General features: G+C 72.1%; 77 protein-coding genes (2 of these 77 cut by a window edge). 43 read left to right on the top strand and 34 right to left on the bottom strand.

Going from position 1 to position 115,343, the window contains the following annotated elements; translation table 11 throughout:
* From ACIBG8_RS15550 to ACIBG8_RS15530, 5 genes are all read right to left on the bottom strand, one after another.
* Positions 1–617, bottom strand: the 5' portion of a protein-coding gene (locus ACIBG8_RS15550; RefSeq protein WP_397343382.1) for an ABC transporter ATP-binding protein. The gene continues 157 nt to the left of window position 1, outside the view; only the first 617 of its 774 coding nucleotides appear in the window; it begins with the start codon at positions 615–617; the stop codon falls past the left edge of the window.
* Positions 614–1,651, bottom strand: coding sequence for a FecCD family ABC transporter permease (locus tag ACIBG8_RS15545; protein ID WP_397343381.1), 1,038 nt, complete (start codon positions 1,649–1,651; stop codon positions 614–616). The genes ACIBG8_RS15550 and ACIBG8_RS15545 overlap by 4 nt, the downstream gene beginning before the upstream one ends.
* The gene (locus tag ACIBG8_RS15540; RefSeq protein ID WP_397343380.1) at positions 1,648–2,673 is read right to left on the bottom strand and encodes a FecCD family ABC transporter permease; all 1,026 of its coding nucleotides are present in this window, start codon (positions 2,671–2,673) and stop codon (positions 1,648–1,650) included. Before ACIBG8_RS15540 ends, ACIBG8_RS15545 begins: the two co-directional genes overlap by 4 nt.
* A 10-nt stretch (positions 2,674–2,683) precedes the next feature.
* Entirely contained in the window at positions 2,684–3,697 is a 1,014-nt protein-coding gene (locus tag ACIBG8_RS15535) for an ABC transporter substrate-binding protein (protein ID WP_397343379.1), read from the bottom strand.
* 473 nt (positions 3,698–4,170) lie between these two features.
* A complete protein-coding gene (locus ACIBG8_RS15530) occupies positions 4,171–4,374 on the bottom strand; it encodes a cold-shock protein (RefSeq protein ID WP_397343378.1) in 204 nt (67 codons plus the stop codon).
* A 392-nt stretch (positions 4,375–4,766) separates the two neighbouring features.
* Here ACIBG8_RS15530 and abc-f point away from each other — a divergent pair, with 392 nt between their 5' ends.
* Positions 4,767–6,347 (top strand): ribosomal protection-like ABC-F family protein, encoded by a 1,581-nt coding sequence (gene abc-f, locus ACIBG8_RS15525; protein ID WP_397343377.1) that lies wholly within the window; start codon positions 4,767–4,769, stop codon positions 6,345–6,347.
* Here abc-f and ACIBG8_RS15520 read toward each other — a convergent pair.
* The 5 genes from ACIBG8_RS15520 to ACIBG8_RS15500 all read right to left on the bottom strand — a co-directional run bounded on the left by ACIBG8_RS15520 (position 6,326) and on the right by ACIBG8_RS15500 (position 13,908).
* Positions 6,326–8,122: a chitinase gene (locus tag ACIBG8_RS15520; protein WP_397343376.1), complete on the bottom strand. Its 1,797-nt coding sequence runs from the start codon at positions 8,120–8,122 to the stop codon at positions 6,326–6,328. The two genes, abc-f and ACIBG8_RS15520, sit on opposite strands and share 22 nt — an antisense overlap.
* The gene (locus ACIBG8_RS15515; protein ID WP_397343375.1) at positions 8,119–9,513 is read right to left on the bottom strand and encodes a carbohydrate-binding protein; all 1,395 of its coding nucleotides are present in this window, start codon (positions 9,511–9,513) and stop codon (positions 8,119–8,121) included. The genes ACIBG8_RS15520 and ACIBG8_RS15515 overlap by 4 nt, the downstream gene beginning before the upstream one ends.
* Entirely contained in the window at positions 9,510–11,180 is a 1,671-nt protein-coding gene (locus ACIBG8_RS15510; protein ID WP_397343374.1) for a glycosyl hydrolase family 18 protein, read from the bottom strand. The genes ACIBG8_RS15515 and ACIBG8_RS15510 overlap by 4 nt, the downstream gene beginning before the upstream one ends.
* Before the next feature lie 149 nt (positions 11,181–11,329).
* Positions 11,330–12,838 carry a flavin monoamine oxidase family protein gene (locus ACIBG8_RS15505; protein WP_397343373.1) on the bottom strand — a complete coding sequence of 503 codons (1,509 nt, stop codon included), beginning with the start codon at positions 12,836–12,838 and terminating at the stop codon, positions 11,330–11,332.
* Positions 12,839–12,966: 128 nt separating this feature from the next.
* Positions 12,967–13,908 carry a LacI family DNA-binding transcriptional regulator gene (locus tag ACIBG8_RS15500; protein WP_397343372.1) on the bottom strand — a complete coding sequence of 314 codons (942 nt, stop codon included), beginning with the start codon at positions 13,906–13,908 and terminating at the stop codon, positions 12,967–12,969.
* A 70-nt stretch (positions 13,909–13,978) separates the two neighbouring features.
* On the opposite strand from ACIBG8_RS15500, the gene lanL reads away from it, so the two are divergent.
* From lanL to ACIBG8_RS15475, 5 genes are all read left to right on the top strand, one after another.
* Entirely contained in the window at positions 13,979–16,642 is a 2,664-nt protein-coding gene (gene lanL / locus ACIBG8_RS15495) for a class IV lanthionine synthetase LanL (protein ID WP_397343371.1), read from the top strand.
* 7 nt (positions 16,643–16,649) lie between these two features.
* Complete coding sequence (locus ACIBG8_RS15490) at positions 16,650–16,805, top strand: hypothetical protein (RefSeq protein WP_397343370.1); 156 nt, start codon at positions 16,650–16,652, stop codon at positions 16,803–16,805.
* 66 nt (positions 16,806–16,871) lie between these two features.
* Positions 16,872–17,843: a radical SAM protein gene (locus tag ACIBG8_RS15485; RefSeq protein ID WP_397343369.1), complete on the top strand. Its 972-nt coding sequence runs from the start codon at positions 16,872–16,874 to the stop codon at positions 17,841–17,843.
* Complete coding sequence (locus tag ACIBG8_RS15480) at positions 17,840–19,504, top strand: ABC transporter ATP-binding protein (RefSeq protein WP_397343368.1); 1,665 nt, start codon at positions 17,840–17,842, stop codon at positions 19,502–19,504. Before ACIBG8_RS15485 ends, ACIBG8_RS15480 begins: the two co-directional genes overlap by 4 nt.
* A 209-nt stretch (positions 19,505–19,713) precedes the next feature.
* Positions 19,714–21,402 carry an ABC transporter ATP-binding protein gene (locus ACIBG8_RS15475; protein WP_397343367.1) on the top strand — a complete coding sequence of 563 codons (1,689 nt, stop codon included), beginning with the start codon at positions 19,714–19,716 and terminating at the stop codon, positions 21,400–21,402.
* On the opposite strand, the gene ACIBG8_RS15470 is transcribed toward ACIBG8_RS15475, so the two are convergent.
* From ACIBG8_RS15470 to ACIBG8_RS15435, 8 genes are all read right to left on the bottom strand, one after another.
* On the bottom strand, positions 21,399–24,569 hold the full coding sequence (locus ACIBG8_RS15470; RefSeq protein WP_397343366.1) for a discoidin domain-containing protein: 3,171 nt from the start codon (positions 24,567–24,569) through the stop codon (positions 21,399–21,401). The two genes, ACIBG8_RS15475 and ACIBG8_RS15470, sit on opposite strands and share 4 nt — an antisense overlap.
* Entirely contained in the window at positions 24,566–25,396 is an 831-nt protein-coding gene (locus ACIBG8_RS15465) for a carbohydrate ABC transporter permease (protein WP_397343365.1), read from the bottom strand. The genes ACIBG8_RS15470 and ACIBG8_RS15465 overlap by 4 nt, the downstream gene beginning before the upstream one ends.
* Positions 25,396–26,349 carry a carbohydrate ABC transporter permease gene (locus ACIBG8_RS15460; RefSeq protein WP_397343364.1) on the bottom strand — a complete coding sequence of 318 codons (954 nt, stop codon included), beginning with the start codon at positions 26,347–26,349 and terminating at the stop codon, positions 25,396–25,398. The genes ACIBG8_RS15465 and ACIBG8_RS15460 overlap by 1 nt, the downstream gene beginning before the upstream one ends.
* A complete protein-coding gene (locus ACIBG8_RS15455) occupies positions 26,349–27,752 on the bottom strand; it encodes an ABC transporter substrate-binding protein (RefSeq protein WP_397343363.1) in 1,404 nt (467 codons plus the stop codon). Before ACIBG8_RS15455 ends, ACIBG8_RS15460 begins: the two co-directional genes overlap by 1 nt.
* 110 nt (positions 27,753–27,862) lie before the next feature.
* A complete protein-coding gene (locus ACIBG8_RS15450; RefSeq protein ID WP_397343362.1) occupies positions 27,863–29,131 on the bottom strand; it encodes an MFS transporter in 1,269 nt (422 codons plus the stop codon).
* Positions 29,132–29,154: 23 nt separating this feature from the next.
* Positions 29,155–31,491 (bottom strand): ATP-binding cassette domain-containing protein, encoded by a 2,337-nt coding sequence (locus tag ACIBG8_RS15445; RefSeq protein ID WP_397343361.1) that lies wholly within the window; start codon positions 31,489–31,491, stop codon positions 29,155–29,157.
* A gap of 14 nt (positions 31,492–31,505) precedes the next feature.
* Positions 31,506–31,958: a carboxymuconolactone decarboxylase family protein gene (locus ACIBG8_RS15440; RefSeq protein ID WP_397343360.1), complete on the bottom strand. Its 453-nt coding sequence runs from the start codon at positions 31,956–31,958 to the stop codon at positions 31,506–31,508.
* A gap of 74 nt (positions 31,959–32,032) precedes the next feature.
* A complete protein-coding gene (locus tag ACIBG8_RS15435; protein ID WP_397343359.1) occupies positions 32,033–32,980 on the bottom strand; it encodes a methionyl-tRNA formyltransferase in 948 nt (315 codons plus the stop codon).
* Between the two features lie 76 nt (positions 32,981–33,056).
* Between ACIBG8_RS15435 and ACIBG8_RS15430 the strand changes: the two genes are divergently transcribed.
* Positions 33,057–34,331, top strand: a complete 1,275-nt coding sequence (locus tag ACIBG8_RS15430) for a lysine N(6)-hydroxylase/L-ornithine N(5)-oxygenase family protein (RefSeq protein ID WP_397343358.1) — start codon at positions 33,057–33,059, stop codon at positions 34,329–34,331.
* A gap of 51 nt (positions 34,332–34,382) precedes the next feature.
* On the opposite strand, the gene panD is transcribed toward ACIBG8_RS15430, so the two are convergent.
* From panD to ACIBG8_RS15405, 5 genes are read right to left on the bottom strand one after another with little or no spacing between them, the layout of a single operon-like run.
* Complete coding sequence (gene panD / locus ACIBG8_RS15425) at positions 34,383–34,799, bottom strand: aspartate 1-decarboxylase (protein ID WP_397343357.1); 417 nt, start codon at positions 34,797–34,799, stop codon at positions 34,383–34,385.
* Between the two features lie 12 nt (positions 34,800–34,811).
* On the bottom strand, positions 34,812–57,278 hold the full coding sequence (locus ACIBG8_RS15420; protein ID WP_397343356.1) for an amino acid adenylation domain-containing protein: 22,467 nt from the start codon (positions 57,276–57,278) through the stop codon (positions 34,812–34,814).
* A 20-nt stretch (positions 57,279–57,298) separates the two neighbouring features.
* Positions 57,299–59,041, bottom strand: coding sequence for an ABC transporter ATP-binding protein (locus ACIBG8_RS15415; protein ID WP_397343355.1), 1,743 nt, complete (start codon positions 59,039–59,041; stop codon positions 57,299–57,301).
* A complete protein-coding gene (locus ACIBG8_RS15410; RefSeq protein ID WP_397343354.1) occupies positions 59,038–60,726 on the bottom strand; it encodes an ABC transporter ATP-binding protein in 1,689 nt (562 codons plus the stop codon). Before ACIBG8_RS15410 ends, ACIBG8_RS15415 begins: the two co-directional genes overlap by 4 nt.
* The gene (locus ACIBG8_RS15405) at positions 60,723–60,959 is read right to left on the bottom strand and encodes an MbtH family protein (RefSeq protein WP_397343353.1); all 237 of its coding nucleotides are present in this window, start codon (positions 60,957–60,959) and stop codon (positions 60,723–60,725) included. Before ACIBG8_RS15405 ends, ACIBG8_RS15410 begins: the two co-directional genes overlap by 4 nt.
* 75 nt (positions 60,960–61,034) lie before the next feature.
* On the opposite strand from ACIBG8_RS15405, the gene ACIBG8_RS15400 reads away from it, so the two are divergent.
* The 3 genes from ACIBG8_RS15400 (at position 61,035) to ACIBG8_RS15390 (ending at position 63,932) form a co-directional block, all read left to right on the top strand.
* Entirely contained in the window at positions 61,035–61,649 is a 615-nt protein-coding gene (locus ACIBG8_RS15400) for a TetR/AcrR family transcriptional regulator (RefSeq protein WP_397343352.1), read from the top strand.
* A gap of 43 nt (positions 61,650–61,692) precedes the next feature.
* Positions 61,693–63,456, top strand: coding sequence for an amidohydrolase (locus ACIBG8_RS15395; RefSeq protein WP_397343351.1), 1,764 nt, complete (start codon positions 61,693–61,695; stop codon positions 63,454–63,456).
* A gap of 77 nt (positions 63,457–63,533) precedes the next feature.
* Positions 63,534–63,932, top strand: a complete 399-nt coding sequence (locus ACIBG8_RS15390; RefSeq protein WP_397343350.1) for a hypothetical protein — start codon at positions 63,534–63,536, stop codon at positions 63,930–63,932.
* Here ACIBG8_RS15390 and ACIBG8_RS15385 read toward each other — a convergent pair.
* A complete protein-coding gene (locus tag ACIBG8_RS15385; protein ID WP_397343349.1) occupies positions 63,929–67,681 on the bottom strand; it encodes a hypothetical protein in 3,753 nt (1,250 codons plus the stop codon). The two genes, ACIBG8_RS15390 and ACIBG8_RS15385, sit on opposite strands and share 4 nt — an antisense overlap.
* A 158-nt stretch (positions 67,682–67,839) precedes the next feature.
* Between ACIBG8_RS15385 and ACIBG8_RS15380 the strand changes: the two genes are divergently transcribed.
* From ACIBG8_RS15380 to ACIBG8_RS15370, 3 genes are all read left to right on the top strand, one after another.
* Positions 67,840–68,838: a hypothetical protein gene (locus tag ACIBG8_RS15380; protein ID WP_397343348.1), complete on the top strand. Its 999-nt coding sequence runs from the start codon at positions 67,840–67,842 to the stop codon at positions 68,836–68,838.
* Between the two features lie 10 nt (positions 68,839–68,848).
* Positions 68,849–69,238: a hypothetical protein gene (locus tag ACIBG8_RS15375; protein ID WP_397343347.1), complete on the top strand. Its 390-nt coding sequence runs from the start codon at positions 68,849–68,851 to the stop codon at positions 69,236–69,238.
* 97 nt (positions 69,239–69,335) lie between these two features.
* On the top strand, positions 69,336–70,235 hold the full coding sequence (locus tag ACIBG8_RS15370; RefSeq protein WP_397343346.1) for an AAA family ATPase: 900 nt from the start codon (positions 69,336–69,338) through the stop codon (positions 70,233–70,235).
* A gap of 71 nt (positions 70,236–70,306) precedes the next feature.
* Here the strand turns inward: ACIBG8_RS15370 and ACIBG8_RS15365 are convergent, their stop codons facing one another.
* Positions 70,307–73,255: a tetratricopeptide repeat protein gene (locus ACIBG8_RS15365; RefSeq protein WP_397343345.1), complete on the bottom strand. Its 2,949-nt coding sequence runs from the start codon at positions 73,253–73,255 to the stop codon at positions 70,307–70,309.
* A gap of 101 nt (positions 73,256–73,356) precedes the next feature.
* Between ACIBG8_RS15365 and ACIBG8_RS15360 the strand changes: the two genes are divergently transcribed.
* The 14 genes from ACIBG8_RS15360 to ACIBG8_RS15295 all read left to right on the top strand — a co-directional run bounded on the left by ACIBG8_RS15360 (position 73,357) and on the right by ACIBG8_RS15295 (position 89,624).
* Positions 73,357–74,157 (top strand): S8 family serine peptidase, encoded by an 801-nt coding sequence (locus ACIBG8_RS15360; protein ID WP_397343344.1) that lies wholly within the window; start codon positions 73,357–73,359, stop codon positions 74,155–74,157.
* 10 nt (positions 74,158–74,167) lie between these two features.
* Entirely contained in the window at positions 74,168–74,770 is a 603-nt protein-coding gene (locus tag ACIBG8_RS15355; protein ID WP_397343343.1) for a GAF domain-containing protein, read from the top strand.
* Positions 74,770–75,807 (top strand): hypothetical protein, encoded by a 1,038-nt coding sequence (locus ACIBG8_RS15350; protein ID WP_397343342.1) that lies wholly within the window; start codon positions 74,770–74,772, stop codon positions 75,805–75,807. The genes ACIBG8_RS15355 and ACIBG8_RS15350 overlap by 1 nt, the downstream gene beginning before the upstream one ends.
* On the top strand, positions 75,795–76,694 hold the full coding sequence (locus ACIBG8_RS15345) for a radical SAM protein (RefSeq protein ID WP_397343341.1): 900 nt from the start codon (positions 75,795–75,797) through the stop codon (positions 76,692–76,694). The genes ACIBG8_RS15350 and ACIBG8_RS15345 overlap by 13 nt, the downstream gene beginning before the upstream one ends.
* Positions 76,691–77,392, top strand: a complete 702-nt coding sequence (locus ACIBG8_RS15340; protein WP_397343340.1) for an iron-containing redox enzyme family protein — start codon at positions 76,691–76,693, stop codon at positions 77,390–77,392. The genes ACIBG8_RS15345 and ACIBG8_RS15340 overlap by 4 nt, the downstream gene beginning before the upstream one ends.
* On the top strand, positions 77,350–77,535 hold the full coding sequence (locus tag ACIBG8_RS15335) for an aroma-sacti cluster domain-containing protein (RefSeq protein ID WP_397343339.1): 186 nt from the start codon (positions 77,350–77,352) through the stop codon (positions 77,533–77,535). Before ACIBG8_RS15340 ends, ACIBG8_RS15335 begins: the two co-directional genes overlap by 43 nt.
* Complete coding sequence (locus ACIBG8_RS15330) at positions 77,526–80,408, top strand: AAA family ATPase (RefSeq protein ID WP_397343338.1); 2,883 nt, start codon at positions 77,526–77,528, stop codon at positions 80,406–80,408. Before ACIBG8_RS15335 ends, ACIBG8_RS15330 begins: the two co-directional genes overlap by 10 nt.
* Positions 80,409–80,454: 46 nt before the next feature.
* Positions 80,455–81,201: a thiopeptide-type bacteriocin biosynthesis protein gene (locus ACIBG8_RS15325; RefSeq protein WP_397343337.1), complete on the top strand. Its 747-nt coding sequence runs from the start codon at positions 80,455–80,457 to the stop codon at positions 81,199–81,201.
* On the top strand, positions 81,198–83,480 hold the full coding sequence (locus tag ACIBG8_RS15320; RefSeq protein WP_397343336.1) for a lantibiotic dehydratase: 2,283 nt from the start codon (positions 81,198–81,200) through the stop codon (positions 83,478–83,480). Before ACIBG8_RS15325 ends, ACIBG8_RS15320 begins: the two co-directional genes overlap by 4 nt.
* Before the next feature lie 36 nt (positions 83,481–83,516).
* Positions 83,517–83,669, top strand: coding sequence for a hypothetical protein (locus tag ACIBG8_RS15315; RefSeq protein WP_397343335.1), 153 nt, complete (start codon positions 83,517–83,519; stop codon positions 83,667–83,669).
* A gap of 62 nt (positions 83,670–83,731) precedes the next feature.
* Positions 83,732–84,880: a lanthionine synthetase LanC family protein gene (locus ACIBG8_RS15310; protein ID WP_397343334.1), complete on the top strand. Its 1,149-nt coding sequence runs from the start codon at positions 83,732–83,734 to the stop codon at positions 84,878–84,880.
* Positions 84,853–86,610, top strand: coding sequence for an ABC transporter ATP-binding protein (locus ACIBG8_RS15305; RefSeq protein WP_397343333.1), 1,758 nt, complete (start codon positions 84,853–84,855; stop codon positions 86,608–86,610). Before ACIBG8_RS15310 ends, ACIBG8_RS15305 begins: the two co-directional genes overlap by 28 nt.
* Complete coding sequence (locus ACIBG8_RS15300; RefSeq protein WP_397343332.1) at positions 86,603–88,405, top strand: ABC transporter ATP-binding protein; 1,803 nt, start codon at positions 86,603–86,605, stop codon at positions 88,403–88,405. The genes ACIBG8_RS15305 and ACIBG8_RS15300 overlap by 8 nt, the downstream gene beginning before the upstream one ends.
* Before the next feature lie 127 nt (positions 88,406–88,532).
* Positions 88,533–89,624, top strand: a complete 1,092-nt coding sequence (locus ACIBG8_RS15295) for a hypothetical protein (RefSeq protein ID WP_397343331.1) — start codon at positions 88,533–88,535, stop codon at positions 89,622–89,624.
* An 86-nt stretch (positions 89,625–89,710) separates the two neighbouring features.
* On the opposite strand, the gene ACIBG8_RS15290 is transcribed toward ACIBG8_RS15295, so the two are convergent.
* Positions 89,711–90,922 (bottom strand): serine hydrolase domain-containing protein, encoded by a 1,212-nt coding sequence (locus ACIBG8_RS15290; RefSeq protein WP_397343330.1) that lies wholly within the window; start codon positions 90,920–90,922, stop codon positions 89,711–89,713.
* Between the two features lie 90 nt (positions 90,923–91,012).
* Here ACIBG8_RS15290 and ACIBG8_RS15285 point away from each other — a divergent pair, with 90 nt between their 5' ends.
* The gene (locus tag ACIBG8_RS15285) at positions 91,013–91,786 is read left to right on the top strand and encodes a MerR family transcriptional regulator (protein ID WP_397343329.1); all 774 of its coding nucleotides are present in this window, start codon (positions 91,013–91,015) and stop codon (positions 91,784–91,786) included.
* Here the strand turns inward: ACIBG8_RS15285 and ACIBG8_RS15280 are convergent.
* Positions 91,686–92,939 carry an MFS transporter gene (locus tag ACIBG8_RS15280; protein WP_397343328.1) on the bottom strand — a complete coding sequence of 418 codons (1,254 nt, stop codon included), beginning with the start codon at positions 92,937–92,939 and terminating at the stop codon, positions 91,686–91,688. The genes ACIBG8_RS15285 and ACIBG8_RS15280 overlap by 101 nt on opposite strands.
* Positions 92,940–93,011: 72 nt before the next feature.
* On the opposite strand from ACIBG8_RS15280, the gene ACIBG8_RS15275 reads away from it, so the two are divergent.
* Positions 93,012–93,977, top strand: coding sequence for a GlxA family transcriptional regulator (locus tag ACIBG8_RS15275; protein WP_397343327.1), 966 nt, complete (start codon positions 93,012–93,014; stop codon positions 93,975–93,977).
* 338 nt (positions 93,978–94,315) lie between these two features.
* Here ACIBG8_RS15275 and ACIBG8_RS15270 read toward each other — a convergent pair whose 3' ends face one another.
* Positions 94,316–94,654 carry an STAS domain-containing protein gene (locus ACIBG8_RS15270; protein ID WP_397343326.1) on the bottom strand — a complete coding sequence of 113 codons (339 nt, stop codon included), beginning with the start codon at positions 94,652–94,654 and terminating at the stop codon, positions 94,316–94,318.
* 164 nt (positions 94,655–94,818) lie between these two features.
* Here ACIBG8_RS15270 and ACIBG8_RS15265 point away from each other — a divergent pair, with 164 nt between their 5' ends.
* Positions 94,819–95,610, top strand: coding sequence for a GNAT family N-acetyltransferase (locus ACIBG8_RS15265; RefSeq protein WP_397343325.1), 792 nt, complete (start codon positions 94,819–94,821; stop codon positions 95,608–95,610).
* On the opposite strand, the gene ACIBG8_RS15260 is transcribed toward ACIBG8_RS15265, so the two are convergent.
* Entirely contained in the window at positions 95,570–96,385 is an 816-nt protein-coding gene (locus tag ACIBG8_RS15260) for a DeoR/GlpR family DNA-binding transcription regulator (protein ID WP_397343324.1), read from the bottom strand. The genes ACIBG8_RS15265 and ACIBG8_RS15260 overlap by 41 nt on opposite strands.
* Before the next feature lie 48 nt (positions 96,386–96,433).
* Between ACIBG8_RS15260 and ACIBG8_RS15255 the strand changes: the two genes are divergently transcribed.
* Entirely contained in the window at positions 96,434–97,027 is a 594-nt protein-coding gene (locus tag ACIBG8_RS15255) for an NUDIX domain-containing protein (RefSeq protein ID WP_397343323.1), read from the top strand.
* Here the strand turns inward: ACIBG8_RS15255 and ACIBG8_RS15250 are convergent.
* Positions 97,017–97,799: an alpha/beta fold hydrolase gene (locus ACIBG8_RS15250; protein WP_397343322.1), complete on the bottom strand. Its 783-nt coding sequence runs from the start codon at positions 97,797–97,799 to the stop codon at positions 97,017–97,019. The two genes, ACIBG8_RS15255 and ACIBG8_RS15250, sit on opposite strands and share 11 nt — an antisense overlap.
* A 68-nt stretch (positions 97,800–97,867) precedes the next feature.
* On the opposite strand from ACIBG8_RS15250, the gene ACIBG8_RS15245 reads away from it, so the two are divergent.
* The 6 genes from ACIBG8_RS15245 to ACIBG8_RS15220 all read left to right on the top strand — a co-directional run bounded on the left by ACIBG8_RS15245 (position 97,868) and on the right by ACIBG8_RS15220 (position 104,991).
* Positions 97,868–100,555 (top strand): AAA family ATPase, encoded by a 2,688-nt coding sequence (locus tag ACIBG8_RS15245; RefSeq protein ID WP_397343321.1) that lies wholly within the window; start codon positions 97,868–97,870, stop codon positions 100,553–100,555.
* A gap of 45 nt (positions 100,556–100,600) precedes the next feature.
* Positions 100,601–101,821 carry a serine hydrolase domain-containing protein gene (locus ACIBG8_RS15240; protein ID WP_397343320.1) on the top strand — a complete coding sequence of 407 codons (1,221 nt, stop codon included), beginning with the start codon at positions 100,601–100,603 and terminating at the stop codon, positions 101,819–101,821.
* 181 nt (positions 101,822–102,002) lie between these two features.
* Positions 102,003–102,407, top strand: coding sequence for a hypothetical protein (locus ACIBG8_RS15235; RefSeq protein WP_397343319.1), 405 nt, complete (start codon positions 102,003–102,005; stop codon positions 102,405–102,407).
* A gap of 25 nt (positions 102,408–102,432) precedes the next feature.
* Complete coding sequence (locus ACIBG8_RS15230) at positions 102,433–103,566, top strand: serine hydrolase domain-containing protein (protein WP_397343318.1); 1,134 nt, start codon at positions 102,433–102,435, stop codon at positions 103,564–103,566.
* A 242-nt stretch (positions 103,567–103,808) separates the two neighbouring features.
* The gene (locus ACIBG8_RS15225; RefSeq protein WP_397343317.1) at positions 103,809–104,522 is read left to right on the top strand and encodes a tetratricopeptide repeat protein; all 714 of its coding nucleotides are present in this window, start codon (positions 103,809–103,811) and stop codon (positions 104,520–104,522) included.
* A 37-nt stretch (positions 104,523–104,559) separates the two neighbouring features.
* Complete coding sequence (locus tag ACIBG8_RS15220; RefSeq protein WP_397343316.1) at positions 104,560–104,991, top strand: hypothetical protein; 432 nt, start codon at positions 104,560–104,562, stop codon at positions 104,989–104,991.
* Here ACIBG8_RS15220 and ACIBG8_RS15215 read toward each other — a convergent pair whose 3' ends face one another.
* The gene (locus ACIBG8_RS15215) at positions 104,992–105,990 is read right to left on the bottom strand and encodes a Gfo/Idh/MocA family protein (protein ID WP_397343315.1); all 999 of its coding nucleotides are present in this window, start codon (positions 105,988–105,990) and stop codon (positions 104,992–104,994) included.
* Between the two features lie 81 nt (positions 105,991–106,071).
* Between ACIBG8_RS15215 and ACIBG8_RS15210 the strand changes: the two genes are divergently transcribed.
* Positions 106,072–106,665 carry a TetR/AcrR family transcriptional regulator gene (locus ACIBG8_RS15210; RefSeq protein WP_397343314.1) on the top strand — a complete coding sequence of 198 codons (594 nt, stop codon included), beginning with the start codon at positions 106,072–106,074 and terminating at the stop codon, positions 106,663–106,665.
* On the opposite strand, the gene ACIBG8_RS15205 is transcribed toward ACIBG8_RS15210, so the two are convergent.
* Positions 106,642–107,121, bottom strand: coding sequence for a DUF2510 domain-containing protein (locus ACIBG8_RS15205; protein WP_397343313.1), 480 nt, complete (start codon positions 107,119–107,121; stop codon positions 106,642–106,644). The genes ACIBG8_RS15210 and ACIBG8_RS15205 overlap by 24 nt on opposite strands.
* Before the next feature lie 88 nt (positions 107,122–107,209).
* Between ACIBG8_RS15205 and ACIBG8_RS15200 the strand changes: the two genes are divergently transcribed.
* The 3 genes from ACIBG8_RS15200 (at position 107,210) to ACIBG8_RS15190 (ending at position 110,926) form a co-directional block, all read left to right on the top strand.
* Positions 107,210–107,566 carry a VOC family protein gene (locus tag ACIBG8_RS15200; protein WP_397343939.1) on the top strand — a complete coding sequence of 119 codons (357 nt, stop codon included), beginning with the start codon at positions 107,210–107,212 and terminating at the stop codon, positions 107,564–107,566.
* A 149-nt stretch (positions 107,567–107,715) separates the two neighbouring features.
* Positions 107,716–108,252: a GNAT family N-acetyltransferase gene (locus tag ACIBG8_RS15195; protein WP_397343312.1), complete on the top strand. Its 537-nt coding sequence runs from the start codon at positions 107,716–107,718 to the stop codon at positions 108,250–108,252.
* Complete coding sequence (locus tag ACIBG8_RS15190; protein ID WP_397343311.1) at positions 108,206–110,926, top strand: AfsR/SARP family transcriptional regulator; 2,721 nt, start codon at positions 108,206–108,208, stop codon at positions 110,924–110,926. The genes ACIBG8_RS15195 and ACIBG8_RS15190 overlap by 47 nt, the downstream gene beginning before the upstream one ends.
* Here the strand turns inward: ACIBG8_RS15190 and ACIBG8_RS15185 are convergent.
* Positions 110,815–111,891: an FAD-dependent monooxygenase gene (locus ACIBG8_RS15185; RefSeq protein WP_397343310.1), complete on the bottom strand. Its 1,077-nt coding sequence runs from the start codon at positions 111,889–111,891 to the stop codon at positions 110,815–110,817. The genes ACIBG8_RS15190 and ACIBG8_RS15185 overlap by 112 nt on opposite strands.
* Before the next feature lie 296 nt (positions 111,892–112,187).
* Between ACIBG8_RS15185 and ACIBG8_RS15180 the strand changes: the two genes are divergently transcribed.
* A complete protein-coding gene (locus tag ACIBG8_RS15180) occupies positions 112,188–112,613 on the top strand; it encodes a hypothetical protein (RefSeq protein ID WP_397343309.1) in 426 nt (141 codons plus the stop codon).
* A 17-nt stretch (positions 112,614–112,630) separates the two neighbouring features.
* On the top strand, positions 112,631–113,101 hold the full coding sequence (locus ACIBG8_RS15175) for a GNAT family N-acetyltransferase (protein ID WP_397343308.1): 471 nt from the start codon (positions 112,631–112,633) through the stop codon (positions 113,099–113,101).
* Between the two features lie 80 nt (positions 113,102–113,181).
* Here the strand turns inward: ACIBG8_RS15175 and ACIBG8_RS15170 are convergent, their stop codons facing one another.
* A protein-coding gene (locus tag ACIBG8_RS15170; RefSeq protein ID WP_397343307.1) for a BTAD domain-containing putative transcriptional regulator crosses the window boundary here: on the bottom strand, positions 113,182–115,343 show its 3' portion. Its footprint extends 526 nt past the window's final position; only the last 2,162 of its 2,688 coding nucleotides appear in the window; the start codon falls outside the window, past its right edge — the gene reads right to left on this strand; its stop codon occupies positions 113,182–113,184.

The following is a 115,343-nucleotide window of genomic DNA, read 5'->3' as shown; positions in this document are numbered from 1 at the left end:
TAACGGCTGGCCAGGTTGAGGTCGTGCAGCACGGCCACGATGGTCTTGCCGGACTCCGCGTTGAGCTTGCGCAGCAGCCGCAGCAACTCCACCTGGTGGTTGATGTCGAGATAGGTGGTCGGTTCGTCGAGCAGCAGCAGGTCGGTGTCCTGGGCCAGCGCCATGGCGACCCACACCCGCTGACGCTGCCCGCCGGACAGGCCGCGGAGCTGGCGGTCGATCAGGTCGGTGGTGTCCGTCGCGTCCAGCGCCAGCGTCACCGCCTCGTGGTCGCGCTCCGTCCAGCGGCGGAACCAGCCCTGGTGCGGGTACCTGCCCCGCCCGACCAGGTCGGCGACCGTGATGCCGTCGGGCGCGACCGGCGTCTGCGGCAGCAGGCCGAGCACCTTGGCCACGTCCAGGGTGCTCAGGTCGGCCAGCGGCCTGCCGTCCATGAAGACCGCGCCCTCGCGCGGCTTGAGCAGCCGCGCCAGCCCGCGCAGCAACGTCGACTTGCCGCAGGCGTTGGCGCCGACGATCGCGGTGACCTTCCGGTCGAGCACGTCGACGTCGAGGTTGGAGATGATGGTCCTGTCGTCGTATCCGAGGGACAGCCCCTGGGCGCGGAGTCTGGTCAACCGCCTGTTCCTTGTCGGTTCGTGGTGGCCAGCAGCCACAGCAGGTACGGCGCGCCGACGGCTCCGGTGACCACGCCCGTGGGCAGCGGCGTGGGCAGCAGGTGCACGGCGACGAGGTCGGAGGTCAGCAGTACGGCGGCGCCCACCAGGGCGGCCGGGACGATGCCGCCGGTGGCCGGGCCCAGCAGCCGGTTGGCGATCGGTCCTGCCACGAGCGCGACGAAGACGATCGGTCCTGCGGCGGCGACGGCCAGGGCGAGCAGGATCACGGCGGTGGCCAGCAGGCAGGCGCGGGCGAGCTCGGTGGGCACGCCCAGGCCGCGCGCCGCGTCGTCGCCGAGTTCGAGCATGCGGAGCTGGCGCTGCAGCAGCATGGCCAGGGGGAGCAGCACGACCAGGGCCCCGAGCAGCAGCCGCAGCTCCGTGGGACCTGCCTGGCCGACCGAGCCGGTCAGCCAGTGCATGGCCTGGCGCGCCTCGAAGAGCTGGGCGCGGCTCAGGACGAAGGCAATGAGGCCCTCGAAGAAGGCGGCGACGCCGATGCCGATGAGGATGAAGCGGTAGCCGCTCACCCCGTCACGCCAGGCGAGCACGTACATGAGCAGCGCGGCCGCGATCGCCCCGCCCAGCGCGAGCCCGGCGATGGCGATCCCGCCGACCTGGAGGAACACGATGCCGCCGACGGCGGCCAGGCCCGCGCCCGAGGAGATGCCGACGAAGTCGGGCGAGGCGAGCGGGTTGCGCAGCAGGTGCTGGAAGACCGTCCCCGACGCGCCCAGGGCCAGGCCGACGGCCAGGCCGGTGGCGGCGGTCGGCAGGCGCAGGCCCAGGACGACGAAGTCGAGGCTCGGGTCGTCGAGCACGCCCAGCAGCGTGCCGACGACCTCGGCTGCGGTGAGCCGGAAGCTGCCCACCATCATGGTGACGACGAACAGCGCGAAGACGAGCGCGGTCAGCGCCGCCGTCACGACCGTGATCCTGGCGGTACGGCGACGCCGGGTCGTCCGCACGGCCGTCGCAACGAGAACGCTCATACCTCGGCCATCCGTCCATAACGCACGATCAGCACGAAGATCGGTGCGCCGATGACGCCGAGCACCACCCCGACCTGCACCTCGCCAGGAGCACCTGCCACGCGGCCGAGCACGTCGGCCAGGAGCAGCACGATCGGGGCCAGCACCATCGAGTAGGGCAGCGTCCACCGGTAGTCGGGCCCGCAGATCGCCCGCGCGAGGTGCGGCACGACCAGGCCGACGAACACGATCGGCCCGCACGCCGCCGTCGCCGCCCCGGCCAGCACCGCGACCACGCAGAACGCGACCGTCCTGGTGAGCCCGACGCGCTGGCCGAGGCCGCGCGCCGTGTCCTCGCCGAGCGCCAGCCCGTTCAGCGCCCGCCCCAAACCCAGCGCCACGACCAGCCCGGCGACCAGGAAGGGCGCGACCCCGGTCAGGATCGGCAGGTAGCGCCCGGCGAGCGCGCCCACCTGCCAGAACCGCAGCTCGTTGAGCGCGTCGACGTTGGTCATGACGATGCCCGTCGTCACCGAGCCGAGCCCGGCGGTGACCGCGGCCCCTGCCAGGGCGAGCTTGACCGGGGTGGCGCCCTCGCGCCCCAGCGAGGCGATCGCGTAGACCAGGAACGTCGCGGCGATGGCCCCGGCGAAGGCGAACCACACGTAGACGCCCACTCCGCGGATGCCGAGCACGGTGATCGCGAAGACCACGAGGACCGCGGCCCCCGCGTTGATGCCCATGATCCCGGCGTCGGCCAGCGGGTTGCGGGTGACGCCCTGGAGGATCGCGCCCGCCGCGCCGAGCGCCGCGCCGACCAGGACGCCGAGCAGCGTGCGCGGCACCCGGAGTTCGAGGGTGACCGTACTGGTGATGGCCTCGTCCGAGGACAGGCCGCCGAGGGCGCGCAGGACCTCGGGCAGGCCGATGTCGCGCGCGCCCTGGGTCACGCTCAGGAAGGCGGCCGCGGCCAGGAGGACGAGCAGGACGGCGAGCCCCGGCGCCAGGACCGAGGCTCGCCGTACGGAAAGAGTGCTGGTCATCGGGGCTGGGTCACTCGCCGACGTTCTCGTCGGCGGCCTTGACCACCTCGGTCAGCTTGTCCAGCTCGGTGGCGAAGTGGCCGAACGTGTGCAGCCAGTACGCGGGCCAGGCCGTCGCGGCGCCGGCCTTCGCCGCCTTGATCTTGAACCAGGTGGGCTGCTTGGCGCCCCACTCGGCGTTGGCCGTGGGCTTGTAGGACCTGCCGTCCCACAGGATCAGGTCGGGCTGGTAGCGGTCGGCGTTCTCCCAGCTCAGCGTCTCCCAGTAGGGGAAGTCGGCGTCCGGCTTGGCGGGGTTGAGCACCTTCATGCCCCAGCGCTGGAAGTCGAGCAGTTCGGGGGCGTAGGCCGGGTTCGCGACGTACACCTTGTCGTCGGCGGGCGACATGCCGAGGGCGGTCAGGCCGGGCTTGGCGGCGACCGCGGCCTTGAACCGCTCGACGGCCTCCTGGAAACGCTTCTTGTTCGCGGCGATCTCCGGGGCGTCGACCTTGGCGCCCAGGCTCTTGGCCAGGTCCTCGTACCCCTGGGCCAGGTCCTCGATGGACTTGCCCTGCGCGACGCCCGCGATGGGAGCCAGCTCCTTGAGCTTCTTGCTCTTCTCGTCGACGCCCTCCTCCAGGCCGCTGTAGGCCTTCTCGGCCGGCCACCAGTCGGCGACGATCAGGTCGGGGCGCAGGGCGGCCGCCTTCTCCACGTCGATCTTGCCCCACGCGGTGCCGAGGATCTCGATGCCGGTGAGGTCGAGGTCCTTCAGGTTGGAGTCGGTCTTGACCGGTTCGTCGGCGTAGATGCCGACCGGCTTGATGCCGAACGACATGAGCGCGGCGGCCTCGCCCGCGTGGGCGATGATCCGTGTCGGGACCTTGGCCGCCTTGACGGTCTGGCCGGAGCCGTCGGTGAACGACCAGGGGCCGGAGGAGGGGGATCCTGCTGCCTTGGACTGCTGGGCGTTCTGCCCGCCGCAGCCGATGAGCCCGAGGCCCAACGCCGCCACGGCGAGAAGTGGACGTAGCGCGCGCATGCGGCGTTCCTATCTCTCAAACGGAAACTCCGCCTTAAGTTAGGTTAGGCTAACCAAATCTGCAACCCCGAATCCCGGTTTACCCGACTTGATCCTCGCGCTATGGCGCTGACGATCACCTGTCAGCTGATCCGGGAGTCCCATACCCGCACGTCGAGCCCCTCCGGGAGGGCGACCCGGTGGCGGTGGGGGCCCTACCGGCTGCTCGGCCGTCTCGGCGTGGGCGGGCAGGGCATGTCGGGCAAGTCAACCGAGTACGGCTACCGCTGGATCGTCGACGGCCGGGACGAGGGGTGGGAGACGAGCTGGGTGGCTGGCACGGACAAGAACCGGCGCAACCCCTTCGGGCCGGGCAGGCACGCCGGGGTGAAGGCCGGGAGAAGTGTCTCGTTCGCTGTGTGCGGCCGTACTCGTGAAACAGCGAAGCCCGCACCCATGCGGGTGCGGGCTCCGGCTACGTGGAGTGCGCTGGATCAGACGGGAACGATGTTCTCGGCCTGCGGGCCCTTCTGGCCCTGCGTGACGTCGAAGGACACCTTCTGGCCTTCCTGCAGCTCGCGGAAGCCCTGGGCGGCGATGTTCGAGTAGTGGGCGAAGACGTCAGCGCCGCCGCCGTCCTGCTCGATGAAGCCGAAGCCCTTTTCCGCGTTGAACCACTTCACGGTTCCGGTTGCCATGTCGATCTCCTTCGGTAAGGCGCAGAGCAGAAATCTGCACTGTGCAGACCTCTCGTCGCCGCAATGAAGCCCATCCGGAAATGACCGGTCGAAACAAAAATGCACCTGAGGGTCACATCCCGCCAGGTGCACACAGAGTTCATGGGTACCACAACTGCAACAAGGCCACTCTACCAAAGGGGCCGACCATGAGCGCCCTTGGTCGCCCAAAAATCGGTCGCGCCGTTTTGACCCTTTTAGGTATGTTCGTCGTCATGGGTGCATGTTCAGGAACGCAGAACAGGCTGGAGTACCTGTAGGACTCCCGCGCTGACGACTCTCGGCCACAGCCGATCGAGTCGCGGCTTTCGCGTTCCCTGAAACCTTCTCCGTGAAATCTGGAGGGCTCACCCATGAGCCAGCTCACCCTTCGTGACGTATCCAAGACGTACGGCGAGCGCATCGTGCTCGACCGCGTCTCGTTCACCGTACGCACCGGCGAGAAGGCCGGCGTCATCGGCGAGAACGGGTCGGGCAAGTCGACCCTGCTCCGCCTGGTCGCCGGCGCCGAGCTGCCGGACAACGGCGAGCTGACCGTCGTCGCCGACGGCGTCGGCCACCTCGGCCAGACGCTCGACCTGCCCGCCGGCAACACCGTGCAGGACGCCGTCGACGCCGCACTCAGCGAGCTGCGCGACCTCGAAACACGCATGATCGAGGCAGCGGAGGCCGAGGACATGGCCGCGTACGGCGAGCTGTACACCGCCTTCGAGGCCCGCGGCGGCTACGAGGCGGACACCCGCGTGGAGGCCGCCATGCACGGCCTCGGCCTGTCCGGCATCACCAGGGACCGGCAACTCGGCACCCTCTCCGGCGGCGAGCAGTCCCGGCTCGCCCTGGCCTGCGTGCTGGCGGCGGCCCCCGAGCTGCTGCTCCTCGACGAGCCGACCAACCACCTCGACCGGCAGGCGGTGACCTGGCTGGAGAACCACCTGCGCGCCCACCGCGGCACCGTCGTCGCCGTCACCCACGACCGGGCCTTCCTCAGCGGGTTCGCCACCACGATCCTGGAGGTGGACGAGCGGGCCGTCACCCGTTACGGCGACGGCTGGGACGGTTACCTCACCGCCAAGGCAGCCACCAGGCGGCGCAGGCAGCAGGAGTACGACGAGTGGCTGGCCGAGCTGGAGCGCCAGTCCCGGCTGGCCGAGGGCGGCATCGAACGGCTCAGCGCCGGCGAGCGCTCCGGCGACCGCGTCCGTACGGCAGGCCACCGCCGCTCGCACGAGGCGGGCCTGTCCGGCGTGGTGCGCAACGCCCGCGAACGGCTGCGCCGCCTGGAGGAGAACCCGGTGCCCAAGCCGCCGGAGCCGCTGCGTTTCGCCGCGCGCATCGAGGGCGGCAAGGGCGACGGCCTGACCGCCACCCTGGAGGAGGTCACCGTCGCCGACCGGCTGCGGGTGGACAGCTTCAGCCTCGCCCCCGGCGAGCGCGCGCTGATCACCGGGCCGAACGGCGCGGGCAAGACCACCCTGCTCAGGGTGCTCGCGGGCGAGCTGAAGCAGGACTCGGGCCGGGTCAGGCGACCGCGCAGGATCGGCTACCTGCGCCAGGAGGTGCCGACCGTGCCGTCGCGCCGCTCGGTGCTCGGCGCGTTCGCCGAGGGCCTGCCTGGGCCGATCGACGAGCACGCGGACACGCTGCTGTCGCTCGGCCTGTTCACCAGCGCCGACCTGCCCAGGCCCGCCGCCGCGCTGTCGGTGGGGCAGCAGCGGAGGCTGGAGCTGGCCCGCCTGGTGACGCGGCCGGCCGACCTCCTGATCCTCGACGAGCCGACCAACCACCTGTCGCTGGCGCTGATCGAGGATCTGGAGGAGGCGCTGGGCGCCTACCGCGGCTCGCTCCTGGTGGTGTCGCACGACCGCACGTTCCGCGACGGCTTCACCGGCACCAGGATCGAGCTGCGGGAGGGTCAGCTCAGCCCGTTGAGATAGGTGCGATGGGAGCGGGAGAACTCGAAGGAGTTGAACCTGTCCCAGTTGACGGACCACGCCATCAGGCCGCGCAGGCCCGGATACACCCCCCTCGGCCGGTAGGTGCCGCAGTTGGTGCCCTTGGCCAGGCAGTCGAACGCCTTCTGCACCTCGCCCACCGTGGTGAAACCGTTCCCCGCGTTGGGCGAGGCGGGCAGGCCGATGGCGACCTGGTCGGGGCGCAGCGCGGGGAAGACGTTGTTCGCGTTGCCCATGATCGGGAACCCGGCCAGGAGCATGTCGGTCATGGCGACGTGGAAGTCGTGCCCGCCCATGGTGTGGTACTGGTTGTCCAGGCCGGTGATCGGCCCGGAGTTGTAGTCCTGCACGTGGAGCAGGGTGAGGTCGTTGCGCATGGCGTGGATGACCGGCAGGTAGGAGCCGCTCCTGCTGTCGGCCGTGCCGTTCGGGCCCGGACCGTAGAACTGGTAGCCGAGCTGGACGAAGAACGTCTCCGGCGCCATCGTCAGCACGAAGCCCGCGCCGTAGCGGGCCTTGAGTGTCTTCAGCGCCGCGATCAGGTTGACCACGACCGGGGTGGTGGGGTTCGCCAGGTTGGTGTCGCCCTGGTTGAGGTAGAGGGAGTGGCCCTCGAAGTCGATGTCCAGCCCGTTGAGCCCGTACCTGTCGATGATCGCCGAGACGGACGACACGAAGGCGTCGCGCGCGGCGGTCGTGGTGAGCTGGACCTGGCCGTTCTGGCCGCCGATCGAGATCAGCACCTTCTTGCCCGCCGCCTGCTTGGCCCTGATGGCGGCGATGAAGTCGGCCTCGGACTCGACGTTCGGGCACTCGGCCGCCGGGCAGCGGTTGAACCTGATGTCGCCCGAGGTGACCGAGGTGGGTTCGCCGAAGGCGAGGTTGATGAAGTCCCAGTCGTTGGACACATCAGCCATCCGGATATATCCGGACCCGTTGGCGAACGAGGCGTGCAGGTAGCCGACCAGCAGCCGGTTGGACGGCGTGCCGCCGCCACCGGTCGTGGTGCCGCTCACCTCCGGGGTGTAGGCCGAGCAGTTCCCCGCCGCGTCGCAGGCGCGCACCTTGAACCGGTAGGTGGTGTTCGCCGTCAGGCCGGTGGCCGTGTGGCTGGTGGCCGTCACGGCGGTCGGCGTGCCCGCGTTCCTGGACACCTCGTAGCGCGCGACGCCGACGTTGTCGCTGGAGGCCGACCACGAAGCGGTCAGCGTGCTCGACGTCGCGCCGCCCACCTGGAGGTTGCCGGGCACGGTCGGCGCCTGGGTGTCAGGTCCGCCCCCGCCGCCCGGCGGGCCGTCGAGCACGATGTCGTCGGCCTGGTAGGCGGCCTGGCCGTACCAGCTGTTGACGTAGATCGTGACCGACGTGGTCGAGGCGCCGGTGGTGAAGCTCGTCGACAGCTCCGCCCAGGAGGCGCCGGGCGAACCCCAGGTGCTGACGTCGGTGGTGCCGGTGCCGAGCGCGCCGAGGAAGACGTAGCCGCCGCGCACCCACGCCTTGAGCGAGTAGCTGGAGGACGGTTTGACGCTGACGACCTGCTGGCAGCGGGCGAAGTCGCTGCCCACGGGGGTCGCCTGGAGGGCGGCAGAGCCGCTGTGGACGGGGGAGGAGACGGCCTGCGCCCCGGCCGGGCAGGTCCAGCCGGACAGGCCGCTCTCGAAGCCCGGGTTGGTCGCGATGTTCGCCGCGAAGGCCGGTGTGGCGGGGAGGACGGCCAGCGCGAGGATCGCCGCCGCCGCGAGGGTGAGGAGTCTCATCCGGCGTACCCCGCGAAGATCTTGGAGAAGTCGTACGGCGACTGCGGGATGTTCGTGCACTTGTACAGCGGCCCGCTGCAGGCGTTGCGGTCGCGGGTCACCTCCCAGAAGGCCAGCAGCCCCAGGTGGTTGGACCTGGCGAACGTGACGAGCTGGCGGGCGTCGTCCTGGTTGTAGACGTGGCTGTCGTCGTTCTGGCCGATCATCGGCGTGACCCCGACCATCTTCCAGACCTGCGCGTCCGTCCTGCCCGGGTAGAGCGCCTTGAGCTGGTTGAACGTGCTGGTGGCCGCCTGGACGGCCGCGTTGCCGTAGTCGACGTCGCGGTAGTAGTCCATCGCCATGACGTTGACGACCTCGATCACCACCCCGGCGTCGCGGGCGGACCTGACGACGTTCAGTCCGTCGGCGGTCAGCCCCTCCGGCAGCACCGGCAGTGTCAGCGCGATCTTCAGGTTGGGGTAGGTCTGCTGCAGCCTGGCCAGCGCCTGGGAGCGGCGCGCGATCGACGGCGCGTCAGCGCTGGCCGAGCCCTCGATGTCCAGGTCGATGTGGGTCAGCCCGTAGGCGTCGACCACCGCCTTGTACTCGGTGTAGAGCGCGTTGACGTCGGTGCAGCCGACGGCGAGCTCGATGCCTGACGCGCCGCCGAAGGAGACCTTGACCTGGCCGCCCGCCGCCCTGATGGCGTCGATCTGGTCCTTGGCCCAGCCCTGGCGCGGGTCGTAGGCGCCGAACCAGCTCGCCTTGCAGGCGGCGCCGGTGATGAAGGCCAGGGTGTAGTTCTTCACCCCGGACGCGGTGGACATCTCGGTCAGGACCGGCGTCGGCCAGGCGCCCATGTCGACGTACGGCGCGACCGGCAGCGAGCTGCCGCCGCCGCCCGTGCACCCGGTGGTGGTCGCGGTGACCGCGCTGCTGGCGGCTCCTTCGCCGTTGGTGTTGTACGCCTTGACGGTGTAGGTGTGCGTGGAGCAGGTGGCGAGCCCTGAGAGGGTCGCCGTCAACCCGGTGACCTGCGCCTTCTGGGCCGATCCCTCGTAGACGCGGTAGCCGGTCACCGTTCCCGACGACGCGCCCCAGGACAGGGAGATCGAGGCGTTCGTGCTGCCGGTGACGCTCGGGGCACCGGGCTGGCCGGGGGTGTTGGCCGGAGGGGTGCCGGTGCCCGCCTTCCACAGCGCGGGCACGTTCGGCGGTTCCCAGCCCGGCTGGGAGGTGTGCGACTGGAGCGCGGTGTAGTCGGTGCCGTTGTAGGTGACGGTCGCGCCCACGGCGTACGCGGTCCAGGGCGCCCACGCGGCGGCGGCGAAGGCGGCGCTGACCGGTGTCACGGCGAAGCCGCCGTAGCCGCCGACGATCAACGCCAGGGCGAGCAGTATGCGTCTCATGGCATTCCCTGAAGGTGCGGCTTGACGGTCTTGGCGAAGTTCCAGTTGTTGCTGGCGTCCCAGTTGATGGACCAGGTCATCGCGCCCCTGATGTCCGGGTACGCCCGCGGTGGCACGAACGAGCCGCAGCTCGTGCGCTTGGCCAGGCAGTCGAGGGCCTGGTTGACCAGGCTCGGCGAGACGACTCCGCCACCGGCCGCGCCCGGCCCGGCGGGCAGGCCCAGGGCGACCTGGTCGGGGCGCAGGCCGTTCTCCAGCTGGATGCAGGCCAGGGCGGTCATGAAGTTGACCGTCCCCTGCGAGTAGGCCTGGGCCTGGTCGCAGCCGAGCATGGAGCCGGAGTTGTAGTACTGCATGTGCACGACGGTGAGGATGTCCTTGATGTTCAGGGCGAGCTTGAAGTACTCCATCCCGGTCGACTGCATGTCGATCGTCTGCGGGGCCATCGTGATGATCAGCCCGGAACCGGCGCGTGACCGCAGGTCGCGCAGCGCCTGGCCCATGTAGGTGGCGTTGAGCCCGTTCTCCAGGTCGATGTCGACGCCGTCGAAGCCGTAGCTCTGCATCAGGCCGCTGACGCTGGCGGCGAACGTCGTCGCCGCCGAGCTGGAGGCCACCTGGACGCGGCCGGTCTCGCCGCCGACGCTGAGGATGACCTTCTTGCCGCGCTGGTGCAGCGCCGCGATGTCGGCCTTGAACTGGGCCTCGGTGTAGCCGCCCAGCGCGGTGGACAGGCCGCTGTCGAGCGCGAAGACCACCTGGCCCGGCGTGGAGGTGGCCTCGCCGAAGGCGATCGCGACCACGTCGTACTCGTCGGGCACCTGCGACAGCTTGAGCTCGGTGGCCGCGTTGACGAAGTTGTGCCAGTAGCCGGTGAGGAAGTGCTTGGGCAGCGTGCCGCCGGTGCAGCCCGGCGTGGTCAGGCTGGCGGGGTCGCTGGGCGGGCCGTCGCCAGAGGCGTTGGAGGCGGTCACCGTGAAGGTGTAGGAGGTGCACGCGGTCGCGGTGAAGGTGTAGGTCGTTCCCGTGACGGTCGCGACCAGCGTGCCGCCGTTGCGCACCTTGTAGCTGGTCGCGCCGCTGACCGCGGGCCAGCTCAGCGTGACGCTCGTGTTGGTTGCGGTCGCGCTGATCGGGCCGACCTTGCCCGGGACGCCGGTGCACCCGGCGGTGGTGCCGCTCACGGCGGCGGTGGCGGGGCCCTCACCGGCCGCGTTGTACGCCTTGACGGTGTAGGTGTGCGTGGAGCAGGTGGCGAGCCCTGAGAGGGTCGCCGTCAACCCGGTGACCTGGGCTTTCTGCGTGGTTCCCTCGTAGACGCGGTAGCCGGTCACCGTTCCCGAGGCGGCGCCCCAGGACAGGGAGATCGAGGTGTTCGTGGTTCCGGTGACGCTGGCCGTACCGGGCTGGCCTGGGGTGGCGGGGCCGCCGGTGGCCGCCTTCCAGAGGGCGGGCACGTTGGGCGGCTCCCAGCCGGGCTGGGAGGTGTGGCTCTGCCTGGCTTCGTAGTCGGAACCGTTGTAGGTGACCAGGGCGCCGACCGTGTACGCGGTCCAGGGCGCCCAGGCGGGGTAGGCGGCCATGACGGTGGAGATGGCTTGGGCTGGGGGAGCTACGAGGGTGAACGAGAAGGCGAGCAAAGCCGCCACTACGACCCGTGCTTTCATGCTGTCTTCCTTCGCGGCTGGCACGGCCCTCGCACGAGGGCTGTTGGGGGGTCAGCGCAGGAGAATTCATGATTTCTATTAGGAAAGTTTCCTAAGAGTTGCCGTGATCGTAGCTTTGGCGACTCTGGGCTACAAGGCCCAAAAGGGGGTTAACCCAGTGCGGCCAGGATCTCCTTCGCCGCTCGCTCGCCGCTCTCCACCCCGCCGTTGAGGTAGCCCTGGCTGTGGGTGCTGGTGTGCTCGCCCGCGAAGTGCAGGCGCCCCTCGGGCAGCTTGGAGTAACCCCAGTACCTCGTGTACTGGCCGGGCGCGAAGGTGGCGTAGGAGCCGTGCACCCACGGGTCGTCGGCCCAGGAGTCCAGCCAGGAGTGCCCGTTGTAGGCCCCGGCGATGCCGGGCACGTGCCGGTCCAGCCAGTCCAGCGACGCCTTCACGACCGCCTCCGGCGCGGGCCCGTGCGAGCGCTCCGCCGGGTAGCCCGCTCCGGCCGAGCCGCCGGAGAAGATGGTCAGCAGGCTCTCCGCGCCGCCGTCGCCCACGGTGCTGTCCCAGCTTCCCCAGCGGGGGTCGTCGGTGGACAGGCTGCCGCTCCACCTGTGGAACTTCGCGAACTTCCTGTCGAACTGCAGCAGCACCTTGGCGTTGGTGCCCATGCCGTGGTGCTCGATGGCCGCGCGCTTGCGCGCGCTCAGCCCGGCGTGGCTCAGATCGACGTCCCTGAGCGTGGTGAACGGCAGGGCGAACACCACGAAGTCGGCGGTCACCGGGTCGGCGAGGCCGGTGAAGCGCAGCTCGTAACCGCGTCCGGCCCGCCGTACCGCCTCAAGGGGCGTGGCGAGCTGCACCGTGCCCTCGGGGAGCCGCTCGGCCAGCAGGTTGGGGACCTGGTCGTTGCCGCCGTGGATGATCCACCGCTCGTCGGCGCCCTCGTAGGGGGCGAGGTACTGCTCGATGAGGTTGATGGCGCTGAGGTCCTCGGGGTCGCCGCCCCAGAAACCGGCCGCGCCGTCCGCGATCCTGGTGGCCAGCAGCGAGGACCTGCCGCCAGGGACGTTGGCGTGCAGCCAGTCGGCGACCGACAGCTCGTCGAAGGCCCTGGCGGCCCGCCCGGCCCGGTCGTAGCGGTAGGGGCCGATCCGTCTGGCGTCTGCGGCCAGGCGCCTGAGCACCCGGGGGAGGTTCTTGCCGAGCTCGGCGCTGGTGCGTACCTCGCCCTTGATGGCGACGATGCCCTTGACGCCCTTCGGGCGGAGCTTCTCGCTGTCGTCGAGCTTCAGCCCGAGGCTGCGGGCGAGCCTGAGCAGGTGCACGTGCCGGGTGTCGACGAACTCGCCGCCGTGCTCGGCCACCTGGCCGCCCGCGAAGTCCCTGGCCGACCAGCAGCGGCCGCCGACCCGGTCCTGCCTGGCCTCGAACAGCTGGACCTGGACGCCGCGGCGGGCCAGCCGGTAGGCGCAGGTCAGCCCGGCCAGTCCGGCGCCGATCACCACGACGCGGGCGTCGTGGGGCGAGCGCCTGGTGGCCGCCACCGCGGTCGACGGTGCGATCGCACCTGCCGCCAGCACTCCGGCGGCCACCGCGCCGCCGCGTAAAACGTCCCGCCTGGTCAGCCCGGACTCGCGGACCTGACGCATCCACTGCGTGCCACCTGTGGGCATGGTCTTCTCCTTGGGGGGTGTCGAGATGATCCCGAAGAGTAGACCGCCACTGGTCGGCTGATCAATGAAATACGTGTTAAATATCCTCATTTGTCATTGAAATCAGTTGCTTAACTGTTAATCAGCGACTAAATCCGCATTGTTGATTGCCGGATGGTCAGCCGGGTGGGCACCGGGGGAGCGGGCTCGACGAAGCGGTGCTCGACCAGGCCGACCAGCGCGCCGACGGCGAGCCTGACCGACTCGCGCGGCAGCAGCGACACCGTCGTGACCGGCGGGTCGGTCGCCGCGTAGGCCGGGTCCTCGCTCACGCAGGCCACCAGCAGGTCCTCAGGCACCCGCCGCCCTCGCCGCCGCGCCGCGTCCAGCAGGGCGCGGCCCAGGTCGTAGGTCGCGTAGACCGCGTCGGCCGAGTCCAGCACCGACCCGATCTCCTCACCGAGCAACTCCGGCTGCCCGCGCTCAGCGCACCAGTCGCGGTACGCGCCGATCCAGGCCCGGTTGTAGTGGTCGCCGCTCTCGCAGGCCACCAGCGCGACCCGGTCCGCACCCTGCGCGGCGAGGTGTTCCAGCAGCGTACGGCTGGCCAGGGCGTGGTCGTTGTCCACCCAGACCTCGCCGGGGCGCACCTCGGCCGGTCGCCCGTCGAAGGCGATCGGCAGGCCGCGCTCGCGCAGGGTCCGGGCCACCGGGTCACCGGCCGGGCTGTCCATCAGCAGCACCCCGTCGACCTGCAGCGACCGCCACTCAGCCGACTCCAGCGCGCTGGGCAGGACGGTCAGCGCGTAGCCGTGCTCGTGGGCGACGGCCGTGGCCGCGCTGATGGACTGGGCGAAGAACTCGATCTTCGCGAAGTTCCACGGGTGGCTGCCGAACGTGGTGGCCGACATGCCCAGGACGCGGTGGTGCTCCACGCGGTAGCCCAGCGCCTCGGCGACCCGGCGCACGTGGTCGCGGGTGGCGGCCGAGACGCGGCCCGTGCCGTTGAGCGCGTTGGACACCGTCGCCGTGGACACGGCAGCGGCAGCCGCCACGTCCCTGATGTTCACGTGGCTCCTGGACCTTGCCATGCCGGGCACTGTACCGAGGCCGTTCCACGGGTGTTCCACACGCCGGCACGGGGTGTCACGCCTCCCTGCTGTGAATGAGCGACTGCTGGTGGACATCGCCCGTGCCGTGCTGGGGCGCGAGGAGGCCGAGGCGTGGACGGTCGAGCCCGGCGACTTCTGGTGCCTGCTGACGCCTCCCGGCCATCGCCGCCGCGACCAGGGGTGGAAGCTGCACCTGTCGGCGACGCAGCTGTCCGCGCCCGTGGTGCTGGCCGGCGCGGCCGAGGTGCTGGTCAGGGCCGGATGCCAGTTCAAGTTCGCGCGCGGCCTGGAGCAGCTCGGCATGCTGCTGTCGGTCAACTGCGACCGCGGCAGCGGCGGGAAGTTCATCACCGCCTACCCGGCCGGCGACGAGCAGTTCAGGCGCCTGGCGGCGGAGCTGGACCGGGTGACCGAGGGGTTGCCGGGCCCCGTGATCCTTTCCGACCGGCGGCTGCGGCCCGACGGCCTCGTGCACTACCGGTACGGCGTCTTCGCGGCCGAGCCGGTGTTCACCAACGACGGCGGCTTCGAGTCGGTGGTGTCGGGTCCCGGCGGGCAGCGGCGCAAGGACGAGCGGCAGGCGTGGTTCAGCGCCCCGCCCTGGGTCACGCCGCCGCTGCCCGACCCGGCGCCCGCGCCGCCAGGCGAGCCGAAGGCGGTGCTCGTCGCGGACCGGTTCGTGGTGCGCGAGGCGATCAGGCAGTCCTACCGCGGCGGGGTCTACCGCGGCATCGACCGGCGGACCGGCGACGAGGTCATCCTGAAGCAGGCGCGGCCGCACGTGATGGGCCAGCTCGACGGGACCGACGCGCGCGACAGGCTGCGCCACGAGGCGGACGTCCTCGACCGGCTCGCCCCGCTGGGGTTCACGCCGGGCGTGGTGGCGCTGGTGACCCAGCAGGACAACCTGTTCCTGGTCCAGGAGCAGGTGCCCGGCGTCACCCTGCGCGAGTGGGCCGCGCACGAGCGGTCCGGCGTCATGGACAAGGCCAGGCAGCTCGTCGACCTCATGGCAGCGGTCCACGAGCAGGGCCTGGTGCTGCGCGACTTCAGCCCCAACAACCTGATGGTCACCCCGGAGGGGCAGATCAGGCTGATCGACCTGGAGCACGCGGCCCCGGCGGGCGCGCGGGTGCGCAGCGCCTACACCCAGGGTTACGCGGCGCCCGAGCAGGAGTCCGCGCCCACGGTCGGCCCCGCGCCCTCCCAGCGGGCTGACCTCTACGGCCTGGGCGCGACCCTGGTCTACCTGGCGAGCGCGGTCGACCCGCTGCTGGCCCCCGACGAGCCCGCCGTACGGCCGGGTGAGGAGCGGGTGGCGGAGTTCGTCGCCGCCCTCGGCGCGGACGTGCCCGCCCTGCGGCGGCTGTCGCCGCTGGTGCTGGGGCTGATGAAGGACGACCCGGACCAGCGCTGGCCGCTGAGCCGCGCGCGCGAGTTCCTGGAGTCCGGTGGCGTCTCCCTTCCCGGTACGGCGGTGCCCGCGCGCACGGACCGCCTGATCGCGGACGGCCTCACCCACCTCCTGCGCACGATGGACCCGATGGGCCCGCGGCTGTGGACGGCGGGGGAGTCCGGCGCGTCGGCCGATCCGCTCAACGTGCAGTTCGGCGCGGCCGGGGTGCTGAGCGTCCTCACCAGGAGCGCCCAGGTGCTCGACCGCCCCGAGCTGCTCGCCGCGGTCGCCGACGTGGTCGCCTGGATCCGGCCGCGCCTCTTCGCCATCCCCCGCATCCTCCCCGGGCTGTACTTCGGCCGGTCGGGAACCGCGTGGGCGCTGTACGACGCCGCCCGGCTGCTGGGCGACGAGGAGGCGGCGGCGCAGGCGGTCGAGCTGGCCGCGCGCGTGCCCGTCCAGTGGCCCAACCACGACGTCTGCCACGGTTCCACCGGCGCGGGCATGCTGCACCTGCACCTGTGGCGGGCGACCGGCGACCCGGCGCACCTGGACCGGTTCACGCGGGCGGCCGACCGGGTGCTTGCGGCGGCGCGCGAGCGGGAGGACGGCCTGCTGGTCTGGCCGATCCCCGAGACGTTCGACTCGGCGCTGGCCGGGCTGGTCCACTACGGCTTCGCGCACGGGGTGGCCGGGGCGGGCGCCTTCATGACGTACGCCTGGCAGGTCACCGGCCGCGCCGGATACCTGGAGGCGGCCAGGCGCGCGGCGGAGACGCTGGAGGCCGTGGCCATCACCGAGGGCGACGCCGCCTGGTGGCCCAGCGGGGAGCTGGGGGACTCGGCCGGCGACCGGATGCGGCACTGGTGCAGCGGCGCCTCGGGCGTCGGCACCTTCCTGATCCGCCTGTGGCAGGTCACCGGGCAGCCGCGGCACAGGGAGCTCGCCGAGGCGGCGGGCGTGGCGATCCGCAGGGAGAAGTGGCACGCGGGCCTCGCCTCCTGCCACGGCCTCGCCGGAGACGGCGACTTCCTGCTGGACCTGGCCGAGTTCACCGGCGAGCGGCGCTTCCACGACTGGGCGGCCGAGCTGGCGACCGCGATGGAGGCGCGCAACACCCTGCGCGACGGCCTCATGGTGCTGCCCGACGAGTCGGGCGTCGAGGTGCACGCCGGTTACGGCACCGGGCTCAGCGGCGCGCTCGCCTTCCTGCTCCGGCTGCGCCACGGCGGCCCCCGGCAGTGGATGCCACGAGAGCTCCGCGTGGACACCCCGTCCACGCGGTCCGTGAACGACGTCGTCACCGAGAGGAGGTGAAGAACAAATGGCAACCGACATCAGCGCCCTGGACCTCATGCAGGCGAGGGCCGGTGGGGGTCGCTTCCCCTGCGGAGCGACGAACACCTGCGAGTCGGGCACGTGCATTCCGAGCCGCACGTGCCTCACGCACGACACGTGCACCTTCACGGTCAGCGGCTGACCCGACGAGGCGGGGGGTGACTGCTGCGGGTCACTCCCCTCCTCTCCATCTCGAGGAGGTCAGGCATTGAAACCTGATGAAGTCATCTGGGACGTCACGTACGCCTGCCCCCTGCGTTGTGTCCACTGCTACTCCGAGTCCGGCAGGCGGCCCTCACGGCGGCTGAGCGACGCGGACATGCTCAGGGTGGCCGACGCCATCGCGGCCATCCGTCCTCGCGGCGTCGCCATCGCGGGCGGCGAGCCGTTGCTGATCAGGAACATCGTCGAGGTGATCGACCGGATGGCCGGGCTGGACGTGACCCTGTACACCAGCGGCTGGCCGATGACCGGGGACCTGGCGCGGAGCCTGGCCGAGGTCTGCGGCCGGGTCGTGGTGAGCGTCGACGGCGCGACACCGGAGACCCACGACCGCATCCGCGGCAGGAAGGGGTCGTTCGCGCGGGCGATGGAGGCACTGCGCCTGCTGGACGAGGCGGGGGCCGCCTTCGGGATCGACTGCGTGCTGCTGCGCGGCAACTTCGCCGACATGGCGGCGTTCTGCCAGGACCTGGCTCCGCGGTTCCCCCGGCTGGGGTTCGTCTCCTTCGGCGCCGCCGTACCCGGCGGGCTGGCCAGCCGTCCCGGGTTCGAACTGCTCACCGACGAGCAGCTCGCGCTGCTGAACGACGCGGAACTCGGGGACCGGCTGCGCGCCCTGGCCCCGCCGACCGTCGTGGTGTCGACCACCGACAACCGCATCCTGCAGATGCACCCCACGCTCGTCGCGCGCGGCTTCGTCGCGAACACGCTGCAGATCGAGCCGGACGGCGAGGTGCGGGCGATGCCCATCTACGAGGGCACGGTGGGCAACATCCTGCACGACGCTCCCGAGGTGCTCTGGGAGCGGGCCACGGCGCGCTGGAGCGATCCGTTCGTGGTGGACGCGCTGTCGTCGGCCTACTCCATGCGGGACTGGGCGGAGGCGGCCAGGCGGATCGACTACCACTTCGGCACCGACGCGGTGCGGGCGAGGATCGACCGGCGGCAGGCGTCGTGACGCTGCTCTACGCGCTGCGCCGGGCGCCGTGGTGGACGCTCGTCTCCGTGGTGTCCCGGGCGGTGGGGATCGCGGTCGCGCTGGCGCTGCCGGCCGGGCTCGCCCGTGCGGTGGACGCCGCCCTCGCGGGTGCGCCCGGCTCGGCGGTGGCCTGGCTGGGGGTTCTGCTCGCGGTGGCCGTCGTGACGGGGATGCTGGAGGTCTGGGCGAGTTCGGCGGGGAGCGTCGCGGTCGAGGTGTCCCTGCGCCGGGCGGTCGTCCGGCGGGTGCTGGACGCGGGGGTTCCCGGGCAGCGGCGGTTCCCGGCGGGCGACGTGAGCAGCCGGTTGGTGACGGGGGCCGCCGAGGCTTCCGGGCTGGTGCCGATCGTGCTGTCCGTGCTGGGTACGGCGGTGCTGTCGGCAGGGGGGCTGGTCGCGCTCGCCCTGATCGACTGGTCGCTGGCCGTGGCCTTTGTCGTGTGCGTGCCGGTCGCGGTGATCCTGGTCCGGCGGTTCGTCGCCGAGACGGCCGGGTTGATGCGGTCCTACCAGGAGCTCCAGGGGCGGTTGGCGGCCCGCCTGGTCGAGGCGCTGGCCGGGGCGCGCACGATCCAGGCGAGCGGGACCCTGACGCGGGAGGTGGAACGGGTTTTGGCGCCGCTTCCCGAGCTGACCGCCTTCGGGCGGGCCACCTGGGCGGCGCAGCGGCGGACGGTGTGGAAGGTGGGGCTGCTGAACCCGCTGACCGGGATCGTGGTGCTGGCCGTCGCCGGGGTGGGGGTGTCCGGCGGGCGCCTTTCCGCGGGGTCGTGGGTCGCCGTGGCCGGATATGTCACCATCGCGCTGGGTTTGTTCGGCGTGCTGGACACGGTGACCGGGTTGGCCCACATCCGCGCGGGCGCCGCCAGGCTGGCCGACGTCCTGGCCCTGCCTTCTGGTCCCGGGGGTGGTCTGGCGCTTCCCGACGGGCCTGGGGCGATCACGTTTCGTTCGGTGACCTTGCGCGTCGATGGGGAGGTCGTGCTGGACGGGCTCGACCTGGACATCCCGGCCGGTCGCTCGGTGGCGGTCGTCGGGCGGTCGGGGGCGGGGAAGTCGACCCTCGCGGCGCTGGCGGGCGGGTTGCTCGCGCCGGACGCCGGCGAGGTGCTGCTGGACGGGGTGGCCGTGGCCGGGGTGCGGGCCGGGGAGTTGCGGCGGGCCGTGGCGTACGCGTTCGAACGACCGGCGCTGCTGGGTGGGACCGTGCACGATCTGATCGCGTACGGCTCCGCCGGGGCGTCGCGCGACGAGGTGGAGGTGGCGGCGCTGCTGGTGTCGGCCGACGGGTTCATCAGGCGGCTGCCCGACGGGTATGACACGCGGCTCGACCGGGCGCCGTTGTCGGGTGGGGAGGTGCAGCGGCTCGGGCTCGCGCGGGCGGTGGTCGGTGAGCGGCGGGTGCTGATCCTCGACGACGCCACCTCCAGCTTGGACACGGCGACGGAGGCCGAGGTGACGGCGACGCTGACGCGGCTGCTGGCGGGCCGTACCCGCATCGTCGTCGCCCACCGCGCCACCACGGCGGCCCGCGCCGACCTGGTCGTCTGGCTGGAGAACGGCCGCGTCCGCGCCACGGGCCCCCACGCCCAGCTCTGGCACGACCCCACCTATCGCGCCCTCTTCGGCCCGCCCTCATGACCGGCCCTCTTCTACAGACCCGCAAGACGTGGCAGGGGCTCTTTCGGCGCGGCCGGATGAGCGGGCGGGGCTGTCTGGGCGGGCTTGGCCTTCTTGGGGTGCGGCCGTCTGGGTGCGCGGGCCCTTTCGGGGTGCGGCCGTCTGGGGGCGGCGGGGCGTCTTCGGGGCGTGGCCGGATGAGGGGGCGGGGTCTTCTTGGGGGTGGGCGGGTGGTCAGTCGGGCTGGGTGGCGGTTCCTGCTTGTGGAGCTGGGGCGGCGGCGCAGGGCGATGGTGTTCCTGGGTGTGTGGTCGGTGGTGGAGTCGGCGCCCGCCCTGCTGTCGGGGATCGCGGTGGCCGCGGCGCTGGATCGGGGGTTTCTGGCGGGGCGGCCGGGCGTCGGGCTGGGGTGGCTGGGGGCGCTCGGGCTGGCGATGGTCGTCCAGGCGCTGGCGACGCGCAACACCTTCCCCTGGCTGGCCGACCTCGTCGAGCCGCTGCGCGACGCGCTGGTCAGGGCCGTGGTCACGGGGGCGCTGCGCCGCGCGGTCGAGCTGGGCGAGCGCGGGGACGGGGCCGTCGTCGCCAGGCTCAGCGGGCAGACCGAGGCGGTCCGGAACCTGGTCGCGGCGCTCCTGCGCACGCTGCGGCCGACCGTCGCGTCGATGGTCCTCGCCGTGGCCGGGCTGGTCACCCTCTCGCCCGTCGTCGCCGCGATCGCCGTGCCGCTCATCCTGCTGAGCCTGGGGCTGTTCGCCTGGCTCACGCCCGCGCTCGCCGTACGCCAGCGCCGCCTGATCCTGGCCGGGGAGGAGATGGCGCGGGCGGCCACGGACGTCTTCTCCGGCCTGCGCGACGTGGTGGCCTGCGGAGCCGTCGGCGACGCGCGCGACACCGTGGAGCGGACCGTCCTGGCCGAGGCGCGGGCCAGCCTCGCGATGGCGCGCGCCTCGTCGGCGCGATCGGTGATCATGGCGATCGGCGGCGCCGTACCGGTGATCCTGATCCTCCTGCTGGCGCCGTGGCTGCTGGGCACCGCGCGGCTGACCTCGGGCGAGCTCGTCGGCGCGATCACCTACCTGGTCGGCACCCTGGATCCGGCGCTGCGCGCGCTGACCGGGACCGTCGCGTCGTGGGGACGCCAACTCGGCGTGCTCCTGCACCGCCTCGCCGAGACGACCGCCGCGCCCACTCCTCCAGAACGGGGACAGGCGGGACCGGGATCAGGCGACCTGCTGGTCACCGGCCTGACCTTCGCGTACGGCCCGCAGGCCGAGCCCGTGATCGACGACCTCACCCTGGACGTCCCGGCGGGCGAGCACCTGGCGATCGTGGGGCCCAGCGGGATCGGCAAGTCCACCCTCGCCGCCCTCCTCACCGGCCTGGCCGTACCCCAGAAGGGCACCGTACGGCTCGGCGGCGGCGACGTCGCGGAGGTCAGCCGCAGCCACGTGGCGCTGATCCCGCAGGAGACGTACGTGTTCACCGGAACCCTGCGCGAGAACCTCGCCTACCTGCGCCCCGACGTGACGGACGCCGAGCTGGACCGGGCGGTGGCGGCGCTGGGGATGCGGCCGCTGGTGGACCGGCTCGGCGGGTACGACGCCCCGCTCGGACAGACCCTCTCCATGGGCGAGCGGCAACTCGTCGCCCTCTGCCGCGTCCACGTCTCGGCCGCCCGGGTGGTCGTGCTCGACGAGGCGACCTGCCACCTCGACCCCGAAGCCGAAGCGCGGGCCGAGGCGGCCTTCGCCGCCACCGGCCGCACGCTCGTCGTCATCGCGCACCGCATCAGCTCCGCCTGCCGCGCCCGGCGAATCCTGCTGCTGGACGGCACGGCCGCGCTGACCGGTTCCCACCAGGCCCTGCTCGCCACCTCACGGGTGTACGCGGACCTGGTGGGGCACTGGCAGCGCTAGAAGACCTCGATCTCCGCGAACTGCATCAGGTACGTGGAGTCGAGCTGCGTCCCCGTCGTCCTGACATATCGGGCGGTCACCGGCGAGAAGGCGAACTCCTGCCCGGTCGCGCCCGGTCTGGGGTAGCCGGTGCGAGAAGTCACCGTCGTCCAGTTCGTCCCGTCCGGCGACACCTGGATGGTGAAGTCGACCGGGAAACCCTGCCCGGTGCTCGCGCCGTCGCTGCGCGGCCACAGGACGACCTTGCCGACCCGCGACGGCCCGCCCAGGTCGACCTGCACCCACTCGGTGTGCTGCGACGACGCCAGCGCGCTGCTGAAGCCCATCGAGTACCAGAGCTGCGACAGCCGTACCCCGTCCGTGGCATTGGACCGCAGCCAGCTCTCCGCCGGGTACTCCACCGAGCTCGACGAGGTGACCGTACGGCCCAGCGCCTGGTCACCGCCGACGGTCTCGATCTCGGCGAACTGCATGTGGTAGTGCCCGAAGGAGTCCGGACGCAGGTTGGTCCCGGTGACCTTCACGTAGCGGGCGTTGACCGGGGCGAACCCGAACGTCTGCGGGTCGGCGGACGGCCTGGCGTACCCGGTGGGGGAGGCGACCGTGGTCCACGTGCTCCCGTCGGCCGACACCTGGACGGTGAAGTCGATCGGGAATCCGAGGCCGGTGCTGGCGCCGTCGTTGCGCGGATAGAGGTCGACCCGGCTGAGCGGGCGGGAGCTGCCGAGGTCGAGCTTCAGCCACTCGGTGTGGTTGGCGGTGATGGTGTTGTTGCTGCTCCACCCGACGGCGTTGCTCCACGAGGTGCGCATCCCGTCGTTGGCGGCCTGCGTGCTCCAGCCGTCGGCCTGGTAGGAGCTGGACGCGGTCAGCGTGCCCGCTTCCGCCGCGTTGACCAGCGGGTTGAGGTGCACGTTGTCGAAGCGGGCGCTCGCCCCGCCGGTGACCACCGCCGCGCTGCCGAGGGGGAAGGCGTTGTCGGTGACCGAGAGCACCTGGGTACCGCCGGACCAGACCTTGATCGCGCCTTGGACGTAGGTGACGCGGAGGTGGGTCCAGGCGCCGGGGACGTACCCGGGGACGGGGGCCTGGGCCAGGGTGGTGCCGTTGCGGTAGAGGAAGACGCGGCCGTCGTTGCGCTGGGCGACGAGGTAGCCGCTGCCCATGTCGGTCGGGTTCAGGCTGTGGATCATGAGCCCGGCCCAGTTGCTGGCGTCGCCGTCCCTGACGCCGGTGATCCTGAGGTCGACGGAGGCGGCGACGTCGCCGTAGGTCCTGCCCTCCACGGCGGAGGCGAAGCCCCAGTTGCTGGAGTCCGACTGGACGTACTCGCCCGAGGAGACGGACCACGTGCCCTGGGTGTGGCGGTAGGCCTGGTCGGTGCCGTTGAAGCCGTCGTTGAACGGGGTGGCGGGGTCGGGGACGGTGGAGACCAGCTCGTCCAGGATCTGCTTGTGCCGCTGCGTGACGTCGGCGCCGCTGTGGTCGTAGGTGTAGGCGTTGGTGATCAGCGATTCGGTGATCTGGCGGGCGGCCAGCGGCTTGGTCCTGCTCAGCAGGGTGAGGAGCTCGAAGTCCTGCTGGCCGTCGAGCTGCGCCTCGCTGCGCAGGCTGTCGTAGACGTCGTAGGCGGCCTTGTTGGGGCGGACCAGGAAGCCGTCGCCGCTCTGCTGGTAGTCGAAGGTGTTGATGTTGCCGAAGTCGGTCCCGTTGCCGAGCTTGCCCCAGTAGTTCCAGCCCCAGTGGAGGTAGCCGTTGCCACCCGCCTTCCAGACCAGCCACGGCAGCAGTCGCGGCCCGTTCAGCGGGTAGGAGATCATCCGGGTCATGAAGTGGTCGGTCGGCCCGTTGGCCGTGTACAGCCACAGATCCTTACCGGCCAGGCGCTGGGTCTGGTAGTGGGCGACGTTGCTCTCGTAGGTCGACGTGAGCGGGGTCAGCGTGGACAGCTTCGCCTCGGTCGCCGGGTACGTCACCATGTGCGCTTCGCTGGTGCGCGGGTTCGGGAAGTAGGCGCCGTACTTGTCGTAGAACCAGTTGGCCGCGGGGCCCACGGCCGGGGTGTGCGGCTCGTCGACCGCGCTCATGAAGAACTTGTCCGTCCAGCCCTTGGCGTCCAGGTGGGCCTTGAGCGCGGGAAAGACCTTGTCCAGGTACGCGTTGCTCTGTGCGGTGTCCGTGGCGGCGAGGATGCGCTTGACCGGGCCGCTCGTTCCGTTGGCCGGGACCAGCATCTCCAACTGCATGGCGGTGGCGTCCCACGTGTCGGGTTCGAGCAGGGTGGGGGTGTAGATGTACTGCAGGGCTCCCGTGTCGATGAACGTCTGGACGAACCTGTCGAAGTTGCTCCAGTCCCAGGTGAAGACGCCGGTGCTGGACACCGTGGTGCCGGGGATCAGCAGCGCCTGGAAATCGGCGTAGATCACGTTGTTGCGGTGCTTGGCCATGTTGACCGCGAAGCTCTTGATGACCTTCCACCAGTTGGCGTCATAGGGGGTGACGCCGTACTGGACCGGGATGGACATCTCCGTGCCGGTGTAGTCCCAGCCCATCGAGGTGAACCAGTTGTTGATCTGGAACGCGGACTGGTTGGCCGGTGGGATCGTGACGTTGTAGACGGTCACCGAGACCGGCACGGTCACGTCGCCGGAGCCGCTGCGCACGACCGCGCTTCCGGTGTACACGCCAGGTGTCTGACCTGTGGGGACGTGGACCTGGTAGAAGTACGCCAGGGTCGTGTTGGCCGCCGGACTCTGCGGCGTGTTCTCGATGAGGGCGTCGTGGTAGTCGTTTCCGCCGTCTGGCGGGAGCTCGACGTCCTTCCAGAGGGCGGGTGCAGTCCATCCGTCCGTCTGGTCGATATTGAGGTGGTTGTACTCCCTGCGTACGGTGACCTCGCTCAGCGCCGCGCCAGGCCCCGTCAGCGGGCCGACGTCCACCGAGACGCCGGTCTGCGCGCTGCTCGACCGCACCAGGATCTGCGCCGCCTGGTACTCGTTGCGCGCCGCGTACAGAGCGACGGAGGCCGGGGCTCCGGCGGGCTTGGTGGACGACGCGAAGGAGTGGTCGGCCGAGTCCTGGGTCCACACGGTCAGCGCGGCGGCCTGGGCCGGTTGCACGAGCAGGAAGGGTAAGAAAAGGACGGCAATCGCGACAAGACGTTTCACTTACCCGCTCCAAGGGTGAGGCCGGAGATGATGCGCCGGGCCAGGACGATGTAGAGGACGAGCATCGGGAGCACCACGATCGCCACGCCGGCGATCAGCCCGCCGTACTCCGACTGGTAGGTGGCCGCGCCGTACAACGTGAACAGCGCCCTGGCCAGGGTGAAGCCCGACGTGTCCTGGATGAAGACGATGGCCAGCAACGCCTCGTTCCAGAGCCCGATGGCGTTGAGGATCAGGGCGGTGATCATGCCGCCCTTGGCGAGCGGCAGCGTGATCCGTACGAACGTCCTGAGGGGCGAGGCGCCGTCGAGGGCGGCCGCCTCCTCCAGCTCCTCGGGCAGCGTGCGGAAGAACCCGGTCAACAGGAAGATCGTGAACGGCAGCGACAGCGCGACGTAGAGCAGGAACAGCCCGAACAGGCTGTTGGTCAGCTTGAGCTGCGCCATCCCGACGAACAGGGGGATGATCACGGTCTGGATCGGCACGCCCATCCCGATCGCGATGAAGCTGGTCAGCGGCCCCGAGCCGCGCACGCCGAGCCGGCTCAGCGCGTAGGCCGCCGGGGCGGAGATGAGCACGATCGAGACGGACGCCAGGGCGGTCAGGACCACCGTGAGCACGAAGGCGTGCCCGAACTCCGCCTGGTTCCAGGCGTAGAGGAAGTTGCGGAACGGCTGGCCGCGCTCGAACCACGTGTGCGGCAGCCCGAACGGGTCGCGGAAGATCTCCAAGGGGGTCTTGAACGACGCGGCGACGAGCCAGTAGAGCAGCAGGATGTTGACCGCGGTGAACAGCCAGATGACCGTCCTGCCGACGAAGCGCACCATCAGTACTCCAGCCTCTCCCCGCGCATCGTCCGGCGCAGCGTCAACACCAGAACGGTGACCAGCACGATCATCACGACCGCCGTCGCGCAGGCCACGCCGTACTCGGGGGTGCCCTGGGTGCCGAAGGAGCGGTCGTAGACGTAGATCGCCAGCGTCCACGTCTTGTTGGGCGGCAGGTAGGTGCCCGGCCCGGCCAGCACGAAGACCATCTCGAAGATCTTCACCGAGCCGATCGTCCAGAGCACTCCGGCAATACCGACCACGTCCCAGATCATCGGCAACGTGATATGCCGAAATTTCTGGAAAGGCGTCGCGCCGCACAAATCGGCATCTTCATACAAATAGGGCGGAATACGGTCAATGGCCGCCATCAGGATCGTGATGTAGAAACCCGCGCTCGCCCAGACCAAAGCCCCAATAACCACCCAGACAACATTCTCCGGTTGCAGGAACTTCGCCGCCGGAGCGCCGAACATGTTCAGGAGGAAGTTGGCCAGCCCCTGCTTCGACGGGTTGTACCGGAACACGAAGCCGAAGAACATCCCGATCGCGACCGGCGCCACGATGTTCGGGAAGAAGAGGATCGCCCTGATCATCTTGCTGGCCTTCATGTCGCGGAGCACCATCGCGAACAGGAAGGCCAGCAGGAACGTCCCGACCCCGCCGACCGCCACGTACATCAGCGTGTTGACGAAGGCGTAGCGGAACGACTCGCTGCCGAGCATCTGCGCGTACTCGTCCAGGCCGGTGAACTTCGGCGTCCCCGCCCCCGACCACCGGGTGAAGCTGAGCACCACGGTCGCGACAGCGGGCCCGACCAGGAACAACACGTAGAGCACGATCGACGGGAGCACGAACGGCCAGAACAGCCGCCGCTTGTGAGCCAGGTGCGGGGCGGCGGCGGGCACCCGGGACCTGCCCGCCACCACCCGCTCCTGTACGGCATGCGCCATCAGTGCTGCGTCTTCCAGAACTCGGCGGTCTTGACGGCGAGCTGGTCCACGAACTGCTGCGGGCTGAGCTTGCCCTTGAGCAGGTCGTTGTCGGCGGGGAAGAACACCTGCTCGGCGTACTTGCCGCCGGCGACGCCGTCCACGCCGTCCATGAACAGCATGTGCGTCTTGGCCGGGTCGTCCAGCGCCGCCTTCAGGTCGGCGATGTCGCTGGGCACCGGCAGGTCCTTGCGCGGGGTCAGGCTGTCGGAGACCGCGGGCACGCCGGCCAGCATGGCCCGGTTCAGGAAGTAGGCGGCGAAGGCCTTGGCCGCCTCCGGGTGCTTGGCCTTCCTGGTGACGCTGAAGCCGATCTCCTGGACCTCGATGACGTCGTGCGTCGCGCCCTCGGGCATCGGGAACTGGAACGAGCCGTAGTCGATGGGCTCGCCGCCGCCCTGCTTGTTGAGGTATTCACGGGTCTCGGTGGGGCCCCAGCTGCCCATGAACAGGTAGTCGGCGTCGCCGTCCGCCCAGCGCTGCTGGATCTGCGGGAACTTGGCCGCGTCCCAGCCGTCGATGAGGTAGGTGGCGATCCTGGCGGTGTACTCGGCCGCCTTCAGGAAGCCGGGGTCGCTCTTCCACGCCTCGCCGGTCTTGTCCTGCGCGGCGGCGGCCAGCCCGCCGGGGCCGGTGTAGCGCGCGGCGGCCTGCTCGAAGAACCAGGCGGCGTAGTAGCTGATGTCACCGTCGAGCGCGACCGCCGAGCGGCCCGCCTTCTTGGCCGCGTCGAACATGGCGAACAGCTCGTCCATGGTCTTGGGCGGCTTGACCCCGGTGACCTGCTTCTTGTTGTACCACCAGGCGTCGCCGAGGACGATGTACGGGATCGAGAACAGCTTGCCGGCGTCGTCCTTGGCCGCCGGGGTGTCCCAGTACGCCTTGGGCAGCGCCTCGCGGACCGTGCCGTCGCCGGTCTTCATGTCGAGCACGTCGTCCACGGGCTGGGTGCCGCCCGCCGAGACGATGGCCGCCTTGACGTTGGTGAGGTCCTGGTCGAACAGGTCGGGGACGGTGTCGGTGTTCAGCGCGGGCACCAGGTTCTGGCGCAGGTACGCGCGGCCCAGCCACTGGATGTCGACCTTGACGCCGGTCTGCTTGGTGAAGCAGTCGGCGACGTACTGGACGACCTTGCCCTGCGGCTCGTCCTTGGTCCACATGGACCAGTAGGTGAGCTCCTTGTCGGCCGCGGGCTTGCTCCCGGCCGCCGGGCACGGGGTGCTGAAGTAGGCGGCCGCCGTCGGCAGGGTGAACTCGCCCTGCTCCTTCGCCTCAGGGGCGGCCGGGTTCGCTGAAGTGCCACAGGCGGTGAGCGCGAGGCTCGTCGCCAATCCGAGGGTGGCCAGAATTCGGGTACGGGTCACGTGCTTCTCCTGCTTGGGGGGTCTAGCGTTAGAGAAACGTTTTAATGAGATTGAGCGGAGATTAGGCTCGACCTCGTACCCTGTCAATACCGTACTAAAGTGACCTGCTATTAAGCGAGGTGAGGTGGCTCGGAGCTTAGTGAAACGTTTGAATAACGACGGCTGAGAACGGCGAGTGCGGCGATCGGGAGCAGGAGTAGCGTGAGCGCGCCGGACAACACCAGCCCGCCGGTGTTTCCCGCCAGCTCGATCAGCGGGCCGCCGGCGGCCAGACCCAGGGGCGCGGCCACGGTGGCGCCGGTCGTCCAGAGCGTGACGACCTGCTGCTGCTCGTCGGACCTGAGCCCCGACTGCAGGAAGCTGTACGCCACGGGCGTGAAGGGCGCCCACACCAGCCCGCCCAGACCGAAGACGACGAGCGCGAGCGTGAGGTCGCCGACGAAGGCCAGCGCGATCGGGCAGAACGCCCACAGCCCGATGATCGCGATCAGCACCTGGCGCTGCGGGAGGTCGCGCAGCCGGTTCACCAGCGCGGCACCGGCGAACGCGCCGACCCCGAGCGCGCCCCACATGAGGCCCAGCGCCGAGGCGTCGGCGTCCAGCCGTTCACGCACGTAGAGGGGGAGGGCCACCTCGATCGGCATGTAGAGGAAGTTGAAGAAGAACTCCACGAACAGCAGGCGCGCGGCCACCGGACGTCGGCGCAGGATCCGCCACCCGGACTCGCGGCTCACCGGGCGGCCCGGTACGTCCGTACCCGCCGCCGTCGCCGCGGGTACGGCCAGCAGGACAGCGGCCAGGAGGACCAGCGCGCCGCACGCGTCGGCGAAGAGCGCGACGCCCGCGCCCGTGGTCGCCACGATCAGCCCGCCCAGCACCGGCCCGACGATGTAGAGCGCGAACGTGGCGTTCAGCCCGAGCAGCCCGTTGACGGCGAACTGCCCGCTCTCGCCCGCGATGGACGTCGCCAGCAGCCGCCTGCTGCTCGACCCGGCCATGCGGAAGACCGCGCCGAGCAGGAGCCCGGCGATGAGGACGGGCAGCGTGAGGTTCTGGGTGACGGCCAAGACGCCGAGCGTGGCGAAGGTCAGCGCGCGCGACACGCAGTCGGCGATGAGGAGCGTGCGCGGCGGCACCCGCACCCGCCCCAGGCCGATGGCCAGCGCGAGGACGGTCGACAGGACGAACGGCGCGGCCTCCACCATGCCGATCGCGATCGCCTTGGGCACGCCGCCGTGGATGGACAGCGTCTGCACGGGCATGGCCACGATGATCATGCCGGTGCCCGCGCCGGCCAGGAGGTCCCCCAGCAGGAGACCGGCCAGCCGCCGGTCGCGGAGCACCTCGCGGTAGGACCGGTTGGTCGCCTGGGTGAGCATGAGCTGGCCTCCTGCCTGGGGTGTCAACGGCCGACGTAGGCGGCGAGGTGCTCGCCGGTGAGGGTGGAGCGGGCGGCGACGAGGTCGGCCGGGGTGCCTTCGAAGACGATCTTGCCGCCGTCGTGTCCCGCGCCGGGGCCGAGGTCGATGATCCAGTCGGCGTGGGCCATGACGGCCTGGTGGTGCTCGATGACGATGACGGACTTGCCGGAGTCGACGAGGCGGTCGAGCAGGCCCAGCAGGTTCTCGACGTCGGCCAGGTGGAGGCCGGTGGTGGGCTCGTCCAGGACGTAGACGCCACCCTTGTCGCCCATGTGGGTGGCCAGCTTGAGGCGCTGCCGTTCGCCGCCGGACAGGGTGGTGAGCGGCTGGCCGAGGCTGATGTAGCCGAGGCCCACGTCGGCGAGCCTGGTGAGGATGGCCCGCGCGGCCGGGATGCGCTCCTCGAAGACCTCCAGGGCCTCGCTGACCGGCATGGCGAGCACCTCGCTGATGTCGCGCCCGTCCAGGTGGTAGCCGAGAACGGCCGCCTGGAAACGCTTGCCCTCGCACTCCTCGCAGGTGCTGGCCACCCCGGCCATCATGCCGAGGTCGGTGTAGATGACTCCGGCGCCGTTGCAGGTGGGGCAGGCGCCTTCGGAGTTGGCGCTGAACAGCGCGGGCTTGACGCCGTTGGCCTTGGCGAAGGCCTTGCGGATCGGGTCCAGCAGCCCGGTGTAGGTGGCCGGGTTGCTGCGCCGCGACCCCTTGATCGCGCCCTGGTCGATGGCCACCACGCCGTCCCGCTTCGCCACTGAGCCGTGGATCAGCGAGCTCTTGCCAGAACCTGCCACGCCGGTGACGACGCAGAGCACCCCGAGCGGGATGTCGACGTCCACGCCGCGCAGGTTGTGGCGGGTGGCGCCACGCACCTCCAGCGCTCCCGACGGCTTCCGCACCGACGGCTTCACCGTCGCGCGGTCGTCCAGATGCCGTCCGGTGAGCGTGCCGCTGGCCCGCAGGCCCTCGACGGTGCCCTCGAACATCACCTGGCCGCCTGCCGTACCGGCGAGCGGGCCGAGGTCCACGACGTGGTCGGCGATCGCGATCGCCTCGGGCTTGTGCTCCACCACGAGCACGGTGTTGCCCTTGTCGCGCAGCCGCAGGAGCAGCTCGTTCATCCGCTGGATGTCGTGCGGGTGCAGGCCGGTGGTCGGCTCGTCGAAGACGTAGGTGACGTCGGTCAGCGCGGAGCCGAGGTGGCGGATCATCTTGACGCGCTGCGCCTCGCCGCCCGACAGCGTGCCGGAGGCCCGGTCGAGCGACAGGTAGCCCAGCCCGATCTCCACGAACGAGTCGAGCGTCAGCCGCAGCGCGGTCAGCAGCGGCGCCACCGACGGCTCGCCGAGGCCACGCACCCACTCCGCCAGGTCGCGGATCTCCATCGCGCAGGCGTCCGCGATGCTGATCGCGCCGATCCTCGACGACCGGGCGGCGGCGCCCAGCCTGGTGCCCTCGCACTCCGGGCAGCGGGCGAAGGTGACCGCCCGCTCCACGAACGCGCGGACGTGCGGCTGCAGCGCCTCCTTGTCCTTGGACAACATCGACTTCTGCAGCTTCGGGATCAGGCCCTCGTACGTCAGGTTGACGCCGTCGACCTTGATCTTGGTCGGCTCCTTGTAGAGCAGGTCGTGCAGCTCGGCCTCGGTGAACGTGCTGATCGGCCGGGTCGGGTCGAAGAAGCCGCAGCCGCTGAAGATCCGCCCGTACCAGCCGTCCACGCTGTAGCCGGGGATCGTGAGCGCGCCCTCGGCGAGCGACCTGGAGTCGTCGTAGAGCTGGGACAGGTCGATGTCGGTGACCCGGCCCGTGCCCTCGCAGCGCGTGCACATGCCGCCGGCGCGGGAGAAGCTCTCGCGCACGATCGTGTCGTTGCCGCGCTCGACCGTGACCTCGCCGGTCACCCTGACCGGGGCGACGTTGAAGGAGTAGGCGTTGGGCGGGCCCAGGTGCGGGTCGCCCAGGCGGCTGAACAGGATGCGCAGCATCGCGTTGGCGTCGGTCACGGTGCCGACCGTGGAGCGGGGGTTGGCGCCCATCCGCTCCTGGTCGACGATGATCGCCGTGGTCAGCCCCTCGAGGACGTCCACCTCCGGGCGGGCCAGTGCCGGCATGAAGCCCTGCACGAACGCGCTGTAGGTCTCGTTGATCAGCCGCTGCGACTCGGCGGCGATCGTGGCGAACACCAGCGAGCTCTTGCCTGACCCCGAGATGCCGGTGAAGACCGTCAGCCGGCGCTTCGGGAGCTGGATGTCGACATCCTTGAGGTTGTTCTCCCGCGCGCCGTGGACGCGGATCCAGTCGTGGCTGTCGGCGGACATGTCGGCGTACGTCCTTACCAGGTTCCGGCGATCTGCCGGATGGGGGCGTTCAGGCGGTTGAAGAGGTTGGTGGCGGCGGTGATGAGCAGGATGGAGGCGAGCTGCTGCTCGTCGAAGTGGTCGGCGGCGTTGTCCCAGACCCGGTCGGTGACCCCGGCGGGGTTGTCGGCCAGGCGGGTGGCCTCCTCGGCCAGTTCCAGGGCGGCGCGCTCGGCGTCGGTGTAGTAGGGGGTCTCCCGCCAGGCGGAGATCAGGCCGATGCGCTCGTCGGTCTCACCGAGCTTGCGCAGGCTCTTGTAACCCGCGTCGGCACAGAAGCTGCAGCCGTTGATCTGGCTGACGCGCAGGTGGATCATCTCGGCGAGCTCCTTGGAAAGGCCGCCGGACTGGGCGGCCTTCATCAGCTCCATGATCGGCTTCTGGGCGGCGGGGATGATCGTGGCGGGGTTCTTCATGCGGGCTTCCATCGTGTTCTCCGTCTCAGTCGTTCGTTCGGTGTGAGACCAGAGTCGCCGCCCGGATTAATACATTCGCGATGCGCTCACGATGCGCGCGTGAGGTACCCGCCCATCGTGCGGAAGAACGCGGTGGCGGGCAGCTCCGTGCCGTCCTCGGTGCGCACGCGCTCGATGACCAGCCCGTGGCTGCGGCCCCGCCTGGCCTCCGCACCTGCGACGATGACCACGCCGTCGCCCTCGCGGATGAAGACCCGGCCGGGCGTGCCGCCGTAGATCCCCTGGGACACCGAGGCCTTGAGCACGCGGACGCGCTCGCCCCTGTAGTGGGTGAAGGCGTTGGGGTACGGGTCGGACTGGGCGCGTACCAGCCGGGCGAGGTCCTCGGCCGGCCACGTCCAGTCGATGTCGCTGTCCTCGATCGACCGCTTGTGGAAGAAGCTGGCCTTCGACCGGTCCTGCGGCACGCCTCCCGGCCTGCAGGAGCCGACGAGGTCCAGGGCGTCGGCGACGATCGGGCCGATCAGGTCGACCGTACGGTGGAACAGGTCGGTGGCGGTGTCCTCTGGGCCGACGGGCACGGCGCGCTGGACCACGATGTCCCCGGCGTCCAGCTCCTCGTTCATCAGGTGCGCGGTGACACCGACCTCCTTCTCGCCGTTGATCAGCGCCCAGATCAGCGGGGAGAAACCCGCGTAGGCGGGGAGCAGCGAGTCGTGCACGTTCAGCGTGCCGTACCGGGGAAGGTCGAAGATCTCCGGCGGGATCCACGTCCGCCAGTTGTTGGCGACGATGAGGTCCAGCTCGGCCTCCTTGAGCCTGGACAGCAGCTCTGCGTCGTCAGGGCGGTCACGCAGGAGCACCGGGATGCCGTGCGCCTCGGCCAGCTCGGCCACCGAGTCGTTCCAGATCCGCTCGTAGGCGTGGTCGCTCGGGGGGTGCGTGACGACGAGCGCGACCTCGTGCCCGGAGTCGAGGAGGGCCTGGAGGGTGCGGTGCCCCCAGGTCTGGTAGCCGAACATCGCGACCCGCATGGTGTCTCCTTGTCGGGGGGTTGAGAGCAGGTTAGGCTCACCTTAATTAGGTAAGGCTAACCTAAAGGAGTGCTCTGTGCACCGTGTACATGACCTGGTAGGTATCGGTTTCGGGCCGTCCAACCTCGCCCTGGCGATCGCGTTACGCGAGCACGAAGCGCCGATCGACGCCGTCTTCCTCGAGCGGCAGCCCGCCTTCGGCTGGCACCGCGGCATGCTGCTCGAAGGCACCACGATGCAGGTGTCCTTCCTCAAGGACCTGGTCACCATGCGGAACCCGGCGAGCGAGTTCAGCTTCCTCAGCTACCTGCAGAGCAGGGGGCGGCTGATCGACTTCATCAACCACAAGACGATGTTCCCCTCGCGGATGGAGTTCCACGACTACCTCGAATGGGCCGCCGCCCCCTTCGCCGGCCAGGTGGAGTACGGGTCCGAGGTCGTCGCGGTCACCCCGGTGAGCGTGGACGGGACCGTCGAGTTCCTCGACGTGGTCGTACGGCAGGGCGACAGCGAGCTCACCACCCGCAGGACGCGCAACCTGGTCATCGCCGTCGGGCTCGAACCGGTGCTGCCCGCCGGGGTGGTGAGCGGCGAGCGCGTCTGGCACAGCGAGGAGCTGCTCGACCGGCTGCCCGCGGTCGGGGAGCCGCGCCGGGTGGTGGTGGTCGGCGCCGGGCAGAGCGCGGCGGAGGTCACCGACCACCTGCACAGCGTGTATCCGGGCACGGAGGTGTGCGCGGTGTTCGCCAAGTACGGGTACACCCCGGCCGACGACAGCTCCTTCGCCAACCGCATCTTCGACCCGGGGGCGGTGGACCACTACTTCGACGCCCCGGACGAGGTGAAGGCGCGGCTGGACGCCTATCACGCGTCGACCAACTACTCGGTGGTGGACCTGGACCTCATCGACGAGCTGTACCGGCGGCACTACCAGGAGAAGGTGCAGGGGCGGGAACGGCTGCGCATCCTCAACGCGTCCCGGCTGGTGTCCGTCGACGGTGGCGGGTCGGGCGTGCTCGCCACGGTGGAGTTCCTGCCTACGGGGGAGCGGACGGTGCTGGACGCCGACGCGATCGTGTTCTCCACCGGGTACCGCTCGAGTGACCCGCTGACGTTGCTGGGGGAGACCGGGGGGTACTGTGAGCGGCTTGCTGGGGGCGGGGTGCGGATCGGGAGGGACTACCGGATCGTGACGACCTCGGAGATGGGGTGCGGGATCTACGTGCAGGGGGCCACGGAGCACACGCACGGGCTGACCTCGACGCTGCTGTCCAACACGGCGGTGCGGGTGGGGGAGATCGTGCAGTCGGTGGCATCACGGCTGTGGAGCCCGCTGGCACTGTCGCGCTGAGCCCTTCGCCGGGGTGGCGGCCGCCCTCTGGGGTGGCCGCCACCCTTTGCGTTATCGGGGAGTGGCGCCGGAGAGCTGGTCGGGTGCGCCGGGCACGGGGGCGGACGGGTCGGTGCCGAGGTCCACGATGCGGTTGTCCCGGTCGACGTGGACGATGTGCGGGCGGTGGCCGCGCACCTCGCCCTCCTCAACCTGCTGGAACGACATGATGATGACCAGGTCGCCAGGATGGACCAGATGGGCGGCGGCGCCGTTGACGCCGATCACGCCGGAACCCGGCGGTCCCTCGATCGCGTACGTGGTCAGCCTGGCGCCGTTGTCGATGTCGACGACGTGGACCTGCTCGCCCTCGACCAGGTCGGCGGCGTCCATCAGCTCCTTGTCGATGGTGATCGAACCCACGTAGTGCAGGTCGGCCTGGGTGACGGTGGCGCGGTGGATCTTGCCGCCCAGCAGGGTGCGGTGCATGCGATGCCCTTCTCAGTGAGACAACAGGTAGTCGGCGAGCAGGGGGCCGAGGACCTCCAGGGTCCCGGTGTCGAGCAGTTCCGAGTGGCCGCAGGCGACGGCGTGCACGCGCAGGGTCCCGGCGACGTGTCCTGGCCACTGCTCGGACGCGGAGCCGGTCTCCTCGTGCGCGGCGTCGACGAACACGGCGTCGCCGGAGAAGATCCCGAACTCGGCCTCTTCCGCCAGGTGGTCGCTTTCCAGGTAGTTCTCGACCACGCGGGCGATCTGCTCATCCGGCAGGATCGAGAGCTCCGAATCGCGCAGCACCCGCACCGCGTCCGCCACGGTCATCTCGCCGGTGGCCGGGTGGCCCAGCTCGGTGAGGAGTTCGGCCACCGACGTCCGGCCCTTTCGCGCGGGCATTCTCGTGTCGAGCATGCCCAGGAAGGACACCTCGCGGGCGTCGGCCGCCAGCAGCGTCGCCACCTGGTGGGCCACCGCGCCGCCGAACGACCAGCCGAGCAGCCTGACGGGGCCGTCCGGCGCGGTCCGTTCGATCAGCGTGGCGTACTCGCCGGCCAGCTCCTCGATGGTTTCCGGCAGGTTGTCCGTACGGCTGAGCCTGGGGGACTGCAGGCCGTAGAGCGGCACGCCGTGCAGGTGGCGCTTCAGCCCGGCGAAACGCCAGCTCAGGCCGCTGGCGGGAGGGAGGCAGAACAGTGGCGGCTCGTCACCTTCGGCACGCAGCGTCAGCAGCGGCGCCAGCGCGTCGTCCGCCGGGGCGGTGGTGTCGAGCCTGCTGGCCATCGCGGCCGGGGTCGGCAGGGTGAACAGTTCGGCGACCGTCAGGTCCACGGCGAACTCGCGGCGCAGGGCCGCGGCCAGGCGGACCAGGAGCAGCGAGTGGCCGCCGAGGACGAAGAAGTCGTCGTCGACGCCGACGGCCCCGACGCCCAGCACCTCGGCGACCGCGCGGCAGACGGCGGCCTCGGTGCGCGAGCGCGGCCCGGTGTTCGACGCCAGGGCCGCGAAGTCCACGTCCGGCAGCGCCGCACGGTCGACCTTGCCGTTGGGGGTGAGCGGCAGGCGCTCCAGCACGGTCAATGCCGAGGGGACCATGTAGGCGGGCAGACGCGCCGCCAGATAGGCGGAAATATCCGGTACGTCACTGGTCGTGGTCAGGTAGGCAAGGATGCGGTTATCGGTGCGTGCCACGGCGACGGCGCTGGTCACCTCGGGGTGGGACACGAGCACCGACTCGATCTCGCCCAGCTCGATCCGGAAGCCACGCACCTTGACCTGGTGGTCGCCGCGGCCGAGGAATTCCAGGTCGCCGTCCGAGGTCCACCGGGCCAGGTCCCCTGTCCGGTACATCCGCCCGCCCGACGGGTCGGCCACGAAGCGTTCTGCCGTGAGGCCGGGCCGTCCCAGGTAGCCGCTCGCCACCTGTGGCCCGGCGATGTAAATCTCGCCGACCACGCCGGGCGGCATCGGGCGCAACCCGGCGTCGAGGACGCGGACCGTGGTGCCGGGCAGGGGGCGCCCGATGGTCGGCCGCGCGCACCACGCCTCGTCGACCCGCGCCGACGTGACCCACACGGTCGCCTCGGTCGGTCCGTACAGGTTGGTGACCGTACGGGCTCGCCGTACCAGCTCGCGGGCCAGCGGCACGGGCAGCGCCTCGCCACCGACCAGCGCGTGCACACCGGACAGGTCGGCCGAGGTCAGCGTGCTCCACAGGGACGGCGTGGCCTGGAGGTGGGTGATCCGTTCCGACCTGATCAGCTCGGCCAGCAGGACGGGGTCGCGGGCCTCGTCCTCCGACGCCAGCACCACGCAGGCACCGGTGCGCAGGGGAGCCATGAGCTCCAGCACCGCGATGTCGAACGACAGCGTGGTCACCGCCAGCAGCCGGTCACCCGCGCCGATGGTCATCGCGGACAGGAACGTGTCCACGTTCCGCCTGGTCACCGTCACGCCCTTGGGGCGGCCTGTGGAGCCGGAGGTGTAGATGACGTACGCGGGATCGTCCGGGTTCGACGGACGGGGCGCGGCGGCGACCGTGTCGAGGTCGAGGAGGGACGTCCCCTCGGGGAACAGCGCCCTGGTCTCGGCGTCGACCAGCACGACGGCGGGGCGGGCGTCCTCCACCATGTACCGCAGCCGCTCCTCGGGGAAGGACGGGTCCAGCGGCAGGTAGGCAGCGCCCGCCCTGGCCACCCCGGCGAGTACGGCGGGCAGCATCAGCGAGCGGCGCAGCGCGATCCCGACGAGGGCGCCTGGCTCGAAGGCGGCGGCGAAGGCGTCGGCCGCGCGGTCGAGCTCCCGGTAGGAGGCCGTGCGCCCGGCGAAGACGCACGCGTCGGCGTCCGGGGTCACGCGGGCGTGCTCGGCCAGCAGGTCGTACCAGGGACGCCCGGCGGTCAGCTCGCCTCCGTACTCCCAGCCGGACTCCCTCCGGATCTCGGTGTTCTCCACGACCTCGCCCAGCCACTGGACGAGGCGTCGCGCGGTGGCCTCGTCGAAGCGGGCGGCGTCGTACTCCAGGGTCAGCTCGACCGGCTCAGCAGGACCGGCGTCCACGAACGTGAAGGTCAGGTCCACCTTGGGATCGGCGGCGACGTCGGGAGCGTCAGCGGTCGGCAGCCCCAGGAAGGTGTCCCGGGACTCGGACCGGTGCAGGAAGCCCATCATCACCTGGAACAGGGGGTTCCTGCCCGGCGCTCGTACCGGGTTCAGCGCCTCGACCACCTGCTGGAACGGCACGCCGGCGCGCTCGAACGCGGCCAGATCGGTCTCGCGCACCCGGTCGAGCAGCTCCGGGAACGTCGGCGAACCGGACAGGTCGGTGCGCAGCACCACGGTGTTGACGAAGAAGCCAACCAGGTCGTGCAGCGCGGGGTCGGTCCTGCCGGAGGCAGGCACGCCGATCGGGATGTCGGTGCCGCCGCCGAGCCGCGACAGCAGCGTGGCGAGGGCGGCGTGCAGGGCCATGAAGAGGGTGGCCGACCTGTCCCTCGCGAGGTCGCGCAGCGGGTCGATCACGGTCGCCGGAAGCTCCAGCGTGACCCGGCCCGCCCCTCGCGAGCCGCGCAGCGGGCGGTCGGCGGGCAGCGGGATCTCCTCGGGGAGGCCCTCCAGCTGCCCCTTCCAGTAGGCCAGGTCCGCCGGATCGGTCACCTGCCACGCGGCGTAGTCGGCGTACTGCACCGGGAGCGGCTCCCAGGACGGCGCGCGGCCGTCGAGCCTTGCCTGGTAGGCGGTGTCAAGATCGTCCAGGAGGGGGCGCTCCGACCACTCGTCCATGGCGATGTGGTGCAGGACCAGGAGGAGCACGGTGTCGCCCTCCTCCGGCAGGACCAGGGCGCGGATCGGGAGCTCGGTGGCCAGGTCGAACGGCCGGGCCGCGGCCTCCACGCCGGTGACCACCGCCAGGGGGACCTCGGTCGCGGCGGTGACCCGCTGCGTCGGCTCGTCGTCCGCCGTGACGTAGAGCGTGCGCAGGATCTCGTGGCGGGCGACGACGTCGGACAGCGCCGCGCTCAGGGCGGTGAGGTCGATGCTTCCCTTCACGCGGATCGCCAGGGGGTAGGTGTAGGCGGTGGAGGCCGGGTCGAGCTGCTGGAGCAGCCACAGGCGTTGCTGGGCCGCGGACAGCGGTTCCAGCTCCGACCGCTGCCGTGCCTGGAGTGGCTTCCGCTCGTGGCCGGGACGGATCCTCGCCGCGAGCCGTTCAGGGGTCCTGGCGTCGAAGAGGTCGCGCAGCGAGAGGTCGGCTGGGACGGCTCCGAGCAGGCGCATCGCGGCCAGGCTGTGGCCGCCCGCGTCGAAGAAGTCGTCCTCCACCCCCACCTCCGGCAGGCCCAGGACCCTGGCGAACAGCTCGCACAGGAGCCGCTCGGTCTCGTTGGCCGGTGGCCGGGAGGCGACGGTGACCGGTTGGGGCTCCGGCAGCGCCGCCACGTCGAGCTTGCCGTTGACGGTCAGCGGAAGGACGTCCACGACCGCGTACGCCGTGGGCACCATGTATCCGGGCAGCACCGAGCGCAGCTCGCTCCGCACCCTCGCCGCCAGGCCGTCCCCTGTACGACCGGGCACGAGGAAGGCCGCGAGCCGCCGCCCCCCGGACGGGTCGGGGACGGCGAGCACCGCGCACTGGTGCACGCCGGGCAGCGCGGCGACCGCGTTCTCCACCTCGCCGAGCTCCACCCGGTAGCCGCGGATCTTCACCTGGTCGTCGGTGCGGCCGAGGAAGTCGAGGTTGCCGTCGGGGCGCAGCCGTACCAGGTCGCCCGTCCTGTACATGCGCCCGCCGGAGGTGAACGGGTCGGCGACGAACCGGTGGGCGGTCAGCGCGGCCTGCCCGAGGTAGCCGCGGGCCAGGCCGTCCCCGCTGATGTACAGCTCGCCGGGCACGCCCGGCGGCACCGGGCGGAGCCACGCGTCCAGGACGTAGCCGCTGGTGTTCCAGATGGGACGGCCGACCGTGGTGGTGTCGCTGTCGGACGTGCCGCCGCCCAGGGTGTTGATGGTGTACTCGGTCGGGCCGTACAGGTTGTAACCGAGGACGCCGTCGGCGTCGCGCAGGACCGACCACAACGCCTGCGGCACGGCCTCGCCGCCGAGCAGCACGAGCACCGGACGGGTGTCCAGCAGGCCCTCGTCGAGCAGGTGCCCGGCGTAGGTCGGGGTCACGTTGACCACATCGACGCCGTTGGCGCGGCAGTAGGCGACCAGGGCGCGGGCGTCGCGGCGCAGCTCCTCGTCGCAGATGTGCACATGGTGCCCCTCGACCAGCCAGAGCAGCTCCTCCCACGACATGTCGAAGGAGAACGACACGGTGTGCGCGATGGTGAGGATCCGCCCTCGTGCCGCCGGGCCGAAGATGGCCTCGCGGTGGTTGAACTGCATGTTCGTCAGTCCGCGATAGGGCGTGACCACGCCCTTGGGGCGGCCGGTGGAGCCCGAGGTGTAGATCACGTACGCGGGGTGGTCGAGCCGCCCCACACCTCCGAACGGTTCCAGCTCCTCATCTGACGAGGTTGCTCGGAGATCGTCCATGAGCAGCACGGGGACCGGGTGCGCGGCCAGCCGGGGCGCGACCGCACTGGTCGTCACCAGCAAGAGGGGGTCGGCGTCCACGAGCATCGCCAGCAGCCGGGCGTCCGGATAGTCCAGTTCGAGCGGGAGATAGGCGGATCCGGTACGGAGCACCGCGAACAGCGCCACCACCATCTCGATCGACCTCGGTACGGCGAGCGCGACGATGCGCTCGGGACCCGCCCCGCGCGCCAGCAGCTCCCGCGCCATCCCGTTGACCCGGGCGTTCAGCTCGGCGTAGGTGAGCGTGGTGTCGCCGAAGGTCAGCGCCTTGGCGTCCGGGGTGCTTCTGGCCTGTTCCGCCATCAGCTCGGCGACCGTGGCCTCGCCGTACGGCCGCGCAGGACCGCGCTCGGGAGCCTCGGCAATGGGGATGTCACCGGTGGCCGTTCCCGGGTCGGCCGCAAGGTGCAGGAGGACCCGGCGCAGCCGTTCCAGAAGCGTCTCGGCCTGCTCGCGGGGCACCACGTCGCCGCGGAACTCCAGCCGGACGCGCAACCGGCGTCCGGGCGTCGCCACCCAGGTCAGCGGGTAGTGGGTGGCGTCCACCGCCTCCACGCCGACGATGCCGTGCTCCTCCTCCAGGTCGGTGAAGGTGTCGTCGCCGAGGAAGTTCTGCAGCACGTAGAGGCTGTCGAACAGCTCGCCGCGCCCGGCGGCGCGCTGGATGTCGCCCAGGCCCAGGTACTCGTGCGGCATCATGGCGACCCGGTCGTCCTGGATCCGGCGCATCGCATCGCGGACGGGCTCGTACGGGTCGAACCTGACCAGGGCGGGCACGGTGTTGAGGAAGACGCCGACGACGGCGTCTATGCCGTCCAGCTCGGTCGGACGCCCGGCGACGGTGGTGCCGAACACGGCCTCGGCCCTGCCTGTGGCGTGGGCGAGGACGATGCCGAGCGCGGTGCCGAGGACGGCGTTGAGCGTCACCCCGGACTGCCTGGCCGCGGCGTCGACCTGGGCGGTCTCGTCCTCCGACAGATGGAAGGCCAGGCTCGTCGCCGGCACGGGCCGGGTGCCCAGGGCCTCGGGGAAGAGGAGGGTCGGCTCCTCCAGCGGTGCGAGGAGCTCGGCCCAGGCCCTTACCGAGCCCTCGGCGTCCTGCTCGGCCAGCCAGGCGAGGTAGTCGGTGAACTCCGCCTTCTGGGGTGGTGGAAGCTCGTGTTTGTAGGCCGTGAACAGGTCGCGCAGGACCAGCTCCCGCGACCACCCGTCCCAGAGCAGCAGGTGGTAGGTGAGGAGCAGCCGATCGCGGCCGCCCGGCAGCCTGACCACGGTCAGGCGCAGCAGCGGCGGCCTGGCCAGGTCGAACGGTGCCCGCCTGTCGGATTCCGTGACCTCCGCCAGCAGCGTGGCCGCGGTCTCCTCGTCCAGCCCGCCCAGATCGACCACCTCGACCGGAGCCTCCAGCCCCGAGCCGACGCGCGCGACCGGCCGCCCGTCTCCGTCCTCGGTGAAGCCGAGCCGGGTGGCTGCGTGCCTGTCGAGTACGGCGGCGCAGGCGTGGCGCAGGCGCTCCGGGTCCAGGCTTGTGTGGAAGTCGAAGGCGTTCTGGGCGATGTACACATCGGCGTCACCGGCGAGGCGGGCCTGGAAGAACAGCCCTTCCTGGAGCGGCGACACCGGCCAGACGGCGTCGCCGGTGAGGTCGCGCATGGCGTCGACCCAGGCGGCGGCCAGGTCTTCCGCGTCGTTCGGACAGGTGAAGACCGCGTGCAGCTCGGGTCCGGACGGGGTGTCGTGGCAGGCCACGTTGATCTCCAGCAGGTACGGCGTGCCGAGATCGGGATCCGGGGCCGTCCGCAGCTTCTCCGGGGCGCTCGCCCAGTCCTCCTCCGAGCCGACCGGGAACCTGCCCAGGTAGTTGAAGAGCACCTGCGGAACGCCCAACCGGGCCAGCGCGGGTCCGGTGCGCGGATTGCAGTACCGCAGCAGGCCGTACCCGAGCCCGCCGTCTTTGGCCGCCCGCAGGCTGTCGCACACTTCCCGCAGCGTCTGGCGGTGATCCCCGGTCACACCGGGCAGCCGCACGGGGGCGATCGTGGTGAACCACCCGACGGTCCGCGTGAGATCGACATCGCCGGTGACCTCTTGGCGCCCGTGCCGTTCGAGGTCGAGGAGGAGCGGTGCCTCCGGGTCCCCGCCGTGCGCGGCCCGCCACCTGGCCACCCCGAGATGCAGCGCGGCGACGAGCGCCTCCGTGACATCCACCCCCGCGTCTTGCGGCACGGAGGTGACCATCCGCCGAGAGACCTCAGCGGACACCCGCACCACATGATCCCGCGTAGCCCCCACGGTCAGCCCCGAAGCGACCTCAGGGGTCGCACTGGTGAGCCCCGAGGCGGCACCCACGGTCACCCCCGACGCTGGGTCACGCGCGACTCCCGCGATCTGACCAGGCGTGACCAGGCCCGCCCCCGGAGCCAGGACCTCACACCAGTGCTCGAACTCGCCCAGCCGACTCGCCTGAGCCGCGTGCTCGTTCAGCGTCCTGGCGTAGGTGCGCAGGGACGTGCCGACCGCCTCAAGACGCGGACTGCCGCCCTGCTCCCAGGCCCGCCGCAGATCATCAACCACGATGCGCCAGGACACCCCGTCGATCACCAGATGATGCGCGACAAGCAGCAGCCTGCCCTGCCGTTCCCCCCGATCGAACAGAACAGCCCGCAACACCTCCCCAGCCACAGGATCCAGCCGATCAGCAGCCTCATCGGACACGGATGCGACCAGCTCACCGAACGCCTCGTCATCCACCCCCGCCGCCTCCACCACCTGCAGCAGATCGCCCGGCCCCTCCTCCATGACCTCCAACGACCACAGCAGCGGCGACGGCCGATGCAGCCGGAGCCGCAACGCGTCGTGCCGCTCCACGAGCGCGGCGAGCATGCCCTCGACCTGGTCTGCGGTCAACCCAGGTGGTGTACGCAGCAGCTCGGCCTGGTTGAGCCGGTCGATCCGCCCGCCCAACTCCGCGAGGCGCTGGACGATCGGCATGAGCATGACCTCCCCAACCCCCTCGGAAGCCCCCTGGCCTCCCCGGCCGGAAGCCCCCTGGCCTCCCCGGCCGGAACGCGCCTCCCCTCCTCGGCCGGGAGACTCCTCCCCTTCTTGGTCGGAAGGCCCCTCCCCGACCCCGTCAGAAGGTTCCTCCCCGGGCGCCTCCCCGACCCCGGCGTAAGGTCCTTCACCTGTCCTTACCGAGGCCCCGCTCGACTCACCGGCAGAGGGACCTTCTGCAGGGGCGATCACCTCGGCCAGCGCGACCGGGGTCCGGTGCACGAACACCTCACGCGGTGACATCCGCAGGGACCGCCGACGAGCCAGATTGACGAGCTGGATCGCGATGATGCTGTCCCCACCGAGAGCAAAGAAGTCCTCGCCAGCCCCCACCCCATCCAGCCGCAACACCTCAGCGAAGAGCCCACACAAGACCTCGACAACCGACGGCTGGGGGTCGACCCCTGATATCCCTGGCCGACCACCGACGACCGGCGGCTGTGCGACGGTGGGTGGCTGGGGGACGCCCCCCGACACCCCTGACCGATCACCGACGACCGGCGGCTGTGCGACGGTGGTTGACGTGGACGGCTGGGGGACGACCCCCGATGTCCCCGGCCGATCACCGACCACCGGCGGCTGGGCGGTCGATGGGGACGTTCGAGCGGCGACGCCCGATGCCGCCGATCGAGCACCGAGGCCCGATGGCTGGGCGGCCACCGATGAGCGGGCGGGCGCGGGGAGCGCGTCGCGGTCGAGCTTGCCGTTGACGGTCAGCGGCAGCGCGTCGAGCATCACGAACGCCTGCGGGACCAGGTAAGTGGGCAACTGGTCACTCAGCCTCGTACGCACCTCGTCGACGTCCACCCCGGTCCGGGCGACCAGATAGGCCACGAGGCGCCGCCGTCCCGGCTCGTCCTCCCGCATCGTCACGACCGCGTTGGCGACCCCATCGATCGAGAGCAGCGCCGACTCGATCTCCCCGAGCTCGATCCGGTAACCCCTGACCTTCACCTGCCGGTCCGACCTGCCGAGGTAGACCAGATCACCATCGTCCGTCCACCGAGCCAGGTCACCACTGCGATACAGCCTGCCACCCGGCCGCCCGCCGAACGGGTCGGCCACGAACCGGCCAGCCGTAAGCCCAGGCCGTTCCAGATATCCGAGAGCAAGCTGATCGCCCGCGACGTATACCTCCCCCTCCACACCAGGCAGCACCGGCCGCAACCATTGGTCCAGCAGATGGATCCGCAACCCAGGCAACGCCCCGCCGATGACACTGTCGGCATCCCCAGGACTGAGGGGACGGAACGACACGTGCACGCAGGTCTCCGTGATGCCGTACATGTTCACCAGCACGGAATCGTGCCGCCGATACCAGTCCGCCAGGCGCGGCGGATCCAGCGACTCCCCGCCGAAGACGACGTACCGCAGCGCCAGACCATCCGGCACCGTACGGTCTGCTTCGACCAGCGGGTAGAAAGCCGACGGCGTCTGACTGAGCACGGTCACCCGCTCCTGCCGGAGGAGCTCATGGAACCGTCCCGGATCCCGCGCGACGTCGCCCGGAACGACGACCAGGCGGGCGCCGTGGAGCAGCGCACCCCACATCTCCCACACCGAGAAGTCGAAGGCGGCGGAGTGGAACATCGTCCACACATCCGCTGCACCGAAGTCGAACACCTCACCGGCCCCCGCGAACAGGGACAGCACGTTCCGGTGAGTCACCACCACACCCTTGGGACGACCGGTGGACCCGGAGGTGTAGATGACGTAGACAGCATGGTCACCCAGTAGCGCCACCGTCCGGTCCCCGTCGGTGACAGGACCCCCGGACCACCGCGAAACCGCCTCAACCAGCGCAGGCTCATCGAGCGCCAGCACTGGCGGACCGGCGTCGGTGAGGGTGGCTGCTGTGGCGAGGTCGGTCAGCAGGCACAGGGGTGTGGAGTCGTCGAGGATGTAGCGGAGCCTGCTCGGCGGGGCGTCCGGGCTCAGGGGTACGTAGCAGCCGCCCGCCTTCACGACGGCCAGTAGCGCGATGATCAGGTCGGCTGAGCGGGGGAGCGCGACGGCCACATGCGAGCCCGAGGTGACGCCTCGGGCGATCAGCTCCCTGGCCAGGCGGTTGGAACGGTCGTCCAGCTCGGCGTAGCTGACCCGCCGCTCGCCCGAGACGACGGCGATCGCCTCCGGGCGCGACGGCGCGTCGGCGTAGGCCTGCGCCAACGTGGCGGCGGGGTGGGCGTGTGTCGGCGTGGTGAGGTGGGCTTGTGTGGGCGTGACGGGGTTGGCCTGGGTTGTCGTGGTGGGATGAGCTTGTGCCAAAGCCTCGGGGTGGCCCTGCGCCCGCGGGACGGGGTGGGTTTGTGGCGATGTGGCGGGATGGGGCTGTGTCAGCCCGGTGGAGTGGGCTTGCGCCTGCGGGGTGGAGTGGGTCTGCGTCTGCGGGGTGGGGTGGGTTTGTGTCGGTGTGGTGGGGGGCTTTCGCGGGGTCAGGGTGGAGATTGGGTGGGTCAGGTCGGTGGTGAAGGCGGACAGGATGTGCTCGACGCCGTCCAGCAGGTGTTCGGCCTGCGCGTGATCGACCAGTGTCGCGTCGTGTTTGAGCTCCAGCACCAGCCGCTCGCCCGGGAAGGCGACCAGGGAGACCGGGTAGTGGGGTGAGTCGGTTCCGGTGAAGCCTCGTAGCTCTGGGGTGTCCGGGATGGTGGGGAAGTTCTCGACTACGACCATGGTGTCGAAGAGCTCGCGGACTCCGGCCAGCCTCGCGAGCTCGCTCAGTCCGACGTGTTGTACGTCGAGTAGGTCGGTCTGGCGGTCCTGCAATGCGGTCAGGACGTCGCCCAGCTTCTGGTCGGGGGTCCAGGACATTGGCAGGGGGATGGTGTTGATGAGCAGGCCGACGATGGTTTCCACGCCTGGTAGCTCGCCGCCCCGGCCGGACACGGTCGAGCCGAACACCACGGTCTGGCGGTCGAGCAGGTGTCCCAGGAGCAGGCCCCAGGCGGCGTGCACGGCGGTGGACAGGGTCACGCCGTGAGCCCGCACCACGTCGGTCAGTGCGGCTGTCGCTTCGGGGGAGAGGCGGTGGATGGTGCTCTCGTGGCGTGACAGTTGGTGGGTTGGGCTCTGGTGGCGTGGCACCTGGTGGGTGGTGCTGTCGTGGTGTGGCGCTCGGTGGGTCGTGCTCTCCTGGGGTGGCGTCCGGTGCTCGGGGTCGATCAGCCGGGTTGTGTCGTGCACCTCGGCCAGTGCGGCCCGCCACACCTCGTGGGCGGCGGTGCGGTCGAGGGTCGCCACGGCTTCGACGTGGTCGCGGAAGGTCACTGTCGGGGCGGGCAGCGCTGAGTCGGTCCGGTACGACTCGATGATGTCGCGGAACATCAAGGGGTAGGACCAGCCGTCGGCCAGGATGTGGTGCATCGTCTCGATCAGGCGATGCTCTGTGGCGCTCAGCGAGACGAGCGCATAACGCAACAGCGGAGGGTTTTCGAGGTCGAACGGCTTCGCCAGCTCGTCCGCCGCGAACTCCGCCAAACGAGCCAGGGCAAGCTCGGAGGAGGCCTGCCCAGAGGGGGTTGGCGAGGTGAGGGTGATTGAGGGGATCGCGAGCGACGTGGCGGCGGGCGAGGCTGGGGTGGGTGGTGTGCCCGGAGGCGTGGCGAGGGGGCGTGGCGTGGCGGGGGTGGGGGACGAAGGGATGAGGTGGGTTAGGTCGAGTTCCTGCCAGGGCACCTCCACCCGGCCCGCGATCACCTGGACCACCCGGCCGCTGTCCGTCTCGGGGAAATGGGCGCGCAGGGCGTCGTGGCGGTGAACGGTTGCCATCACCGCTCGCCGCAACGCCGCCACGTCCAAAGGCCCGGTCAGCTCGGCGATCTGCTGTACCACGTACGGGTCCGGACCGCCGTCGGCCAATGCCATGCGGGTGTGGAAGTACATGCCCTCCTGCAGTGGCAACAACGGCAGCACGTCCACAGCCCCCTCAAACCGGTCCACGTCCGGCTGTGTCAGGGGGACCAGGGGGAAGTCCGACGGGGTGTGGCCGCGCAGGTCGCAGCGGGTGAGGCCGGTCAGGGCCGTCATCCAGAGGTCGGCGAGAGACGTCATCTCCTCCTCGGTGAGGACGCCTGACGGCCAGGACAGGGTGGCGGTCAGGGCGCCGGTTTCCGAGGCCCACGCGTTCACCTCCAGGGTCATCGCCGGGTTCGCCGGGTCGACGCCCTCGCGCAGCGGCCCGTCGGGAGCCCAGTCCGCGTCGCCGGACGAGGAGAATCGGCCCAGGTAGTTGAAGAGGATCTGCGGCGGCTCCGGCCACACCGCATCCCCGAGGTGGCGCAGCACGCCGTAACCGAAGCCACGCCTGGGCACCGTACGCAACTGTTCCTTGACCGCCTTCGCGGCGCGCGCCAGTCCAGGACCGCCCGCTGAGACGTCGGCCCAGTCCAGCGGCCCGGGGTCGATCGCGACGGGGTGGATCGTGGTGAACCAGCCGACGGTCCTGGAGAGGTCGGTGTCGGCGTCCCGCCCGTGGCCCTCCAGGCTCAGCAGTACGGCGGAGCCCGCGCCCCGCCACCGCCCCAGCGCGGCGGCGAAACCGGTCAGCAGCACGTCGTCGACGGTGCCGTGCATCGCGGCGGGAACCGTGGACAGCAGCGCCGCACCGACGGAGGCGGGCAGCGACACGGTCAGGGACCGCACCGTGGCGGCGGTGTCCACGGCGGGGTCGAGCGGGCGCGAGCCGAGCACCGGGTCGGGGACGGCGAGCACGCCGCGCCAGTACGAGTCCTCACCAGAGAAGCGGTCCGTGGAGGCCGCGACGAGGTGCGACCAGGTGCGGAACGACGTGGGCACCTCGTCCAAGGCGGGTTCGTGGCCGTCGGCCCAGGCTTTGGCCAGGTCGTCACCGATGATCCGCCAGGAGACGCCGTCCACGACCAGGTGATGGATGGCGAGCAGCAGCCGGTCCGCGTCCGGGCACCAGACGGCCTGCACCATGATCCCGTCCTCGGGCCGAAGGCGAGCCGCGACTTCAGGGTCGCCGGGGAGGGCGTCGACGACGGTCAGCAGGTCGGCGGCGTTCGCCAGCTCGGGTGGGACCATGAGCCCGCCGTCGCGAGCGACCCGGGCGCGGAGCAGGTCGTGGCGGTCCAGGACGGCCTGCAGTATCCGCACCAGGCGCGAGGCGTCGAGACCGGCAGGGGTGCGGAACGTCATCGACTGGTAGAAGCCGCTCAGCGGCGTCCCCGCCCGGACGGTCTCGGCGAGCATCGGCGTGTTGGCGATCCGCCCCACCCCCGTGTCGCCCACCGGCACGACGTCCGCCCGCGAGGCGACCGCCGCCAGCGCCTGCACGGTCCGGCGGCGGAAGATGTCGCGCGGCGTCAGCCGCAACCCCGCCCTGCGGGCACGCCCGGACACCGCGATCGAGGAGATGCTGTCCCCGCCCAGCGCGAAGAAGTCGTCGTCCACCCCCACCTCGGGCAGCGACAACACCTCGGCGAAGATCGCCGCCAGCACCCGCTCGTGCGCCGTGCGGGGCGCCCGCCCGGTGCTGCCGCCGTACGGGACGGGTTCCGGCAGCGCGGCGACGTCCAGCTTGCCGTTCACCGTCAGCGGCAGCTCGGCCACGACCCCGTACAGCGCGGGGACCATGTAGTCGGGCAGCCGCTCGGCCAGCGCTGCCCGCAGGTCGGCGACGAGCACGCCGGGCTCCGCCGGAATCACGTAGGCGGCCAGGCGCTTCTGCCGTACGGTCACCGCCGCCTGGCGCACCTGGGGCAGCGCGGTCAGCGCCGCCTCGATCTCGCCGGGCTCGACCCGGTAGCCGCGGATCTTGAGCTGGTCGTCGGCCCGCCCGAGGAAGTCGATGTTGCCGTCGGGGCGCCGCCGTACCAGGTCGCCTGTCCTGTACATGCGCCCGCCGGGCGTGAACGGGTCGGCGACGAAGCGGGACGCGGTCAGCCCGGTGGCGTGCAGGTAGCCGTGCGCCAGCCCGACGCCCGAGATGTACAGCTCGCCCACGACACTGTCGGGGACGGGACGCAGCCAGGTGTCCAGGATGTGGGCGCGGGTGTTCCAGATCGGACGCCCCACGGTCGGGGTGGCGCTGTCCGTGGTGGCCGCGCCGAGCGTGTTGATCGTGTACTCGGTCGGCCCGTACAGGTTGTAGCCGACGGTCTCGCCCAGCCGCGTCCAGACGGCGTCGCTGACCGCCTCGCCGCCGAGCAGCACCAGGCACGGCCGGTGCCCGTCCGGGTCGAGCAGCCCCTCGTCGAACAGGTGGTGCGCGTAGGTCGGCGTCACGTTGATCACGTCGATGCGGTTCTCACGGCAGTAGGCGACCAGGGCGACGGCGTCACGGCGCAGTTCCTCGTCGCAGACGTGCACCTCGTGCCCCTCGACCAGCCACAGCAGCTCCTCCCACGACATGTCGAAGGCGAACGACACGGTGTGCGCGATCCGCAACCGCCTGCCCGCCCGCGCCACCGCCGGGTCGAAGATCTCGGCGCGGTGGTTGAGCTGCATGTTCGTCAGCCCCCTGTACGGGGTGACGACGCCCTTGGGCCTGCCGGTCGAGCCAGAGGTGTAGATGACGTAAGCGGGATGCTCCAGCCGTCCGGGAACATCGGGGGCGAACGAGCCCAGCGGCGATCCGTCCGAGGGGAGGTCGTCGAGCCGCACCCAGGCGCCGCTGTGGTGCGCGGCCAGAGCCGCCGAGGTGGTTACGAGCAGGCGGGGTACGGCGTCGCCGAGCATGACGGCGAGCCGCTCCACCGGGTGGTCGAGGTCCAGCGGCAGGTAGGCGGCGCCGGTGCGCAACACGGCGAACAGCGCCACGACCATGTCGACGGAACGCGGCAGCGCCAGGGCGACGATCTCGCCGGGACCCGCGCCGTGGGACAGCAGCAGCCGCGCGCAGCGGTTGATCCTGGCGTCGAGTTCGGCGTAGGTCAGCCGGTCAGTGCCGCACACCAGCGCGGTCTCGTCCGGCAAGGTCGCGGCGCGGTGGCCGAGCAGGTCGGCGATGGTCTCCTCGCCGATCGGGCGGGTGACCGGCGACGACCGCTCCTCTTCCAGCGTCAGGTCCAGAGCGCAGACCGGCGTGGACAGGCCGTCGCCGAACCGCGTCAGCAACTGGACCATCCGCCGCACCAGCCGCTCGGCCTCGACAAGGGTGATGACGTCCGGCCGGTACTCCAGCTTGATCCGCAGGTTGGCGCCGGGGGTGAGCACCCACGTGTACGGATAGTGGGTGGTGTCGACGTACTCGACCCCGGTGATGCCGTGGGCGCGCTCCAGGTCGGTGAAGGTGTCGTCGCCGAGGAAGTTCTGCAGCACGTAGAGCGTGTCGAACAGCTGGTCGCGGCCCCGCTGGATGTCGCCCAGGCCCAGGTGTTCGTGCCCGGCCAGCTCCAGCCGGTCCTCCTGCGCCTTCGCCGCCAGGTCCTGAACGGTCTGCGACGGTGTCTGGGTGACCCGCGCGGGGACGGTGTTCAGGAACAGGCCGATGGCGTCCTCGATGCCGGGCAGCTCGGTGGGCCGCCCCGCGACGGTGGTGCCGAAGACGACGTCGGTGCGCCCGGTCACGTAGCCGAGCAGGACGCCGAGCGCGGCGGTGAGCAGCGAGTTGAGGGTGACTCCCGCGCGGCGGGCGTGCTCGTCCAGGCGGGCGGTGAGCCCGGCGGGCAGGACGGCGAGGACCCGTTCCGAGGGGATGGGTTCGAGCCCGGCCGCCTGGGGGGCGAGGATCGTGGGCTCGGCCAGGCCGGACAGCGCGCTGGACCAGGCGGCGGTCGCTGCTTCGCGGTCGCGGGTGGCGAGCCAGGCGAGGTAGTCGGGGAAGGTCGAGCGGGGCGGGTCCAGGGCGGCTCGGGCGCCGCGCGAGCCGTACAACGTGAACAGCTCGCGGATGACCAGCTCGCGTGACCAGCCGTCCCAGAGGAGGAAGTGCGAGGTCAGGAGGAGGCGGTCGCGGCCGTCCTGCCGTCGCACCACGGTCAGCCGCACCAGGGGCGGGCTGGTCAGGTCGAAGGGCCGCTCGCGGTCGGCGCGCATCAGCTCGTCCAGGTCTCCCGTGAGGTCCACGACCGCCACCTCGGCGGGGACCTGGGCCCTGACGCGCTGGACGACGCCAGAGGGCTCCTCCTCGAAGGAGGCGCGGAGCGTGGGATGGCGGCTCAGGAGGGCGGCGAACGCTGCGGACATCGCGGGGACGTCGATCCTGTGGTCGAGGTCGAAGGCGTTCTGGGCGATGTAGGTCGAGGCCGCGCCGGAGAACACCGCCTGGTAGTAGACGCCCGCCTGCAACGGAGACAACCCCCAGACTTCCTCCTCTCGGGGGCGGGCGGCGATGGCGGCCGGGGTGCGGAGGCGGAAGATGTCCTGGGTGGTGAGGTCCAGGCCGTCGCGGGCCAGCCGGTTCACCGCGCGGATCGCGGTGATGCTGTCGCCGCCCATGACGAAGAAGTCGTCCTCGACGCCGAAGCCGGCCACCCCGAGCACCTCGGCGAACCGACCGCGCACCAACTCCTCAAGAGCGGTAGCGGGCCGAGTCCTAACAGGGCGGCGTGGGGCGGGAGCGGGCAGGGCGGCGCGGTCGCGCTTGCCGTTGGGGAGCAGCGGCAGACGGTCCAGAACCGTCACCGACGCGGGGACCAGGTACGGCGGCAGCTCGGCACGCAGAGCGGCCAGCACGGCGGCGGGCTCGACCCGCTCCCCGGCGGCGGGAACCACGTACCCGAGCAGCGCGGGAGCCCCGGAAGCCGTGGGACGCACCGTCGCGACCGCCTCCGCGACACCCGGCCGCCGCCCCAGCGCGGCCTCCACCTCGCCCAGCTCCACCCGATGCCCGTTGATCTTCACCTGCCCGTCGGCGCGGCCCAGGAACTCGACCTGCCCGTCGGCGGTCCACCGCCCCAGGTCGCCCGTGCGGTAGAGCCGCGCTCCAGGTGAGAAGGGGTCGGCCACGAACCGGGTCGCGGTGAGCCCGCCCTGCGCCAGGTACCCCCGGGCGAGCTGAACACCCCCGACGTAAACCTCACCCACGGCCCCGGGAGCGGCAAGACCCAGTGCCGGGTCGAGCAGATACACCCGCGCCCCGGGCACCGGCGTGCCCAGGGTCACGGGACGGCCGGGCGACACCTCGGCCGTCAGCACGTCGCCGGTCACCTCGGCCGAGCCGTACGAGTTGACGACCACCGCGTCCGGCGAGGCCACGGCCAGCGCCGACAGGCAGGACTCGTCCAGCGCCTCGCCGCTGAGGATCCAGCGCCGCACCCCGCCGAGCTGCTGCGACGTGGCCAGGGCAGAGGCAAGGCTCGGTACGGCCAGCAGTTGCGTCGCGCCGCACCGCTCGACGAGGCGGGCCAGCGCAGCGCCGTCAGCCGCCACGGTGTCGTCGGCGATGACCGTGGTGGCCCCGGCGACCAGCCCGCCGAGCAGCTCGGTGGTGCCGTCGATGAAGCTCGTCGAGCTCTTGGCCACCCGCACGTCACGCCCGGAGTCCGACCAGTGGTCGCGCGCCCACGCCAGCCGGTTGGCCAGCGCCTCGTGGGTGCCGACGACCGCCTTGGGCCGCCCGGTGGAGCCGGAGGTGTACACGACGGACACCGCGTCGAGCCCGTGGGGGACCGGCAGCTCGGCCGGGGCGGCAGCGGCGGCGGTGCGGACGGTGAGCGTCGGCAGGCCGTGCGGCGGTAATGCCGACGTCTCGTCCGTGAGGACGCAGGCGGGCCTGGCGTCATTCAGCATGAACTCCACCCGCGCCGCCGGGTAGGCGGGATCGACAGGGAGGTAGGCGGCGCCGCTGCGGACGACGGCCAGCAGCGCCACGGCGAGGTCGGTGGAGCGGGCGGGCGCCACCGCCACCACATCGCCCCGCCGTACGCCGGAGGCGATCAGGGCGGAGGCCACCCGGTGGGAGCGCGCGTCCAGCTCGGCGTACGTCAGGAAGGAGTCCCCGCAGGTCACCGCCACCCGATCGGGATGCGCCGCGGGCAGGCAGACCACGGTGGACTTGTCGGCCGTTGGGCCCGCGCCCGCGGCGAGCAGCCGGGCACGTTGGTCTCCCGCGACCGTGTCGAGCGCGCCGCAGGGCGTTGACGGGGCTTCGACGATCGCGGACAGCAGGGTCTCGTACTGTGACAGCAGGCCGGAGGCGTCGACCACCGCGCTGTCGTAGGTCAGAGCGGCCTCGATCCGCTCGCCCGGCCTGGCCATCAGCGTCACCGGGTAGTGGGGCGCCTCCACCGTGCGCAGGCCGGTCACCGCGAGCCCGCCGGACGAGGGGTGTCCGGAGGGATAGTTCTCGATCACGACGAGCGTGTCGAACAGCGGCCCGGTCCTCTTCTGCAGCTCGGCCAGGGACACGTGCTCGTGCTCCATCAGCCCGGCCTGGACGTCGGCGAAGCGCCGCAGCACGTCGGTGACGGGTTCCGTGTTGCCGCACCGCACGCGGGCGGGCACCGTGTTGATCAGCAGGCCGATCATCCGGTCGATGCCGGGCAGCGGGCCGCCGCGCCCCGACACGGTCAGCCCGAAGGTGACGTCGCCGGAGCCGGTGAGCCTGCCGAGCAGCACCCCCCACGCCCCGCTGAGCACGGCGCTCAACGTGAGCCCGTGATCATTGGCGTAGGCGCGAAGGCGGTGGCTGAGCTCGCCGCTCACCCGGCGGAAACCCGTGCCGTGGGACGCGGGGAGTGCGGCGGTCACCAGGGTCGGTGCGGAGACGCCGTCGAGCGCTCTCGTCCAGGCCTCGATCCCGTCCTCAGGGTCGAGCGTGCGCAGGAAGCCGCTGTAGGGGATCGGGGCGGGTAGATCGGCTTCGCCGTACAGGTCGAGGAGTTCGCGCAGCATCAGCGGGACGGACCAGCCGTCGGCGAGGATGTGGTGCACGGTGTGGATGAGGACGTGCAGGCCGGGCGCGAGCCGTACCAGAGCGAACCGCATCGCGGGCGGATCTGCCAGGTCGAAGGGGAGTTCGCGCTGGGCCCTGGCCAGATCGTCGACCCGGTCCGCGTCGTAGAAGCGGGCCGTCTCGTCGGCGTCGTGGAAGGCCCAGGGGACGCGGGGGCGACCGGCGATCACGGCCACCACGTCGCCGTCGCCGACCGCGCGGAACGCTGAGCGGAGGTGCGGATGCCGGTCCAGGAGCCGTTCAGCCGCCGCCCTGAGCCGGTCGGGGTCGAGCGGGCCGTCCAGGTCGATGATCTGCTGGACTACGTAGGGGTCGCTCGCGCGGGAGAACGTGGCGTGGAAGTAGAGCCCCTTCTGCAGCGGGGTGAGCGGCAGCACCTCGCGCAGCTCGGCCCCCAGCGCCGTGACGTCGGCGGCGTCCAGCTTCACCAGGGGGAAGTCGGACGGGGTGTGACCGGTGACGGCGTCGCTGCCCGCCACCGCGTCCAGCAGCGACGTCCACATCTGGGCCAGCCGCCGCACCTCGCCGCCGTCGAGCACCCCGCGCGGCCAGCTGAACCTGGCCTGGAGCACGGACCCGGCCGCCACCACGTTGATCTCCAGCACGCGGGGGAGCGGCATCTTCGGATCGCGCCGCTCGACGACGACCTCCCGCCCGCCGACCGCCGTCCACGGCCCGCCCGCGTCGGCCTCGAACCGCCCCAGGTAATGGAAGAGCACCTGCGGCGACACCGCCAGATCCGCACGAGAGCCCAGATAACGCAGCGCCCCGTAGCTGAGCCCGCGCCTCGGCACCTCTCGCAACTGCTCCTTGACGGCCTTCACCGCGGCCCCGAGCTCGTCCCCACCACTGAGCAGCCGCTCCCACGGCGCCGACCCCGGATCGACGGCAGCGGGGAAGAGCGTCGTGAACCAGCCGAAGGTGCGCGACAGGTCCAGGTCGTCGCTCTCCCGCCCGTGGCCCTCCAGCTCCAGCAGTACGGCGGAGCCGCCGCCCCGCCAGTGCCCCACCGCGAGCGCGGCGGCCGCGACCAGGGCGTCGTTGACGCCGCCGTGGATCGCGGCCGGGACCGGGCCGAGCAGGCGCGCGGACACCTCGGGGGACAGCTCGACGGTCAGCGACTCCTCGTTGGCGACGACGTCGCGCGCTGGGTCGAGCGGCCGCGCGCCGAGCATCGGGTCGGGGGTGGCGACGGCGCGCCGCCAGTACTCCTCGTCGGCGTCGAACACCCCCGCCCTTGCGGCCTCGCCCAGGTGGGCAGCCCACTGCCGCAGCGAGGTGGGGGCGGGTGGCAGCGCGACGCCGTTCCAGGCGGCGGCGAGGTCCTCCAGCAGCACCCGGAGGGAGACGCCGTCCACGACCACGTGGTGGATGACCAGGACGAGACGGCCCTCGCGGTCAGGTCCCGCGTCCAGCCAGACGACCTCGATCATCCGGCCCTCCGCCGGGTCGAGCCGGGCGGCGGCTGCGGTGGTCTCCCGTTCCGCGACGGCCTCGAGATCCAGGTCCGTCGCGCCCACGCGAGTGATCACGTCGGCGGCCGCGAGCGCCGGGCCGATGGTCAACGTCCACCCGGCGAGGCGGGCGCGGAGCGCGTCGTGCGCGTCCAGGACGGCGGTGACGATGTGGTCGAGCCGGTCGGAGGTGAGCCCGGCCGGGGTGCGTACGGTGACGGACTGGAAGAAGCCCTCCAGACACGGACCGGCCTCCTGCAGCCACGAGACGATCGGCAGCGGCGGCACCGGCCCTGTCGCCTCGACGACGGGCGCGGCAACCGTCTCCACCGGGGGCACGGAAGCGGCCAGCGCCGCAGGGGTGCGCAGGGTGAACAGGTCGCGGGCGCGCGCGGCGAGCCCGGCCCGCTGGGCCTGGCGCACCGCCGCGATGGCGATGATGCTGTCACCGCCCAGCGCGAAGAAGTCGTCTTCCGCCCCGACCCGGTCCCGCCCGAGCACCGACGCGAAGACCTCGCACCAGGTGCGTTCGAGCGCGGTGCGCGCGAGCCTCGTCACAGGGCCGTGGGAGGCGGGCGCGGGGAGCGCCTGCCTGTCCACCTTGCCGTTCGCCGTAACCGGGAACGCATCCAGTACGGTCACCACCGCGGGCACCATGTAGTCCGGCAGCCGAGCCGCGCACCAGCTCACCAGGTCACCCGAGGAGTCGTGGACGGTGACGTACCCGGCCAGCTGCTTCACCCCTGCGGCGTTCGTGAAGACGGTGACGGCCGCCTGCCGTACCGAGGGGTGCGCCGCCAGGGCGGTCTCGACCTCCTCCAGCTCCAGCCGCATGCCGCGGATCTTCACCTGGTTGTCCGCCCGCCCGACGAACTCCAGCGAGCCGTCCCGCGTCCAGCGGGCCAGGTCGCCGGTGCGGTACATCCGGCTGCCGTCCCCCTCGAACGGGTCGGCGACGAACCGCGACCCGGTCAGCGACGGCGCGTTCACGTAGCCCCGGCCGAGCAGGAAACCGGCCGCGTACAGCTCGCCGGTCTCGCCGACCGGCACCTGCTCCAGGCGCTCGTCCAGGACGTACAGGCGGGTGCGCGGGTTGGGGCGGCCGATCGAGGTCGCGATGCGCTCGGCGGTGTCCCGGTAAATGACGTGCGAGACGCCGATGGTCGCCTCGGCCGGGCCGTACCCGTGGTAGAGCGTGGTGCCGAGCTGGGCGCGGAACCGGTCGAACAGCTCCGGCGTGAGGACCTCGCCGCCACACCACACGTGCTTGAGCCCCGACAGCAGCGAGGTGCCGCGCGCCATCTCCAGCAGCACGTCCAGCATCGACGACACCAGATAGACGAAGGTGACCCGCTCGCGGGCGATGAGGTCGAGGAGGTACTGCGGGTCGCGCTCGCCACCCGGCTCCGCGACGACCACCCGGCCGCCGCAGACCAGCGGCAGCAGGATCTCGTTGACCGAGATGTCGAACGACAGCGGTGCCTTGAACAGCGACGCGTCACCAGGACCGAAACCGAGGACGTGCTCCACCTGCCACAGCAGCCGCTCGCAGATCGCCTCGTGGCGGATCATCGCGCCCTTCGGCCGCCCGGTGGAGCCGGAGGTGAAGATCACATACGCCAGCCGCGGCCCCTGGATCGTGAGGCGCGGCGGCTCGGTGCTCTGATGACCGTGGCTCCACGCCGCCAGATCCACGTCGGACGGTGTGATGACCAGCCTGGCGCCCGCGTCCTCGCGGACCTGGCGCCGGCGCTCCAGCGGCCACGAAGGATCGACGGGCACGAACGCGCCGCCCGCGACCATCACCGCCAGCACGCCCACGACCATCTCGGCCGAGCGCGGCGTCGAGATCGCCACCGCCTCCTCCGGGCCCAGCCCCAGCTCGCGCAGGTGGTGCGCGAGCTGGAAGACCTTCTCGCCGAGCTGACGGTAGGTGAGCCGCACGTCCCCCGCGACCAGGGCCACGGCTTCCGGGGTACGGCTCACCTGAGCGGTGAACAGGTCGGCCACAGTGGTGATCGTCATATAACTTAGGTTAGCCTAACCTAAGTTACTGGGGAAGAGCGAGACTCCCACGCCGACCACAACTGGGCGTAGCGGCCTCCTGCCGAGACCAGCTCCTCGTGCGGCCCCTCCTCGACGACGCGGCCGTGTTCGAGCACCACGACCCGGTCGGCGGACGCCGCCTGGGTCAGCCGGTGCGCCACGATCAGCGTGGTGCGCCCGCGCGTCGCCGCGGCGGCCGACTCCTCCAGCACCCGGGCGCCGAGGCTGCCCGCCTCGGCCGTGGCCTCGTCCAGGATCGCCACTGAGGGATCGGCCAGCACCAGCCGGGCCAGCGCGAGCTGCTGCGCCTGGGCGGCGGTCAGCTCGTGCCCGCCCTCGCCGACCACGGTGTCCAGCCCCCCGGGCAGGGCCTCGGCCCACTCCAGCGCGCCCACCTCGGCCAGCGCCGCTCTCGCTTCGGGAAGGGTCGTTCCAGGCCGGGCGAGCCGCAGGTCCTCCAGGAGCGGACCGGCGAAGACGTGGGTCTCCTGGGTGACGATCGCGACGTGTTCCCGTCCGAGCTCGGCGGGGGACACCCCGCCCAGCCGTACGGTGCCACTGAGCGGACGCAGGGAGCCCGCGACGATGGCGGCCAGGGTGGACTTGCCCGCGCCCGTCGAGCCCACCAGCGCGACCCTCGCCCCGGCCGGCACGTGCAGGCTGACCCCGTGCAGCACCTCGGCGCCGCCCTCGTAGGCGTAACGCACGTCGGCGAGGTCCAGCGAGGCGTCCGAGGGCTTGCGTCCCGCCGTCTCGGGCGGGGATGGCATCGTGATCACGCCGACGATCCTGGCCAGGCTCGCCCCTGCCGCCTGGACCTCGTCGAAGACGAACAGCAGCATGCCGATCGGGTTGAACAGCCGGTGGAACAGCACCGCGGCGGCCGCCGCCTCGCCGACCGTCACGGCGTCCGCGCGGACCAGCAGGAACCCCGCGACGACCAGGGCGGCGAGCACGCAGAACTCGGCCCGGTTGACCCGGCCGACGAACCGGGTGAACAGGTCGAACACCCAGACCGACACGTCGCGCGAGCTCCTGGAGGTCGCGTCGATGCCCTCCAGGTGGCGCTCGTGCAACAGGTAGGCGTGCACCGTGCGCACCCCCTGCGCGCTCTCCAGCAGCCGCTGGGACGAGCGGGCCACGGTCTTGCGCTGCTCCGCGTACCTGGGCATGGCCCTGGGCAGGTACCAGCGCAGCGCCGCCGCGTACAGGGGGACGGCTATCGCCCCCGCCAGCCCGAGCCGCCAGTCCAGGCCCGCCATCGCGACGAGCGTGAGCGTGCCCAGCAGGATCGAGGCGATCACCGTGGGGATCACGTCGGACACCGCCTTGCCGACCACGGCCACGTCGGCGCTGACCCGCGACAGCAGGTCGCCCCGACCGGCGCGTTCGAGCGTGGTGACCGGCAGCGTCAGCGCCCTGGCCACGGTCCGCTCGCGCAGGACGGCCAGGATCTGCCCGCCCAGCCGCGCCACCAGGTAGGACGTCAGGCCGGTGGCCGCGCCGCCGACGACGGCCGCGACGGTGATCGCGACCGCGACCCCGGCGATCGCCTCCTCGGCCGCCCCGTCGCGCACGCGGTCGACGAGCACGCCCAGCACGTAGGCGGGGACGACGGACGCCGCCGCGCCCAGCACGCCGGCGAGCAGCGTGACGGCGACGGCCGCCGGACGTTCGCGCAGCCGGGCGCGCAGCCACCGCCACGTGTCGCGGGAGCCGGCGATGGGCAGCAGGTCGTTCATCGGAGCACCGCCCGCCGGTAGTCGTCGTCGGTGGCGCCCAGCTCGGCGTGCACCCCTTCGGCGACCACCTGGCCGCCGTCGAGGACGACGACCCGGTCGGTCGCGGCCAGCATCGCCGGGCTGCTGGTCACCACCAGCGTGGTGAAGGCGTCCTCGCCGTCCGGGTGGCGCAGCGCGCGGACGCCTTCGGCGATGGCCTGCTCGGTCACCGCGTCCACGGCGGTGGTCGGGTCGTGCAGCACCAGGATCGGCGGCCGGGCCAGCAGGGCGCGGGCCAGGGCGACCCGCTGGCGCTGGCCGCCGGACAGCCCTGACCCGCGTTCCAGCACCTCGTACTCCAGGCCCTCCGGGTGCGCCCCGACGACGTCGTCGGCCGCCGAGGCGGCCAGCACGGCGGGGTCGACGGCGCCCTCGGCGCTCAGGTTCCCGGCGAGCGTGTCGCAGAACAGGTCGGTGCGATGGGGTTCGACCAGCAGGGTACGGCGGGCGTCCGCCAGGCGGATCCCGCCGAGCCGCACCCCGCCGAGCAGCACAGCGCCCTCGTGCCGGTGCGGCGGCACCCGCCCGGACAGGACCTGGACCAGCGCCTCGGCGTCCGCCGTCCGGTGCGCCACGATCCCGACGAACTCGCCGGGACGCGCGTCCAGGTCGACCCCGTCCAGCGTGCCGTACCGCAGGCCGCGCACCTCGAGGCCGGGGGAGCCTGCGGCGGCCAGCACGGCGGCCCGGCCGTCGTCGGGAAGCAGCAGGGGAGCGTCGGCCACCCGGGCGATCCGGTCGGCCGAGGCGCGGGCCTCGGCCACCCAGCCGGGGATGACGGCCAGCAGGCTCACCGGCTCCATGAGGAACTGGGCCAGCCCGATCACGGTCAGGAACTCGCCGATCGAGATCTGCCCGCGCAGCGCGAACCACCCGGCGAGCACCGCGATGCCGCAGGCCAGCAGCGAGCCGCTGATGAGCGAGGCCGCGTCGTAGCCGCCCTGGGTGCGCGCCGCGCGCAGGGCGGCGGCCAGCGACCTCTGGCTGACCTCCACGTAGCGGCGCGCTGCCGCGGCCTCGGCGCCGATGCCCTGCAGCGGGCGGACGCCGCTGACCAGGTCGGTCGCCAGGGACGCGGCGACGCCCGCCGTCTCCTGCTGCTCGGCGACCCGCCGGGTGATGCGCGGGGTGGCCAGGTGCAGCGCCAGCAGCGCCAGCGGCGTCGCGACGAGGACGGCGAGGCCGAGCGGGACGTCGATGAGCAGCAGGGAGACCGCGCAGACGGCCGTCGCCACCACGGCGCCGGTCGCCCGCGGGATGTAGTCGAGGATGTAGGCGGTCCTCTCCGCGTCGCTGGAGGAGATCGTCAGCAGCTCACCGGTGCGCAGGTCGGTGTCGAGGCCGCGCGGGTGCATGATCTTCCCGGCGACCTCCAGGCGCAGCAGGTGCGTCTCCTGGGCGAGGGCGCGCATCAGCGTGCGGGCACCGTACCGGTAGACCAGCGTCAGGACGGTGAACAGTGCGCCCAGCACGGCCAGCCACCCGACCAGCGCCGTCCCGTCACCGGGCCCGATCGCCTGGTCGACGAGCACGCCGATGAGGATGGGCACGGTCGCCTCGCACACCTGGTGCGCGCTGATCAGCAGCGTCCCGACGGTCAGCCTCCTGGCGTTGCGCGTCACCGTCCTGCGAAGGACGGCGGTCACCTGGCGGCTGAGTCGTCGGCCATGCTCTCGCGCAGGCTCCTGGGACGCAGGTCGGTCCAGACCCGGTCGACGTAGTCCAGGCATTCCTGGCGCGGCGCCCCCGGCCCCTCGCCCAGGACGATCCGCCAGCCTTGGGGGACTTCCTTGAAGGTGGGCCACAACGAGTACTGCTCCTCGCCGTTGACCAGGACGTAGAAACTGCCGTTGTCATCGTCGAAGGGGTTGCCGGACACGTGGTCTCCCAGGGGGTCGGAGAGCGGATGTAGGTTAGCCTAACCTAACTGTTTTTGTGTGGTAGGAACAGGCGGGTGACGGATCAGCGGAAGACGCAGGAGCGGGGCAGGCAGGCGCGGCAGAAGGTGCTCGAAGCCGCCCTGGCCGTGATCGCGCAACGGCCGGTCGCCGAGATCCAGGTCCAGCAGATCGCCGAGAGCGCGGGCATGAGCCCCGCCCGCGTCCTGTACTACTTCCAGTCCAGGGAGCAGATCCTGGCCGAGACGTTCCGCTGGAGCGAGCGCGGGCTGGCCGAGCGCCGGGCGGCGGAGTTCGCGGGAGCGCCCGGCCCGATGGACAGGTTCGGCAGGTACGTGCGGCTCTACCTGCCGGAGAGCCGCCACGACGTGACCTGGAAGCTCTGGCTGGAGGCGTGGCTGCGCTCGACGTCCGCCACGGAGATGAGCAGGACGGCCGAGGACATCGACAGCGGCTGGAAGAGCGACCTGGTGGCGATCCTCGACGAGGGCATGGCCGCGGGGGTGTTCCGCCCGCTCCAGGTCGAGGAGTTCCTGGCCTGGTTCACGCCCTTGTTGGATGGTCTGGCGGTGCATGTCCTGATCGGACGGCTCGCGGTGGCGGAGGCGGAGCGGATCGCGCTGGAGAGGGCGACGGAGAAGTTGTTGACGGGCGACCGTACTGAACTTTAATTTGATTCAAGTTCAAGTGCTTGCTTCGTCCCAGGAGAGCCTCGTGGACAACCACTTATCGCGCCGAGCGGCGATCGTCTCCGGCGCGCTGGCCACCGTTTTCGCCCGTCCCGCCCAGGCGGACGCGTCAGCGGACTATCTGTTCACCAACGGTTTCATCTACACCGTGGACGCCCGCGACAGCGTTCACCAGGCCCTGGCCGTCAGGGACGGGCGCATCGTCTACGTCGGCACGAGCAAGGGCGCCCGCGGCTTCGCCGGCAAGGACACCAAGGTCGTCGACCTGGGCGGCAAGATGCTCATGCCCGGCCTGCACGACGGCCACGTGCACGAGATGGAGGGCGGCCAGGGGCTGCTCTCCTGCGACCTCGGCTACGCCGCGATGACCGTCGAGGAGATGCGGAAGATCATCCAGAAGTACCTCGACGACACCGCCGACCAGGAACCGGACGGCTGGGTGAGCGTCGTGCACTGGTACCAGCAGGCCATCAGGCCGGCCGGGACCAAGCTCAGCAAGGCCGACCTCGACGTCCTCAGCACCAAGCGCCCCATCGTGGTGAGCTCCAGCGACGGGCACACCACGCTGGTCAACAGCCGGGCGCTGCAGCTGGCCGGGATCACCGCGAAGACGAAGAACCCGCCGGACGGGACGATCGAGCGCGACAGCCACGGCGAGGCCACCGGCCTGCTCCAGGACGGGGCGTCCCGCCTGGTCACCGCCAAGATCCCGGAGCCGACCGGGGCGGACAACCTCAAGATCGCCCGTACGGCTCTCGCCGCGCTCGCCGCGCAGGGCGTGACGACCTTCATGGACGCCGCGGCCTCCGAGGAGGCGTTGCGCGCCTTCACCACGCTCGCCGACGCGGGCGAGCTCACCGCGCGCGCCCACTTCGCCCCGGTGATCGACGTCACCGAGCGCGACCCGCGCTCCCGGTTGCTGCGGTTGCGCCGCAAGTACCACGACGGCGCGACCAGGGCCAAGCCGGGCGTCGCGGTGAACAACGCCAAGCTCTTCATGGACGGCGTGCTGCAGTATCCGGCGCAGACCGCGGCGCTGCTGGAGCCGTACCTGGTGCACAAGCACGACCACTGGACGCCGGGCAAGAAGGCGGGCGCGCAGTACTGGACGCAGTCCGCGCTGGACGCCGTGGTGGCCAAGGTGGCGGCGGCCGGGTTCGACCCGCACATCCACGCCATCGGCGACCGGGCGGTGCGGACCGCGCTGAACGCCTTCGCCGCGATGCGGGCGGCCGGGCACAGGCGGACCAGGCCCGCGATCGCGCACGCCGAGCTGGTGGACCCGGCCGACATCGCGCGGTTCGCCAAGATCGACGTGACGGCGTCGATGGGTTTCCACTGGGCCAAGGCGGCGCCGGACTCGATCGAGTCGGTCAAGCCGTACCTCGGTCCCAGGCGGTGGCGCAACTACGAGCCCGAGGGGGATCTGTGGCGCGCCGGCGGGCGGATCTCGCTGGGCAGCGACTGGCCGGTGGACCCGCTGGACGAGTGGACCGCGATCAAGACCGTGATCACCCGTACGGCGGGCCGCAAGAGCCCGTTCGCGAAGTTCGGCGTGATGACCCCGCACCAGCGCCTGACGAGGGCGGCGGCGATCAGAGCCGCCACCCTCAACGGCGCCCACCAACTCCGCCAGGACGCCCACACGGGGTCGCTGGAGGTGGGCAAGCTGGCCGACCTCATCGTGCTGGACCGCAACGTGATGAAGGTGGACGCCGAGCGCATCGCCGGCACCAAGGTCCTCTTCACCATGGTCGGCGGCCGCGTGGTCCACACCCTCCTCACCTGAGCCGCGCATCAAAGTTCAAGCACCCGCACTCCTGGGGGCCACACGATGGAAGCCCGACGATCACCCCAGGAGTCACGTTGAAGACGAATCTGCGCCGCATGGTCGCCGCCGCGGCCATCACCATCACCGCGGCGGCGACTTTCACCACGCTGACCACGCAGCCCGCGTTCGCGGGCGGATGCACGTGGGGCCGGTGGTGCGGCATTGTCAAGAACTGGACCACCCGCGGCGTGGACGTCACCTTGGAGTGGGGCAGCAACGACGACATGCGGTGGGCCAACGCCAGATGGCTGCCCTCCGGCCAGGTCATGGGCGGAGCTGGCGAGCCGGACGTCGACGTCGACGGCGTCTACATCCCCTGGGGCTGCACGGCCAAGTACCTCAACACCGGCACGATCAGCTGGGGCACCTGGGGCGGTGGCTGGCACAAGGTCTCCGACTACGACACCATCGAGCTGAAGTCGATGGCCTGCTAGCAGACCTTGCGGTAGGGCTGGCCCTCGGGAATGTATCTGTCCCACTCCTCGGGGGTCAGGGAGCGTCCGGCGGCCGCGCAGACCGCGTGGAACAGGTCGGTGGGCTGTGTCACGTCCCACAGGCGGATCCTGCGGTCCGCCGCGCCCGTGGCCAGCGTGGTGCCGTCAGGGCTGAACGCCACCGCCCTGACGGCGGCGGGGTGCGACAGCGGTGGCCCGAGCGGCAACTGGGTGGCCACGTCCCACAGCCGCACCGTCCCGTCGTCGCCCGCGGTCGCCAGGGTCCTGCCGTCCGGGCTGAAGGCCACGTCGTTGACGTACGGGCCCGTGTGGCCCAGCAGGGTGGTGCCGATCTGCCGCCGCGTGCCCGCGTCCCACACCTTGGCCGTCTTGTCGTCGGCCACGGTCGCGAGGAGCTTGCCGTCCGGGCTGAACGCCAGGCCCTTCACCCAGTTGGAGTGCGCGATGATGGGCGCGCCGAGCGGCACGCCCCTGGCGACGTCCCACAGGCGGACGGTCCTGTCGAGCGCGGCGCTGGCCAGGACCTTGCCGTCCGGGCTGAATGCCACCGACTTGATCCACGACGTGTGTCCGGCGAGCGGCCTGCCGAGCTCGCGCCAGGTCCCCGCTTCCCACTGGTGGACCTGGCCGTCGAAGCCCGCGCTGGCCAGCCGTCGGCCGTCAGGGCTGAACGCGACCGAGGTGACGGCGACCCCCTGCGCGGCCATCACCGAGGAGGCGCCCGTGGCGAGGTTCCACACCCGCACCTCCCCGTGGCCGTTGTCAGGCTCGAAACCGCCCTGAGGCGCGATCAGACGTTCCCCCGCCGCCGCTGCCAGCAGCCGCCCGTCGCGGCTGAACGCCACCCCGAGGGCCTCCCAGGGCAGCTCGTACGGCTGGCCGATCCGCCGCCGCGACGCCACCGCCCACAGCCGGACGCTCCTGTCCGCCGAGGCGCTGGCCAGCCTGGCGCCGTCGGCGGTGAAGGCGAGGTGGTTGACCTCGGCCTGGTGGTCGCCGAAGGCTGTCCCGAGCTGGCGGTGTACGGACACGTCCCACAGGCGGGCGGTCTGGTCGGCGTCGGCCGTGGCCACGGTGCGCCCGTCGGGGCTGAACGCGACGCCGAAGATCTGGTCGGTGTGCCCGGTGAGCGGCTGGCCGACCGGCAGCCCGGTGCCGACGTCCCACAGGCGGGCCGCCCAGTCGGTGCCGCCGGTCGCCACGGTCCTGCCGTCCGGGCTGAACGCGACCGTGTTGGTCTGGCCCCTCTCCCCGCGCAGCTCGGCGACCGTCCTGCGGGTGGCGAGGTTCCACAGGCGGGCGGCGCTGTCGGAGTGCGCCGTGGCCAGCAGCCTGCCGTCCGGGCTGAAGGCCACCGCGTTGGCCGAGGACTGGGCGACCAGCTCGGCGAGGGGGCGGCGGGTCACGGTGCTCCACAGGCGGGTGACGCCGTCGGCCGCCGCGGCCGCCACGACCTGCCCGTCCGGGCTGAAGGCGACGCCGAGGACCGGGGCAGAACCCTTGGTGAGGGCGGCGAGCTGCCGGTGCGTGGCGACGTCCCACAGCCGGACAGCGCCGTCCGCGCCCGCCGTGGCCAGCGTCGAGCCGTCCGAGGCCAGCGCGACGGACTGGAGCTCGCCCGCGTGAGGGTCGATCGGCGAGCCGAGCTGCGTGCGCGTGGCCGCGTCCCACAGCCGGGCGGTGCCGTCCATACCGCAACTGGCCAGGAGCGTGCCGTCCCGGCTGAACACGACCGAGGTGACGTTCTTCACGTGGCCGGACAGGGGCGCGCCGAGCTGGTCGCGGGTGAGCATGCTCCACAGGCGGACCGTGGTGTCGCCGCCCGCCGTGGCCAGGGTCCTGCCGTCGGGGGAGAAGGCGACCCCGTGCACCCACCACGTGTGCCCGGTCAGGTTGTTCCTGTTCGGATGGGCGAGCGCGTCGAGCGCGGCCTGGCGGGCCTCGTCGGTCGGCGCGGTGCTCAGGGCGGTCGCGGCCAGGCGCAGGGCGATGGCCGGGTCGGTCTCGGCGCTGTTCCTGCTGCGCGCCGCGAGCTGCGCCGACAGCGCGGTGGACGCGCGGACGCTGGCGTCCCTGAAGAGGGAGAGCGCCAGGAAGGCGGCGATGATCGAGATCACCAGCAGGACGGCCAGGACGACCGTGGTGGCGCGGCGTCGCCTCGTCCGCTGGACCGCGGCCTGGCGGCCCGCCGCGAGGAACTCGGCGGCCACCGCTCCGGCGCCGTGCGTGGCCGCTGCGTTGAGCAGGCGGGTGCCCGAGTACAGGAAGGCGGGGTCGCGGCCGTTGCGGTCCCAGTCGAGGGCGTCCGCCGCCAGCTCCTGCAATGTCAGCAGGTCGGCGCGGTCCTCCTCCAGCCAGGTGCGCAGCCGCGGCCAGCCGCGGATGAGCGCCTCGTGGGTGATCTGGACGCTGCTCGCGTCCACGGTCAGCAGCCTGGCCCGGACGAAGTGGTCGAGCACCCCGTCGGCCTCGCCCGGACCGAGGTCGGCCAGCGGCAGCCGCCTGGCGGTGTCCGGCGTGTCCGTGCCCAGCTGGACCAGCCGCGTCAGCAGGTTGCGCGCGGTGCGCCGGTCGGCCAGGCCGAGCTGGTCCAGCACGGTGTCGGCGGTCTGCGCCAGCGACCGGGTGATGCCGCCTGTGGCGCGGTAGCCCGCCAGCGTCAGCGTCGTGCCCTGGCGGTGGTTCCACGTCTCGCGCAGGGCGTGCGACAGCAGGGGCAGCACGCCGACCGTGTCGGCCAGGTCGCGGTCGCTGCTCAGGTCCTCCAGCAGCAGGTCGGCCAGGCCGTCCTCCAGGGTGAGCCCGGCCACCCGCGCCGGTCCCTCGATGACCTTCAGCAGGCACCGGCGTTCCATCGGCGGCACGACCACCGGGCGTTGCAGCGCGGGCACCAGCTCCGGGTGGGCGGCGCACTGGCCGAAGAAGTCGGCCCGCACCCCCAGGACGACCACCTGCGGCCCGCCGCCCGCGAGCGCCGCCAGGGTGGCGAGGAAGGCGCGCCGCTGCTCGTCCTGGGCGGTGAACACCTCCTCGAACTGGTCGACGACGACCACCATGCCCGACCACTGGCTTCTGGCGCGTTCCACGAGCCCGTCCGTGACGCCCAGCAGCCGGTGCAGGGTCTTGACCGGATCCGGCCCCGGCTCGAAGACCACGGAGGCCGGGCCGGAACCGCGGGCCAGCTTGGGGATCAGGCCCGCACGCAGCAGCGACGACTTCCCCGACCCCGAGGCCCCGGCCACCACGAGCAGCCCGCCGTACCCGGCTCTGTCCAGCAACGTCCCGACCAGCTCGTCGCGGCCGAAGAAGTAGCGTGCGTCGGCCGTGCCGAAGGACTCCAGTCCCCGGTACGGCGGAGCCGGGTCGGAACGTTTGGCCACCGGGGCTGCGGAGGGTTTCCTGTCCTCGGTCGTCTCGCGCAGCGCCCGGTAGGCGTCGTCCCAGGTGCGCCGCTCCCCGAACCCGGCAGGGAGGACGCGGCCCGACTGGGCGGCCACCCGCAGGCAGGTGTCGACGAAGACCTCGAAGTTGGGCCGCTCAGGGCGGACCGGGCGGGTCCGGCTGATCATCCCGTCGATCGTGCTGCGCTTGAGCGGGATCGGCTCCTGGCCCGCGTGCCGGCGCGGCGTCCTGGCGCTGGCGACCATCAGCCCGCGCACCGACAGCCCCGCGGCGTCCTTCAGTTCCCGAAGCTGGGCGGCGAAACGCGCCCTGGCGTCCTCTGCCAACGAGACCCCACTCAGCCCGCTCGCCCGAGGTGTCCGGAGGCACCGGACACTGAACCACCCGCCAAGCGTAGGGCGCTAGCAGCCGATACAGGATGCTTTCCACCGTAAGCGTCCGGTGCATCTGGCCGGACACCGCGCCGCGCGGCGAACGTCGGCGCATGACTCGACTCACAGGATCGCTCGGCGCGCTGGCCATCGCGGTCGCCGCGCTGGCCGCAGCGCCCCCGGCGTACGCGGACGACGACCACCGGCCACCGAAGATCATCAGCATCTCCCCGGACCAGGGGGGCCTGCGCGTGGAGTGGGGGCCGGACACCTTCTTCCCCGATGTCGTCGCGGGGGAGGCGGTGTTCGTGCGCTTCGGCAACCACGACGAGGGCCACTGGGCCGACAACGGGGCGACCACCTCGCACACCATTCCCGCCGAGCACGTGCGGGTCTACGCGGGCGGCGCGCCGCGCGTCACGGTCTGCTACCTGTGGGCCGGGGAGCCCTCCGCGTGCTCGTCCAGCGATCCCATCCCGATCGGGCAGGCGGGCGAGCCGTACAAGCCGGGGACCGGACTGCTGCGCGACGTGCCGGCGCCGCGCAACCTCAGGGTGGTCGCCTACGGCGGGTGGCGGGCCACGCTCCAGTGGACCAACACCAGCACCTACAAGAAGGTCCTGTTCCGCTACGACCCGCCGGGCGCGCAGTGGGACCTGAACGGCGGCGCGACCAGCGCGACCACCGGCGTCCTCACCCCGGGGCGCACCTACGTGTTCAAGGTCAAGGGGGCCTGGACGGGCGGGGTGTTCAGCACCCGCTACTCGTCCTGGACCGAGCTCAGATGGACCGTTCCAAGCTCCCCGCCGTTCTGGCCTGGCGGCACGGAGAGCAAGCCGTACGGTCCTGACACCTGCAAGCAGGGGTTCGTCTGGCGCGACGCCTACCAGGGGGACCGCGTCTGCGTCCCGCCGGCGACCCGCGACCAGGCGCACCGCGACAACGCCCTGGCGGCCTACCGCAGGGCCGGCTCGGGACCGTACGGGCCTGACACGTGCAAGCAGGGGTTCGTCTGGCGCGGAGCCGTGCCCAGCGACCACGTCTGCGTGACCCCGGCGACGCGGGACCAGACCCGCCGGGACAACGAACTCGCCGCCGGCCGACGCGCCTAAGGAGCATCCCGTGAAGAAAGCGCTTCTCCCCCTCATCGCCGCCTGCCTGCTCGCCGCCCAGGCGGGACCCGCGCACGCCGCCACCAACGGCCGGTACTTCAACAAGGCCTGCCAGAGCCGGTTCAACTGCATGTACTACCTGCGGCCCGACGCGACGCAGGCGGTCAAGGAGTACCTGGACGAGTACGGCTGGACCGTCGACGCCGCCTCCAACCTGATCTGCTACCGGCTCCCGCTGGCCGCCGGGGTGGCCTGCGGGATCGCGATCTCCGTCCCGTACCGGCGGGCGCTGCCGCACCTGGAGGCGGCCAGTGACATGGGCGGCTGCTTCACGATCCACGCCAAGCTGCCGATCGCCAGGTTCGGCAGCGTCTCCCCGGACGACCCCAACTGCTACTGAGCGCCAACCGGGTGGCCTCCTCCGCGGGGGAGGTCATCCGGTTCCTGGTCGGTGGCGAATAACAGGGGATGCCATCGGCCCACAGGAGGAGACAGGGATGTCCGAGGCCATGCGCGTGGGGGCGGACTGGCCGCTGGTGGGGCGCGAGACGGAGCTGGCGCGCGTGCTGTCCGAGCTGGCCGCCCCGGGCTCCCGCGGCGTCGCGCTCATCGGCCCGGCGGGCATGGGCAGGACGCGCCTGGCCCAGGAGGTGCTCGCGGCGGTGAAGAGAAGGGGCAGGGACGCCGAGTGGCTGGTGGCGAGCCGGGCGGCCGCGACCCTGCCGTTCGGCGCCACCGCCTCGCTCCTGCCGCTCGACGAGCCGCTGGACTGCACCGCGCCGTACGAGTACGTGCGCCGCGTCATCAGGCACCTGGAGACCCACGCGCGGGCCTCGCCGCTGGTGCTCGTCATCGACGACGCCCACCTGCTGGACCTCGCCTCGGCCGCCCTCGTCCACCAGCTCGCCCTGCGCGGGCTGGTGTGGCTGTGCCTGACCGTACGGCAGGCCGAACCCGCCCCCGACGCGGTCGTCGCGCTGTGGAAGGACGGCCAGGTGCGCAGGATCGTGCTGGAGCCGCTGGCGTCCGAGGCGGTGGACACGCTGATCTGCGACACCCTGGCCGGCGCCACGATGGACGCGGTGGCCAGGGCGGAGCTGCACCTGGCGGCGGCGGGCAACCCGCTCGCGCTGCGCGAGTCGCTGGCGACCTCGCTGGTGCCGCGCGAGCGGGGGTGGACCCCGCACAGGCCGCTGCTCACCGGCAGGGAGCACGAGGTGTGCCTCCTGGCGGCGGCAGGGCTGCCCAGCAGGGTCATCGCGGGGCGGCTGTCACTGTCGGTCCGTACGGTGAACAACCATCTGGTAAGGGCTTACTCCAAACTCGGAGTTTCGCGCAGAGACGAGCTTGCGAAGGCTCTCGGAAACACGGGTGTCGTCGTGCACTCCGAGCGCTGAGAATGTTTCTGTTGACATGGTTGGAGAGTAATTCCAGGCTGCGCTGAAATGCATGAAGAATATTTACTCAATTAGTTACTCAGCAGCCGGGCCTGCGCCTCGATCTGGTGGAATCCCCACGCGTGCGCGCCGCTGAGCGCCTTTCTCGCGTGCGCGCGCGCCTGCTCGGGCTCGCCGTTCGCGAGGCAGGCGGCGGCCAGGCCGACCAGGGCCTCCAGGCGGGGCTGCAGGTTGCCCAGCTCCCTGGCGAGGGCCAGGGCGTCGCCGTGCTCGGCCACCGCCCGCTCCGGGCTCCCGAGACGGGTGAGCACGGTGGCGCGGGTGTTGAGGGCGTCGGCCTCCGCCCGGCGGTCGCCGATCGCGACGGCCAGCTCCACCGCGCGGTCGGCCAGGTCCAGGGCGGTCTGGCACCGGCCCGCCTCGCGGTGCGCCGCGGCCAGGGCGTCCAGGACGAGGACCTCGCCGTACCTGTTGCCCGACTGGCGGAACATCGGCAGGGCGCGGTCGAGGTGGTCCAGGGCGCGGTCCAGCTCGCCGAGGTCGCGGTAGAGCTCGCCGAGGTTCTCCAGGGCGATCGCCTCGCCGTTGCGGTAGGGGATCTCCCGGCACAGCGCCAGGGCCTCGTGCTGGAGCTGGAGGGCCTGGCTCAGCCGTCCCATGCTCCGGTGGACCATGCTGAGGTTGGCCAGGCCGGTGGCGTGCAGGGTGCGCTGGCCGGTCCGCGCGGAGATGGCGATGGAGCTGCCGAAGTGGTCGGCGGCGTCCTGCAGCGCGCCCACCTTCCAGTGCACGTTGCCCACGTTGTTCAGCACCGCGCTCTCGCACTCCGCCCACCCGGTTCCGCGGGCCAGCGCCAGCGCCTGGGCGTAGTGGTGCAGGGCCTGCCGGTGCATGCCACGGCTCTGGTGGGCCTGGGCGAGGCTGAGCTCCGCCGCCGCCTGGGCCTGGAGGTCTCCGTCGAGCGCGGCGGCCGTGCGGGCGGCCTCGGCCACGCTCCGCCAGTCGTCGGGGTCGCGCCGCAGCGACAGGTAGCCGCGCAGCGTGTCGGCGAGCTTCCAGGCGACGCGGCGCGGGCCGTGGACGACGGCAGCCACCAGGTTGGCGCGTTCCAGGTCGAGCCAGGCCAGCGCCGCGGCGGGCGTGTCGAAGGTCAGCGGAGCCTCGTGCGTGGGTCCGGCGAGCTGCAGGGTCTGGGGGTAGAGCAGGCGTTTGGCCTCCTCGGCCGCGCCCAGGTAGAAGGCGAACAGGCCGTCCAGCGAGCCGTCCTCCGCGCCCTCGCGCGCGTAGAGGCGGACCAGGTCGTGGAAGCCGTACCGGCCGGGCGACGGCTGCAGGACGAGGTGGGTGCGTTCGAGCCGGTCGAGGGCGTGCCGTACCCGGTCGAGCGGCGCCCCGGCCAGCGCGGACGCCGCCTGCGCGCCGATGTCGGGCCCGGGGCTCAGGCCGAGCAGCCGGAAGAGCCGCTGGTCGGCCGCGTCGAGGGCGGCGTAAGACAGGTCGAGTGCGGCGCGCACCGCCGCCTGGCCGTCGATCCGCAGGGCGTTCAGCCGGTCGCTCCCGGCGAGCTCGGCGGCGGCCGCCGCGAGCGGGCGCGCGTGCTGCTGGGACAGGTTGATCGCCGCGATGCGCAGGGCGAGCGGCAGGTGGTCGCACAGCCGCGCCAGCTCGGCCGCCGCCCCGGGCTCCTGCTCCACCCGCTCGGCGCCGAGGATGGCGGCCAGCAGCCCCCGAGCCTCCTCAGGATCGAGTACGGCCAGCCGGAGCTGCCGCGCGCCGTCCAGGGCGACCAGGCCGTTCAGCCGGTCGCGGCTGGTCACGAGCGCGAGGCAACCGTCGGCGCCGGGAAGCAGCGGGCGGACCTGCTCGGCCGCCGCCGCGTTGTCGAGCAGGACGAGGACACGCCTCCCGGCCAGCATGGTCCGGTAGAGCGCCGCTGCCTCGTCCGCGTCCTGCGGCACCTGGTCGGGCGGCACGCCGAGGGAGCGTAACAACCTGGCGAGCGCCTGCTCGGGGCGCATCGGCCCGCCCGTGGCGAACCCGCGCAGGTCGACGTGGAGCTGCCCGTCGGGGAAGCGGTCGCGCACGCGCTGCGCCCAGTGCACGGCCAGCGCGGTCTTGCCCACCCCGGCCGCGCCGGTGATCGTGACCGTGCCCTGGAGGCGCTCCTCCAGCCACGCGAGCTGCCCCGACCGGCCGGTGAAGTCGGCGACCGCCGGCGGGAGCTGGGCGGGCACGGCCTTGGGGCTCACCCGGGTGGATTCCGGCCGCCGCAGCAGGGCCGGGTCGTTGCGCAGGATGGCCAGCTCCAGCCGCTGCAGGTCGAGGCTCGGATCGATGCCGAGCTCGTCGGCCAGGCGGCGGCGCGTCTCCCTGGCCACCTCCAGCGCCTGCCGGGTCTGGCCGCCGCGATACAGGGCGAGCATCAGCTGGCAGGTGAGCCGCTCGCGGAACGGGTGCGCCCCGGCCAGCCCCGTCAGCTCCTCCAGCAGCCGCCGGTGGCGGCCCAGCCGCAGCTCTGCCTCGATCCGGTCCTCCAGCGCCACCAGGCGCGACTCCTCCAGCCCGCTGCCCAGGCGCTCCTGGATCTGCTGCGGCGCGGCCCCGTCCAGCGCCGGGCCGCGCCACAGGCTCAGGCCCTGGTCGAGCAGGGCCACGCGGCGCTCGTCGTCCTCCTCCGCGCCCGCCCGCCTAACCAGCTCGCGGAAGCGGTGGGCGTCGATGTGGTGCGGAGCCGTACGCAGCATGTAGCCCGCGCCCTGGGCGGTGAGCTCGACCGCCGACCTGTCGGGGTCGATGCCGCCCAGGATCGAGCGCAGCTGCGAGACGGAGACCCGGATCGCGTGCTGGGCCGTACGCGGAGGGTCGACCGGCCAGTTGAGTTCGACCAGCCTTTCCACGGGGACCGGGTGGTTGGCCTCCAGCGCGAGAACGGCGAATATCAGCCGTTGTTTACGCGGGCCGAGCGCGAGGCGCCGCCCATTGGCATAGGCCTCTACGGCGCCGAGCAGACGAAACTCCATGCCCACATCGTGAATCAGTCATAGCTGTTTACTCAAGGCCTCAAATTACTCTCTGATCGGATTATGAGATAACTGTGAACGGCCAGGAACAGTCTCATCGCGTGGGCGATTCTCCCAGGACATTCAGGCTGGCGCACGCGTCGCGCGGAGCCACCGTCGACCCGGGCAGCCTGCCGCTTCCCTGCGCGGTCACCCGCGACTGGGCCTGGGGCTCCGCCACCGGAGCCGGCGTGCGGATCTGCCTGATCGACAGCGGCGTCGACACCTCGCACGCCGGCTTCACCAGGCCGATCACGACCCTCACCGTGTCGGACGACGACGTGGTGCCCGACGACCTCGGCGACCAGGCGGGCCATGGGACCGCCTGCGCAGGTGTCATCAGGGCCGTGGCCCCCGACTGCGAGCTGACCAGCGTCCGCGTGCTCGGCGGCGGGCTGCACGGGCGGGGCGAGGCGCTGCTCGCGGCGCTGGAATGGGCCATCGAGCGGCGCTTCCCGCTGGTCAACCTGAGCCTGTCGACCCGCAGGGCCGAGCACAAGGAGGCCCTGCACGACCTGGTCGACCGGGCCTACTTCGCCGGGGTCACCGTCGTGGCCTCGGCGCACAACCGGCCGGTGCGCAGCTACCCGTGGCACTTCCCCAGCGTGATCTCGGTGGGTTCGCACGACCTGGACGTCGCCGACCGCATCGAGTACAACCCCGACCCGCCGGCCGAGTTCTTCGCCAGGGGCATCGGGGTGGAGGTGCCGCTGCCCGGCGGGGGCACCTCGCGCCTGACCGGCAACAGCTTCGCCACGCCGCACATCACCGGGTTCTGCGCCCGCGTCCTGCAGCGGCACCCGGGCTTTGCCACCGGCCAGCTCAAACACGTGCTGGCCGCGATCGCGGACAACAGGACCTGAGGAGGCCACCGTGCGCTTGGACCTGGGGCGGCTGCTGCGCACAGCCGAGCACGACGAGCTCCTTCGTTCTGCCGTACGGCTGGCGCGGCTGACGTTCTCCGCCTCGGCCGCGTCGGTGTTCCTCTACGACGAGGACCAGGACCGGCTGGTGTTCGAGGCCTCGTCGGGGGAGGGCGAGGACCGGCTGGTGGGGATGGCCCTTCCCGCGGGGCGCGGGGTCGCCGGGTGGGTGTTCGAGACGGGGGAGACGGTGCTGCTCAGCCACGTGCGCGACGATCCGCGGTTCGACAGGGAGTTCGCGCAGGGCACCGGGTACGTGCCCGAGGTCCTCATGGCCGCGCCGCTGGAGCTGGACGACCGGGCCATCGGGGTGATGGAGGTGCTCGATCCGGCGGTGGAGAAGTTCGGCGAGATGGCGGCCGTGGACCTGTTCACCGAACTGGCCACGCAGTCGGCGATCGCGCTGTCGCTGATGACCGCCGCCCGCTCGCTGGGCAGGCAGGACCTCACCCCCTGGCACCGGCTGGAGGTCGCGCTCAGCCGTACGGGAGCGTCGCCCGCCGCCGTGGACGAGCTGCTCAACGCGCTCAGCCGGTTCGTGGGAGGGACCTGATGCATCTGGCCGAGATGGCTGTGCTGCGGTCCGTCCCCTCGGCGGGGGTGTTCCTCGCGCTGACGCGGCGGTGCCCGCTGTCGTGCGCGCACTGCTCCACGGAGTCGGCGATGGACAGCGAGGAGTACGCGCCCTGGCCCTTCCTGCGGCTGGTCGCCTCGTTCACCTCTGAGGAGCGTCCTGAGTTCGTCGCCATGTCGGGGGGCGAGGCGCTGCTGCGGCCCGCGCTGGTGCGCGAGCTGGCCGAGTCCGCGCGGCTCTCCGGCACGCGGTCGTACCTGCTGTCGGGGATGTTCTTCGCCAGGACCGGGCGTCCTGTCTCGCGGGCGCTGCGTGCGGCCATCGGCGCGGTCGATCACTTCGCGGCCAGCCTCGACCGGTTCCACGAGCGGGAGGTGAGCAGGCGGGCGGCTTTTCGTGCTTTGCACGAGATCCGGTCCTGGGGGACGCGGGTGAGCCTGCAGATCACCGGCGACGACGCCTACGTGGCCGAGCTGGTGCTGGAGGCGCGGCGGGAGTTCGACGACGAGGTGCCGATGCTGGTGGCGCCGCTGCGTCCGGTCGGGCGGGCGCGGACGCTGCCTGTCCCGCAGGCGGGTACGGCGGGGCCGTCCCCGTGCGAGATGGCGGCGTGGCCGCTGGTCACCTACGACGGGACCGTGCTCGCGTGCTGCAACGAGAACCTCGTCAGAGCCGTGCGTCCGCCGCACCTGATCCTCGGGCACGCGGACCGGGACCCCTGGCCGGTGCTGCGCCGTCGGCACCTGGAGAGCCCGCTGATCCGCGCGATCAGGACCTTCGGGCCGAACTACGTGAGCACGTCCGACGCGCCCGGCTATTGCGGGGTGTGCGTCACGCTGCACCGCGAGCCTGGTCTGGGCGAACGGCTCGCCGGGGTGCTGGACTCGCCGGTCGAGCGTGCCGTACGCGGCCTGCTGGACCACCGCGACCCGCAGGCCTTCGCCCGCCGCCACGGCGTGCCCGCCTACAGCGCCCTCGTGACGCTGGGCTGGGAGGGGACGCCATGCGCAGGCTGAGGCTCGCCGACATCGACCGGCTGCGCCGTACGCCCGGGAGGACGGCCCTGCTCTACGTCACCGACCGGTGTCCTGTCGGGTGCGCGCACTGCTCGGTCGCCGCGCGGCCGGACAGCCCGCGCATCACCGACTACGCGCTCTTCGCCGAGGTCCTGGGCGGGCTCGTGCATGAGCCCTCCCTCGAAGCGGTCGCGATCTCGGGCGGCGAGCCGTTCGCCGAGCGTCGCGGGCTCGTCATGGCGGTGGAGGCACTGACGGCGGCGGGCAAGGACGTCGTGATCCTCTCCAGCGGCGCCTGGCCATCCGCGCGGTGGGTCACCGGGGTGCTGGAGCTGACCTCGACCGTGATCCTCAGCACCGACACCTTCCACCGGGCCACCGTCGACCTTGCACGGTTCCGCCGCGCTGTGGCGCAGGCACGAGCGGCGGGCTGCCACGTCATCGTGCAGGTCCTCTCCGAGGCTCCCGACATCCCTGGCGTGGAGGTCAACATGATCACTCCACTGCGGGCCGGGCGCGGGCGGGACGTCTTCGGGGCCACCCGGCGGTACGGCGTCGCCGAGCTGGGACCGTGCGCGCTCACCGCCTCCCCGACCGTCCGCTACGACGGGGTGGTCACGGGCTGTTGCAACGAGAGCGTCATCACGGGCGGCGGCCCCCGGGCACTGCGGCGGACCGCCACGACGGCGGAGGAGGTGCGGGCCGCCCTGACGGCCTTCCGCACCGACCCGCTGCTCCGCGCGATGGGCACCGTCCAGCCGTCCGACCTGGTACGGCTCGCGCCAACCGCCGACGCCCGCTACACCGACATCTGCGGCCTCTGCTGGCGCCTCCACAGGGACGGCGACAACCACCTGATCACCGCCCTCATGAGGAGCACCCCATGACCGCGGCGAGTCGGCGGCTTCAGGCCAAGGTCGGTCTGGCCATGCCCCTCCTGCTGACCAGGACGGCGGCGATGTGGAGCGAGCCGACGCCCGCCCTCTACCGCGCCTGGCTGGCGGCGCTGCACGGGATGGTGTGCGCCACCGTGCCGCTCGTTCTCGACGCCACCACCGCCTGCCTGGCCAGAGACGACTGCCTGTCCAGAGAGCTCGCCGCCTACCTGGCCCATCACGTGCACGACGAGTACGGGCACGACCAGGACGTCCTCGACGACTACGCCCGCGCGGGCGGCGACGTCGACGAGCTGCTGTTGGGCACCCAGCTCCCGGAGGTCGCCGCGGTCGTCGGCTGCCAGTACTACTGGATCAGGCACGCCCACCCCGTGGCGCTGCTGGGCCACATCGCCGTCCTCGAAGGCCACCCGCCCCCCGCCGGGCTGGCCCCCCACCTCGCCCGCCGCACCGGCCTGCCGTACGACGCCTTCCGCACCCTGACCCGGCACGCGACCCTCGACCGCGCGCACCGCGAGGAGCTGTGGCGGGCGATCGACGCGTTGCCGCTCACCCCGGCCGCCGAGGAGCTGATCGGGCTCAGCGCGCTCACCACGATCCAGGGCCTGGCGCACCTGGTGGACACCGTGCAATCGAAGGAGAGGTCATGGCCACCATCGACCAGCTGGAAGCCGCCGGTTTCGACCTGAACGGCGCGACGCGGGAGCAGCTCGACGTCCTGTGCTCCCTCAGCGACGAGGAGCTGCGGCTCCTCGCCTCCATCCGGGACCGTATGGAGGAGGCGGTGGACGTCGAGGCCCACGCCTACGCGAGCGGCGGCTGGTGCTGGTGACCTGCGCCCGGTGCGGCGGCGCGAACCCGGACGCCGCCCGCTTCTGCATGACCTGCGGTTCGCCCCTGCCCGTGGAGAGGGCGCGCACCACGCTGCGGTTCGTGTCCGTGCTCTTCTGCGACATCGAGGGCTCCACCGAGCTAGCCGGAAGCCTCAGCCCCGAGGTCTGGGGGAGCACGCTGTCCACCTACTTCGCCGCCGTCAGCCGCGCGGCCACCGAGCAGGGCGGCCGGGTGGAGAAGTTCATCGGCGACGCGGCGGTGGCGGTGTTCGGCGTGGAGGCCACGCACGAGGACGACGCGTTGCGCGCCGTGGACTGCGCGCGCGCCGGGCTCGAGGAGATCGCCCGGCAGGCCGCCGAGCTGCACCGGACCCGTGGCGTCGCCTTCTCGGTGCGGTTCGGGATCGCCTCGGGCCGGGTCGCGCTGTCGGAGCGCGACTCCTCGTTCGCGATCGGCGAGGTCATGAACCGTGCCGCCCGCCTCCAGACGGCCGCGCCGAGCGGGGGTGTGGCCATGGACGTGCGTACCTGGTTACTCGTCCGGGACACCGTACGGACCCAGGCCTTGGAACCGGTCGCGGCCAAAGGATTTCACCGGCCGCTGCGCGCCTGGCGGCTGGCCGACGGGGCGGAGCCGGAGGCGGACACGCGGCTCGCGCTGGTGGACCGCCGGTCCCAGCTCGGCAATGTCCTGACCGCGCTGCGTGCCGGGCTGCGGGAGCCCGGCGTGCCTGTGGTCGTGCTGGCGGGTGAGGCTGGCGTCGGGAAGTCGAGGCTGGTGGCTGAGGCGGTGCGGCGCATCGGCGCGGAGGCCGCGACCGTGGGCCTGCGGTGCCGGCGTGACGGGGAGCAGCTCGGCTACTGGCCGCTGTACCAGCTCGCCGGGAAGCTCGGGGCCCGGCCCGGGCAGGGGCCGCAGAGCAAGGAGGAGATCTTCTGGACGCTGCGCGAGCTGCTCAGGCGGGGGCGGCCGGTGGTCGTCGTGCTGGACGACTGCCAGTGGCTGCCTCCTGCGGTGCGCGAGTTCGTGGAGAGCCTCGACGATCCGGCGCTGGACGCCCCCGCCGTGATCATGCTCAGCGGGCGGCTCGACGTTCCCCTGGCCCGGTCCTCGGTGACCAGGGTGCCGGTCCCGCCGCTGGGTGCGGCCGACACCCGGACCCTGGCCGCGGCCATGGGCATCGGTCCCGAGCTCGCGGGGCGCAGTGCTGGGAATCCGCTCTTTCTGGAGCAGCTCGCTCATCTGCGTCAGGACGCGGAGGGCGGGGCCGACCTCATCGCGCCGAGCGCGGAGGCCGCCGTCGGCGCGCGCCTCGACCGCCTGGGCGGGGACGCCCAGCGGCTGCTCGCCGTCGTCGGCGCGTCGGGCGGTGGGTGCGCGGTCGGGGCGCTGGAGCGGGTGGCCGAGGTGCTGGATCCGCCGGTCGACCAGGCCTTCGACGAGGCGCTCGACCAGTTGCTCGACCATCGGCTGCTGGGGGCGCGCGACGGGGAGGTGGCGGTGGAGTCGCCGGTGGTGGCGGACGTCGCGTACGGCAGGCTGCCGCTGAACGACCGCGCCGTGGTCCACACCCAGCTCGCCGACCTGGCATCAGAACAACCCGCCGACGTCGACCAGCGGGCCCGGAACGCTGAGGTCGAGCTTTGTGCTCTGCACGCCGAGAGGGCGCACGCGGCCTGGCTGGAGCTTCGGCCTGGGGGTCCTGAGGAACGGCAGGCGGCCACTCGTGCGGCGCGTGCCCTGTGTGACCTGGCGCGCTTCGCCGTGTCGCGGGGCGATCTGGCCATGGCGCGCCAGGTGGCCGAACGGTTCGCCAGGCTCGACTGCGGACTCCCCGCCCTGGAGCTCGAGATCGCGGCCGTGGAGACCTACGCGGGCCCTCCCGAGGAGACCATCACCGCGATCACGCGAGCCAGGGAACGGTGGGACGTCGAGGACAACCTGGCGGCCGCTGTGCAGCTCGCCCTCAACGAGGCGGTCGCTCGCTCGATGCTGTCCGGCCGGTGGCACAGGGAGCTGATCGGGCGGGCGCGCGAGCTGGCCGTCCGGGCGGGTGATCCGGCGGCGCACGCCAGGGTCCTGCTGATGGAGGGCATCGGGCACATGGAGGCCGGTGACTACGTGGCGGCCGAGCCGGTGCTGCGGACGGCGCTGGACCATGCGCGGCGGGCGCGCTGGTGTTTCGGCGCCACGGAGATCTACGGGAACCTCGCGCTCTGCCTGGCATACGGCGACACACCGGCTCCTGCTGCCGCCGCGACCTGCGCCGAGTTGCGCACCGAGCTCAGGGACGCGCACGCCGTACGGGCCGCCGTGGGTTGCCCGGCCGCCTTGCTGGCCGACATGACCGGCGACCCCGTGGGCGACCTGCTCGACGAGGGCCAGGCTGTGCTGACCGGGATCGGTCACCAGCCCGGCCTGGCCGGACTGGACGTCTTCCGCGCAACCCTGGCCGAACGACACGGCGACAGCGACGGCACGGGCGAGGCACTGCGACGGGCCGTGCAGCGGTACGAGGAGATCGGCTTCGGCGCGGCGGCACTACCCGCCCGACTCTGGCTCACCACCCTCGACACAGACCCATTCGCGCCCGCGGAGGTTGGGGGTAACTGGGATGTTGCGGTGCTGGTGGAACAGGCGGCGGCTGCGGGTGCCCTGCGTGAGGGGCGGGTGGGTGACGCCGTCGCGCATCTGGTGGTCGCCTGTGCGCGGCTGGACGGGGTGCGGGGTGCGGGGGCCAGGCTCACGCCGCTGCTGGTCTCGCACCGGCTGGCCGTACGCACTGGGGATGAAGCGCTGGTCGAGCGGGTCGCCGACCTCGCGCGCCAGGCCGCCGAGGTCAAGCATGACGTCGTTATGAACCGACTCTGAACACCCTCGCCGACGATCGTCAGGAACGCGACAAAGGAGGTGGACCGTGACCGGCAGGTGGCAGCAGTTCGGCCTCACGCCGAACCCCGAGCGGAGGGGCGAGATCTACCCCGCCCTGGAGCCCGTGGCCCGCCAGGCGGACGGCTTCTTCTTCATGCACAAACCGCCGGGAATGCGCATCCGGTTCCAGGGCTTCGACGCGCGTGACCAGCTCGACGCGTGGCGGGAGGAAGGGCTGCTGGCCGACTGGCGGCACGGTGTGTACGAGCCTGAGTCGCATCTGTTCGGCGGTCCCGTCTCCATGCGCAGCGTGCACCGGGTCTTCGCCGCGGACTCGCTGGCCTGGCTGGGCTACCACGCGGCTGAACGGCCCGGCCCGGCGTGGGCGATGTCCCTCCTGCTGCTCAGGTCGCTCCTGGAAGCGCTGCGGATCGTCGACTGGGAGGACCTGGACGTCTGGGACCGGGTCAGGCGGCACCGCCCGCTCGCCCCTGCCGCCGTGCTGGACCCTCGTTTCCACCGGCTGGCCGACGAGCTTCGCACCGCCTGGGCGTCGCCCGAGGTCCTGACGGCGAAGTTGTCGCCGTCGATGGTGGACCTGGCTGAGGAGTACGGCAAGGCGGTGGCGGATGAGGGGCCGCGCTGGTTCGAGGGGTATTTCGAGAGCGGCTCCGCCTCCATGGGGCCGCGCGCCGTGGCCTCGTACGTGATCCTCTTCCACTGGAACCGGGCGGCGCTGCCGAGCTGGCAGCAGGCGCTGCTCGCCGGGGCGCTTCTGGAGCGTGTCCGGTGACCGGCGGGTCCGCTCTGCTGCGGGTGGCAGGGTTGCCTGTGCGGCTCTGGCTGGAGGCTTCCGCGCCCCGGCTCTTCGAGCTCCTGCGTGCTTTGGAACGTTCCGAGCAGGCCTATCGCCGTCGCGCTGCCGCTTTGGGGGAGCGGCTTGGCGACGAGGTGGTGCCCAGGCCGGACCTGACGCCCGGCGACCGGCGCGCCGTCCTGGCCATCCGGCGCACCCTGCACCGCGGTAACCCACTCTCGGACGGCCAGGCCCGCCGCCTATGCGACCTCGCCCGCGAGCAGGACGGCTTCGTCCGTGAGGCGGCTGAGGTGGTCCGGTTGTCTGCCGAGCTCGTCCGCCTGGAGGAGTTGGCGGAGGCGGGGGTCGCGGAGGAGCACGGTCGGTTGCTCGCGGCGCCGTGGCATCTGCTGCACTCGGTGCGTGGTGGCCGGGCGTGCGCCGATCCCGGCGTGCTGGCTGACATCGAACGGCGGCTGGCCGCCGCGGAGCCGTGGACCTCCAAGCGGATGCGCAGGCGCAGTGACTACCTGTGGCGCATGATCGCCAGAGGTGCCGCCAAGTCGACCCCGCGGTCATGGCTGGGCCAGGTGGCGCTCGTCCCGCTCACCGGGCCGGGCACCGGCCTCTCGGTGAACGGCCAGGTCGCGGTGGAGTGGACGGAGAACGTGCACGCCAGACGCCAGGAGGCGGCCAGGACCGGGTCGGGAACGCTGTCGCTCACGCCGCTGCACCGGGTCGAGGGCGACCGGCTCGCCGTCTGGACGGTCGACGCGGGACACCGCCTGCTCAGCTACCGGCTCCGCCGTACCCCCACGGTCGACGAGGTCATCGCCGGGCGCGTGCCCACCGGCCCCAGCGAGGTGGTCGGCAGGCTGGTCGAGCTGGGCGTGCTGGAAGCCTCCGCCCCGCTGCGGCAACAACGCGGCCGCTGGGACCGTACGGCAGGCCAAGCGGTCGAAGGGCCAAGGACGGCACGCCAGGCGGTCGCCGGGAACGGGTTCGTGGATGTCTATCGGCGGGTCGAGGGTGCGCTCAACGCCGACCTGGCCACCCTCCAGCACGCCTTCGAGCAGTACCGCAGGATCGCCCTCCTGATCGACCAGGACCAACCGCCCACATCCACCCCTCTACGCGAGCGGATCACCCCCACCTCCCGCCCCGTCATGGACGTGTTCGCCGAGGAGATGGCCGCCTGGCGTGACGAGGGGCGAGCCCGCCGCCCCCGCTCCTGGCCACCAGCGCACGACCCCGACTCCGGCTACGCGAAACTCCTCGCCACCATGGACGGCTCCCGGCCGATCGACCTCACCGCCGAGACGCTCGACGCCGTCGGAGCCCCGCAGGCGCCCCTCACCTGGCCCGTCGACCTCGTCGTACGGCAACTGCCCAAGGGCGGGTGGGTGCTCGACAACCTTGGCCCGGCCGCGGTCCTCGACGCCCGCTTCGTCGAGACCCTCCACCGGCTGCACGGCACGGTGCCCATGGCCGACGCCTACCGGACCTTTCTCACCGAGCTCGACCGCCTGACCGGCGTCCCCTCCGTGGAGCTCCTGATCCCCCCGCTGTCCGAAGGCGCCGCCAACGCCGTGCGCAGGCCGAAATACACCCGGGCCTGGACCGGCGACCCCGACCCACGCCACTACGGCACGGCCTGGCGCACGGGCAAGGCGCGCCACCTCCCCCTCAGCGAGCTCACCGCGCACCGCGAAGCGGGCCGGATCGTCATCTCCCACGAGGGAAGCCCCGTGCGGATCTGCGCGCACGCCACCCGCAACCCCCTGCCCCCGTGGACGATCCTGGCCGCCCTCCTGTGCGCCGACTCGCCCCAGCGCGCCGCGCACGGCCGCAGCCTGCGGTGCTCGCTCACCGCCTTCCCCGACCGGCCGTTCGTCCCCAGGATCACGGTGGCCGGATCGCTGGTGGTCTCCGCCGCCCAGTGGCGCGTCCCCGCCTCCCGGCTCGACGGCATACGGGAAGGCGGACTGGCCGGGCTCAGGGCGCTCGGCAGGCTCCGCGACGAGCTCGGGCTGCCCCGCTGGGTGTTCGTCGCAGGTCCGGACGGCACGCGCCCGCTGGCCTGCGACCTGGAGAGCGTGCGCGCACCCCAGGTGTTCCCGCAGGAAGAGCAGGTCACCGTCGCCGAGATGCTCCCGGGCCCCGGCGAGCTGAGCGTGCCGGAGCATGCGGCCGAGCTCCTCATCCGCCTGCCGTACGCCACGGAACCGCAGGAGATGGCGGCCATCGCCGCCCAGGCTTCGGCCGGATCCACCTGACCGGCCGGAAGGAAGAACCGACAGAAGGGAAACGCCATGTCCGACGACACGACGCCGAAGGTCCCCGAGGACGCCCAGCCGGAGCCTCAGGACGAGGTCGAAGCCCTCGTCGACGAGCTGGAGGTGCACTCGATCAACCCCAACGAGTTCACCGAGCCGTGCAGCGGCGGTTGCACGGGCACCTGCTGATCCGGCTTCACCAAGGGCGCGAAAGCGCCCTTGGTGACCCCCTCCCACGAAAGGCCATCGCCGTGACATCCACCCGCGTCATCGACCGGGCCGCCGTGCAGGCGGCCGCCGAGACCGCACTGCACGCCTACGCGGCGGGCGCGGAACCCGAGCAGAACAGCCCGGACTCGGGACCGGCCATCCTGGCCACGCTGGCCGGAGGCCCGTACGCCCAGCGCGCCCTCGCCACCTGGCTGCGCGACTTCCGCAGCCCGCACCACCACGCCGGGCTGTTCGGCGCCGGCGCCGCGTCCCGCATGTACGCGCTCAGGATCGCCGCCTCCGCCTGGCCGCAGTTGGAGAAGCCGCTGGCCGCGCAGCGCGCCAGGCTCCTGGAGTACGTGGCGAACCCGCGCTGGCGGACCGAGGCGGTCGGGTGGGAGGACTACGACCTCATCGTCGGCCCCTCCGGCGTCCTGCTGGCCTTCGCAGCGGATCCCGCCGTCGGCGCGGCAGCGAGAAGACCGCTGGTGGACAGGCTGGCCCGCCTCTGCGCGCACCCCGACCTGAACGGCCTGCGCGTGGGCCAGTACCGGGGCGAGAAGCTGCGCGGCTGGAACGTCGGCCGGGTGAACCTGGGCCTCGCCCACGGCCTGCCGGGCGTCGTGACCGCGCTGCGCGCCACCGCCGAGGCCGACGGGCTGACCGAACGGCTCGAAGAGCTGCTGAGAAGGCTCGCCGCCCGCCTGGCGGCCGAGGCGTACGTCGACCGCAGGGGAGTGATCACCTGGCCGTTCGGCACCACCCGGCTCGACGGCCACCGCGCGCCCAAGGGCGACGGGCGCCGCCAGGCGTGGTGCTACGGATGCCCCGGCAACGCCTGGACGTTGTGGGAGGCCGCGCGCGTGCTCGGCGACGACGCCATGGCCGCCTTCGCCACGGAGTCCGCGCGGTCGTTCCTGGCCGCCTACGACGACGAGCTCTACCTGGACGGATGGGGCATCTGCCACGGCGCGGCCGGGCTGACGCTGGTGTTCGACGCCTTCGCCAGGCACGCGGGCCTGTCCGAAGCGGCGGCCCTCGCCGACCACCTGACCGACCTCCTCATGGCCAGGCTCGACGACCCGGCCGACGGCTGGTCGCTGCTCGAAGGCGCGCCGGGGATCCTCGCCACGCTGCTGACCAGGGGCGGAGGTGACCGGCGATGGCTGGCCGCACTGGGACTGAGGTGATCCGCGTCCTTCCCCGCGTCTCCGCCCCCCTGACGGCGGCGCTCGCCGCCGCGGTGCTGGCGCAGGCCGTACTGTCGAGCGCGGTGATGCTGGCCGGCGCGGCCGTCGTCGGCGACGTGGCGAGCGGCGACTCCGGCTCCGCGCCCCTGCACCTGACCCTCCTCGTCACGACCTTCGTGGTACGGCTGGCCCTGGGCCCGATGTCCTCCACGATCACCGGCGAGCTGGCCCGCCGGGTGGACAGGACGCTGGGCCAGGTGGCCATCGAAGGCGCGCTCAGGCCCGTCGGCATCGCGCACCTCAGCGACCCGGCCGTCGCCGACCGTCTCCAGCTGGCGCGCGGCATGACGACCGGGTACCCGCCCGGCCAGGCCGTGACGGCGCTCGTGCGCCTCGTCTCCAGCCGGTTGAACGGGATCGCCGCGGCGATCCTGCTCGCCACCGTGGAGTGGTGGCTGCCGCTGCCCCTCGCCGCCGCCTGGATCACCCTGTCCCGCTGGCGGCTGCGCGAGGTGCGGCGGGCGGTGGACGCCGAGGAGGAGGTGACGCCCGCCCTGCGCCACGCCGCCTACGCCCGCGACCTGGTGATCAACGACGGGGCCGCCAAGGAGATCAGGGTCTTCGGCCTCCAGGACTGGCTGCTGGAGCGGTTCACCGCCGGGTGGCTCCAGGGCATGACCGCGCTGACCGGCTCGCGGCACCGCGCCACCAGGCTGCTCGCTCCGCTCCTGCTCGCCGCCTCCCAGGCCGCCTTCCTCGGCTACCTGGCCTTCTCCTCCTTCGACGTGGCCTCGATCACCCTCGCCCTGCAGTCCGCAGCGGGCATGGCGGCGCTGGGCTGGATCGGCGACGTGCAGTGGATGCTCTCCCAGGCGGGCGCCACCGTCCCGCACGCCCTGGCCGTCGGCAGGCTCGGCGTCGAACCCGGCTACGAGCGGCCCGCCCTCACCACACCGCCGACCGGGACGATCCGCTTCGAGTCGGTGCGCTTCGGCTACCCGGGACGCCCCGTGCTGAAGGGCCTGGACCTGGACATCCCCGCAGGCTCCTCGCTGGCCGTCGTCGGGCTCAACGGCGCGGGCAAGAGCACCCTGATCCAGCTCCTGGCCAGGCTCTACGACCCGGACGAAGGCCGCATCACGATCGACGGGGTCGACCTGCGCGCCCTCGACCCGCACGCCTGGCGGCGCCGCCTCGCCATCGTCTTCCAGGACTTCGTCCGCTACGAGCTGCCCCTGCGGGACAACGTCGGCTTCGGCCACCTGGCTGCCGACCGCACCAACGGCGCGTTCGACCGGGTCGCCAAGCTTTCCGGCCTCGGCGACCTCCTGCCCCGGCTGTCCGGCGGCTGGGACACCACCCTCAGCCGCCGCTTCGACGGCGGCACCGACCTGTCCGGCGGCCAGTGGCAGCGGGTGGCGCTGGCCCGCGCCCTGTTCGCGGTCGAGCACGGCGCCCGCGTCCTCGTCCTCGACGAACCCACCGCCAACCTCGACGTGCGCGCCGAGGCCGAGATCTACCAGCACTTCCTGGAGATCACCCGCGGGCTCACCACGATCCTGGTGTCGCACCGCTTCGCCACCGTACGGCTGGCCGACCGGATCTGCGTCATCGAGGACGGCCAGGTCATCGAGTACGGCTCGCACGACGAGCTGATGGAACGCGACGGAAAGTACGCCCGCCTGTTCACCCTGCAGAGCGAGCCGTTCAGGGAGGCCCGCCATGTCTGACCTTGTACGCGCCGTCGCCCGGCTGATCGGCACCGCCTTCAGGGCCGATCCCGCCAGGGCCGCCCTCGTCCTCGTGCTCGCCCCCGTCGGCGGCGCGATCGCGGCCGTGACCGCCCTCGGCCTGCAACGCATGGTCGAGGCCGCGATCGCCGCCGACCGGCCGGGCATGCTGGGCGCGGCCGGGCTGCTGGCGACCGCGACCGTCCTGGCCTACCTCACCTCGACCGTGGCCGGTGACCTGCGCATCGGCCTCCAGCAGCGGGTGGGGCTGCTGCTGGACCGGCGCATCATGGAGATGTGCGGCGGCCTGCCGCACCTGGACCACCACGAGTACCCGCCCTATCAGGACCAGCTCGAACTGCTGCGCACCCACCGCGTCTCGCTGGGCCTGGCCTTCGGCGCCCTCGTGGAGAACCTGCGCGCGCTGGTCGCCTTCTGCTCCACCGTCGCGCTGCTGATGAGCGTGCGTCCCGAGTTCCTTCTCCTGCTGGTGCTCGCCCTGCCCACGGTGCTTGCCGTACGGCGGGGCGACCGGGCGCAGGCGGGGGCGGAAGAGGCGACCGCGGCCCCGGCCCGGCTGCGCCAGAGCCTGTTCGCCCTCGCCTGCTCCCCGGCCGCGGCGAAGGAACTGCGGGTGTACGGCCTGCAGCGGGAGATCGCCGACCGGCACGAGAGCCTGGGGGAGGGGGTCGACCGGCCCAGGCAGCGCGCGGAGCTGCGCACCGGGGTGTGGACCAGCGCCGGCTGGATGGTGTTCGGCGCGGGCTTCGCCGGTGCGCTCGCCCTGGTCGTCGCCTCGGCGCTGCAGGGACGCGCCAGCGCAGGCGACGTCGTGCTGACCATCGCGCTGGGCAGCCAGCTGACCGGCAGCGTCGCCGGGCTGATCCAGATGCTCGCCTGGATGCACAGGACCCTGCGCGCGATGGGCTACTTCCTGTGGCTGGAGGACCACGCCTCGGCCGCGACGGGTCCCGCCACCCCCGCGCCATCTCCAGGACAGGACCTGGTCCTGGACCGCGTGTCCTTCAGCTACCGCGACGCGCCCCGGCCGGTGCTGCACGAGGTGTCGCTGCGCCTTCCGGCCGGCCGTACCGTCGCCATCGTCGGCGACAACGGCGCGGGGAAGACGACGCTGGTCAAGCTGCTGTGCCGGATGTACGAACCCACCTCGGGACGGATCACCTACGGCGGCAGGGACCTGGCGTCCTTCGGCGCCGAGGCGTGGCGCAGCCGGGTGACGGCCTGCTTCCAGGACTACTGCCGCCTGGAGTTCCCGCTCCGCGCATCCGTCGGCGTGGGCGACCTGGCGCGCGTCGACTCAGGGGACGCCGTCCTCGCGGCGCTCGACAGCGCGGGCGCCGCAGGGCTGCCCGACCTGCTTCCCCAGGGTCTCGACACCCAGCTCGGCCCCTCCTTCCCCGGCGGCACCGACCTGTCCGGCGGGCAGTGGCAGAAGGTGGCGCTGAGCCGCGCCGTCATGCGGCGGGCGCCCGTCCTGCGCGTCCTGGACGAGCCGGCCGCGAACCTCGACCCGGCCAGCGAGTACGAGATCTTCCGCCGCTTCCAGCTCGCCGCAGCGCAGACGTCGCACGGCACGATCACCGTCTTCGTCTCGCACCGCTTCGCCACCGTGCGCACCGCCGACCTCATCGTCGTCCTGGACGGAAGCAGCATTCGTGAGACGGGCAGCCACGAGGAGCTCATGGCCATGGACGGCCTTTACGCGAACCTGTACCGGCTGCACGCCCAGGGTTACCAGGAGACCGCCCCATTGTGGACGACGGCGCTCGCCTAGCATTTTCATCCCGGCCATTACTTTCTTATTTTCTGACCGTTGACTGCCCGCGCAAGAAATAGGTCTTCTCAGTGTTCTGATTACGGGATATCACAATGATCGGGACCACGATCATTGGAGCGTGCGCATGCGTGGGTGGAGAAAACTCGTCTTATTCCTGGCGGCGCTGGCAAGCGTCGCCGCAACCCAGACGGCCCTGGCCGCCCACGCGGCCGTGCCCAACCGCTGGGGATTCGCCTACGTCGACATCCCCTCGGGCATCCCCAACCCCAGCCACCAGGCGGGTTCCTGGGCCCCCGGCCCGATGGTGTCCGTGTCCCCCGGCGTACCCCCAGGTCAGACGGTGGTGAAGTTCCCGCAGATCGGCGGGCCCGGCGGCGTCCCGCACGTCACCGCCGTCGTCGACGCGCCCGCCTGGTGCCAGATCGAGCGCTGGGCCCAGAGCGGCCCCGACGAGCTGGTCTGGGTGCGCTGCTACAAGTACGGCGGAAGCCCCGGCTTCGTGCCCTTCACCATCGTGTACGCCGAGAGCACCGGCGTCCTGCCGCCCGCCCAGGGCTTCGGCTACCTCTACTACAACGGCGGCGGCATCCCGTTCACCTACAACTCCGCAGGTGGGCTCAACTCCGTGACCCCGCTCGCGGTCGGCATCTGGCGCGTCGTCCTGCCCGGCCTCGGCACCCCGGCGCTGGCCGGAAACCTACAGGTCACAGCGGTCGACCCGCAGCAGCCCGCCCGGTGCAAGGTCCGGCTGTGGCCGGCCGCCCCGCTGGTCGCCGGTGCGCAGACGCTGCAGGTGATCTGCCACAACGCGACGTCCACCCCGATCAACACCGGCTGGACGCTGACCTACCACCGGCAGCGCGCGGTCACCGGCGGGGCGATCCCGCCGAAGAACTTCGCCTACACCTTCGACAACACCCCGGCCAACCCGGGCCCGTACGCGCCGGTTCCGGTGGGCATCAATTTCAACTCCCAGGGCGGCGTCAACACCATCCAGAACGCCGGACCTGGCCTTCGCCTCGTGCAGTTCCCGCTCGTCGGAGTATTGCCGGACGACGTGCAGGTGACCGCTTACGGACCGGGCCCGGAATACTGCAATCTCCTCACGCTGTGGCTGACCTCGGGCGGAAACGCGTTCGTGCGTGACGTCGCGTGTTATTCGGCAGTCACGAGAACGAACGTCGCCTCGTTTACGACGTACGTTTCGAAGTTCTGATTCAAAAAGCCAGATGGGCGTGCGCCAGGGGCGGCCAGCCGATTCGGACCCGGCGGGCCGCGCGTAGGGGTGGCGCGCGCCCATCGTCACGCGACCGCCTGGTAGAGGGTGGCCCAGAAGTCGTGGATGAGGTGCGGTGAGTCCGCGTTGGAGAAGCCGACCTGGGTGAACAGCGCCCCGGTGAGCTGGTTGGCCGGGTCGGCGTAGGCGGTGGTGCCGGTCCCGCCGTCCCAGCCGAACTGGCCGACCGGCGCGTAGTCGCCGCGGCGGGTGCGCACCGCCATGCCGAAGCCCCAGCCGCCCTGCAGCCCGGCGCCGACCGACAGGTGGGCGATGCTCCGGTACATCGCGTCCCGTGCGACCTGCTGCTCGTGCGTGAGCCGGTTGGTGGTCATCAGCTCGACGGCGGGCCTGGACAGGATGCGCTCGCCTTCGTGCATGCCGCCGTTGAGCAGCATCCGGAAGTAGGCGTGGTAGTCGTCCACGGTGGACGCCAGACCGCCGCCACCGCCCTGGAAGGCCGGGGGCTGGCTCGTCCGGCCGCCGACGGCCTCGTCCCACACGGTGAACTCGCCGGTGACCGGGTCGGGCCCGTACAGGGGCGGCAGCCGGTCGATCTTGCCGGCGGGCACGTGGAAGGCGGTGTCCTTCATGCCCAGCGGGTCGAGGACGCGCTCGCGCAGGAACGCCTCCAGCGACTGGCCGGTCACCCGGGAGACGAGCACGCCGACGACCTCGTTGCTGAGGTCGTACTGCCACCGCACCCCTGGCTGGTACGACAGCGGCAGCTCGCCGAGGCGGCGCATCCACTCGTCCTGGCCGGGCGCCGGTCCTGACGCCACGCTGTAGTCGAGCCGTTCGAAGGTCGCCGCCCTGATCGGGGAGGCCATCAGCTCGAAGTCCAGCCCGAGCCCGAACGTGGAGGTCAGCAGGTCACGCACGGTGATCGGCCGCACCGCCGGGACCGTGTCGTCCAGCGGCCCGTCGGGCCGCGTCAGCACGCGGCGGCCGGCGAGCTCGGGCAGCCACGGATCCACCGGGTCGTCCAGCCGGAGCCTGCACTCGTCCAGCAGGACCATCGTGGCCGCCATCGTGACCGGCTTGGACACCGACGCCATCCGGAAGATCGTGTCCCGGCGCATCGGCGCGCCGCCCTCGTGCCGCATCGTCCCGAGCGCCTCGACGTGCGTCTCACCACCCTGGCTGACCAGGGCGACGAGCCCGGGGATCCGCCCGGAGTCGACGTGCCGTTCCAGCACTTCACACAGCTTGACCAGCCCCGTCTTCGAAAAACCCATCACGCGTCTCCTCGTCCGCAGTGCCTGTTGGAGAGGAGCCTGCACCTTGACCTAAGGTCAAGGTCAACAGGGCGCGCTACCCTCGTCCCCGTGACTGGGCTCACCATCGGCCAGGCGGCCGCGTTCGTCGGCGTCACGATCAAGACCGTGCGGCACTACCACCGGCTCGGCCTGGTCGCCGAGCCGGATCGCGACGGTTCCGGCTACCGGCGCTACCGGTCCGACGACCTGCTCCGGCTGGTCCAGGTCCGCACCCTGGCCGGGGCAGGCGTGCCGCTGGCCGAGATCGGCGACCTGCTCGACGCCGAACCCGAGCCGTTCGCCGCCGCCCTGGACGACGTGCACCGGCGGCTCACCGAGCAGATCGAGGAGCTGGCAGCGCGGCGCGACACGCTCGACCGGCTCGCCCACGGCGACCGGGTCCTGCTGCCCGACCGGGCATGCGCGCTCCTGGACCGGCTGGCCGGGCTGGGTTTCGACGCCGACTACGTGGCGGCGCAGCGCGAGGCCCTGGTGCTGACGCGGGCGCTGATCCCGGAGATGTTCGCCAGCTTCGTGGCCCAGCTGGAGCAGTCGCTGGACGACCCGACGTTCGTCGAGCTGACCAAGCGCGGCCTGGACGCGCGGTCCTGGGACCAGGACGATCCGCGGATCGAGGAGCTGGCCTCGGCGCTGGCGGACAACCTGCTGGCCAACAGCGCGGTGCGGACGGCGCCGTCCCTGCCGGGCAACCGTACGGACACCGCAGCCCGCTACGGGGTGGTCAACCACCACCGGGAGGACGAGATGCCGTCTGTCGCCCGGCTGAACGCGCTGGTCGAGGCGAAGCTGCGGGCGGCGGGGATCGCCATCCCGCGTCAGTGACGGCCGACCCCAGCGTCCTGACCGGCCTGATCAGCAGCAGCGCCGCCACCACGCCCACCGTCACCAGGGCCGACCCCAGCATGAAGGTGCGCGGCTCGACCACCGCCGAGATCGGACCGGCCAGCGCCTGCCCGACCGCCATGCCCGCCACCGATCCGGCGACCTGGTAGGCGTTGACCCGGTTCATCACGTCCGGCGCCACCCGCGTCTGCACGCTCGTCGACCACATCACCGACCAGAACGCCATCGCGCACCCCCCGAGCAGGTGCCCCGCCATCACTACCGGCAGCGGCAGCCCGAGCGCGACCGTCAGCGGCACCGCCACGTACCCGCTCAGCGCCACGGCCCCGGCGGCCAGCGGCCTGCGCGGCCTGCGCCTGATCGCCACCAGCCCGCCCACCACGGTGCCGAGTCCGAGCGCCGCCATCACCCACCCGTAGTCGGCCCCGATGACCTGCGAGGACAGCGGCACGTACGGCCCGACCACCAGCACGCCCCAGAACACCCAGACCAGGATGACCGACCACATCCAGCTCCTGGCCCTGAACTCCTCCCACCCCCGGCGCAGGTCGCTCAGCACGTCGGAGGGCTCCGGCCTGGGTACGGTGACCCGTACCAGCAGCAGGCACACCGCGCTGACCAGGAACGTCGCCGCGTCAGCCGTATAGACGAAGACCGGACCGGCGACCACGACGAGGACCCCGGCCAGCGCGGGCCCCGCGAGCTGGGTGACCGCCTCGGAGATCTTCAACGTCGCGTTGGCCCGCTGCGGATCCTCGGCGACCAGGGGGACCATGCCGTTGACGCACGGCTCGAACACCCCGGCTCCGATGCCCGACAGGAACGCCATGGCCAGCAGCAGGGCGTACGGCGGAGCGCCGTCCAGGAAGGCGACCGCCACGACCCCCTGGGTGCCGATCCTGAGCACGTCAGCGCCGATCATCAGCCGCCGGGCGCCGATCCGGTCGGCGACCACGCCGCCGAACAGCATGACCAGCACGGCCGAGGCGGTCCAGATGGCGAGCACGTAGCCGACGCCGGCGATCCCGTAGACTTCGCCGATCGCGAGCGCGGAGGCGACGGGCATCATGGCGTCGCCGAGCAGCGAGATCGTGCGGGCCCCGAAGTAGAGGGTGAAACTCCTCGTCCACATGAGCCCCAATTCTGGATTTTTCCAGATCAGACCGCTGGTGTCCCAAATGACATCATTGGGTACATTTGCGCCATGGACTGCCCGGACCCGCCGCCGCCCGGCCCGCATGGCGTGGTCGCCCTGGTCGCCCAGAACCAGGAGCTCTACCCGGTCACCTCTGCGTCCGCCGTCTTCGGCTACCACGGGCCCGACATCCCCCAGCATTACAGCTTCGGCCTGTGCGCCGAGCATCCCGGCTCGCTGTCCACCACCCTCGGCGTCCCCATCCAGGTCGACAGCGGCCTCGACGCTCTCGACGGCGCGGACACCGTGGTCATCGCGGGCTGGAGCTGGGCCCTCACCCCTTCGCCCGCCGTACTCGACGCCGTGTCGCGCGCCCATGGCCGGGGCGCGCGCATCGTCGCCGTCGCGGCAGGGGTCTTCGTCCCGGCCGCCCTCGGCCTCCTGGACGGCCGCCGGGCCTCCGTGCACTGGGAGCTCGCGGCGGACCTGACCGCCCGCCATCCCCGTGTCGTCCCGGACGACACCGTCATCTACGTCGACCACGGGGACGTCGCCACCGCGGGTGCCTCGGCCGCCACCCTCGACCTGTGCCTCCACCAGGTGCTGCAGGAGTACGGCGCGGCCCATGCGATGCGCGTCGGCCGTCAGCTCGCGGCCGGTCCGCATCGGGAGGGGTGCCAGCGCCAGTACCCGCCCCTCCCCACGACGGGGCCGATGCCGGACTCCCTGGCGCCGCTGCTCGAATGGCTCCTTGCGCGGCTGCCCGACCCGATCACCGTCGAGGACATGGCCGCCTACTCCGGCGTCTCCCCGCGTACCCTGACCCGGCAGTTCACCGACCAGCTCGGTGTCCCGCCCGCGCGGTGGCTGCTGGAGCGCCGTCTGGCCGCCACCCGGGCGCTGCTGGAGGAGACTGACCTGCCGGTGGAGACCATCGCCGGGCGCGTCGGCCTCTCCTCGGCGGTCAACCTGCGGCGCCGCTTCCACACCGCCCTGCGCACCACCCCGGCCGCCTACCGCCGCTCCTTCCGCTGAACACCCTCCCGCCCGCCGCTGAACCCCTACTGCCCGAGAGACCCAACCTTCGCGACCGGCAACGCCACCCTCGGCCTCGCGCGGGACTTTCCCCGCGCGGGAGCGAGCCGCCCCGTTCGCGCGCGCCACCTCGCGCGGGGGTGCCGCCCCCATTTGGCGCACGCCTCCTCGCGCGGGCGAGCCGCCCCGTGCTCGCACGCCTCCCCGCGCGCGGGGAAGCCGTCCATGTGCTCGCGCGCTGAAGATATGGGCCGCACTGTCGCGCATGTCCGAGTGCGGCAGCCCAGGGGAGAGCACCCCTGGAAGGCGGGCTGGGTCGCCTCATCAGGCGGCGTGGCTCAGCCGACGGCCTCGTGCACCGACGCGACCGTGCGGATCCGCCGATCCACCATCGTGATCCTCAACAGCCGCGCCACCTGCGCCCCCGGGTTGACGAGCACGATGTCCCCGCCACGCGCGCGAGCCCGCTCCCGGCAGGCCAGCACGCTGTGGAGCCCCATGGAATCCATGAACGTCAGAGCGGACAGGTCCAGGACCAGGTTCGGCCGGCACGTGTCCAGAAGGGCGGCGTCGGCAGCCTCGGTGAGCGCGTTCGCCGCGGCGATGTCCAGCTCGCCGTGTGCGGTGATGACGATGCAGCGACCATCGGGAAGGGAGGTGGTGACGAGGCGGAACACGGCGCGGTCTCACCCTCCGTTCTCACGTATCGAACGTGACCCACTACACCAAGCTAACAAGCGGTCAAGGCCCATCCCCCCGAACCCGGAAAGTTGCATAAGCCTGCAACCCCCCGTGGAAAAGCCTTTGAGCCGCCGCAGCCCCCCTGGCTACCCTGCCGTCCATGGCCTCGCTCGCACGACACCGCCTGACACCTGCGGAAACCGGCCAGGCGCTGAGCGCGCTGACCGAGTGGACGCCCGCCGACGCCCCTGTCGGCAGCCTCCACCCCGGCGACGTGGGATGGTACCTGCGGTTCGACGACGCGTCAGTCATCCTGTGGACGGACGAGGCGGCCCCGGTGGCGGTCGGCTTACTGGACGGTTCCGTGCTGCGCGTGACCACCGCGCCGGGCGCTGACCTCGAAGCCCTGGCGGCCGACGCGGAAGACCTGCTCAAGCCCGGCGTCGACGCGTGCGACGGCCTGCCCGTCCCCGGGTGGAAGCTCAGCGAGGACCCCTGGCTCGTCATGTCGTGGACCCCGCGGCCGGTGTCGAGCCGCGCCGAGCCGGTCGGTGACGCCGAGGCGGCCGACCGGGTGCTGGTGCAGCGGTCCGCCTTCGAAGGATCCACGTTCTCCGTCGAACGCTGGCTCGCCATGAAGCGGTCACCGGCGAGCGAGCTGGCCATGGAGGTTCTGGTGCGTACGCCGGAGGGGGAACCGGCGGCCGCCGCGACCGGCTGGTTCGCCGGGGTGGGCAGGTGCGGGCTGCTGGAGCCGGTCGGCGCCCACCCGGACCACCGCGGGCACGGCTACGGGCGCGACGCCGTGCTGGGCGCGTGCGCGGCCCTCGTCCAGCGGGGCGCGAGCGCGGTCGCCGTAGCGACACCGGCCGAGAACGAGGCAGCGGTGGCGCTCTACCGATCGGCCGGGTTCACGGTCGTGCGCGAGAACCGCGACTGGGTTCGCCGGTAGCCGGGAGTCCAAGAGGACCGGGGGTAGTAAGGACCTCCACGCCGCGCCCCGCGAGCTGCTCGATGACCGGGTCGTGCGGGTCCGCGTCGGTGATGAGGCCGCTGATCCGCTCCCAGGGCAGCACGCGGTAGCGCGACGCCGTACCGATCTTCTCCGACGAGGCCAGGATGTAGGTGTCGGCGGCACGCGCGGCCAGCGCGCGCTTCATCGCCGCCTCCTCGGCGTCCGCGGTGGTCAGCCCCGCCTCGGGGTGCACGCCGGTCACGCCGAGCAGGCAGAGGTCGGCTGAGACGTTCTGCGCCGCCTCGACCGCTGCCGCGCCGCACGCGACCGCCGAGTGCTTGAACACGCGGCCGCCCAGCAGGAAGAGCTCCGCGCGCGGGTGGTCGAGCAGGGCGGCGGCGACGGTCGGGCTGTGCGTGATCACGGTGCAGGTCAGGTCCTGCGGGAGGGCGCGGGCGACGGCGAGGGCGGTGGTGCCGCCGTCGAGGATCAGCGCGCTGCCCGGCCGTACGAGAGCGGCAGCCACCGCGGCGACCTTCCTCTTGCCCTCGGTGGACACGGTCTGCCGGGCTGTGTGGTCGGCCACGGCAGGTGAGGCGGGGAGCGCTCCGCCGTACACCCGCTGGCACAACCCCTCGGCGGCCAGGTCGCGCAGGTCGCGGCGCACGCTGTCCTCGGAGATCCCCAGCTCGGCCGCGACGTCCTTGGCGACGATCTTGCCCGTGCGGGCGAGCAGACCGAGCAGGTGGTCGCGCCGTTCAGCAGCAAGCATGCACGTTCTTTCCTGTTGTTGCGTGATTGTGCACGTATCATAGCGCCCATGACTGCTATCGACCGCAACCCCGGCGTCGTGATCCGCGACGTCGAGCTCACCGGCCAGGGCTGGCACGTCCTGCGCCGCACCACCTTCGACTACCGCCGCAGCGACGGCCGCTGGGAGACCCAGCAGCGCGAGACCTACGACCGGGGGAACGGCGCCGTCGTCCTGCCGTACGACACGGAACGTGGCCTCGTGCTGCTCACCCGCCAGTTCCGCTTCCCCGCCTACGTCAACGACCACCCCGACGGCATGCTCGTCGAGGCCGCCGCCGGGCTGCTCGACGCCGACGACCCGCCGGCCGCCATCAGGCGCGAGAGCGCGGAGGAGCTGGGCGTGACCCTCGGCCCGCTCACTCACGTGTTCGACGTCTACATGAGCCCCGGCTCCGTCACCGAGCGCCTGCACTTCTTCGCCGCCCCCTACGCCCCCGCGGACAGGACCGGGGCGGGCGGCGGGCTCGACGAGGAGGACATCGAGGTCCTTGAACTGCCGTTCGCCGAGGCGCTCGCGATGACCCGCGACGGGCGCATCGCCGACGGCAAGACGATCATGTTGCTGCAGTGGGCGGCGCTGGACGGCCCCTTCAGCGCCTGAGCACGTCGAGCAGCTTCGCCGCGTAGGCGCGCGGGTGGGTGGTCTCGCCGTCGTGCCCGCCGGGGAACTCGACGAGCTCCTCGCCGAGCAGGGCCGCCAGCTCGACGGCGCACCGCTGGGGGAAGGTGGTCCCGTTGCCGTGCGCGGGAACGATACGGACCGCGCTGCCCTTCAGCGCCGCCGGGTCGAGGCCGTCGCGGGCGAACGCGGTCAGGTCGTGCTCGACGAAGAACTCGAAGTTGACCACCCGCTGCGGCGTGAGCGGCTGCGGCGTCAGGCCCGGTTCCGCGCCGGCGCCGGACAGGTCGACGCCGAGCGATCTGGCGACGGCCTTGAACGCGGCCGCCACGCCGTCCCGCCGGTGGATCTGCTGGATCCCGGCAAGCTCGCGCGCGTAGTGCGGCCTTTGTACGGCAGGCAGAAGCGAGGGAGCGCAGGGCTCGTGTGCCACGAGCGTGCCGACCTGAGCCGGGTGGCCGATGGCCAGGTGCAGCCCGATGGTCGCGCCGAGTCCGCAGCCGAGCATGCGGACGGGTTCGTCGGTGAGCCCGGCCAGCAGGCGGTGGAGGTCGTCCGCGTGTTCCGCCACGGTGACCCCGGCTCCCCGCCGGTCGACGGCGCTGCGTGACAGGCCGCGCCGGTCGTAGGTCACCACGGTGTAGGCGCCGACGAGCCGGTCGACGAGGTCGGCGCTGCGGTCGGCGTCACCCTCCCCGTTCTGGGAGATCACCAGCATCGGGCCAGTGCCCTGCTTGTCGTAGTAAAGGGTCATGGTGACCAGGACGCTAGGCTATGTGCCCTCTCGCCCGAATCAGTAACACGACTGGCAAGGAGAAGTAAGTGCTCCACGGACGCGAGGCCGAGCGCGCGGTCATCGACCGGCTGCTGCTGGAGGCCGGCGCCGGGCGCAGCGGAGCCGTCGTGGTGCGCGGCGAGGCGGGGATCGGCAAGAGCGCCCTGCTGCGCTACGCGGAGGACACCGCCGCTGACCTGCGCATCCTGCGCGGCGTCGGCGTGGAGACCGAGGCCGGGCTGGCCTTCGCCGGGCTGCACCTGCTGCTCGGCTCGTTCGCCGACCGGCTCGACGCCCTCCCGCCGCTGCAGTCGGCGGCGCTGCGCGGGGTGTTCGGGCTGACCGACGCCGGGCCCGCCGAGCGGTTCATGGTCGGGCTGGCCACGTTGTCGCTGCTCAGCGAGCTGGCCGAGGAGCGCCCGCTGCTGTGCGTGATCGACGACGCGCACTGGCTGGACCAGGCCTCGGCTGACGCGCTGCTGTTCGCCAGCAGGCGCCTCGACGCGGAGGGCATCGCGATGATCTTCGCGGTCCGCGACGGCGTGCCGTTCACCGCGCCAGGCCTGAGCGAGCTGCGCCTGCACGGGCTCTCCAGCACGGCGGGCGCCGCCCTGCTGGCCGAGCACTCCTCCGGCCTGGCGCCCCACGTGCGCGACCAGATCCTGGCCGAGGCCCAGGGCAACCCGCTGGCCATCCTCGAACTGCCGGGCGCGCTGACCCCGGCGCAGCGGGCGGGGGAGCTGCCCGTCGAGGCCTTCCAGATGGGGACGCAGCAGCTCTCCGGGCGGCTGGAGGGGCAGTTCGCCCAGCGGGTGCGTGCACTGCCCGCCAGGTCGCAGCACCTGGTGCTGATCGCGGCGGCCGAGGAGAGCGGCGCGCTGGACGTGGTCCTGGCCGCCGGGGAGTCCCTCGGGATCGGCCTCGACGACCTGGAGCCGGTGGAGGTCAGCGGCCTGATCGGGTTCGTGGACGGCCGCCTCACCTTCCGCCACCCCCTGGTGCGATCGGCGGCATACCGGGAGGCGACGGTCACCAGGCGGCTCGCCGTACACCGGGCTCTGGCCGACGTGCACGGGGCGCGCGGCGATCTGGACCGGCGCACCTGGCACCTGAGCGCCGCCGCCATCGGCCCCGACGAGGACCTCGCGGCCGACCTGGAGCGCATCGCCGAGCAGTCCGCCGTGCGCGGCGGCCACGCCGCCGTCTCGGCCGCCTACCAGCGCGCCGCCCACCTCACCCCCGACCTGGAACGGCGGGCGGAACGGCTGGCCCGCGCCGCGGCGGCAGCGGCGGACGCCGGTCAGACCCAGCTCGCCGCCGCCCTGGACGAGCAGACCACAGCGCTCACCGCCCGCCCGAGCGTCCTGGCGCGCCTGGCCAGGATGCGGGTCACCAACGCCCAGGAGCAGGTCCACGGCCCGCAGGCGGTGGAGCTGGCCCAGGTGGCCGCCCAGACCGCGCAGGAGGCGCCGGGCGAGGCCGCGTTCCTGTTCCTCAACGCGGTCGCCTCGGTGTGGTCGGCGGGCGACCTGCCCGCCGTCGCCGACCTGGCGGCACGTACCTCGGTCCGCTCCCGCGATCCCCTCCTGACCAGCGTCACGACCGCGGTCGCGCAGCTGGCGGACGATGCGACCGATCCCTTACTCGACCTCGTCGACAAGGCCAGGAGCGACCGCCCGAGGGAGCGGCTGATCCTCCACTCGTGGCTGTCCTGGCAGGCCGAGGTCGAGGCCGCGCACGACGACGCCGTGGCCATCGTGCGCGACTGCCGCGCGGAGGGCGCCGTCGGCCTGCTCCCCAAGGCGTTGCTCTACGTGGGCCGCGCCCAGTTGCTGCTCGGGCGCTACCGGGACGTGGCGGTCACCGCCTCGGAAGGGCTGAGCATCGCCCAGGACACCATGCGCACCCACTACGCCAGGCACCTGGCCGGGCTGCTGGCCTGCGTGGCGGCGATCCAGGGCGACGAGGCGCGCTGCCACGAGCTCACCGGCGACATCCTGCGCCACGGCGTCACGGAGAGCGGGATGGAATGCCTGGACGCCCGCGACCTCCTCGACCTCAGCCTGGGCCGCCACGAGGACATCCTGCAGCGGGTGCACGACGCCTCGGGCGGCCTGTTCGCCATGAACCGCACCTACGCCCACCAGGCCGGCTACGTCGAGGCCGCCGCCAGAGCAGGACGGCCGGGCCTGGCCGCCGAGCCCGTCGCGCAGCTGACCGCGTGGGCGCGGGCGACGCAGCAGCCGTGGGTCACCGGCATCGCCCTGCGCTGCCAGGCGCTCGTCGCCGACGAGGCGGCGGCGGAGCGGTTGTTCGCGCAGGCCGTACACCTGCAAGGGCTCGGCGTGGTGCCGTTCGAGCAGGCCAGGACGGAGCTGCTCTACGGCGAGTGGCTGCGGCGCGGACGCCGCCGCGCCGAGGCCCGCCCCCATCTGCGCGCCGCGCTGGACACCTTCCTCCGCCTGGGCGCCGCCCCCTGGGCCGAGCGGGCGTCGTCCGAGCTGCGCGCCACCGGCGAGACCCCGCAGGCCCCCGAGCGCGCCCCCGACCTGCTGGCGCAGCTCACCCCGCAAGAACTCCAGGTGGTACGGCTGGCCGCTGCGGGCATGAGCAACCGCGACATCGGCGCGCAGATGTTCCTCAGCCCGCGCACGGTCAGCCATCACCTGTACAAGGCCTATCCCAAGCTCGGGATCGCCTCCCGCCACGAGCTGGCCCGCATGGATCTTCGGTAACGCGACAGATTCGGCGTGTCCCGCCCGCTCCCTAGCGTCCTCGGCATGGCAAACAACAACGGCTTCTCAGAAGCGGGACTGCGCAGGCTGCGCGAGGTGCTCGCGGGTCATGTCGAGTCCAAGCGGATCCCCGGGCTCGTCGCCCTGGTCAGCCGCGGCGGTGAGACGCACGTCGAGGCGCTCGGGACGATGCGGCACGACGGCGGCGCGCCGATGGCCCGGGACACGATCTTCCGTATGGCCTCCACCTCCAAGCCGGTCGCCATGGCGGCGGCGATGGTCCTGCTGGACGAGTGCCGGTTGCGGCTGGACGACCCGGTGGACGCGTGGCTGCCGGAGCTCGCCGACCGTCAGGTGCTCAAGCGGCCCGACGGCCCGCTGGACGACACCGTGCCCGCGCGGCGGCCGATCACCGTGCGTGACCTGCTGACCTCCACGTTCGGGCTCGGCTTGGACTTCACCGCGCTGGGCGCGCCGCTCATGGGCGCGATCTTCGAGCAGGGGCTCACGCCCAACCTGCCGGAGCCGATGCCGGGGCCGGACGAGTGGATGCGCCGCCTGGGCACGCTCCCGCTGATGTACCAGCCGGGCGAGCAGTGGCAGTACCAGATCAGCCATGACGTCCTCAGCGTGCTGGTGGCCAGGGTCGCGGGCATGTCGCACGAGGCGTTCCTGCGCGAGCGCGTCTTCGAACCCCTGGGAATGAAGGACACCGGTTTCCACGTGCCCGCAGACAAGATCCACCGGTTGCCGACCCTGTACGCCCCCGACCCGGAGACCGGCGAGTTCCTCGTGTGGGACGAGGCGGAGGGCGGGCGCTGGAGCAGCCCTCCGGCCTTCCAGGGCGGTGGCGGCGGGCTGGTCTCCACCGCCGACGACTACCACGCCTACTTCCGGATGCTGCTCAACGGCGGCACGCACGAAGGCGAGCGCATCCTGTCCAGGCCCGCCGTCGAGCTGATGACCACCAACCGCCTCACGCCCGAGCAGACCGCCGCACGGACCGACATGGCGAAGCGCAGCGTGCACATCTCGCACGGCCAGGGACAGCACGGCGGCTGGGGCTTCGGGATGGCGGTACGCACCTACCGCGGCGACTACGCGCCGGTCGGCCAGTTCGGCTGGGACGGCGGAAGCGGCACGGCGACCTACGCCGACCCGGACAACCAGCTCGTCGGGATCCTGCTCACCCAGCTCGGGGCGTCCGTCCCCGACCCGATGCGGCTGGCACACGACTTCTGGACCACCCTCTACCAGGCCATCTGAACAGGCCCTCGTGAAGTCCGGGGTTAACGCGGCGTTGCGAGATCCGTTGTTGTCCCGGCCAGGCAGCGACGACACCCTTGATCAAGCGTGTCAGCCACGGCGTCAGGGCCGCGAAAGCCCGGTATCAGGGCGGTCGGCGAAGGTAGCCGACATCAACGAATCCACGAAGGAGCACATCACCATGTCGATCACTCTCACCGACCAGGACAAGACCACCCTCCGCCTCGCCGGTTGGGGCGCCGTGTCGCTGATGTCGGCCGCGGGCATCGCCGAGTCGGCCCACAAGGTCGCCACGCACGGTTCCATCGCGCTGACCTCGGCGACCGGTCTGGCCGGGCACGTGCTGTCGCAGGCGCCCAAGGGCGTGAAGTGGGGCAAGACCACGGCCGAGCTGGCCGACCAGGTGCTGCCCGCCCTGACCGCGAGCGTGAGCCTGCTCAACCAGCAGGACCCGGCCGAGGCCGCCAACTTCCGCAGCACCATCCTGGTCGCGATCGAGGCCTCGGCCCGTACGCACCAGGGTCCGCCCAGCCCGACCATGGCCGAGATGATGCGCAAGATCACCGAGGCCCTCGACGCCGCCTGACGCGAAACACGGGAGAAGAGGGATCATGAAGACCGTGATCAAGGTGGCGGTGCCGGTGCTCGCGCTCCTGGCCGGGGCTGCCGCCCCCGCCACGGCTGCTGCCGGGCCGGACCGCCCGGAGTTGCAGCAGGCCGCGCAGGCCTACGTCGATGCCGGTTTCTCCGGGATCCAGGTGCGCGTGCACGATGAGCGGGGTGACTGGACCGGCAGCGCCGGGGTGAGCAAGCTGGGCCAGCGCGCCAAGCCGTCGACGAACGGGCGGTTCTGGACGGGCAGCGTGGTCAAGCCCTTCACCGCGACGCTGGTGCTGCAACTGGTGGCCGAGGGCAAGGTCGCCTTGGACGCCCCGGTGGCCGACTACCTCCCCGACCTGGGGCTGGACGGCCGCATCACGGTGCGGATGCTGTTGCAGCACACCAGCGGGTTGTTCAACTACACCGGCGACTTCGGCCCCGGCGGGGCGTGGGAGCCGGGCATCATCGCCAACGGCGACGCCTGGGTGGCCGAACGGTTGCGCAGCTACCAGCCCGAGGAACTGGTACGGCTGGCGCTGTCCAAGCCGCTGCGGTTCGAGCCGGGCACCGACCAGAAGTACGCCAACACCAACTACACCGTGGCGCTGCTGCTGATCGAGAAGGTCACCGGCCACTCCTACGCCGCGGAGTTGAAGCGGCGCATCCTGCGCCCGCTCGGAATGACGGCCACCGTGGCGCCGGGCGACCGGACCCAGCTCCCCGGCCCGCACGCCCACGGCTATTACCGCATCAAGGACAAGGTCACCGACATCTCCCGGCAGAACCTGTCCCTGCTGGCCGGGGCAGGTGACCTGATCTCCACCACCCAGGACCTGCAGACGTTCATCTCCGCGCTGAACGGCGGCAGGCTCCTGCCCGCCAATCTGCTGGCCGAGATGCGCGAGCCGAACCCGAAGATGGGCTACGGACTCGGGTTGTTCGTGCAGGACCTGGGTCCGGGCTGCGGCACGGTCTACCAGCACAACGGCAGCCCGCCGCACGGCTACGGCACGCTGATGTACAGCTCACCCGACGGCACCAGGACGCTGACCGCCTCGGTGACCTGGGTCGACGACGCGACCAGAGGCCCGGCCAAGGACTTCCAGAAGCTCACCGACACCCTCGTCAAGCAGGTGTTCTGCTGACACTCACCCGCTGATTCCCGCCGGTAGTGGTCCTGGTGAGCGACCGCGGCCTCCCCGAGGGTGGACGGGAAGGCACCACGAAACGGGAGGCAGTCATGGATCTGTTCTGGGTCGACCCCAGGGTCACGGGGAACCACAACGAGGTTCTCATTCCAGATCACCCGGTTCCGACCAATCACAACGAAGTCCTCATCGAGGGCTGACGATTGCCGTCGGGATCCCCGGCCCGGTGGGCGCGACTCGTGCGGGGTCGCGCCCACCGGGCCGCCGGGCGTTACGGCGAGGCCGAGCGGGAGCTCCGGCTCGCGCTCGACGGCGCCGCCGGAGCCGAGCGCGTCGCCGTACTCAACGAGCTGGGCATGACGCTCAAGTACGCCGGACGTCCTGCCGAGGCGGCGTCGGCGTACCGCGAAGCCCTGGCCCTGGGCGGCCCGCACGCCGCCGACCTGCTGCACAACCTGGGCGGCGCGGCCCACGCGGCTGGCGACCACGCGACCGCCCTGCGGCATGCCCGCGAGGGCCTCGACCTTCGTGTCCGCTCAGAAGGCGAGGACTCCATCGCGGTCGCCCTCGACAGGGCCGCCCTCGCCGCCATCCTCATCGACCTCGGTCAACCGGCCGAGGCGGCGTCCATCCTGACCGCCGTGCTGGCTGCGTACCGCAGGGCGGGCGAGCACCACGAGACCGCGGTCACCCTGCACAACCTCGGCGCCGCGCTGTACGCGATGGGAGACCGCGACCGGGCCAGAATCGCCCTGCGTGAGGCGCTGGAGACCAAGGAGGCGGTCCTCGGCCCCGACCATCCGGAACTGGCCGTCACCCTGTACAACCTGGCCCGCGTGGACGACGCCGCGCACCTGCTGGAACGGTGCGTGAGCGTGCTGGCGGGGAAGGTGGCCGACACCCACCCCGTCCTCGCGGCCGCCCGGCGGGCAATCGCCATGTCAGGACCGTGACGGCTCGGTATCAGGGCGGTCGGCGAAGGTAGAGCACATGAACGGTTCTACGAAGGAGCTCACCGCCATGTCGATCACCCTCTCCGACCAGGACATGCTGACCCTGCGGACCGCCGGTTGGGGCGCCGTCTCGCTGATGTCGGCCGCCGCGGTCGCCGACTCGGCGCACAAGGCGGCCACGCACGGCTCCATCGCGCTGACCTCCGCGACCGGCCTGGTCGGGCGAGTGCTGACCAAGGCGCCCAAGGGTGTGAAGTGGGGCAAGTCCACCGCCGACCTCGCCGACCTGGTGCTGCCCGCTCTGACCGCCAGCATGAACCTGCTCAGCCGGCAGTTCCCGGCCGAGGCGGACAACTTCCGCCGTACCATCACCGTCGCCATCGAGGCCTCCGCCAGGATCCACCAGGGCCCGCCCAGCCCGACCATGGCCGAGATGATGCGCAAGATCACCGCTGCGCTCGACGCGTGATCAGACCTCCACGCGGCCGCCGCTCGCGGCGGCACGCTCGATGCTCGCGAGCAGCCCGTGCAGGCGGGCGCCCGCGTCGAACCCGGGCTGCCGCCCCGTGGCGAAGGCCCGGTACAGCGCGGCCACGTTGGCGGCCGGCCCGGTAGGCAGGTCCACCGTCCGGTAGGCGCCGGGTACGGCCAGCACCTCGCCGCCCGCCTCGATGCGCCACCCCGACCAGTGGATGAACGGCACCGAGCCCGACGGCGTCACGGTCAGCACCCCGTCGCTGCCCACCAGCTTGAGGAAGAACGCCCCGCTGTCGTGCCCGCTCCCGCCCAGCACCGACACCGACGCGGCGGCGCCGCACTCCAGGGTTCCGTGCACCAGCACCTGGTCCGGAGCGCCCGGCAGCCGCGCGGAGAGCTCCGTCAGCCGGCCCACGGTCCGCTCGAAGGTGGCCAGGAAGTGCCCCGCCATGATCGACAGGAGCGTCGTGCCCGAGCCGGGCTCGCGGGTCCAGGCCAGGTCGTCCGGGATGCTCGCCCCGCCGAACGGATCACCGGCGGCGACCAGCGTGGCCGACTCCAGCCGCCCGATCCGCCCACCCGCGACCAGGTCGGCGACGAAGGCAGCGTCGGGCGAGACGCAGCCCTGCAGCATCACCCCGTGCCTGACCCCGCACGCCTCCCCGGCCAGTTCGGCGCTCTCCGCCGCGTCGACGCCCAGCGGCCACTCCGACAGCACGTCCTTGCCGTGCTCCAGCGCCGACCTGATCAGCTTCGCGTGCCCGGACGCGCGGACCGACACCACGACGAGCTCCACCTCGGGGTGCGCGACCAGCTCGGCGGCGTCGGTGAACGCCAGCCGTACCCCGTGCTCGGCCGCGACCCGGTCGGCGCTCTCCCGCCTGGTCGTGGCCACCGCGGCCACCTCGAACTCGGGCAGCGCGGCGAGGGCGGGCAGGTGCGCGGCGGCGGCCCAGCCGCTCGCTCCGACGATTCCCAATTTTGTACTCATTGGTATGAAATTAGGGGAGCGCGATCGAGGCGCGCAAGAGGTAACGTACCGATAGGTAAAAAACTCTGGGGGAGGTACGGCATGCCGGGTGGCCGACCGCGCGCCTTCGACGCCGACGCGGCGCTCGGGCGGGCGCTGGAGGTGTTCTGGCGTCAGGGCTTCGAGGGCACCTCGCTGACGGACCTGACGGCGGCGATGGGCATCAACCGGCCCAGCCTCTACGCCGCGTTCGGCAACAAGGACGAGCTGTTCGCCAAGGTCCTCGACCGCTACCTGGACGGCCCGGGGGCCTACGCCGTCGCGGCGCTGGCGGCGCCGACGGCGCGGGAGGTCATCGAGCGGCTGGTGAGAGGCGCCGTCGAGCTGACCGCCGGTGACGGGACGCCGCACGGCTGCCTGACGGTGAACAGCGTGCACGCCTGCGGGCCGGACGCCGCGTTCGCCCGGGATCTGGCGCTGGGCCGCAGGATGGCGGGTGAGGCGGCGCTGCGCCGCCGCTTCGAGCGCGCCGGCGACTTGCCCGGCGGGTGCGACCCCGGCGACCTGGCCCGCTTGGTCCACACGCTGACGGACGGCATCGCCGTACAGGCTGCCTCGGGCCGGAGCCGCGAGGAGCTGGACAGGGTGGCTGAGCTGGCGCTTCTGGGACTGCTAGGCGGCCAGGCACGCCTCTAGGAACGGCTTGGGGCCCTCGGGGAAGCCCATGGGCGGGCCCATCGTCTCCTTCGGCAGCTGCAGCGGTTTGTCCTCGTCCACGATCCAGTGGGCGATGTGCCCGCAGAGCTTCTTACGCTCCCTCGACTGCGCCGCGCCGGGGTCGCGTTCGAGGTTGAAGTGCGTCCTGGAGATCAGGGGGAGGTTCTCCGCCACCTCGCTGCTGCGGAACCCCTGGCCGGAGGGCATGACGATGACGACAGGGTCGCTGCCGCCGCGCAGGAAGACGAAGGCTCCGGCGGCGAGGAGCACGAGGACGCCCAGGGCGATTCCGGCGGGGAGCAGCCACTTGGGCTTCTTGGCCGGTGGGGCGGTCAGGACCGCTGTCTGCTCGGTCCACCGCTGGCCGTCCCACTGGCGCAGGAGCGGCTGACCTCCGGGGTCGGGGTAGTAGCCGGGGGCATTCGGTGCGTTCACTGGGTCCCCTGTCTTGACTGACGATCTAGAACCCGCCGCACGCTAGCAGTCAGATCGGGTGGGGGGTAAGTACAATATTTCGGTGGACATGAACGTCGACCTGTTCGCCGGGGTCTCGGTGACCGACTTCGCCTCGGCCCTGCCCTGGTACGAGCGCCTGCTCGGCGCCCCGCCCGCGTTCTTCCCCCACGACACGGAAGCGGTGTGGGAGGTGGCGGAACACCGCTACCTGTACATCGTGCAGAAGCCGGAACACGCGGGCCACGCCACGCACACGCTCTTCGTCGAGGACCTGGAGACGATCGTCGGCGGGATCGCCGCCCGCGGCCTCACCCCCGATCAGCAGGAGACGTACGGCGACGGCGTCCGCAAGATCACCTACCGCGACGCCGACGGAAACGAGATCGCCTTCGGCGGCCAGGCTGGCGGTTCTCCCCCCGTTTGACGGGAAAGCCCAGCTCGGCGTCTCCCTGTTACCGACTGATACCTACCTGAAAAGATCTGGTTTTGCCATTGACGACAGGTGTCCGCGCCGCTGTCTAACATGTAATTCCTATAGGAAATGGTGGTTGAGAGGATCTAGGCTTCATGGTCATGAACGAGCTCACCCGGGAACGGGTCCAGGACGTGCCGTACGACCATCCGGCGGCCGTGGCGCTCCGTACGGCGATGCAGGAGGAGATGGGCAGGCGCTACGCCGACCGGCTGGACGAGCTCCCGGCGGGGATGGCCGTGCAGGCGGAGTCTGTGCTGTACACCGGAGTGATCTTCGACGCGGAGACGCCCGTCGGGCACGTGCTCCTGCGCCGCCTCGATGGCGAGGTCGAGCTCAAGCGCATGTACGTCGCGCCCTCGCACCGGGGGAGCGGGGTGGCCAGCGCCCTGCTGGCCGGGGCCGAGGACGCCGCCCGCCGCCTCGGCGCGCGGCGGATCATCCTGCAGACGGGCGACCGCCAGCCCGACGCGGTCCGCCTGTACGAGCGGGAGGGCTACACCCGCATCCCGATCTACGCGCCGTACACGGAGATGGCCTACTCGACCTGCTTCGAGAAACCGGTGAATACGGGCACATATCATCGCGTTCATGGGGGTCAGGGTCGCGGTGATGGGGTCGGTGAAGGCGTGGCGTGACGGGCAGGAGGTGCCCGTCGGGTCGCCGCAGCAGCGGAAGGTGCTGGCGGCCCTGGTCCTCGCCGGCGACCGGGTGGTCATGGTGGACGAGCTGGTCGACCTGCTCTGGGGCGACGACCCGGCGCCCACGGCCGAGCCGACCGTGCGGACCTACGTCTCGCGCCTGCGCAGGAGCCTCGGCGCCGAGCGCCTGGTGTCGGTCGGGCGGGGATACACGTTGCACGGGGTGTCCAGCGACGTGGCCGAGTTCGAGGAGCGGGTCGAGGCGGGGGAGTACCGCCGGGCGCTGGCGCTGTGGTCGGGCGAGCCGAAGGAGTGCGCGCCCATCCAGCGCGCGCGCCTGGAAGAGGCCAGAGCGGCGGCCGTCGAGGCGCTGTGCGAGGAGGAGGTCGGCAACGGCCGGCCGCACGCGGTGCTCAGGGAACTGGCCGACCTGGTCGCCCGCTATCCGCTGCGCGAGCGGGTCCGTGCCCTGCAGATGCGGGCGCTGCACGCGGCCGGCCGTACGGCGGAGGCCATGGAGATCTTCGACGACGTCCGTACCCTGCTCGACGACGAGCTGGGCGTCGAGCCGGGCCGCGAGCTGCTGGAGCTGCGGGAACTGCTGAGCGAGCGCCCGGTGCCCGCCCAGCTCCCGCCGGACACCGCCGACTTCACCGGCCGCGCCGAGCTGGTCGCCGACCTGGCGGCGGCGCTGCGCGCCGGCGGCGGGAGGGCGCTGTCGGTGTCGGGCATCGGCGGGGTGGGCAAGACGACGCTGGCCGTTCACGTGGCGCACCAGGTGCGTGAGGCGTTCCCCGACGGCCAGCTGTACGCCGACCTGCGTGGCGTCGAGGAGCCCGGCGTGGTGGTCGCCGCGTTCCTGCGGGCCCTGGGCGTGCCGGAGGAGCAGGTGCCCGCCGAGCTGGACGCCGGGGCTGCGCTGCTCAGGACCCAGCTGTCCGACCGGCGGGTGCTGGTCGTGCTCGACAACGCCCGCGACTCGGCGCAGGTCGGGCCGCTGCTGCCGGGCACGCCTTCCTGCGGGGCGCTGCTGACCAGCAGGACGCGGATGTTCGACCTGGTCAACGCCCGGGTGGTCGACCTGGACGTGCTGACGCCCGAGGAGTCCACGACCCTGCTCGGGCGGATCGTCGGGCCGGATCGGGTGGCGGCCGAGCGCGGGGAGGCCGCGGAGCTGCTGGAGCTGTGCGGTCACCTGCCGCTGGCCGTACGGGTCATGGGGGCCAGGCTGGCGGCCAGGCCGGGCAGGACGCTGGCCGACGAGCGGGCCAGGCTGTCCGTGCTGCGCACCGGTGAACTGGGGGTGGAGGCGGCTTTCGAGCTCTCCTACCGGCAGCTCGACCCGGCGCAGGCCCGCGCCTTCCGGCTGGCTGCGCTGCCGGACGCGCCCGACCTGTCGCTGGAGGCGGCGTCGGCGCTGCTGGGCCTGGAGGAGCGGGAGGCCGAGGACCTCCTCGACTCCCTCATCGACCTCAGCCTGCTCGAATCCCGCGCGCCAGGCCGGTACCGCTACCACGACCTGCTCAAGGTCTACGCCCGCGGCCACCGCGACGACGAGGCGGAGCGGGCGCTGGAGCGGCTGGCCGGTTTCTACCACGCGAGCGTCGTCCGCGCGGTGCGCCTCCAGGCTCCGGACGCCCTGCTCCTGCGGTACCTGTCGGCAGGCGAGGCGGGCGGGCTGGGGTTCGGCAGCAAGCACGAGGTCCTGACCTGGCTCGACGCGGAGCTCGACGGGCTCCTTCTCGTGGTGGAACAGCTCGGCCGTACGGCGGGCGGCCCCGCACTGCGCCTGGCGGCGGAGATCGTCCCCGCGCTCTGCGAGGTCTCCCAGCAGATCGTGCGCCACGAGGCCGTCGAGCGGGTCCTGCGCGCGCTGATCGACGGGGCCAGGCGGTGCGGCGACCTCGTCAGCGAGGTCTACGCGCGGTCGTGGCTCGGCCTCCAGCTCCTGTGGCGCAACCGGCCGCTCGAGGCCGAGGCCGTCCTCAGCGACGTGCTGCCGCTGACCAGGCAGCACTTCCTCGAACCGTTCACGCTGCACGCGTTCCTCGCCCTCCACCACAGGTTCGGGCGGATCGCCGAGGGGCTCGAAGGCGCGGCGGAACTCCTGGAGCTGCACACCCGGCTGGACAACCCGGAGGGCGTGGCCAACTCGCTCAGCCTGCTCGCCCGCCTGAACGCCGAGGCGGGGCACGGCGGGCGGGCCGTGGAGCTGGCCGAGCGGGCGGTCGACCTCAACCGGCGGCGCGGACACGACAGCGAGACCGCCGACGCCCTCTACCAGCACGGCGTCATCCTCATCTCCGTAGGCCGGCACGAGGAGGCGATCACCAGGCTCACCGAGTCCGTCGCGCTGCACCAGCTGATGAGGGAACCGACGTGGCAGGCGCTCGCCCTGGGCCGCAGGGCGAGCGCGCTGCTGGACCTCGGGCGGCTGGACGCCGCCGAGGAGGACGCGCGGGAGGCGCTCGACCTCTGCCTGACCGTGGGGGAGCGGTTCGGCGAGGGCCTGGCGCTGTCCGTGCTCGGCCAGGTGGCCATCGCCAGGGGCGAGCACGGTCAGGCGCGCGAGCGCCTGACCACGGCCCGCGCCATCTTCGCCGAGATGGGCGACGACCTGGAGGTGGACAGGCTCACCGCCCTGCTCCGGGCGTCAGGCGACCCGGCGTAGCCAGGCCGCATGACCGCGGCCTGGGCGCGCGTCCAGTCGAGGACCCGCGCGCCCACGGGATGCCGCTCGGCGGTGTAGGTGTCGAGCAGCCCCTCCGGCGCGTCCCCGCGCACGGTCGCCGCGAGCTTCGCCCCCAGGTTCACGGCGTCCCCGATGCCCAGGTTGAGCCCCTGCCCGCCGAGGGGGGAGTGGACGTGCGCCGCGTCACCGGCGAGCAGGGCGCGCCCCTTCCTGTAGGTCGTCGCCTGCATCGCCCGGTCGGTGAAGGTCGAGACCTGGCGCACCTCGCCCAGCGTCACGTCGGTGCCGGACACGTGGCGCAGGACCGCCTGGAGGTGCTCGCGCGTCGGCTGCCGCGACCGGTCGAACGCGCCGCCGTCGAAGTCCAGCATCCCGACGTGCCCCGGCGCGGGCATCTGGAGATACATGCCGGTCGGCGTCAGATGGAGGCCGGGAGGCATCCGCTCCAGGTCGGCGAGCATGAGGTAGCCGGTGGCCAGCGGCTCGATGCCGGTGAATCCGAAGCCCGCGAGCCCGCGCACCGCGCTGCGGCCGCCGTCGCAGCCGACCAGCCAGCGCGCCGGATGGTCGTTCGCGACCACGATCCCGTCGTCCTGCGTGACGGACGAGACCGTGACGCCCCGCCGTACCTCCCCCCCGAGCTCGGCCGCCCGCTCGGACAACATCGCCTCGATCCCGCCGCCACGGCCGGGAGGGTCGACCGCCATCCCGGCGAAATGTCCCCCGCCACGGGTCGGCACCGCGTCCTTCACCTCCATCCCGCGCCGGCGGAACGCCTCGACGGAGGCGGCGGACAGCCCCCGCGTCCCGAGCGCGTCCGCCCACCACAGCGAGCCCGGCTCAGCCTCCCGCTCCAGCACCAGGACGGAGCACCCGGCGAGCCCGAGCTCGCAGGCCAGGAACAGGCCGACCGGCCCGGCTCCCACGATCACCACGTCATGCATGAGAATCCCCTTTCGGCATACGCGAAGACTGCGGGGGACCGCTCACACGGCGCTCACGCGGGCAGTTTGGGAGGATCGGGGGATGGAACGGCTTCGCGTCACGCTGCTCGGCGCCTTCCGGGTGTCCCGCGGCGACGCCGACCTGCCCGTTCCCGGCGCGCGGTCGCAGGGTCTGGTGGTACGGCTGGCGCTGGCGGGTGGGCGCGCGGTCGAGCAGGGCGTTCTGGTGGACGCGATCTGGGGGGGAGGGCCCGCCGCCGGGGGCCGCACACGCCCTGCAGGCGCTGGTCTCGCGGTTGCGCCGCACCCTCGGCTCGGCGGGCGCCGTCGCGCAGGTCGCCGGTGGCTACCGGCTGGACGCGGACGCTGGCCGGCAGCGTACGGGCCGCGCTGTGCCTGGAGACGGGCGACCTCGCCGGAGCGGAGGAGGCGCTGGTGAAGGCGTACGCGGCGGGGACCTGCCGATCCTGTCGCCGGCGGCGGTGAACGTGGCTGCGCCCGCCGGAGCGCTCGGGCAGCGCCACGAGTCCGCCGTCGTCCTCGGCGCCGCAGCGCGGCTGCGCGGCGCGCACGATCGCACCGATCCCCAGGTCAGCGAGGTCACTCGACGCGGGCGGGCCGTGCTGGGCGAGGAGGCCTTCGCCGCGGCGTACGAGAAGGGCTGGGAACTGGACGCCCAGACGGCCGTGACCGAGGTCGATCCGGCCAGGCTCCGCCGTTGACGCCGTAGTCTCCGCTCATGCGGATCCGATACGCCCTCCCGGACGACGCGGACGTCATGGCCGAGGTCACCTGCGCCGCGTTCGCCGCATTCGAGGACTTCGACGTCACCCCCGAGCAGTCCGCTGCCAACTGGCGGCGCAACCTCCTGGAGGAGGCGGCGGAACGGCCGCGCCCCCACCACACCAAGGTCGCCGAACTGCCGGACGGGACGGTCGTCGGCCTCGTGATGGGCGGCCCGGCCGATCCGAAGCTGGGCACCGACGCCGAGATCTACGCCCTCGCCGTCCGCCCTGGACACCAGGGCCACGGGTACGGCCGGGCACTCGTGCGCGCGGCAGCCGCCGACCTGCGCGCCGCCGGGTTCTGCTCGCTGGCCATCCGGGTGCTGGCCGTCAACGACCGCGCCCGCCGCTTCTACGCCGCCCTCGGCGGGGTGCTGGCGGGCGAGGTGCCGCCCGACGAGGTCTTCTACGTCTTCCGCGACTGATCCCGCGCTACCATCCGATCATGCGCTTGCTCGAACGAGCGTCCGCACTCCAGCAGCTCGATCGGTGATATTCCGAGCGGTCATGACCTGCCGCTGAGGAACCCTTCCAGGTCGGGTACCGACTGGCTGAGGAGGGCGTCGGCCTGCGCCGCCGTCATGCGCCCCGCGTCCTGGAGCATGGCCCCGGCTCGCTCCCACAGGCGCCGGGCGGTCACCTGGTCCCCGCGCGCGAGGTGCACGTCGCCCTGCCCCCACAGGCTGATCGCCTCGCCCGGCCTGTTGCCGCATCGGCGCGCCCGCTCCTCCGCCTCCACCAGGCAGTCCATGGCCTGCTCCACCGACCCCAGCATGCGGTGGATGTGGCCGAGATTGCCCAGCGTCTGGGAGATCTCCGCCTCGGCGCCGAGCTCCTTGAACATGGCGAGCCCGCGCTCGGTGAAGGCGAGGTCCTCCGCCCACCGCTGCTGGCGGCCGTAGACCATCCCGAGGTTGACCAGCGCGCTGGCCTCGCCGAGCCGGTGGCCGATCCGCCGGAACAGCTCGATCGCGCGCCGCGCGTGGTCGACGGCCTCGCCGGAGCGCCCCAGGCGCTCGCACACCACGGACAGGTTGGTGGCCGCGGTCGCCTCGGCCCTGGGCAGGTCCAGCAGGCGGGCGAGGGCGATGCCGCGGGTGAGGTGCTCGGCGGCCGTGTGGGGTTCGCCGCGCTCCTGGTGCGCGAGCCCGAGGAGGTTGTGCGCGATGAACTCCCGCTCCCGGTCGCCAGCGACGTCCAGCAGGGCCTCAGCGACACGGATCACGTCGGCGGCCCGCCCCCGGTGCATCAGCGGTGTCCCGATCGTCCGGACGAGGGAGGTGGCGGGGGCCGGGGCGTGGGCCAGGAGCTGGGGGACGGCCGCGACGAGGTTGTCGGCCTCCGCGTCGAACCAGGCGATCGCCTCGGCGGCGTCCTCGACGGGCAGGCCGGGGGACTCGGTTTCTACCGGGTCGACGCGGAAGCCCATGAGGGCGCGCACGGTGCGGCAGGTGGCGAGGTACCAGTGCACGGCCCGGGACAGGGCTGCCTCCCGTTCCCCGGCGGGCAGGCCTGAAGCCAGGTCCCTGGCGTACAGCAGGTGCAGGTCGTGCATGCCGTACCTGCCCGGGGCCACCGCGTCGAGCAGGCGCGCCTCGGCCAGGCGGGCGAAGGCCCCGTCGACCTCGCGCCGGGCGGCCCCGCACAGCGCGGCGGCGAGGCCGGGGGTGAAGGTGTAGGCGTTCAGCAGGCCGAGGGTGGCGAACAGCCGGGCGTCGAAGGGCTGCAGGTGCTGGAGGCTGGCCGAGAAGCTGGCCTTGACCGCCAGATCGTCGTGCTCCAGCTCGTCCAGCCGGTGGTGGGCGTCGTCCAGCGACCTGGCCAGCGCGGACAGCGTCCCGCCCGGGTGCGAGGCCAGTCGGGCGGCGACGACCCGCAGGGCGAGCGGCAGCCCAGCGCACCGCCGTACGATCTGCCGCGCCGCCTCGGGCTCGGCGCCGATGAGCGCGCCGCCGGCGAGCAGGGACATCGCGGCCCCGTCGTCCAGCGTGCCGAGATGCAGGCGGGCGGCGCCGTCGAGCGCGCCGAGCACCCGCCTGCTGGTCACGATCACCGCGCATTCCCGGCCGGAGGGCAGCAGGGGGCGCAGCTGGGCGACGTCGGCGGCGTTGTCGAGCACGATCAGGATCCGGCGGGCGCGGGTCAGCGACCTGAACCGGTTGGCGGCCTCGTCCAGGTCGGCGGGCACCTCGGCGTCCGGCACCCCGAGCGAGCGCAGGAACCGGCCGAGCACCTCGGCGGGGGCCAGCGGCGACACCCCGCTGGTGAAGCCGTGCAGGTTGACGTAGAGCTGCCCGTCGGGGAAGCGGTCGGCCAGCAGGTGGGCGGCGTGGACGGCGAGGGCGGTCTTGCCGATCCCGCCTGAACCGTCGATCGCGACCACCCGCGCCCGCTGCTCGACGAGCCGGCGCACCTCGGCCGACCTGCCGACGAAGGTGCCGGGCGAGGGCGGCAGCTCCGCAGGCGCGATCCTGGACGGCGCGGCTTCCGGCTGCTCGCCGCGCAGGATCTCCTGGTGGAGCCGGGTCAGGGCGCGGCCGGGCTCGACGCCCAGCTCGTCCATCAGCGCCCGCCTGCTCTCCCGGTACACCCGCAGCGCCTCCGCCCGCCGCCCGTCCTGGTACAGAGCGGACATGAGCCACCTGACCACGCGTTCCCGCAGCGGAT

This window comes from Nonomuraea sp. NPDC050556 (genome assembly GCF_044457355.1).
Lineage (GTDB): Bacteria > Actinomycetota > Actinomycetes > Streptosporangiales > Streptosporangiaceae > Nonomuraea.
Note: the sequence above shows the minus strand (reverse complement) of the source record. Positions and strands in the feature narration are given on the sequence as shown.

Bases quoted from the DNA above. Each gene is read 5' to 3' on its own strand.
- ACIBG8_RS15545 (WP_397343381.1), bottom strand. From the start codon at position 1,651: ATGAGCGTTCTCGTTGCGACGGCCGTGCGGACGACCCGGCGTCGCCGT.
- ACIBG8_RS15540 (WP_397343380.1), bottom strand. From the start codon at position 2,673: ATGACCAGCACTCTTTCCGTACGGCGAGCCTCGGTCCTGGCGCCGGGG.
- ACIBG8_RS15535 (WP_397343379.1), bottom strand. From the start codon at position 3,697: ATGCGCGCGCTACGTCCACTTCTCGCCGTGGCGGCGTTGGGCCTCGGG.
- ACIBG8_RS15530 (WP_397343378.1), bottom strand. From the start codon at position 4,374: ATGGCAACCGGAACCGTGAAGTGGTTCAACGCGGAAAAGGGCTTCGGC.
- abc-f (WP_397343377.1), top strand. From the start codon at position 4,767: ATGAGCCAGCTCACCCTTCGTGACGTATCCAAGACGTACGGCGAGCGC.
- ACIBG8_RS15520 (WP_397343376.1), bottom strand. From the start codon at position 8,122: ATGAGACTCCTCACCCTCGCGGCGGCGGCGATCCTCGCGCTGGCCGTC.
- ACIBG8_RS15515 (WP_397343375.1), bottom strand. From the start codon at position 9,513: ATGAGACGCATACTGCTCGCCCTGGCGTTGATCGTCGGCGGCTACGGC.
- ACIBG8_RS15510 (WP_397343374.1), bottom strand. From the start codon at position 11,180: ATGAAAGCACGGGTCGTAGTGGCGGCTTTGCTCGCCTTCTCGTTCACC.
- ACIBG8_RS15505 (WP_397343373.1), bottom strand. From the start codon at position 12,838: ATGCCCACAGGTGGCACGCAGTGGATGCGTCAGGTCCGCGAGTCCGGG.
- ACIBG8_RS15500 (WP_397343372.1), bottom strand. From the start codon at position 13,908: ATGGCAAGGTCCAGGAGCCACGTGAACATCAGGGACGTGGCGGCTGCC.
- ACIBG8_RS15490 (WP_397343370.1), top strand. From the start codon at position 16,650: ATGGCAACCGACATCAGCGCCCTGGACCTCATGCAGGCGAGGGCCGGT.
- ACIBG8_RS15465 (WP_397343365.1), bottom strand. From the start codon at position 25,396: ATGGTGCGCTTCGTCGGCAGGACGGTCATCTGGCTGTTCACCGCGGTC.
- ACIBG8_RS15460 (WP_397343364.1), bottom strand. From the start codon at position 26,349: ATGGCGCATGCCGTACAGGAGCGGGTGGTGGCGGGCAGGTCCCGGGTG.
- ACIBG8_RS15450 (WP_397343362.1), bottom strand. From the start codon at position 29,131: ATGCTCACCCAGGCGACCAACCGGTCCTACCGCGAGGTGCTCCGCGAC.
- ACIBG8_RS15445 (WP_397343361.1), bottom strand. From the start codon at position 31,491: ATGTCCGCCGACAGCCACGACTGGATCCGCGTCCACGGCGCGCGGGAG.
- ACIBG8_RS15440 (WP_397343360.1), bottom strand. From the start codon at position 31,958: ATGGAAGCCCGCATGAAGAACCCCGCCACGATCATCCCCGCCGCCCAG.
- ACIBG8_RS15435 (WP_397343359.1), bottom strand. From the start codon at position 32,980: ATGCGGGTCGCGATGTTCGGCTACCAGACCTGGGGGCACCGCACCCTC.
- panD (WP_397343357.1), bottom strand. From the start codon at position 34,799: ATGCACCGCACCCTGCTGGGCGGCAAGATCCACCGCGCCACCGTCACC.
- ACIBG8_RS15420 (WP_397343356.1), bottom strand. From the start codon at position 57,278: ATGACGATCACCACTGTGGCCGACCTGTTCACCGCTCAGGTGAGCCGT.
- ACIBG8_RS15415 (WP_397343355.1), bottom strand. From the start codon at position 59,041: ATGAACGACCTGCTGCCCATCGCCGGCTCCCGCGACACGTGGCGGTGG.
- ACIBG8_RS15380 (WP_397343348.1), top strand. From the start codon at position 67,840: ATGACTCGACTCACAGGATCGCTCGGCGCGCTGGCCATCGCGGTCGCC.
- ACIBG8_RS15370 (WP_397343346.1), top strand. From the start codon at position 69,336: ATGTCCGAGGCCATGCGCGTGGGGGCGGACTGGCCGCTGGTGGGGCGC.
- ACIBG8_RS15365 (WP_397343345.1), bottom strand. From the start codon at position 73,255: ATGGAGTTTCGTCTGCTCGGCGCCGTAGAGGCCTATGCCAATGGGCGG.
- ACIBG8_RS15350 (WP_397343342.1), top strand. From the start codon at position 74,770: ATGCATCTGGCCGAGATGGCTGTGCTGCGGTCCGTCCCCTCGGCGGGG.
- ACIBG8_RS15345 (WP_397343341.1), top strand. From the start codon at position 75,795: ATGCGCAGGCTGAGGCTCGCCGACATCGACCGGCTGCGCCGTACGCCC.
- ACIBG8_RS15340 (WP_397343340.1), top strand. From the start codon at position 76,691: ATGACCGCGGCGAGTCGGCGGCTTCAGGCCAAGGTCGGTCTGGCCATG.
- ACIBG8_RS15335 (WP_397343339.1), top strand. From the start codon at position 77,350: ATGGCCACCATCGACCAGCTGGAAGCCGCCGGTTTCGACCTGAACGGC.
- ACIBG8_RS15315 (WP_397343335.1), top strand. From the start codon at position 83,517: ATGTCCGACGACACGACGCCGAAGGTCCCCGAGGACGCCCAGCCGGAG.
- ACIBG8_RS15305 (WP_397343333.1), top strand. From the start codon at position 84,853: ATGGCTGGCCGCACTGGGACTGAGGTGATCCGCGTCCTTCCCCGCGTC.
- ACIBG8_RS15300 (WP_397343332.1), top strand. From the start codon at position 86,603: ATGTCTGACCTTGTACGCGCCGTCGCCCGGCTGATCGGCACCGCCTTC.
- ACIBG8_RS15295 (WP_397343331.1), top strand. From the start codon at position 88,533: ATGCGTGGGTGGAGAAAACTCGTCTTATTCCTGGCGGCGCTGGCAAGC.
- ACIBG8_RS15290 (WP_397343330.1), bottom strand. From the start codon at position 90,922: ATGGGTTTTTCGAAGACGGGGCTGGTCAAGCTGTGTGAAGTGCTGGAA.
- ACIBG8_RS15280 (WP_397343328.1), bottom strand. From the start codon at position 92,939: ATGTGGACGAGGAGTTTCACCCTCTACTTCGGGGCCCGCACGATCTCG.
- ACIBG8_RS15275 (WP_397343327.1), top strand. From the start codon at position 93,012: ATGGACTGCCCGGACCCGCCGCCGCCCGGCCCGCATGGCGTGGTCGCC.
- ACIBG8_RS15265 (WP_397343325.1), top strand. From the start codon at position 94,819: ATGGCCTCGCTCGCACGACACCGCCTGACACCTGCGGAAACCGGCCAG.
- ACIBG8_RS15260 (WP_397343324.1), bottom strand. From the start codon at position 96,385: ATGCTTGCTGCTGAACGGCGCGACCACCTGCTCGGTCTGCTCGCCCGC.
- ACIBG8_RS15255 (WP_397343323.1), top strand. From the start codon at position 96,434: ATGACTGCTATCGACCGCAACCCCGGCGTCGTGATCCGCGACGTCGAG.
- ACIBG8_RS15250 (WP_397343322.1), bottom strand. From the start codon at position 97,799: ATGACCCTTTACTACGACAAGCAGGGCACTGGCCCGATGCTGGTGATC.
- ACIBG8_RS15240 (WP_397343320.1), top strand. From the start codon at position 100,601: ATGGCAAACAACAACGGCTTCTCAGAAGCGGGACTGCGCAGGCTGCGC.
- ACIBG8_RS15235 (WP_397343319.1), top strand. From the start codon at position 102,003: ATGTCGATCACTCTCACCGACCAGGACAAGACCACCCTCCGCCTCGCC.
- ACIBG8_RS15230 (WP_397343318.1), top strand. From the start codon at position 102,433: ATGAAGACCGTGATCAAGGTGGCGGTGCCGGTGCTCGCGCTCCTGGCC.
- ACIBG8_RS15220 (WP_397343316.1), top strand. From the start codon at position 104,560: ATGAACGGTTCTACGAAGGAGCTCACCGCCATGTCGATCACCCTCTCC.
- ACIBG8_RS15215 (WP_397343315.1), bottom strand. From the start codon at position 105,990: ATGAGTACAAAATTGGGAATCGTCGGAGCGAGCGGCTGGGCCGCCGCC.
- ACIBG8_RS15210 (WP_397343314.1), top strand. From the start codon at position 106,072: ATGCCGGGTGGCCGACCGCGCGCCTTCGACGCCGACGCGGCGCTCGGG.
- ACIBG8_RS15200 (WP_397343939.1), top strand. From the start codon at position 107,210: ATGAACGTCGACCTGTTCGCCGGGGTCTCGGTGACCGACTTCGCCTCG.
- ACIBG8_RS15195 (WP_397343312.1), top strand. From the start codon at position 107,716: ATGAACGAGCTCACCCGGGAACGGGTCCAGGACGTGCCGTACGACCAT.
- ACIBG8_RS15190 (WP_397343311.1), top strand. From the start codon at position 108,206: ATGGGGGTCAGGGTCGCGGTGATGGGGTCGGTGAAGGCGTGGCGTGAC.
- ACIBG8_RS15185 (WP_397343310.1), bottom strand. From the start codon at position 111,891: ATGCATGACGTGGTGATCGTGGGAGCCGGGCCGGTCGGCCTGTTCCTG.
- ACIBG8_RS15175 (WP_397343308.1), top strand. From the start codon at position 112,631: ATGCGGATCCGATACGCCCTCCCGGACGACGCGGACGTCATGGCCGAG.